Genomic DNA, 115,343 nt, shown 5'->3' on the forward strand with positions numbered 1-115,343 from the left:
CGTCTGCGAGTCCGCGCGATCCTGGACGACCGCCACGCTCACACCCACCTCGCCCTTCGGCGTGAACTTGATCGCATTGCCAAGCAGATTGAACAGAATCTGGCGCAGACGCACGCTGTCGCCGCGGAGCGTCGCGGCGGCGTCGGTCGCGATGTCGACGCGCACTTTCAGCCCTTTTTCGTGGGCGCGCCCCGCGAGCAGGCCGACCGCGTTATCGACGAGTTCGCGCAGATCGATCGGCTCGGCTTCGAGCGTGAGCCGCCCCGCCTCGATCTTCGAATAATCGAGCAAATCATCGAGAATCTGCAGCAGCGCGCCCGCCGACTCATGGATCATGCCGAGCATTTCGCTCTGATCGGTACTGAGCGGCGTGCGCTCGAGCACTTCGACGAGACCGAGCACACCGTTCATCGGGGTGCGGATTTCGTGGCTCATCATCGCGAAGAAATCGTCCTTCGCGCGCGAGGCCGCCTCGGCCACATCGCGTGCCCGCGCGAGTTCCTCCGAACGCGCGCGCTCGACGCTCGCATCGACCCAATAGCCGCTCCAAACGACGCTGCCATCGGCTTCTCGCCGCGGCACCAGCTCGGCCCGCAGCCACTTTAGTTGACCGGCGTTTTCGAGGCGGAACTCCATATGCACTGGGGAGGCGCAGCTCGCGGAACGCTCGAGCTCGGCGAGAACGCGCGGCCGATCCAGCTCCGACACTCGTTGGAAATCGACCCGTGCCCCCCCATGCCAATCACCCTCGCCGAGCAGATGCCGCGTGTCGCCGCCGATGTACGGGAAGGAATACGCGCCGGACGGCGAGCGCCGCAACTGGAACACGACGGCGGGCAACGAGCGCGTGACGTCGAACAGGCGCCGTTCGGTTTCGCTCGCGCGCATTTCAGCGCGCCGGATGTCGGTGATGTCGACCATCGTGCCAAGCACGTACGCCGGATGCCCATCGCTGGCCTCGCAGACGCTCGTCCAGAAAATCCCATGCCGCGCCTCGCCAGCGCCGTCCTCGAACTGGAGTTCGACTTTCGCGATGCCGCCGCCGCGCAGGATCTCGCCCGTGATGTCGTCGAGCACGCGGCTGTTTGCGTCGCCCCATGTGCCGACCTCGGTCGTCGTGCGCCCGAGCACGTCCTTCCGCTCCAGCCCGCACGCTTTCTCATAGGCCTCGTTGATCGCGATGTACCGTCCGTCCAGGCCTTTCGCGATGAGCGGATACGGCACCGTCTTCATCATCGTTTCCTGGAAGTTCAATTGCAGTGCGAGTTCGCGCTCGGTCTGCTTGCGTAGCCGGACTTCGCGTTGCAGCAGCACGTACGCGCGCAACGTGACCAGCAGCACGACGCCGATGCCGATCAGCACCGGCAGCAGCCGCACCGCAGTCACGCTCCATACGGCGTTGTCCGGCGCGGCGGGACTCACCCACTTGCGCCGGATGCGCTGCTTTTCGGCTGCCGGCATCGCCTGCAACGCGCGATCGATCAGCTTGACGAGCGGGCTCAGATCCTCGCGCACAGCAAAATACAACGAGTCGGATTCGCCGAGCGAGTCGAGCACCCTGAGCGCGCCGACGTAGTGCTGCCGCAGTTGCACGTTGATCGCGGCCGCGTTGCCGACCAGCACGTCGGCCTCGCCGCTCGCGACCATGCGCAGCGCCTCGCCCAGGCTCGCCGCGACGACGATGTGATCGACCGGCACCGCTTCCAACGCGAGCGGCACCGAGCCGGCCACGTGCGGCGACATCACGACGCGGCACGACGTGATGTCGTCGAACGAGCACGGGGGCGGCGCGCCGCTCCGCCCGACGATCACCAGCGGATCGCTCTCGTACACACGGCTATGGTCGGCGCCTACCAGGAGCGCGGCGCGACTCGATGTGGAGGACAGCATCGCGAGGTCGCCACGCTGGAACGCCTCGACGGCGGCGGCCCAGTCGGCCATGCGCGCGCGGTTGAACACGACACCGAGCGTGCTGCTCAGGTACGTGAGGTAATCGGCGGTCAGGCCGACGGGGCGGCCTGCGGAATCAACATAGCTGAACGGCGCCCAGTCGTTGTCGAAGCCGACCTGCAACGGCGGCAGCGAACGCAGCCAGTTCTTCTCTTCCGGCGTCAACGTGAAACGTGGTGCATGCGGCGCGGGCGCCGCGTTGAAGTTGCCGGACAGCCAGCGCGCGCGTATCGCGGCGGCCTCGGCGGGATTCATCGACACGAGCGCGCGGTTCAGCTGATCGCGCAAAGCAGGCTGGCTAGGCGATACGGCAAAGCGCAGGTCGAGCGCTTTGCCGCCTTGCTCGAACGCTACGCGCAGCTTGCGATACGCGTCGGTCGCCAGTTCGTATTGCACGACCGGCGTGAAGCCGAAGTAGACGTCTGCATCGCCATGCAGTAGCGCGTTCAGCGCTTCGTGCGTGCTCGCGAACGAGACGATACTCGCGCGAGGAAAACCTGCGCGCAACAAACGCTCACGCGCAAAACCGCGCTCGATCGCGATACGCGCGCCAGCGAGGTCGGTGAGGTTCACATGCCGGGCGTCGTCGCGACGCACGACGGCCGAGGCGAACGAGTGGAAGTAAGGAGCCGTAAAGCTGAGGCAGCGCTCGCGCTCCGGCGTGCGCGCTATGCTCGTCAGCAGGTCGACCTCGCCGGCGCAAGCCGCGGCGACCAGCCTGGCCATGTCGGGAAAGCTCTTCGTCTCGATGACGACGTTCGGCCCCACGAGCGCGCGCAACAGGTCGCCGCTGACGCCGGCGAGCCGGCCGCCCAGCGGAATGTCGAACGGCGCCCAGCCTCCTTCGAGAATGCCGATCGTCAATCTGGCAGGAAATGCAATGGATGACGACGCGGAAGAACCCGTTCCCACTGCGGAAATTACGGGTGGCTGTGACGCAGCGCCGGCAGGTCCGGCCATGCAGACCGCATCCGTAACCGCCAGCAGAAAAAACGCGAGCCAATGCGTCATTGAGTGGCGCGGCGAGCGCGGCCAAAGACACCGCAACAAACGCCGCAGCCCCAATGTCAGCACCGCATCGACCGGAAGTGGTGAGTACCGTCCCTCGCTCACGAAACGTCACCCTGCCCGTCCACCAACGACACCGAAGACGAATCGGCTCCGCCGTCCAGAAACGAAAACAGCACGCCAGCCGCGATTGCTCCGGCCAACGGCGCGGCCCAGAACAGCCACAACTGATCCAGCGCCCAGTTGCCGACGAACAGCGCCTGCGCGGTCGAGCGTGCGGGATTGACCGCTCCATTGGTGATCGGAATGGACACCAGGTAGACGAGCATCAGACATGCGCCGGTGATGAACGGCGCCATCGTTGCCACCTCTTTTCGAACGACGACCAGCAGGCATGCTCCGACAAACACGAACGACAGCACGCATTCCACGACGAGCGCCGCATGCAATGGATAGTCGGCGGGCGAATGAGCGCCGAAGCCGTTCGCCGCGAATTCACTCGCGGAGAGTTCGAAACCTGGCCGGCCGCTGGCGAGGTAGGCGAGCAGCGCCGCGGCGACTATTGCGCCCCAGATTTGCGCAGCGATATAGGGCAAGACATCACGCACGGGAAAGCGCTGCGCGATCGTCAGGCCGATGGTGACGGCAGGATTGAAATGCGCGCCGGAAATCTTGCCGAAGGCATAGCTGCCGGTAGCAAGCGCAAGACCGAACGCCAACGACATTTGCAACGCGCCAGTGCCCTGCAGCACGCCTGTGGTGTCCAGCACCGTACTGCCGCAGCCGACGAACACGAGCCAAGCCGTACCCACACCCTCGCTGCACAATCGCTTGCCTAGCGCAACCATCTCTATCCCGTCCATCAAGTATGAGGCACAGACGCCAAACGATCGCGCGAAGAGGTCTGCACCGGATTCCCCTGATCCATTGGTAATCGGATCACGAGCCAGCCGCTTGGCAGTTACGGCGCAAGGCGCGCAATGACAGGGGCGCCAGGATTATTGGGTGCCCCCCACGCCACGGCAATCAGATAAGTCTGATAAGGGCTACCTCAAATCCATCGAGAAAGAATTTGTGACCGTTGCTGCGCCTCATATCAGCCCAATCTGAGTGGCGTAGTTGATCAGGTCGGCTTCTGTTTCCAGTCCGAGCTTGCGCATCGCGCTGCGTTTTTGCGTGCTGATGGTTTTGTCGCTACGCCGCAGACGTGTGGCGATCTCGTGCACCGCGAGGCCTCGCACATAGAGTTGAAACACCTCCCACTCGCGTGCGCTCATCACACCGCCGCGCCGGGGCGGCGCAGGCTCCGCGGTCGCGAGTGCGGCCCGAACCTGTTCCGATAGATGGGTGCCCCCGGCGGCAACGGCTTCGATTGCGTCGATCAATGCGTCCACGGCGTCGCGCTTGTCGACGATTCCAGTCACGCCGATATTGCGCAAGCCGGCCAACACATGCGCGCGCCCAATCATGGTCAGCACGACCACGTGGGGATGCGGCGTGCGCCGTAGCAGCCGGCGCAATAGCGGCACCGCGCTGGTGTCTCCGTCGAGTCCCGGCATGCCGATGTCCGACACGACGACGTCGCATGCGCAGGCATCGAGCAGCTTCGCGAGACCACGGGTGTCGGCAGCTTCGCCGACGATTTCGATATTCGGCTTGTCGCGCAGCAGAGATCGGACGCCCGCGCGAATGGAGTCGTGATCGTCCGCCACGACGACGTGAATCTTGTTTGGCATTCTTTTCCGTGACTTTTTTATGGTGTCGATCGGGCATACCGCACGAAATGTGTCCCCCGGTTATGCCGATATATTCGCCGCGCGCCTGCGCAGAATGTTGCCGCCCGCTTAACGGCTTTGACCAAGCCCTTCTGGCACTACGCCATACTCGACTGCGAAGCGAAACAATTCGGCGTCGCTATTCAGCGACAGCTTGCGCATGGCCATGCACTTCTGCGCGCTGATCGTCTTCACACTACGTCCCAGCCGCGTGGCGATTTCCGTGACGCCGAGTCCTGACGCGTATTGCGTAAAAACCTCGAACTCTCGGCGAGACAGGGTGGCGCGCACGAAGTCGAGACGTTTCGTCAGCGTGACATCGGCCAGCATGGCGCGCACCGCCGGACCGACAAAACATTCGCGCGCCAGCGCCATGACCACCGCCACATGGATCAGATCGATACGATCACGTTTGCTCAGCAGCCCATCCACGCCGAGCGACATCACTTTGCGCAGCGTCGCCGCCTCCGTTTCCATTGTCAGAATGACGAGCGCCACGTTGGGATAGCGCGCCTTCAACTGCCTGACGACGTCGAACCGGTTGTCGTTGTGCCCTCCTGGCATGTAAAGGTCCATCAGCACGATATCGCAAGGACTGCGATCGACTTCGATGAACAGTTCGGCGACATCCGCCGCACGGCCAACCACCTTCAGGCCCGGATAGTTGCCAATCAGATTTTCTATAGCCAGCAGAACCAGCGGATGATCATCCGCAATGATCGTTCGAACAGGCGAGCCTGATGCAGCCATGAGGTTCATCGTCTGGCGCTCCTCGATACTTTCATTTCTCGACCTTGTTATGTGTGACCGGCGCTCACGCAATGGTCGAGCATTTCTATTGCGACAAACATCAGAGCGCTCTGAAATGGTACGAACAACCGTATGCCTGATGCTTAGTCTTCCGATTCGAGGAGGACCGTGCCGCAGGCGCGCACACAGGAAAAAAGCGCGGGGTCGTCGTTGACGCCAAGCCGCGCCATCGCTTCGCGCTTGTGCCGGCTCACCGTGCGGCGATGGCAGCCGAGCGCCGCCGCGATCTGCACGATGGACTCGCCGCTCACGAGCCTGCGCAGGATGTCGGTCTGCCGCTTCGACAGCAGCAGGGCCGACACGAACCGACCGTTGTCCGGCTGCAAACGCGCGAGCGTTTCGACTACCGAGCGGCCCAGGTAGCGCGCGCCGCGCGCACTGTCGCAGACCGCTTGCGGCAGTTCCTCGAGCGAATCGGCTTTGCCGATCACACTGACCGCGGCATCGGCGGCGACGACACGCAACATCGCGGCATTCGTCTGCCCGGTCACGACGACGACGCGCAATGACGGCCACTCGCCACGAATGCGCCGGATCAGGCCGAGTCCGTCGCCAATCTCGCCGGCGGGCTCCGGCATGGAAAGATCGACGACGAGCACGTCGCACGGTGTGTGTTGCAGCAATGCGATCAACGCAGTGGGCATCTGCGCCTGGCCGACGACGGACAGACCTTCGTGCGCCTCCAGTGTCGATTTCAGGCCAAGCAGGATGAACGGGTGATCGTCCGCCAGAATGATTCGAAGATTTGTCACGATTAGTCTCGCTCGCTATAAGAATGGTCGAAATGCGCGCGGCAGTGGCTGTGCAGGCGGCAGGCGTCGACCTGCGTCGCGGCACTCAAGCGACGTGCCGGAAAAGCCATCTGATCACCCTCGCAAATTCACGACAATCGGAGCGTTCCTAATCCAGATCAATAATCGGGATAATTTATAGTTCGACCAGGCAATATGCGCACCGTGATTCGAATCGAATCAAAATCGATTCGGCAACGCAAAGCGCGCTGTTCGCCCCATGTCTCACGCCGCATCGCAAGCACGCGTCGCGCGCATTGCACGCGTCGACGCGGCGCGCGGAAACACCGGCAATGCGAGCAACGCGCAAGCGCTCGCCACCGTCCACACCAGCGGCCATGCTCCGATAGACAGCAGCGCCGGAATCGCGAGCGGCGTCACGAACAGCGTGAGGAACACGCAGGTGTTGCCCATCGCGAGCGCTGTGCCCGCGCGGCGAGTACCGGCGAGCGTCGCGAGTTCGGTGAACGCGACGCCGTGCCACGCCGACGCGCTAACTCCGCCGAGTACGATCATCAGCGCGAACGGCGCGACCGCCCCGGCGCGACGCAGGCCGATGAGCCCGGTCGCGAGCGCGAGCAGCACGAACAGCACGGCGGTCACCAGACTGCATGCCCGCATATACGCGCGGCGGTTGCCGCGCCGGTCGGTCCACGCGCCGCTCCAGACCCGCGCGATCGCGGCGCCAGTCTGCACCGCGGCCATCGTCGCGCTGATCGCGAACACGCCGGCACGCCCGAAGTCGTGCAGGAACACCGTGCCGAATGTGATCACGGCAATCTGCGGCATGCACAGCGCGCCCGCGCCGAGCGCGACGCGCCAGATCGCGATGTCGCGTAATGGGGAGATCATCGGCGGCGGTGCGCTGACGTTCGAGGAGTCCAACCTCCGACCGTTGGCCGCCGCAGCACGGGCCGTCGCAGCCGCGCGCGCCCCTTTGGGCGCCGGCGTATCGTCCGCGTGTGCGGGCTCGTGCAGCCAGCGCCACGCGAACCATGCGGTGATCGCGCACGCCAACGCCAGCACCGCATAGGCGCTCGCAAAACCAAAGTGCGAGGCGAGCACCGGCAGGACCACTGCGCCGAGTCCACCGCCCGCCGGCACCGCTGTTTGGCGGATGCTCATCGCGAGGCCGCGCTCGCCTTCGCGAAACCACGCCATCACCGCTCGGCCGCTCGATCCGTTGACGCTGCCGCCCAGCAGTCCGACCAACAGCAGCCCGAGCGCGAGCGGGACGATGCCGGGCACATGCGCGCCGCCCGGCGACACGAACAGCGCGAGACCGGCTAGCGCGACCGCGGTCGACAGCAAGCCGAGCAGCAGCACCCGGCGATCGCCCCAGCGGTCGGTTAGCAGCCCCCACGGCAACTCGCTGACCGCAATGCCCAGGCCGAGCATGCCGAGCACGAGGCCGAGCCCGTGGTTGCCCAGGTGGTAGTCCGAGCGCAGGAACACCGCTGTCGTCGGAATCCCCGAAAATGCCGCCGAAAAGCTCGCATTCGCGGCAAAACCAACGCCCAGCACCTTCCAGCGATGCCGCGCGCCGCGCTCGCCGGTGCCGCCCGACGCCGTCATCGATCCGTTTTCCATCACACCCTCCGTGTGTCATTCGAGGGTATGCTACGGCTTGGCATTCCATCGGCAAAGCCGGAAATTCAGATCGCCACCATCGGAAAAACCGAATCATGAGCCAGCGTGGTTTCGACCTTGCGCAGTTGCGGACCTTCGTCGCCGTCGCTGAATCGGGCGGGGTGTCGGCAGGCGCGGAGCGCGTGTTCCTGTCGCAGTCGTCGGTAAGCGAGCAGCTGAAGAAGCTCGAGGAGCGCGCCGGCCAGCCGCTCCTCGTGCGCAGCCGGCAGGGTGTGAGTCCGACGTCGGCGGGCGAGCGCCTGCTCGAGCATGCGCGCCGCATCATCGCGATGAGCGAAGCGGCCTTCGACGACCTGCAAGGCCGCTCGCTCGACGGCGAGTTGCGCATCGCGATCACCGATTACTACCGGCCGCACGACATCGCGCGCATCCTCAAGACGTTTTCGGAACAGCATCCGCGGCTGAAGCTGCACGTGACGGTGCTGCCGAGCGCGGTGATCGACGGCGGCGCGGACGATCACGCGTCGTTCGACATCGGTTTGTCGGCGCGGCTCGTCACAGGCCAGCTGCGTGCACGCGGCGCGGGTGCCGGTGCCGCGAGCATCGTCGTGCGGCGCGAAAGGCTGCTATGGGCCAGTTGCGCCGATGCCGCCAGCCGCCCCATCACGCCGTATCAACTGGTGCTGCTGCCGTCGACGTGTCAGTTGCAGCGCTTCGTCGTCAAGCTGCTCGACCAACACAAGGTACCGTACGTGGTGTCGCATTCGGCGTCGGGCGTCGCGGGCCTGCAGCTCGCATTGAAGGCGGGGCTCGGGATTTCCTGTCTGAACGAGTCGTCGCTCGGCGGCGGCGTGGTGGCGTGTGCCGCGAACTTCGGCTTGCCACCGCTGCCCGCCATCGAGTTTCATCTGCTGCCGCGGCGTCCGGGCGAAAGCGAGTTGGTCAGCAATGCACGTGATGCGCTCGTGCGGCTCTTCGCATGACGCACAAATCGGCGCTGGCCGGGCAGTACGCCGACGTGACCGACAAGGAATTGCGCGACTTCCAGAGCGGCCAGCGGCAAAGCGCGGTCATGCAGGCAATCATTGCGGGACGCAGCGACCAGGATCTGCACGATCTGGCGGTGTACTACGCGTCGCTCCCGCTCCCCGCGGCGGCCGAGAAGACCCGAGCCGGCGAAGGACCCGATGCGACCGCAACCAGGCTCGTGATGCAGGGCGACCCGCAGCGCAATATCGCACCGTGCGCGGGGTGTCACGGCCAACTCGATCGCAAGGGCGCGGCGCCGTGGCTCGGCGGACAGTCGGCGGCCTATCTGGCCGCGCAGTTGCAGGCGTTCGCTTCGGGCGCGCGGCGCAACGACATCAACGAGCAGACGCGCAATGTCGCGCGGCAGATGACGCCCGAGGAAATCGATGCGGTGGCGAGGTATTACGCGGGCATGCAGTAGTGGGACGGTGAGAGGTCGCGGGTTGACGCAGCGCAACGGCTCGCGTTACGCCGCGACAAACTCGCTGTCCAGTCTCCGCTCGCCGGCAACACCGGCCAGCTTCGCGCCGGGCGCCGGAGCACGGCTGCGCGATTCGCTGCCGGTCCGGAACACCGCCACCGCCGTCGACAGGCGCCGCGCCTGGTCTTCCAGCGAACTCGCCGCCGCGGCCGCCTGCTCGACGAGCGCCGCGTTCTGCTGCGTGACCTCGTCCATCTGACCGACCGCGCGATTGACCTGATCGATGCCGGTGCTCTGTTCGAGCGCCGCCGCCGCGATCTCGTTCATGATGGAACTGACGCGCGCGATCGCGCCGACGATGTCGTTCATCGTCGTGCCCGAGCGCTCGACGAGCTGCGAGCCCCGCTCCACGCGGGTGGTCGACGCGTCGATCAAGCCCTTGATCTCCTTGGCCGCCGCCGCGCTGCGCTGCGCGAGCGAGCGCACTTCGCTCGCGACGACCGCGAAGCCGCGTCCCTGCTCGCCCGCTCGCGCCGCCTCGACCGCGGCGTTCAGCGCGAGGATGTTGGTCTGGAAGGCGATGCCCTCGATTACGCCAACGATATCGGCAATCCGCCGCGAATCGTCGACGATGCCGTGCATCGTGCCGACCACCTGCTCGGTCAGCTCGCCGCCCTGCGCGGCCAGCGTCGAGGCGCCCTGCGCGAGCGAGCTCGCCTCTTTCGCGTTGTCGGCCGTCTGCTTGACCGTCGTGGTCAGCTCTTCGATGCTCGCGGCCGTTTCCTCGAGCGCCGCCGCCTGCTCCTCGGTGCGTTGCGACAGATCGGCGTTGCCGGCCGCGATCTCGCTGACGCCGGTATCGATCGAATCGGTACCTTGACGAACCGCGTTGACCGTCGCGATCAGCGACTCCTGCATCTTGCGCAGCGCGGCCGCGAGACGGCCCATCTCGTTGTCGCTGAGCACCTCGATGCGGCCGCTCAGGTCGCCGTTGGCGATGCGCTGGAACTGCGCGATCGTCGCATCGACCGGCGTGACGATCGCGCGCACGAGCACGAAGCGGGCGAGCAAGCCGCCGACCAGCGACAGCGCAATGCCGATCGCCACCGCCGTGCTGATCGCGTAGAACAGGTCCTGCGCATCCTTGTAGCGCTGTGCGCCGTGATCGAGCTGCAACTGCTCGAGCGCGAGCATGGCCTTCTCGTACGCGCTGTACAGCGACGGCAGTTTATGCGCCTGCAATTGCTGGAAGGCGTTGATGTCGCTCGACTTCAGCGCGGCGAGCGTCGGGTCGACGCCGTCATGCAGGAACGCGTCGCGCTTCTGCTGCATGTCGGCGATCAGACGCTGCTCATCGGCATCCGTGCCCGCATGGCTCAAATAGTGGGCAAGCCGCTCGTCAGAGGCTTTGCGGTACTGATCGAAGCGCTTGAGCACGGCGTTCGCGCCGTCCTGATCGTTCAGCGCGACGAGCGACGCGTACGTCGCGAGCGCGAGCCGCAGGCGCAGCAGTTGGCCGGCGCTGCCTTCGAGGTCGGCGACGGCGGGCGTGTCGACCGTGTACATCTGTTGCAGCGACGCGTTCGACGAGCGCAGCGACAACAATCCCGCGGCCGCGCCGAGCAGCAGCACGATGCCGAAGAACACGATCATCAGGGTAAGGCTGGTGCGAATCGACAGCTTTTTCAACATCGGACTGGTCTCCTTGGGCTGCCCGGCCGATGATTCCGTATCGTTGACGATAGCTGCATGGCCACGCAGGCTGCGCCCACGCCGTTCGGCCCGGTCCGCAACTTATCTGAAAATTAAGCAAACAGCACATTCGGGACAACGGCGTATCGGCCAAAAACTTTATGGTTGATCGCTCGCCCGGCTTGCGTTACATCAATAGAGTCTCGAAGCCCGTTTGCTGAAGCTCTTCTGTCGAAGCCCCTTCCTGCCCGGAGCGCGCCCATGTCGGAAATCGGTTCGGCCGTACTCGTGTTCGCGCTGCTGCTGATCGCCACCGGCCTCGGCGTCGGGGTACGGCCGCTGCTGCCGGAAGAGCACAAGGCACACGAGACCGTACAGCTCGTGCAGCTCGTGATCGGCATGCTGGTGACGTTCGCCGCGCTGGTGCTGGGTTTGATGACGGCATCGGCGAAAGCGAGCTTCGACACCGCGTCGAACGATATGCGCAGCTATGCGGCCGAACTGATCGAATTCGACTCGACGCTGCGCGAGCTCGGCAGCGCGGCCGACGAGTCGCGGCGCCTGTTGCGCCAGTACACGGCGGCGGCGATCGCTTCGACATGGCCGCGCGAGCCCGCGCCGAGCGGCGACTATCCGCGCGATCTCGGGCCGCCGGGCAATCCGCAGCAACTCGAAAACGTGCATCTGGGCGACATGCTGACCACGGTGGGGCGGCAATTGCGACAACTGCGCACGCAGGATGCGTTGCAGCAACGTGCGCTCGATGACGCGTTGACGCAGTACCGGCGCGTCATCGATGCGCGCTGGAAAATCATCGAGGAAGCGCACAGCTCGATTTCGCAGCCGTTCTTCAAGACGCTGACGTTCTGGCTAGGCGTGATCTTTCTGAGCTTCGGGTTGATCGCGCCGCGTAATGCGTTGGCGCTGGTGACGATATCGCTGGGAGCGGTGTCGATTGCTTCGGCGGTTTATGTGATCGTCGATCTCGACACGCCGTTCACCGGGCCGATCGTGATTTCGAGTCTGCCGTTGCGGGATACGTTGGAGCATTTGAGTCGGTGAGTTTCTGACGAAATGCCCCGTCCGCGCGCGTGACGTAAAAAATGCCGGCAAACAGAAGGCAGAAAGGCCCGCTTTCCTGGCAGAAAGCGGGCCTCTGTTTTTGTGTCGATCAGCGGGACGCTGGTCGGCTCGGCATCGAGCCGCAACGATCAGAACGGATCTGTTCCTTAAGTACCGTAAACTTTCTCACTCACAGCCCGCGCAGCAGGGCTCGAAGCACTCCTCACAGGCCAACGTCAGAAAAAAGCGAAACTTTGGTCCGACTTTGCTGGGTCGGCGGGGCACCGAAAATTTACAACGCCCATCCTTGGCGTTCTGCCGGGAAGAAAAACTCAAAGGGCGAAGCAATGGAAGCAAGACGGAAACCAATAGCGAGCAGCTCACTGACGATCGCTACCTTCCGCCAGACCGGAACGGTCGGCTATGACACTTCCTCGTGCGCCTAACATCTCGGTCGACACGCTGAAAGCAATTTGAAATTAATGCCAGTCGATGGCGTGCGCTGATTCTACAGCAAGAATCCGAATGCGCCCAAGGATTGTTGTGGGCAGTGTCGTGCCCTCGTCCGCTACATGCTTTCGTTGCCGGTCCGCATGTTCTCCCGTGAACGCCGGCAGCGGGTATCCGATTCACGCTACTGGAAAGAGCCGCTGCTTCGAACCGCAGCATGGCTAGAGCGCTGGCGATTTAAAGACGAAGGCGTTTGGGTCGACTTATTCGTAGTCCGCAGGTGCATGTCCCGCTTCCACTGGCAGCAAGCCCCCTGGCGTGGTCAGGGATGACCAACCGGACGCCCGTGAGGGACAGGCCGGGCGCCTTGGGGTGACGGAGAGGCCCGTATTACCGTTGAAGCCGGGTAATGCCGGTGGAGGAAAGCTACCCAGTACGCGCCTCTGTAGTGGCGCGCCCCTTGATGCGGACAGACCGATTCTCACGACGCGGCAAGAACTGATTTCAAGACGTGATCTTTCTTCCTCCGAGACGGCGGCATCAATTGGACGCAAGCGAACAGAATCGCCCCGACGCAGATCGTTGTGCACGCAACCATGTATACGGCGGAGATTGAAAATTCTTTAAGTGTTCTTCTAATTTTAATGATCTCAACAGCCCTGTGCCACGGTGATGCGAGCCCCACAGGTCCATGTTATCGATGGCAAATGTCTAGCCCCGCCAACCAAGCGCACGTTAGGCAAACTTGGGACCATTGAACTCCGACTACGAAATGGCAAAGAACCTCGTCTTGGACACGTCAACGTTCGGGTACAAGAAGTAATTGGGGTGGGGCGTGCCGCGGTTCCTTGTTCGCTAGGCCACAAATGATTGGGTAAGGGCCCACTCATATCGCCGTCCACGGTGAGAGGCGAATGACCGTTGTACTCCAATAGGCGATCTGGCGTCCGCTCGGCAGCGTGTGACCGAAAAGGGCCGGTTCCGGGTGATCGCGTCGGGCGGAGGTCGGCCAGGTTCTGCCGCTCGCCTGGAATTCGAGATCGTCAGTTCTCCACCGGAGACGAGACGGCCAGCAGAGAGCTGGCGTGGCTAGGTCAGCTTTCAGCGCTCCCGCCAGAAGCACCCCGCTTTGCAAAGCGTGCCATTGCAGCGCGAGGCCACCGTTGAGGTTTTTTCTGATTTCGCAGCGCTTGACCAGTCGTCGCAGCTCTGGCATGTTTCGATTCCCCATAACGTGATGCTAGGGGATGCAATGCGAGGCCGATGCAATATCGGCGAAGCAGGTGACATCGGCCCAACAGTTTTCGAGCGCGTGAAAGGTTGGCACACGCTCCCGAGGGGCAGTGCCACCCGGTAGCAATCGGTTCGACCGTCGCGCGGACCGAGCAGCGACGGGCCATCACCGGAAACTCGATCCATATGCGTATTTCGGACGAACGTGACCGGCCGTTTCGGGATGGTGACCGGCGATTCCGGCAACGTGACCGACAATTTCGGGAACGTGACCGGCCGGACCGGAAGACAGGATCGGCGTTGCGCATGACATCAACCACGCGGGCTATGCTCGCCGGCTTTGGCCGGAGAGACCATGCCCGCGCACCGGATGAACATGCGCATGATCAAGGACGTTTTACGACTTAAATTCGACGGCGGCTTCTCGCACGATCGGATCGCCGCGTCGCTGGGCATTTCCAAGGGCGTGGTCACGAAGTACCTCGGACTGGCCGGCGCCGCCGGGCTCGACTGGGCGAGCGCCTGCGATATGGACGAAGGCGAGCTCGAGAGGCGGCTGCTCGGCAAACCTACGGGGCCACCTATTACAGCGGACTGCGATCACCGGCACGGCACACCTCCATGGCTCGGGTTCCGGGCGAGCAGTAAGCCCGCGCAGGCTTCAACGAATGACTCCCATTCAAGAAGTTTCTGGTGGAATTGCTTCCCCGTAACTGCGCAAGCCAACGGTGCGCGAAGCCCTTCCGGCATAGCCCAACTCGCGCCGCGCGGTAGCATCATTGACGCTGAACTCCCGACCGATCAGAGGTCGACGCTGACCTCGTTGCCGTCCCCGAAAACCGAGCCGAAGCCGCCCCGGAACGACAGCGACACGCGCTCATGCCAGCCGGAATCGTGGTCGTCCGGCGTCATGCGCTTTTGGCACCGGTCGCAGGTACAGGCGGCAACTTCCTGAACAACCTTGTCCTGATATTCAAGCATCGTGCTCTCTTCAGTGAGAAGGAATGGCCGCTGGCAAGCCTGTCAGCGGCGGCACGTAGCGGACCGGCTCCGGGCGCAAACCGCTCGCCGCGGTCACGGCTGACTTGTGCCAGCAGCATCCGACTACCGGACGGCGTGAGACCCGAACGTGCCAGCGACTACACCCCGAGGATCCGGCCGACGGTCTCGTGGAACTCGCCGGTCGCGTTTTCAATCGCATCGTCGGCCTCGTCGTCGAGGTTGTCGACGTTCTCATCCAGCACCGCCTGCAGCGTCAGGTACGCGGCAATGATGCCAGACGACGTCGTCGCCGACGTGTCGGACTTCTCGGCTGCGGTTTGGGTCAACTGGAACGGCGGTGCATCCTGCCAGCGCGTATTCGATTTCGGGTCCGGCACCGGACGCTACATGTTCTTATCGCCGAAGGCAGGCGGTGTCAATGTCATGCGCTTTGCGATCACGACAAACGGCTATCACGGCGAATACCACCTCGACGGAACCGCGGCATTGCCGACAGGCCAATGGACACACGTGGCCGTGACACTCTCGGGCTCAACGCTGACACTCTACGTCAACGGTGCTGCCGTGAAGAGTCTGAGCAACGTCCCATTCGCGCCGTGGCGCATTGGTCCAACCACGCAGAACTGGGTCGGGCGTTCTCAGTTCCAGGCGGACCCGTACTTCAACGGCTTGGTCGACGAGTTCCGCATCTATCGCGGCGCGCTGTCCGCCAGTCAGATCGCTGCACTGGCGCAGGGCTCACTATCCGTCTGAGCGATCGTCCTGTGCCCTGGCCAGCGATTGGTCTCGCAACGACATGCCTTCCTTCACCGTCAGCTCGCGTCCGCAGCGCGAAATACCGATGTGGTCGAACAGCTTGTGCGTGTCAGTTCATGCAGGGGTGTAACCGGCGGCTGTGGGGTTCCGGCAAGGTGCGCTGTCGCGGCCTCGCGAAGAACGCCACGCGCGCCTTCACCGCACTGGCGTCAGGGCGCGGCTCAGAAACCGCCCAATTCGGTAACATGGACGAGCTGGGCCGCGCCGCTCATGAGGGCGGCGTTTTTGTAAGGGGTACGAAACCGGTCGAAGGATTCGACCGCGGGCGGTCAGCCCTGGCGAGCTTGCAGTTCGCCGAGCCCGAGCAGGGTGAGCCAGTGCGGGTGTGGCTCACCGGTCATCAGCTCGCGCGGGCTCCTGCCTTTGCGCTCGGGTCGGGGTGCCGTCAAGATTCGGACGTTGACGTGCGTTAGCGGCGGGATTGTCAGGTTCAAGTCTGGACTTTTGAGGAGAAGCCGTCAGGTATTGTCGGAAGCACGACCTACGCTCGTTTGACATAACACCTGTCTCCTACACCCGTTGCTGCATGCCCGCCGGGTGCGCGTGACGGGCTGCCGGACGGAGAAGGTTCGGTTTTTACGAACCTGATGCATCTGTTTATCTGCTTTTTATGAATAGCTTCTGCCCGTACGATTGATTCATGGTTACCGAGGAGGTGTCTCATGCAGGTCCCTCCTCAAGCCGGCGACATCGGAGCTGTCCGCTTGCGTATCAGCCGAATGTCCGGGCGGTTCACACCGCCCGGTCCCCGAGACCCCCGACGAACCGCATCGTCGCGGCTTGATCGTCTGCAGCCGGGCCGGCACCTGGCCGCGCAGACCGGTCTTCCATCACCCTTCCAGGACTGGCGACAGTTTCATTGCATTTGACGCCGGAGCGAATTCGTCATTCGCTCCGGCGTCTTGTCGTTTGTCATTGCTTTGCACCAACGGGACCCCAGTGACGTTGCAGGCGCGACAAGTATCTGTTGGGCGAAAGGTTATTGTAATGCAGCGTTAAACCGATAAACTGGCTTCAACGACTTAGCACACAGGCCTCCGCCCCCGGCGGTCGTTGTTTCGCTAACCCACTATTTCTGTTTCTGACTTTTTAAATTGGAGAATTAATCATGGCTAAAACATTCATTCCGGTTATCGCACTCGTTTCGGTCCTCGCGCTGCCCACGATGGCGTTCGCAAATACCAACGGTCCCCTCACCCGTGAGCAGGTGCGCGCGGAACTGGTCCAGTTGCACGAAGCCGGCTACAACCGCAACCACAGTGACGCGCAGTACCCCACGCACCTTCAGGGCGCGCTGAAAAGCGTGGCGGCTCAGCAGCAGGTAATCAGTGGCTACGGTGGCGTCGTGAAGTCGGGCGCCTCCGGCGCACCGACCCAGGTGGCCTCGGATCATTCGATCTACAAAGGAAGTTGATAAGCCCTGAGCCCAGTGGCCGGGCGGTTTGAACCGCTTGGGCCGGTGACACACGGCGAGCGGCATCGTCGCCGCTTGATCCTCTGCAGCCGGGCCTGCACTTAGCCGCGCAGACCGGCATTCCATCCTCTTCCAGTATCAGCGACAGTTTCATTGCATTTTTGCGCCGGCGCGAATTCGTTTCGCTCCGGCGTTTCGTCGTTTGTAATTGCTTTGCGCGGCACCAGGCGCCCGGTGACGTTGCAGACGCGGAAAGTATGTGTTGGGTGCAAGTGATTGTAATGGTGCGTTAAACCGATAAACTGGCTTCAACGACTAAGCACACAGGCTTCCGCCCCCGGCGGTCGTTGTTTCGCTAATCCAGTATTTTCTGTTTCTGACATTTAAATTGGACAACTAACCATGGCTAAAATATTAATTCCGGTTATCGCACTCGTTTCGGTCCTCGCTCTGCCCACGATTGCATCCGCTAACAGCAACGGCCCCCTCACCCGTGAGCAAGTGCGCGCGGAGCTGGCCCAGCTGCGGCAAGCGGGCTACGACCGCAACCACGGTGACGCGCACTACCCCACGCACCTCCAGGGCGCGCTGAAAAGCGTGGCCGCTCAGCAGGCACTCAGTGGCCACGGTGGGTGAAATCGGGCTCGGCCGCTTCCGGCGCACCGACCCAGGTGGCCTCGGAGCATTCGATCTACGAAGGAGGTTGATGAGCCCTGAGCCCATTGTGGCGTCAGGCGAAAGGAAGGAGAAATCGATGGCTAGTGCGGGAATGTCGCTGCGCTTGATGGTCGAGCACTGGCTCGCCCCGGACCCCTCGACGACGGTTCGAGTCACCAAGTTCAGAAATAGACGGTCCAAACACGAATGCTACGTATGCGTTGAGACATTCAGAGGGGCATGTCCGGTGTGCAATGTTCTTTTTTCGTCACCAAGACGGCACATGGCGCATATTCCCGCCCAGTCGAGAACGGCCGGCGATGCGCGCCACTTAAAACTCGCCATATTAGCGTTTCATTGCATTTTTGCGCCGGGCCGAATTCGTTTCACTCCGGCGTTTTGTCGTTTGTAATTGCTTTGCGCCCACTGGGGTGCGATGGAAAGACGCGTTCGGGCGACCTTCGCGAGTTTCTGTCCTACACGAAAGAGATTCTTATGTATTCCCAAACAATCAATCAACTGCGACGCCTTGCGAGTGCCGTGACGCGCGGTACAGCTGTACTGGCCATGGCGCTATTGCTCGTCGCGGGCACTGTCGCATCTAACGACGCCGAAGCAAAGCGTATTGGCGGTGGTAGTAGTGTCGGCCGCCAGTCGCAGGCGGCGTCGCCGTCCGGACAAAGCCAACGGAGCCAGCCAGCTCAACCGGCGCAGCAGGCCGCGCCGGCGGCCGCTGCCGCCAAGCCAGCCAACCGCTGGATGGGCCCGCTCGCCGGCCTGGCCGCAGGACTTGGCATTGCCGCGCTGATGTCGTCGTTGGGGCTGGGTGAAGGGCTGGCCCAGATGCTGTCAAGCGTAGTGGTGATCGGCCTCGTGATTGTCGCCGGCATCATGCTGTTCCGCTTCATTGCCAACCGGCGCCGTCCAGATCTCGCTTATGGGCACGACGCGGCGAACGGGCAGCGCATGAACGGCTCCTTGCTCATGAATCAGAGCGGGCAGGCGGCGCCTGAGACCAAGATTGCTGACTGGGCGCACACAGCGATGAATCCCGCCGCACCTGCACAAACAACGACAGTGCCGGGGCTGCCTGTCGGGCTCGATCAGGCGATCTTGCTGGCATCGGCTAGGACCTTGTTCCTGCGTCTGCAACGCGCGTGGGACCAGAATCAGCAAGTCGACCTTTTCGAGCTGACCACGCCGGAGATGTTCGCAGTGATCAAGCGGGACCTGGAAGATCGGGGCAACCAGCCGAGCTATACGGAAATCACCCAGCTGGACGTGGAATTGTTGAGCACGGAACACAATGGCAACGAAATGCTGGTCAGCCTTCGCTTTCACGGCCAGATGCGGGAAGACGAGGACGCGCAGACGGCGCAACCGTTCGAGGAGGTTTGGAACCTCGTGGGCCACGGGCAGGGCGACCCGGCCTGGCGACTGGCGGGGATACAGCAGATTGGCCGTTAGCATCGAGCGCAGTCCGGACCGGCAGCGGCTCGCTGCCGGTTAAGGTGAAATTCCCGTGGACTAAACGGCATTCTGCGCAGCTTCTTGAGCGATTTGGTTGAGTCCTTAGGGAAACGCTGATTAATGGAGCTCGGCGGTCATCGCTCACGTAGCCGAAGACGTTATAGAAGGCAGCTCACAGAACGGACTCACGAGGATGAAGAGGCAGATCGGCTTCGCGGAAGCGGAAATTGCAGGCAAGAAGCGCGTGACGAGGCGCCAACGCTTCCTGGCGGAGATGGAGCAGATTGTGCCGTGGCAGCGTTTGCTGTCTGCAATCGAACCGCATTACCCGAAGGGCACGCGAGGCCGTCCGCCGATTGGCTTGGAGCGAATGCTGCGGATCTATTTCCTGCAACAGTGGTACGGGCTGTCGGACGAAGGGCTGGAAGACGCGCTGTATGACAGCATTGCGCTGCGCGCCTTCGCCGGCATCGATCTGGCAGTCGAGAACGTTCCGGATGCGACCACGCTGCTGAAATTCCGGCGCCTGTTGATCGAGCACGAACTGACACGGAAGCTGTTCGACGAGATCGGTATCTCGCTGTGTGAGCGTGGACTGATGATGAAGGAAGGCACGCTGGTTGATGCGACGATCATCGAAGCGCCACCGTCGACCAAGAACGCCGGGAAGAGCCGTGACCCGGAGATGCATCAAACGAAGAAGGGAAACGAATGGCACTTTGGGATGAAAGCCCACGTTGGCGTGGACGCCGATTCGGGCTTGGTCCACAGTGTGGTTGGCACGGCGGCCAACGTGTCGGATGTGTCGCAAGCCCATTTGCTGCTGCACGGCCATGAAGAGGAAGTGTTCGCCGACGCAGGCTACATTGGTGTAGACAAGCGTGATGAAATGAAAGGCAAGGCAGTAAATTGGCACGTCGCTGCCAAGCGCGGAAAGATCAAGGCGATGCAGGACGGGCCGCTGAAGTACCTGGTGACTGCGCTTGAGCGAACCAAGGCGCAAATCCGTTCGCGCGTTGAGCATCCGTTCCATATCGTCAAGAACCTGTTTCACCATCGCAAAACCCGATACAAGGGCTTGGCCAAGAACACGGCGCAACCGTTCAGCTTGTTCGCTCTGGCGAATCTGGTGACTGCGCGAAATCTGTTGCGATCGGTTCATGGGAGCAATCCGTCATGCGTATGAAAAATGAGAGAAGAGGGGCTCGTTTGCGAGCCAAATTCACCGAAATGAGCGTCGATTCGATTCGTTATCCAGAAAATTTGACGCGTCTTGATCTGCAAGCCGATCCGACAGTTCATTAATCAGCGTTTCCTTAGCGGGATTTCCAGTCGGTTGACATAAAAGGTGATCTCGTACACCCGTCTCGGGCGGCGAAAATCGACCCGAACCGGCCGGTGAATCCCCCTCCACTTCAATGGCAGCTTCCAAGGTCCAACGGTCATCCGCGCCTTCTCGACGGCCGGCAAGTCCTCAAGCCATAGTTGCCGTTTGCGCGGCTGCAAGTCTGGGCCTGCGCGAAAGTCCGCTATCCGGATAATCGAACGGCGTGCGTGGACACGTCCGGTGATGAGGTGCTAAATGCTTGCCGTAGCGGCCACGCGGCCGTGACAACGCCCCCCACCCGGCGGTTGCCATCAGATGCACTGCATGTACGATCTCGGCAACGGAGAAGTCGCGTGCGTCGGCCGCAAAGTCGTTGCAGCGTGGGCGAAGGCGGCGATCGCAAGTGTGACTATGACCGGGACCCTGTCTGTCGTTCTTGCGGTCAACCGCTGCGCGACGATCAGCGCGAGCACGCCTGCCACCGTCCCGATCGCCCACAGCAGGCCGTAATGCGAACGAGCGACTACAAGTGGGATCGCAGACCAGGCCTCTGTGAGCGGCGTGCCGGACATCGAGCTCGCTTGAAGTGGTAAGACGAACAACCGCGCTGCCAGCCAGACGAGCGGCGCTTTGCCGCTGCGCGCCTCTAACGCGAGGTCAATCTCGGCTTTCGACGAGCGGTCCAATGATCTAAACTTTCCAAGCGCCTTCTCTCTTTTCTCGCCGCGTTGTCCATATCAGGCGCATCCGCGCTTGTCGTGCCTTGTGCACCAGACAAGCGATAATCCGTCAGGGACGGAGAGGCTCATGGAAAAGTCTCATGAAGAGCGGGAGGGTTGCAATTGCGCTCTTCGTTGCTTTGATCGCGTGCGCGCAGCCTGCACATTCGGGACCAGGCCCGGATGGCGACGTGCACCTGGCGCGCAGCGGGCAGCAATGATCAGCCTGTTGGCGCAGCGCCCTGGCAATCTTATCCTTGCCGCTACTTGCTTGCTCGGCCTAGGGACCGCGGAAAACGCGTGTGCTGACGATCAGACCCTCGGAGGTCCTAGATCCGTACTATCACAGTCGGAGCCGACAGCGCGCGCAGCTCTCGAAAGCGAGCTTTCAAAGATTCGCGCCGAATACCATCTTGGCAAGGTCTGGTTGGTTGTACAGTCCCCTATAGGGGGGAACCTTGAGGTGGACCTCGACGGCGCTACGCCAGCAGACCACGTCATGATCGGGAGTCTGACGAAGTTGGTGACTGGTCTTGCTGTGGGCAAGCTGATCCAGGATGGCAAATTGACGCTTCAGACGAGGCTCGGCGATGTCCTGACGTCTTATTTTGTCGCACACGGCAAACCGCTCGATCCGTCGTTGCGCGATATCACGATAGAAAGGCTTCTGACTCACACGGCGGGCCTTCGAACCAATTACACCTCGGATCCCGTGCGTGGGATCAAGAACTCTGACGTCTTCAGTAGACTCGGCCCTGACAGTACCGCGTTTGATTACCTAATCGAAGCTCGGGCGGATGTCTCAAACGGCGAGACAAGGCATGTGTACTCCAATATCTCGTACCTGCTGCTGGGGCTGGTCGTCGAAGCGGTCTCGGGAGAGTCCTATGAGGGGTTTTGCAAACAGCATGTCTTTGCAGCGCTAGGGATTGCGGACGCAGTAATACCTGGTCCGTACCAAGTCGTGGCACCTTTCGCCGGCTGGCGAATGGCCCCAGGGGAACTGTCAAGGTTGCTGGGCGCGTTCGACGTCAATCGCCCGTCCCTTCTTACACGCGACACTTTGCGACGCATTCTGCTCACTGACCTTGGCCCTCCACTAGGGCGCGACGGAAATGTGCACTACACAATCGGCGTCTACGTGAAGAAAAGCAGCGATGGTACCGCTTACCTCCTGTCGCACAACGGTATCGCCGATTTCTTCAAGGACGAACCAACCTATTTCTCGTTTGTGGAAGCACGCTTTCCCGGTACGAAATGGTCATTCTTCACGTCGCCGTCTCCCGTCGCTGACGACAGGCAAAAGCTCGTCACAGATATCCGCCATGCAGTTGCCGAAGTTTCGACAAAGTAGCTGGGGTTTGCTTGCTGCCCTGTTCCGTGCCATCCGAAGATGTTTTACGGTGGCATTCGTGACAGCTTGCCTCTGCTCGACACTCGTGTATGCAGGCAGCCCCGTCGATGTAAACTCAATGCCCGACGTCAATGGCGCAGTCGTACAGGTCGTCTTGGACGCGCTGTATACTTCAACGGTAGATTTGCTTCTGCCGGAAAAAGAGGGAGTCCTAGGCGTCGTCTTCGGCGTCTACGACGTCAATGTCGCTATAGCGAATCTCGTCCAATCGCCATCAGCGTTGACAGTCAACACCGTCATAATGGTGAACACGGAAATGGTTCTGGGGATTCTCGGGGCCGGTATCACCATGGGCATTTCTGCTCCACTCTGGGGCAGTGTGGGAATCGGGATAGGTATGGGTCTGGCAGCTCATTACGCAGCTGCTGCACTAACGGCTGCGTTGACTGGTGCCTCCATGGGTTCGGACGTCAGCGATTCTGGGAATTCCGACGCCGCCGGTTCTGGGCTGGGGCCTCCATGACTTCTGACGTCAGCGATTCTGGGAATTCGCACGCCGCGGGTTCTCGGGATTAGCAAGGGGGTGTAGATGCGTTATGCCAATTTTTGGGCGGGGATCGGGGAAAAACCTCGCGTGGCTTGCAGAGCCATACGCCTGATGGCCTGCACGCTCTTGTTCCTGCTCGCGCATACGCCAGTTTTGAACGCCCAGGAAAACGACCATTCAGGGTACGGCGCAGCCCCGCAGTCAACCACTGACTGGAATCAGCGGGTCAGCGGGGCCACTGTCAAACAGGACGATCCGCTCGTGCTTGTGATTCATTCCGCCCGGGACTGTACATGGTGTGCGAGGTGGATGGGATTCTTGGGTGGCAAGCACGACTTCGAGTCATGGGCACAAGGGCGCAGTAATGTAGGTCTGCTCGTTGTGGAGCGCGACGCGATTGCAGGCGTAGAAACGTCGGCGAACTATCCCCCAGAAGCTCAATGGATGTTTGAATGGGCCCGGCATATCGGAAACTTGAAACCGCGCACGCCAACGTTCGAGATCTACGTCGGCCGCACGGTCGTCTGGCGGTCAGCTGGCTACTATTCGTGGGCCCGCTCTGTCTTCCCGGCACTCAAGGAGCTGGAGGGCCGGCGAGCAGCCGCCGATGAGTCAAGCCCCCCAGGACAGACCCTCTCTCCCCCTAGGGAATAGCAAGTTTCGCCGCGGCCGATCCGGGGTCCTCCGTTCTCTCGGACAAGTCGAACCAGAGGATTTGCGGGAAGCGTATCCGGGCAACGAACGGCTGCTATCTGCTGTGGAACGGCCGCCTGAGCGTCTGCGGGCGCACGTCGGCGAATGGCAGGAATTGGCCGGCTGCCGCCCGACGCGGTCGGCCGAACCCGACCCACACCGGCCCTTCGACACGCCGCAACCTAAACGGCAGCTTCCAAGGGTACAACGGCCATTCGCTTAGTCGCGTTAGACGGCGAATGAAAGGGCATTCGGGTCATTCATCTACCCGTGAAGCTTGCCCATTGCGTATGGCCGGTCTTGAGAACGGCAAATGTGCCGAGCAGGTGACTGCAAATCTATGCAAATGCTGCAAGGCAGCTGCTTAATCCAGCCCCATGCACAGTTACGGCCGTAGGCACTCATTCTCCCGCTCCTGCAGCAGCCGCCATTGAACCTTCCCGCTGCCCGTCCGGGGCAGCCTAGGGAGGAATTCGACGATCTGGGGAACCTTGTACGACGCCATATGATCGTGTGCCCATGCAATGATTTGCTGTTCTGAAACCTCGGCGCCGGCGCGCAGGACCACGAATGCCTTCACGGCTTCACCCCTGCGCGAATCGCGTGCTGCGACGACGCACGCCTCCTGAATCGCAGGGTGTTCAAAAAGCAAAGTCTCGACTTCGGCCGGCCATACCTTATAACCGGATGCGTTAATCATTCGCTTCAACCGGTCGATGAAAAAGAAAAATCCGTCCTCGTCGACATAGCCTAGGTCGCCAGTGCGCAGATAACGTATCCCGGAAACCTCGACGAAGGCATCGCGCGTGGCGTCAGGGCGTCCCCAGTATCCTTCGAACACTTGCGGGCCACTGACCAGAATTTCTCCCGTTAAACGCGTATCGAGAACCTCGAAGGTTGTGGGGTCAACCACAATCGATTCTGTGTCCTGAATCGGTATACCCAAACACTGCTGCTTGCAGCGCTGCGGAGGGTTGAGATGGGTCGCCCCGATGGTCTCGGACAACCCGTAGCCCTCCAGGTAGGGAGCGGCCAAACGTGCTGCCATGCGCTGCGCCAGTGCCCTCGGCATCGCAGCGCCACCGCCACCCACGATCTCGATGGAGCTCAGGTCGAAACGGTCGAGATCGGGCACGCTCATGAAGTCAATCATCATCGTCGAGATTGCACTCCAGTACCCTACGCGATAGCGCTCGATCAGTTGCGCGGCACAGTGACTGTCCCAACGCGTCATTACGACCATGGTCGCCCCGACGAAGATGGCCACATTCATCGTGTGTTGCATCCCGGTGACATGAAACATCGGCATCGAGCATAAGATGACCGAATCCGACGACAAATGACACCACTGCACTGAGGCGGCAACTACATGATTTGCGCCTCGATGCGTATGCATACATCCTTTCGGGGCACCGGTGGTGCCCGACGTGTAAGGAATCACCGCGAGGTCCTCGGGCGATGAGACGTACGGCGACGGCTGCTGAGCGGCCGCAAGTGCGGCACGCCAGCGCACGGCTTTCGGTGCGATAGCTGCGGAGAACTCGGGGTGGACATCGAGATCGGGGGCGGCCTCAGTAATCACGGGCGGAAGCGGCAGGTCGGTGGTCTCACCAAGATAGTCCGCATAGCGCGCCACGATCGCACGCCCAAGCGCATCGCCGAGAAGCGGTCGGGCATTGTCGTAGAGTTCCTCACCCAGCAGTGCGACCTTGGCACCGCAGTCCTCAATAATGTGCCGAAGTTCGGCAGCAATGCTCATCGGATTCACCGGCACAACCACTCCATTGGCTCGCAAGATTGCGTAGTACCCGATGACGTATTGCGGGCTGTTCTGCATATAGAGCGCGACGCGATCACCACGGGCGACGCCGCACTGATGCTGCAGGAAGCCGGCGAGCGCCTCCACTTCTTGCCGCAACTGCGCGTAACTCATCGCACAGCCGTAGTAGTGAAGTGCCGTCTTACCGGGATCGCGGGCGGCAGAGGCTTCGAGGTTGTCGTACAGCGAAGTCTGCGGCGATGACAGGTGATGCGGAAGACCGTCGGGCCAATATGGCGAATATTTCACGTTTCCCTCCTTTGAAAGGCCACTCCGATTGCTCTCAACGTTGATGCCGTGGAATCGGTCCGTGTGCCGTGGTATCGGGTAAGTGCGGCAGATAGAAGCACCGGCGTTATAGAGCTTCTTCAGTGCGCTTCAACCCGATCCTAGGCCCGGTGCGCCGGTGATCAGGCGACACAGCGTCGGCGGCTGTCATTGCGAGTGCTTTTACTGGAGGAGGACGCATCGTGAGAAGCGGCGCTGCGACGACGCTCCGGGGATGTCAGTAGCTGTGCATGGTGCCTTTACGATGCAGTAGCGATGCGGAGCCGTTGGGAGCGTGGGATATCGGTCGCCTGTCGATTTGCGCGCTTTCCTCCAGAGAGTTATAGACCCCGGCTGTGTCGCGCGATACCGTAAGTTGTTCTCTGCTCTGCGATCGTGCATTGCACGCATGCCAAAGCTGTGGCGAGACGTCCAAAAGGTGACAGTATCAGCAGGAAACGCCAATGAGCAATGCAATCATCATACAAAAACAGTGCAGGTCACAGTGCAGGTATATTTGTGCTGATCAGCTCGGCGCAAAAGAGGGGAATAGCAGCCGATGTGAGACAGACATACCCCTCATGTCCTCCTGTGACGGATACCGTCTTTACGGATGTGTCGTTGCGTAGCGATTTCCTTGACACAGCCCGCGCGTTCCTCGGAACCGCGTGCTTGGCCTTTCTACTTTCGAGTGCGAAAGCGTGCGCACAAACGGCATGGCTCACTTCCTTGGGGTGGGCAGCAAAACGCGCACCGTCTAGCCCACCCTCGCGGGTTCCGTAGGCGGCTTTCCGACCGATTTGCGCCTACAGATCGTCGCCGTTGTGTGCTCCGACGCGGAGCCGCGCTCAACGCCGCAAGAACCACAACAGCACGGATACCACAACCGAAATCACGATGCACGTGACGATCGGGAAGTGAAAGTTGAATCCGTCGCGGACGATATGGATGTCGCCGGGCAGTCGGCCGAACGGGATGCGCGCGAGCCAGTGCCATCCGGGGCCGGCAAGAATGCACAGTGTGCCAATAACGATCAGGAAACGGTTCATGGGGCGCCGTCACCCACGGTAGCCGACGAGGTCATCATAGCTCCACGCAGGCGGAGTATCCGCGCCGATTGAATTTTGAGCCACCGCGTTGACGAAGGACTCTCGACAACGCTTTCTGCCGCCAATTGCCCTAGGCGAGGGACCGTAGCCCCTTGCCGTCATTCGAGTCGCCGCGAAAGCAACGGCCGTTTCCAAAGTCCAACGGACATTCGCTCGGGCCGGTCGGCTGCCTCTTATCGGCCTTTATAGCCGACATTCAGCTAACGACATTCGTGAGGCAGCTACCGGTCGCTTTCCTGACGTCCAACCCGTTGCCAGCCGCGAATGTCAGATCTCGTTGTCAGCGAATGCGTGATACTCCTCTGACCTCCAGCGCCCCCCAAGACAGTTTTCCTGCACGCATGCCGCATGGGGTTCGTATACCCGCAAAAAATGCAACTTGCCCATAAACCATCCTCTTGCTACGGTATAAATTAGCTATTGCCGTTCCATTTCTTGCGTTTTACCCGACGCCCCGGCCTGGCAAGCAAGTTGCAGTCGTCACCGGAGTCTGGCCATGGATACGCTCGCATCGTGGCTGCGCCCCCTCGGGCTTGACCAGTACGCGCCATTGTTCGAAACCCATGGCATCGATCTGCATTCGCTGCCACTGCTCTCCGAAGCAGATCTCGTTGAACTCGGCGTGCTGCTCGGGCACCGCAGGCTCCTGCAAAAAGCGATCTCCACGCTTGACAACGACGGCGGCGCAGCGCCCTCGACATTGCAACCGGCCAAGGATGCCGGTCACCGTCAACTCACTATCCTGTTTTGCGACCTCGTCGGCTCAACACAGCTAGCGCAGCAAGTCGACGCGGAGAAACTCAGGGACCTGGTGCACGCTTACCAGTGCACATGCGCCGATATCGTTTCCCGCTACGCCGGTCATGTGGCGCAATACGTCGGCGACGGCGTCGTCGTGTACTTCGGTTTTCCGCAGGCGCATGAGGATGACGCGGAGCGCGCCGTGCGAGCTGCGCTCGATATCGTCGCCGCCGTCGGTAAGGTTCCAGGTCCAACGCCGCCGCGAGTGCATATCGGCATCGCAACCGGTTCGGTCGTCGTCGGGGACAATGGAGGAGGCGATGGTTCCATATCGAATTCGGCGGTGGGTGAGGCTCCCAACCTTGGCGCGCGTCTGACCGCTCTGGCCGGTCCCGACCAGATCGTGGTTTCATCTTGCACCCATCGCTTGCTCGGCAATACCTTCAGGACCGAAGATCTCGGCGAACGCATGCTGAAAGGCATCAGCTGCCCGGTCAGAGCATATCTCGTCCGGGACCTGACGCCTAACGAGAGCCGCTTCGACGCCACCCGAAAGAGCCGATATACACCTTTTGTCGGTCGCGAATCCGAAGTCGCTCTGCTTCTCTCTCGCTGGGAAAGCGCACGCGACGGAGATGGTCAGGTCGTGTTACTGACCGGGGAGCCCGGCATTGGGAAAAGCCGCATCGCGCGTGTACTGAGCAAACCTCTCGTCGATACACCTCATCTTCGACAGTTCTATCAGTGTTCTCCCTATCACAAGGGCTCGTCCTTCTACCCACTTGTCGAACAGTTCGAGCGCGCTTGTGGATTCGAACGCGACGACACGCCAGAGCAGAAGCTCGACAAGCTCGAAGCATCACTGGACCTCGGCACCGACCAGTTGCCGTTCGTCGCCCCGTTTTTTGCCGCATTGCTGTCGCTGCCGACCGATCGCTATCCGGCGCAGCTGCTCTCTCCCCAAAAGCACAGGGAGCAAACGATCGTCGCATTGGTCGAGCAGATACTGCACCTCGCGAAACGTCGACCCATATTGATGATCTGCGAAGACGCACAGTGGGCTGATCCAGCGACACTCGAGACGATGGCGCTGATGGTGGAGCGGATACGCCAGGCAGCCGTACTCCTCGTCGTGACCTGTCGCCCCGAATTCGTGCCACCCTGGACCGGACACGGCAATGTCACGCTGCTGCATTTGAACCGCCTGTCAAGGCGTCAGGGCGAGGCGATTACCGATCAACTCGTCGGCGGCAAGCGACTGCCCCAGGAATTGCTAACCCAGATTCTCGAACGTACCGACGGGGTACCGTTATTCTTGGAGGAGCTCACCCAGGCGCTGCTCGAGTCAGGTTTCCTGGATGATGCTGGCGACCATTGGGAACTGAAGAGACCGCTGCCCCCGTTGGCGATTCCGTCGACGATCCAGGACTCGCTGATGGCGCGCCTCGATCGCCTCGGGATGACCAAGGAAGTCGCCCAGATCGGAGCGTGCATCGGCCGCGAGTTCGATCACGAACTGCTGGCGGCGATAGTTCCGACCAACGATGCTGGCTTGCGTAATGCGCTCGATCGTCTCGTCGAAAGTGGACTGGTCTTCAGGCATGGCAGCGGCAGGGAAACGGTGTACACGTTCAAGCATGCACTCGTGCGCGATGTCGCCTACGATGGGCTCCTGATGAGCCGTCGAAAGCAGATTCACGCGGCGATTGCACGCGCGCTTGCCAGTGAGCTAAAGGATCGCGCGAAGATCCAGCCAGAATTGCTTGCATTGCACCTGACACGCGCGGATCTGATCGATCTCGCCCTGCCTCAGTGGCGTAATGCTGCACGCTCAGCCATTGCGAAGAACCGACATCGCGAGGCCCTTGATTATGTGGACGAAGGGCTTGCACTGATCGATCGGGTGGACATCGAACACCGGGCGGACCATGAGGTCGGACTGCTTGTTGCGGGTGCCGCCTGTCATTGGGTGCTGACAGGCTATGCGTGCAAACAGGCGGCGGCGTTGTGGGCGCGCGTAGAAGGGTTGGTCGACCAGGTGACTGATCCACGGCTCTCGATCGTGGCGCTATCGGGTATCTGCACCTGTGCGTATGTTGGTGCGGATACGCGAAAAGCGCTTGCCACCGCAGAGCGGCTCATCAAGCTCGCCAAAAGCACCCAAGATATCGATAGCAAGGTTGTCGCGTACTCTGGCGTCGGACCGATTCTCCACTATCTAGGGCAATTCGCGCGTTGTGCGAAATTGCTTGAATTTGTACTCGACTCGTACAGGCCAGACCGGACAATCGGTTTTGGCCGGCTCCATGACCCAAAAGTGACTGCGTACAACTGGCTGGGCTGTTGCCATCTGGCCGCTGGCCGCTTCGATCAGGCCAAGCAATATGCGCGCATGGCTGTCGATCATGCGACGGGTATTGCGCAGCCGTTTGTGCTGTCGATGGCACTGAGCATCGCTGCCCGGCCGTTCGCGGAGACGGGTGACGAAGAGACGACTTTCGATCTGTGCGATCGCTGCATCGAACTTTGCGACTCGCAGAACCTTCCGTTCTGGAAAGGCTGGGCCATCGCTTTTGAAGGTGTCGTGCTCGAACGACGGGGAAAACATCAGCACGCTGAGGCGCACCTCGCGCAAGCAATCGAACATCTCGCTGCAGGCGGCAGCCGCAGCGATCTGGGATACATATACGCATGCCGGGCGCAAGCGCTCGCGCACCTGGGCCGTTTCGATGAAGCCCGGCGTGACATCGAAACGGGTCGCGTCCAATGCATCGGACAGTTGATCTCATTGACTGAGCTCGCCTATTCCCGCGGCGTGACCGAACTGCTTGATCCTGGATCTGACGAAGGCATCGCGGAGCACTGGTTCAACGTTGCGCTGACCGATGCGCGCTCGATTGGATTGAGCCTTATCGAACTTCGTGCAGCCACATCCATGGCCAGCTTGTGGAAAGCCAACGGAAAACGCCGAGAGGCGCAGGACGTGCTCAGGCCTGTTGTCAGCGCTTTCACTGAAGGGTTGGACTGCCAGGATATGACGGCAGCCGTGGCACTGCTCGACAGCCTCGATGTGGCTTAACGAAAAACGTGAAGCCGGTGAAAGAGCAAGCCGATTCGCTTCGCGTCGAACCACTCGAAAGCAATCGGATCGCAGCTAGAATGCGACACTGTGCCTTTGATCGCAAATTGTCAGTTCCGAGTCGACGGATGACGAGATGAATCAGGTATGTGGAACTCGGGGTTCCGGCAATAGAGCCGGATTTGTTGAGCAAAAATAAAGTCGTATAGTAGAAAAAATAAAGTTGTATAGTGCCGCGCTCCCTTGTTAGGCGGGCATCGGGCCGATGGCATGTCCGCTTGACTCCGGCTTCGCTGGTGTGAACGGGCAATAGAGTTTGACACAACGCGCCGAATAAAATCATGCCTTTAGCGACGCACGTGATCGCATCCAGACGAAACATTGTTTGACATGAACACGACTCGACTCAGTTCGCGCTGCCATCTTGCGACAGGGGCGCGTTGCGCCTCTGCTTGATGACCGGTTTCGACCCTCAACAGCCTTTCAGGCTGGCGTAGCATCAATGGCTGCTTTTAGGGGGACAACCGCCCACGGGATCTCCCCAGTTTTTCGAGGCACGCGATCAGCCTCTTCGGGAACCTCGCACCCTACTCGGCATGGTTTCCCGACCGCGTTCACGGCGCGATTTAAACAGGCATTGGCGACACACTGACGCATACAAATTACTTACAGCTTTCTATATAGTTGATATGTCTACTAGTTGACGCGGCCTGCAATGTTCTCCACTCCTATTCGGTAGATCCGAAAGATAGCCGCCTGCCGCGCACTTACCAGAAAGTGACGGGCGCGACTTTCACGAATGCCATGGTTCCGTTTGAAGTACGGGCGTTGTCGAAGGGAAGGTCCATCTGGACTGAACTGCCTGACAGAACGAACGGAAATAACGGAAACTGACATGCTGAAGAAACTTTTCTCGCGAATCGAACCGACCCTGACGGCATCCGCGCCCGCCAGCCAGATGGACGCCCTGAATTTCGACTGGGGCTTTCGCATGGGCTATGTGATTGGCTTGGAAGCCAGTTCGACGTACCGCTTCAACCTGCGCAACGTGCTTGACCGCAAAACGGCTGCCTGTGGCATTGAACTGTACCGGAGTGTGCTGGCCAATGAACGCGCGGGCTATGACGCCGCTGTGGCCCGCGCCCGTGAAGTCTGTGATGAGGCGGGGGTGATGGCGGCCGCTTTTGTGGCAAACCGCATGCTGAAGTTTCGGTGGAGTGACAAGTTGCTGGCGACAACGAATCCCGCCCTCGACTGGGAAATGGGGGTCCGCATGGGTTGCGCCACCGCGCAGTTTGATACCGGACAGGCGAGCGGCCAGATGAGGGATGTCGTCGATCCGGTTTTCGCCGGATGCATTGTGCTGCTGTACGCGGCGATGATTGATGAAAGCATCCGCAATGAGGTGACGGTGATTGACACCATCCGTGCATGCTACGACGGCGACGACGGCGTTGCCGCAATCGTCATGAAGATCGTGGAACACATGCTGTTCAACCGGCGCGATGACGCCGTGGGCTATCCGGTCCTGCCATGACGCTGGACACACTGCACGCCGGACGCGTTAACGAGATTCACCGCGCGAGCGGCACCTGGGTTTTCGTGGATCCGGGATTCTCGCGCGCGAGCCAGACATCGGGCCTGCTCGTGCAGAATGCCGAGCCAACGTTGCACACCTTCGCGCAACTGTGCGAGTCGGTGAGTGCACTGGCCCGCCAGCCGGACGGTGCACTGAACCTGGTACTGGAAGCCCCACTGAGTGCCGCATTCACGGCAGACGGTAACCCCGCCGGTCGCCGGATGGAGAAGCGCGGCAACCTCCACCGCTACTGGTACGCGGGACTGGGCTGCCAGGTCACGCTGGCCGCCGCACATCTCTTGCGTGCAGTGATTGAGGCGGGACCAGCGCGCGACATCAGGCTGTTTGAGGCGTTCGTGAGTTTCAAGGCACCTGGCGTGCCGTCCGACCATGCAGGCGACGTGCGCGCACTGCGCGATGTGGTTTGGAATGCGCACCGCGCACCTGGCGCGATAGTGTCGCCTGATGCGCTGCCCGGCCCGCATGCCGCGCATGTGGAGTCCGCGTTCCGCGTGTTCGGTTTCGATCCCGGCGTGCCGCCTGTCATTGTCGCGGATCCGCTCTGACCGTGCGCCTTGACGGGCACGACGCAGACGGGCTGGGCTAGCCTACATGTGGCACGCGGACTGGGATGCCCGCGCCCGCGCCCGTGGCGCGGGGTGGGCCGCCAGCCGCTGGCTGAAATCCTGACGCAAACCGCGCGCAAAAAAAGAGCCCGCTGACGACCAGGAAGACAAGAACGGCATGGCCCCCAACAAACCCTTTTCTGCCCGGATCCGTCCGGGCTTTTCATGACAGGACACATCATGCAGGACAACGATAGCAAACAGGGCTATATCTACGTGCTCGGCCCAAAAGGCAACCGCGATTTTGAGGTCTGCAAGATCGGCCGCACGGGCCGCACGCCCGCCGACCGCTGCGCCGAGATCAACAATGATTCGACCACGGGCGATTTCGTCTGGGAGGTCACACACAACATCGGCGTGAGCGACTGCATGCGCCTCGAAGGCTTGGCACACGACGAGTTGTCGGCACATCGCATGCCGGGACGCGAGGTGTTTTTCGTGAGCGCGGATATGGCAATGGCCGGAATCCTGCGTGTACTCGAACGCACCCCGGAGATTGCCGTCACTGTCGCGCCCGCCACAGCGGAAAGGACGAAAAAGGCGCGCACGTCGCGCAACACTCACTCCGCACGCATCGATCCATATCTGCCGCTGCTCCTGCGTTTCGTGGAAATGCTGGGCGTCAGGGGTGAACTGTTCAACCAGCGCAGCAAGCCTTATTTCGGTATCAGCGATGCCGCGAAAGGCGTGCAGTGGAATCTGGCGGTATACCCACAGATGAGCCAGATCCGGATGGGTGTCAATCTCGAAGGCGTGACTTACAGGAACTGGCCAATCACGACACTGATCCAGTCGGAACAGACTGCACCGCGGCTGCCGGGGCTGGCGGAATGTCTATCTGAGGCTGGGTCCCTCATGCTGCGCTTTTCGCGCGACGCCTGGCAGGGCGCTTCACGACAAGCCATCGCGGAGCAATGGATTGGCGGTGAGGAACTGCCGCTGGATGCCCTTACGCCGGAAAAGTGGCAGGCCATGCTGACCGAAGCGCTTGGCTGTCTCGACGCCACACGACAGTATCGTGGACGCGCCGAACAGGTCGTGACACGGACCCCATCTGGTGAGAAAAAAATCATGGAGATTTCGCCGCATCTGACGATCTCGACGCCGCTGGACGCGGACTGCGATCCGATGGAGGCGCTTGGACCAACCATCAAACGGCTCAAGTCGCTGCATACGTGGGCTAGGCAGGCAAGCGGTGCGTGAAAGTCTGCGCGCAAAAAAGAGCCCGCCGGTGACCTGGAGGGATCACTGGCGTGGACGCGTGAATGGCCGTCGAGGCGCAGCGGCTGAGGACGATTGAACAGGGCTGGAACAACAAGTCCATGAAGATACAGACCCGCGCAACGCGTGGCGGACAGGATCAAGACTAACTGGCGTGCGGCGAAATCATCCGCCAGATTTTTCCTCGTGTCCCGCTAAAAGTACCTGGCCAGGCAATTGGCTCTAGGAAAAACGCGCCGGTTGTGGGTGAAAAACTGTTTAGGCATCCCTCACCATTTCCGGGTGCGCCTTGCTGGACGGGCGTTTCCGGGTTTGGGCCACAGATCCCTCGGTGGGCGCGGTAAAGCGGCCTTTCGCTGCCTTACGATCGCACACACTGACCGTCGGCAATGGCGGTATTGTGCGCGTAGCTCGTCTGCCAGGTTTCGGATGTAGTACGGCCGTTCAAACGGCAGGTTTCCCCACTTGCTGAACGGCAGGTTGTGGCCGATCGGCGCCGATGCGGCAGCCTGCCCTCACACTGAAATGACGGGCCGAGGACATTTTGTCAATCAAGGGGCTCTACGGGTGAATCTGACACGCGACGCCGCGTTCGTATCAGGCGACACGCGATTTGCACGGCCCCTAGGAAGTTTGTGAGACACACGGTAAAGCGTACCAAGGAAGCCGCGGTATTGTCGTACGGAAGAAGGCTTTTTTACCAGATAAGGGACTCCCGCATTTGCCCGGGAAAACTCAGGGGCCGTCGCGATGTCGTGGGCGAACGTTGGCCATGGCATCGCTTTGGCGGAAGGTGCTAGACGTACGATCAGAGATAGCCATGAGCAGCACAAAAAAACAACCGACTTCGACGGACGGGGGCCTGTTGCCGGCCAGCCTCGCCGACGCGCAGCTCGACCACTTCGAACGCATAGCCCAGTACGTCACGCGCGTGAACGCTGAAAACACTTTTCGTGGGCTCGATCACGAGTATTGGGAAAGGCGCCTTGGCAGGTTGGCGGAAACACATGACCTTGTAGCCGTTCAGCGGCGCCGGGTCTTCCGGCTCCTCGACCTGCTCAAGCGGCACGCATCGGTCAGCATATGCAACCGCACCGCTGCCTGACGCCGGCCGGGGAAAACCGGACGTCAGCCTGGGGGCCGATAAGAGAACACGGTGGCGATTCCGATCCGGCAAACGGGCGCTCGCGGATAATGTCCATCTAGGGTTCCTCCCTGTGGACCGGTCAAGTACGCCGCTAATCATGCGCCGTGTACCAGTCGGGTGAGGAGGAGTCCATCCCATTGTTCCTGGCCGGCTCCTGCCGATTTATGCCGCGGCTACAACCCGCTCCCGGCAACCTGACTTTACAGACCGCAGTCCGATCGGCGCGGGAGTCACCGCAGTCGAATAGCACCGCGTGCTCAACCTTCTTGCGCATTTATGTGGTGCCTGCCGCCGGCCAGGTAGCATGTCGCTCCAGCCTGTCCTGTTCGCGTCGGAGCAGCGGGGCATACCCGTGCAAGTCCCGCGGCGCGATATCAAAGGCGCGACGGAATGCGCGCGTAAAACTCGACGCACTATTGAAACCAAGCCCCGAGGCAATGTCCTGCACTTCGAGATGAGGAAAGCGGACCAGTTCATCAGCCGCCATTCGCAGCCTGCGGCTGGCGATATAAGTGGCCAGGCCGCCTTCATGCTCGAACAGTCGGTACACGCTGGCGCGCGACAAATGAAGCGACGCCAACACGCTGTCAGGCGACAAATCCGGGTCGTGCAGATTGGCCTCGACATAGCGCCGAACTTGTCCGTACGCTGCGGCGCGCACCGCAGCGCGAGCGTTACCGGATAGGCCCGCTTGTCGGCTGAATGCCGCGGCCAGCAGTTCGACCGCGGTGAGAAAAGACTGATGTGCCTCGTCTTTGCTCAGGCCGACGATTTGTCGATTGAGCGCGACCAGATGAGCAATCAGCATGCGCGTCAAGGGCGTCGTGGCTTCGACCTGGCGGCCATGCAGCGACGCGGCGTCGGGGAACGCTTTTTCGACCAGGGCGCGCGGCACAAAGAACAGCAGTATCCGGCTATGAAAACTCCGGACTGTGCACGGCTGATCCATGTCCAGCGCGAGGATGGTCGGCCCGGAAGATAACTGCGGTGCGTCGCGCCGTTGCTTGCCGCCCAGGAATTGGCCGGGCAGACCCTTCAGGAACACGCTGAAGCTAACGTCGCGTATGCTTTCCGTCGACACTCGTCCCAGCGACCGCACGGCCAGATTGGGACTGGTGCGGAAATCGAAAAAACTCAGATTGTCGATAGTGTAGCGAGAAAGCGCCGCGTCGAACGTCTCGTCACCGTGCTTCGAGGCAGCCTGGATGTCGTAGACCGGATTCATGCGCTCCTGCCAGGCGAGGAAGCTGTGACGGGCGTCGCCTTGCACGCTGAAATTGCTGTGCACGATGCCCGGCGCAAGCTTGGGCGGCTCCGGCGGTAACAACAAGTGGCTCAATGGCATACGGGCGGGCGACAGTTCGTTGGTCCATTGGTGCGCATCGCTGGTTTCCGTCCAGTTGTGGTCCGCCCGGTGCGGCGAGTTTCCATGTCAAGTCAGAAGGCCGCCCCGTGCGCGCCTATTGGGTGACAAAGAAGAATATCCTGTCCGGGCTGCCGAAGCCATGGAAGGCTTAAAGCGACCCAGGCGGTTCGTAGCCTTCATCCAGCCGGTCCATCAACAGAACAAATCGACAATCGGATCGTGCAGCTAGGGCGCATTCTATCTGGCAATCCGCGCGCGAAGGTCAGCTGTCTGGGGCAAATTCGACGTTCGGATGTCCGCTTGAAAGCGGTGGTCAGCGTCCGTAGCTGGCCGCGCCCTGCCTGATGCATGTGGCATAGGACGACCCACAAGGGACGGTAGCGTTTCTTCGTAGCGGACACTCAAACCATCTAGACAGGCCGGACCAAGACGCTTATCCGAGCCGGAGTCTCATTCCGTCTGAGAACCAAGTTAGGCCGCTTTAGCGCTAACTTGTTGCAGTCATTCTTCAAAGCACTTGCTCACAGCTTCTCGACCGCGCCGATGTCCACCAGAGCCTGTCGTATCGCTGACGATAGACGCGGAGCCAGCAGCTTCACGCCGTCTTGTGTCAGATGGTCGGTGTCTTTGTACAGCCCTACTCCGTCCTTGACTGTAAAGCACACTTGCTGATTGCAAAGCGCGTCGAATGGGTCAACGAGGGTTACATTGCCAACCTGCTTCGCAATGTCGGCAATCTGATTGCCCCGTTGGACGATATCCGCTTGCCCCGCTCGAGAAATAGTCATGTCGGATATTTCGTGACCCGCCGCAACCTGGATACGAGCCCAATCGCGCGGCGAATCGCCCCGAGGATTCGGCACCGCAGTGACGAGCACCATCTTTCCACCACGAGCTGCTAGAACCTTTGCGATATCCTTCAACACGTTCCCTTCGTAGATGGACTCATATCGTTGCCAGTCACCCGCCACCACGACGAGCTTGATCGACGGTGTATCCATGAAGTGATCAAAGGCGAAGTTTGCGTATCGCTCACACCCCGGAAAAATCTCCGCCCCGGAACCCGGAAAAACCTTTCCCCTGAACGGAGGACATCCACCCAGCGTGGCAACTATGCCGGGAACGTGCGTCTCAGCTGAGACACCGTCTACAATTGGTTGGACCATGTTGGAGAAGGAGTCACCCCACAGCATGATCGTCGGATTAGCGCCCGACGCCATGCCGCCCAAACTACAAAAATCGCCTGGCGAATGCTTGGTACCATCCACGTCTCTTTGACACTCATACGAGCGCGGTCCCTCGCTCTTCATGGCCGTCGACGCGGCGCGAAGGTACGGCGGTAGCCTGCCTTGCAGGCCGTCCGTTTTGTTGAGAACCGCAGTGAAGGCGAAGCCAGAGGCGACGCAAGCCGCCAGCAAGATAGTGATGGGAACATTGCGCAACCGCTTTCGCCCCGGTTGCTCGACAAATTGGTAGGAAAGCCATCCAGCCACGATCGAAACAAGAATCAGAAGCGCCGCCTGCAAGGGCGACGGCTCGGCACCCGCACGCTCTCGAAACATGAGCAGGATCGGCCAATGCCATAGATAAATCGTAAGCGCTAGTTTTCACGCACCTAGCTTCTGCCTTTGAGAAGGTCCACGATTGCGTCCGCAACCCAAACTTGCGGACGCAATCCATGACCGAGAATGACCTGACCTTTTTGCCCTTGCGGGTGACACGCGTTGGTGTCGGCGGCAAGCGCAGTTTCCACCCGTCAGACAAGCGACGACTGGTCGACGCCTGCCTGCAGCCAGGCGCATCGCTGTCTGGCCTCGCCCTGAAGGCTGGGGTGAACGCCAACCAGTTGCGCAAATGGGTTCGGCTGCGCGAACAGTCGACTTCCTCCGCGAGATTCAACACTGCTGTCGGGTTGTCGGCCTTCGTGCCGGTCGTCGCGATCGACGACGCGGCGCCGACGACACATGTTGCGCAGCCGACGCCTGAACTGGATCGCGCAGATCTGTCGCCACCGGCGACACAAGCTGCGCGCCTGTCGGCCAGATTGCCCAACGGTGTAAAGCTTGAGCTCGAATGCTCAGGGCGCGACGCCGCACTGGTGAGCGCGATGATTGCCGCACTGAGAGCCCAATGATGTTCCGGTTCGAGGCGAACATTAAGGTCTTCCTGCATCGTGAGCCGATCGATTTCCGTGCCGGTATCAATAGCCTCGTGGCACTGGTCGAGCAGTCCATGCAACTCGACCCATTTGCACGTGCCGTGTTTGCCTTCCACAATCGCAGACGCAACCGGGTCAAGTTACTGTTCTACGAGCGCACCGGCTTCTGGCTGATGCTGCGGCGCCTCGAGCAGGACCACTTCGTCTGGCCACGTCGGCAACAGGCTGTGATCGAGTTGACGACCGAACAGCTGCATTGGCTCCTTGAGGGCATTGACGTTGACGCAGTGCGCCGCCATCCGGCACGGCGGTACCGTCACGCGAGCTGAACGCCGGGCGTTCCCAGTAAAAACAACGGGCGGGTGGACGGTTACAAATTCCCGTAAACCCGTCGCGCGCAATCATTCGCTATCCTGGGAGCATGAACGAAGACGACTTCTCCCGATTGCCGTCGGTCGCCCAGGCCTATATCCGTGAACTCGAGGCACGCAACCGGCAGCTGGGCGAACGGATTGCCCAGTTGGAGGAGCAGTTCCGCCTGGCGCAGAGCAAGCGCTTCGCGCCGAGTAGCGAGAAGCTCGGGGCTCGTGTCTTCGACGAGGCCGAACAGATCGCCGCCACCGACCACGACGACGATGACGCCGGCGATGCCGAAGGCACGTTCGCGCTGCCCGATACTGGCCTGCCAGATGTACCCGGGGCGGCACGGAACAGGCCCGGACGCAAACCACTGCCGGCGCACCTGCCACGTCAGCGCATCGAATACGACCTGCCCGAAGAGCAGAAGATCTGTCCATGCTGCGCACACGCACTTCACCGCATGGGCGAAGAGGTCAGCGAACAGTTGCATATCGAGGTGAAGGCGTCCGTGCTGCAGCACGTGCGCTTCAAGTACGCGTGCCGCCACTGCGAACGCCATGCCGAACGCACGCCGGTGATCACCGCACCGATGCCAGCGCAGCCATTGCCGGGCAGCAATGCCAGTGCGGCGATGATCGCCACCGTTACTGCCGGCAAGTATGTCGACGGGACACCGCTATACCGGATGGCTCACGCACTGGCGCGCGCAGACATCGAAGTCGGACGTGGCACGCTGGCAAACTGGATCATCCGGCCCGCTGAACTGCATTACCGCCGGCTCTATGAGGCATTGCGCAAGACGCTGCTGTCGCAGCCGTTGATCCATGGCGACGAGACAACGGTGCAGGTGCTCAAGGAGCCCGGCAAGACCGCGCAGAGCACATCGTATATGTGGGTCTACCGCAGTGCCGAAGACTGTGCGGAGCCGGTCGTACTGTTCGACTATCAGCCGGGGCGGGGGCAGGAATATCCTCAGGCATTCCTCGCCGGCTATGAAGATCTGCTGATGACGGACGGATACGCCGCCTGGCGTACGCTCGAAGGACCAACCCACTTCGGCTGCCTGGCTCACGCCCGTCGGGCCTTCGTCGACGCGCTCAAGGGCATGAAAAAACCCGGCGGCCGCGCCGGGCAGGCATTGGAATACTTCAAGGCGCTGTATCAGGTCGAGGCGCTGGCCAAAGCCGATATGCCCGAAGGCGAGACGCGCGTTGACTACACATACCGGCTGCGCCAGCAGCACAGCGTGCCACTACTCGAAGCGTTCAGAAAGTGGCTGGACGAACAGGCGCCGCAGGTTCTGCCAGAAAGCCTGCTGGGCAAGGCAATCTCATATACACGCAACCAGTGGACGTATCTCTGCCGCTACGTGAGCGACGGGCGTGCCGCCGTCGACAACAACGTCATCGAGCGCGACATCAGACCATTCTGTACAGGCCGATCCTCATGGCTGTTCAGTGACACTGTTGCCGGGGCGAAAGCGAGCGCAATCGTTTACAGCCTGATGCTCACGTGTCGAGCCTGCAATGTCGAACCCTACGCATATCTCGTGCATGTGCTGACCGAATTGCCGCAACGAGCACCGGATGCCGATGTCACAGACCTGCTGCCCTTCAACTTCGCGAAGCTCACGGCTGCAGCACGCAACCCCGTTTGATTTGACCAGCGCATTGGCGCGAACTTCACCAATCGACGCGCTGTCGTGAGACGCCATCTCCCCACCACCCAGGGACGTCAATTCCGTGTGCTGGATCGTGCGCTTACGATAAATCGAATAGGAAATTGCGCCGAGAAACTGAAGCGGCCAGCTGGAAAGAACCTTCGTCAGGAAACCTTCACCCGCATAAATGATGAGCGCGGTCCCCGCGACAGGAAGGATCGCCCTCCAACCGGGATAGACATCGTCCGCGCGAAGATCGAATACCGCGGCCAACAACAGGGCCGCGCCCACAACCGCCACGAGGTTCGCAGCGCCGCGACGCGGTCTGGCCGGGAGCAGAGCCACCACCGACCCAGCCATGAACTCCCACGCGCGGCCCCATAGCAGGTAAAAGGCGCTCGGCTGATGCGCAGGCGTATGGACGACACACCATACCAGCGACGATAGACCGACAACGCCAAACAGCAACCATCCCGCCGCCTTCCGCCTCGCCCCGGCCGCTGGCCAGAACAGCGCGCACGTGATCGCGAACATGAGGTAGAACTGAGACTCAACCGCGAGCGACCACGTATGCAAAAGAATGTTCGAGCGCGCGTCGGGCGCGAAATATCCACCCGCGTCGCCGAGGAACGCGTAGTTCGACCGGAACAAAAGCGCCGCCGTGCCGTTCCGAACAAGCCTGCTGAAGTCATCGGGCAGGTAGAACAGCGTCGCCCATATCCAGCATCCGATCACCGTCATCAAAAGGGCTGGAAATATCCGGCGAAGACGGTTCAACAGGAATTGAACGGCGGAGTATTGGCGCTTTTGGAGTCTGCCATGTGCGATCGACGTCAGCAGGAAGCCCGAGATGACGAAAAACACGTCTACGCCGACATATCCACCGTCGAAATACCTGACGCCATAGTGAAAGAGAACAACTGCTATAACCGCGATCGCGCGCAGGCCATTTATGTCTTTTCTAAATTCCATACTTGGCGGTTGGGCCAGCTAGTGCCGCCCGAACTAAATTCATTCTGGTAGTTGCGCAGGGCGCTCCCTCATGCCGCCACGCGCTCGACAAAACCCAACAGTTTAACGGCTTCCCGGGTAACCCCACCGTTCTGTGCATCAGAAACCGGATTGCGTCGCCTCGATAGTCAGCCCAGATTGTTAGCGATTCGAGCTGCTATGTTGACTGACCGCTCCTGGCCGGCCGCTGCCGATCACGCGTAGCTGACTTGCCATCAGCTTTTAGAACTTGCGGAACAAATCGTCGATCGAATACGGTAATGCCAGTTCGGGCATTTCGTGCCTTTTGAAATACCGGGTGGACTTGGTTTCGGTGTCGGTAGGAATTCCGGAACCGCCAGTGATCTTGCACTGAAACAACGTCGCAACGTATTCAACCTGATCGCCATTGGGATACGTGTACCGGAATGCTCGGCCGCCGAAGACGCCGAGAATGCCATGAATGCGGATGGCGTAGCCGGTCTCTTCCATCACCTCCCGGGCAATTGCTTCTTGGGGGCTTTCACCCAGTTCAATTGCCCCAGCTGGCAAACTCCAAGCCTCATCCGAAGATTTCTCTTGCAAGAGAAGTCTGCCCTCGTGATCGTGAATCACGGCCCCAACCGACGGGCTCAGTATCAAACCATTACCGACCTTCTGTCTTAACCAACCGATGTAGCTCTCGTTATTCAAAATGCCACCCGCATAGGAAAGTCGAACCGTTGAGATAGAAAACCGAACCTCGGCATCGGAGGCGATTGTCGCGGATCTGAACGGCCTTGTCGAACGGCCGAAAGTGGCCCGAACGGTGCCGCTAGCCTTGTTCGTCCGGCGAGAGCCCCAACGCTTTGCACAAGAAGTGGCGTTCATGCTGGCCACTAAATCCTGAAAGGCGACCGAATTCCGAATAGCCAAGCTTCCTGTAGAAACCAAGAGCCTGAAAGCTAAGCGTATCTAAAAACGCATGCTTGCAGCCTCGCCTCGCTGCTTCTGTCTCGGCTGCTACCATCAACTCCGATGCCAAACCTCTATCGCGGTGGTCTTCGTGGACCCACAAAAACTGTATTTCGAGGTATTCCCAATATGTCTTCGCCGTCACTCCGCCAATGACGCGTTCTTCATCGTCTCGAATGAAAACGCACAATGAACGGACATCTTCCGTTGTGAACGCTGCGTTATACGCTCGGGTCTGAGCGATCACAAACGCTTCATCGCGCTCGTCAGGACTATCGGTTAATTCGATGCGCATAAGAATGGCGGAGAGACATGAATTTTCAGATTGTCGGCGATCTGTACAGTGTTGTCGAACGTCCGAAGTTGGCCGGACCCGGTCTCAGCTCTCGCTGGCCGACCGTGCGACGAACACCAGGATCAATTCATTCCTCAGCAGCGATTGCGTGTTTCACCTTTGGGTCGAAATGATTTCGATACCAGTTGGCCATGCCATGCACCATGTCGCCCCCTGGTGGTGCTTCCCCCGCACCGATCAATTCGGCACAGGCCGCGATAACAGCAGTCAGGATTCTTGCTGACTCGGGGACGTAGGGCTGGTCAAGGCCCTGTTCATGCCGCTGGCGAATCACTTCGTAGCGCGCGTTTTCGGGTAAGGTCCATGCGCTTACCAAAAAATCCTGTACGCTTACCCGCTGTCCGTTGACCTCCACCGTCCGACCTCGGTGCTGTTCCGCATAGCCCGCTTGTTCCAACGACTCACAGCTATCGATCGCTGAATTAATGACATCGCGTATTAGCTTCCAATCGGTTTCCATTTCGCCTCGCTTTGAATTTAGACAGTAGGCGTGCGAGAACCGCGCCCTCGCGGCTCACCACGATAACCCGGATTGTCGATGATTCGCTAGGTCGCATCGAAGGTCCCTTCATGGCCGACCGCTGCCCGACGCGAGTGGCAGTCGTCGGCCCGGGGGCAACCTACACCGGGACGGCGAGACGCTTCGTCATCGGCACGCAAGCCAATTCCAGTCCACGCGCGGTGCGGTACGTCGAAACCGAATCGCCCGACCAACCGCAGCGACGATAGAAAGGTGCCGCGTTCAGCGTTGCATCGAGGTGCATCGTGGTAACGCCGTGATCGCCGGCCAACGATTCGAGAAATTGCAGCATCTCACGCCCAATGCCATGCCCCATGTGAGAGGGCCGCACAAAGATAGCGTCGACTTGGCCATTTGCCACCGTGAGCATTCCTGTACCAATGACTAGTTCCTCATCCGTAGCAACATAGAAGTCACGTTCAACGACGCTGGCCCATTTCTCGGTGGGCGTACCGTTGACCCATGCCGAGAGAGCCGCTGCGGGATAGTGATCGGCGCATGCAGCATGCACCGAGGTTTTACGAATATGCCACGCATCGAACACGTCATCGCAGGTCGCTTTTCGTATGGTCAGCATGCGGCGCTCCTCGACTCGAGCGGCCAAGTCGCCACGTCCGAAAGGTTCCGAGAAACGGGATTGCGCTTTTTGTAATGCATGCATTCACTCCTATTTGCGCCAATGCAATTCGGAGCGAATGAAAAGACACGGCCCCGTCATGACTGGCGGGGCCGTTGAGAAAGTCTACATGTGATCTTTGAACGTCACGACTCCCACGGCTCGCCATCGGCGGTCATGGTGCACATCACGAAGTTGAGAGCAGTGCAGTTCATAAAAGTATATTGCCCAACGAAAACGATGCAGTCAATGACGGCCTGCCGATTGTCAACAATCTACGGGGGCGTGCCGAATGTCCCAAAGTGGCCGGTCCCTGCCTGACGGCGGCCGGCAGCACACGACCCGTTACTGCCTTTCAGTTTACTTTCTCGAACGTCATAACTTCACTACAAAGCGGCCGCTCTACGGCGACGATCCTTGGTTCCTCCCTATGCGTTCGGGATCAGGTGTTATGTCAAACGAGCGTAGGTCGTGCTTCCGACATTACCTGACGGCTTCTCCTCAAAATTCCAGACTTAAACCTGACAATCCCGCCGCTAACGCACGTCAACGTCCGAATCTTGACGGCACCCCGACCCGAGCGCAAAGGCAGGAGCCCGCGCGAGCTGATGACCGATGAGCCACACCCGCACTGGCTCACCCTGCTCGGGCTCGGCGAACTGCAAGCTCGCCAGGGCTGACCGCCCGCGGTCGAATCCTTCGACCGGTTTCGTACCCCTTACAAAAACGCCGCCCTCATGAGCGGCGCGGCCCAGCTCGTCCATGTTACCGAATTGGGCGGTTTCTGAGCCGCGCCCTGACGCCAGTGCGGTGAAGGCGCGCGTGGCGTTCTTCGCGAGGCCGCGACAGCGCACCTTGCCGGAACCCCACAGCCGCCGGTTACACCCCTGCATGAACTGACACGCACAAGCTGTTCGACCACATCGGTATTTCGCGCTGCGGACGCGAGCTGACGGTGAAGGAAGGCATGTCGTTGCGAGACCAATCGCTGGCCAGGGCACAGGACGATCGCTCAGACGGATAGTGAGCCCTGCGCCAGTGCAGCGATCTGACTGGCGGACAGCGCGCCGCGATAGATGCGGAACTCGTCGACCAAGCCGTTGAAGTACGGGTTTTCCTGGAACTGAGAACGCCCGACCCAGTTCTGCGCGGTTGGACCAATGCGCCACGGCGCGAATGGGACGTTGCTCAGACTCTTCACGGCAGCACCGTTGACATAGAGTGTCAGCGTTGAGCCCGAGAGTGTCACGGCCACGTGTGTCCATTGGCCTGTCGGCAATGCCGCGGTTCCGTCGAGGTGATAATCGCCGTGACTGCCGTTTGTCGTGATCCCAAAGCGCATGACATTGACACCGCTTGCCTTCGGCGATAAGAACATGTAGCGTCCGGTGCCGGACCCGAAATCGAATACGCGCTGCCAGGATGCACCGCCTTTCCAGTTGACCCAAACCGCAGCCGAGAAATCAGACAGGTCGGCGACGATGTTGTCTGGTAGGCTCACATAGCCGCTGACACCATCGAGCGAAACTGCATTGCCGGACTTGCCCGCCACATGCGTGACACCGCCGACGAGCGCGCTCGTGTGGCCATTGCCACTCGAATCGGCGGCGCTCGTACCACTCGTCTCGTCAAAAGGCAAGTAGGTATGCAACTGCACCGCCGTTACGGCGACGGCTTCCGCCGAATCCGCACTTTCGCCTGAAGGCGTCTGCGCGCTCACGACGTAGTACCATGTGCCGGACAACGGACTGTCGGTGTAGGTCAGCAGGTCGGTAATACCGGTGGCGACCGTCGTGTACGGACCACCCGTTGTTGCGGCGCGCTTCACGTTATAGCTTGTGCCATTGCTCACGCCCCACCACGACAGCACAACCTGTCCCGCGGTCGACCAGGCCGTGAGCCCGCTCGGCGCGGCGGCCGGCGTCCCCGGATCGAGCGTGGAAGTGAGCGTGCCGTAGCCGAGCTGATCAAAAGGTCCGCTAACGTTGCCCGTGGGTCCGCCTTCCGGCTGCATCAGCAGCGCCATCTGTTGCGTCCACGGCGCCGCTAGCCCCTTTCGATTGACGTAGTGGTTGTACACGAGCGCCCAGCATCGACGGAGCGTAGGCTGCGAGTCGGTCGATAACTGTGTTTGCGTGACGTCCACGTTGGAATACGTCACATAAGGCATGGTATAGAACGTCGTGCCGTCCGGTTGATGGAGATTGGACTTTGCGACGTACTCCGCGCCTGCCAGGAATCGATTGTTGTCGAAGCCGTAGAGATCGATGCCCTGATTCCAGGCCATTTCGCAGATGATGCCGCCCAGCGCAATGCCGAGCGTGGTGTGTCCCTGGTCTCGCCCGGTTTCCTGCCACTGCCCAAGGTAGCCGGGATGGAGGTAGTAGACGGCTTGCCGGATCGCTCCGTTGCCCGTTCCGAACAGAAAGTAGTTGACCGCTTCGTCGAACAGAGTCTGGTCGTCGCAAAGCACGCCGATCGCCATGATCGATGCAATGTTGCAAAGGTCCCAATTGGCCCAATAGTGCGTGATGTCCGTGCCGTTGTGTCGGTTGAGAAAGTCGACGTTGATCGGATAGAAGACATTGAGCATCATTGACTGGAACGCGGCAAGGTTGGCTGCCGACAAGCCGGGGTAGGTGCGCATGATCTCGCCAACAATGGCGAACTCGTACCCGTAGATGCCCGCCGCGAGCGCCGCGTTCGTGTCTCCGGCAATGTCCTGCAGCGTCGAAGACCATGCATTCATTATTTGGACGGCCTGATCGGCGTGCCTGGTATCGCCGGTGACCTTCCAGTACAACGCATTCGCGTAGGCGGCTGCGATATTCTGCATGAGATGCGGGTAACTGCCCCCGGTCGACGTGCGTGTAATCTCAGCCTGCGCGAGCAGGGTTTGACCCGTGTTTGAATGGCCGTTTGCAAGGAGCGTTTGCCAGCCAGCGAACCAGGGCGAGGCTTGTGCAGCGACCTTCTGGGCCATCCGGTCAAAATCACCCTGCACATTCGAAAGTCCCGGGTGAATGAAGCTGCCGCTCGTCGTCACGCTGGGCTCGCCCGTCGCCGCTTGCGCGAACGTCGTGACCGCGACGTCGCCCAACGCCGTGGTCGACGCGCGCGCCACTGCGGTTTCGCCGCTGCCGCCGCTGCTGCTGCTGCCGGTGCCGCCGCCGCATGCCGTCAGCGCGAGCGCGCCGAGGCTATGCAGGAAGGTGCGCCGTGAAATTCCCGCGCCGAAATCGCTCTTCTTCGTTTCATCCATCTATGGTTACTCCGGCTATGTGGCCATGGTTGAAAAGCACTGCCGCCGATAATTCCGCCGGTCGCGCCGCAAACGTTTGCGTCAAGCAGCGCGAGCACCCGCGCGGCGAGAAGCACCTTCTGTTTGGTTAACGGAAGGATTGCAGGGCCCTTTAGCGAAAACTGGGTAGGAATTTTCTGAAATCGGTTCGCGCGTCCGCACTGCCACGGATGCTGGAGGTCGCACCTTCGAGCGCGTGGCAAACATCTCTCTCCGGGTCTTACCGGTGCACGATCATTGCGCCCACGCTGTTTGCTGCTGGGCCGACGGCAATTTCCCATTGCTTGGAACAGTGCCGCCGTATCGGTCAGGGGCCGGCTTCATGAAAGGCGTGAAGCGACGCCTCGAGCAGATCGGGTGCGGGAGAAGCAGAGCCCGCCGGTGCGCCCATTTTTACGGTGCATTGATCCGGTCGAGGATCTTCTGCCCATCGGATGCGCCCGACATTGTTCTCAGAAAAACCACGTTGCGGCCGAGAATCTTCCGGATCTCTGCAGCCGACAGCGGTGAATCCAGCCGCACGAAGTCCGGGAGCTTCTGGTAATGACACTCATCCATGTTGCCTTGATGGTCGGTCTTGAGCGTTTTTCCCGTTCCCGTGCCGAACGCAACGATGCCCTTGCCATTTTCATAAAGGAACACGACGTCGTTCTTCTGGATGCGGTCGATGTTGAACTTCCACGGAGCATAGAAAGCTGCCGCGACGCCCTCGTTGAGCATGCGCTCGTGATCCTCGATGCGGTGGCGCTTGTTGGTGTTGAGGATGTGAAAGTGGCTTGCGCCCTCTGCGTCAGGCTCATCTGCCAAAATTTTAGAGTGATGCACTGCGGCCGATCATGTAAGTTTCTATATATGATAATGCCCTCTATCACATACAGGCCGGTCATAAAAAAACACAATCACATTGCTGGCTGTGATGACAGAGGCCCTGTCTTGGCGAGACGCACGCGAACGGATCGCTCAAACGGAAATCACCGTCGGGCGTATGGCCCATCTGCCGAATCATCGGTCATCGTCGCTTTGCAAGATGGCGGCTCGTCGCTCGTCAACAGACGTTCGCCAACCGACTGCGAATGCCCGCTCATGGCCGGTCACTGCCTCATGCAATCTGCATACGAGGCCTGAGCCATCGGAAGGCTGCGATCGGCAGCACGCGACCCGTTGCAGCCGCTCGATTCCGTACAGATTGAATGACTGCTTTCAAGGCCGTCAGCTGCCGCTCGCTGAACCGATCTGGAAGCACTGTCCCTCGCCTAATTGAGCCGATGACCAACGACAGCATCAGTTCCAGATGGTCGCCAAGTCGGTCGACGTCCTCACCTCAGAAAACCGACCGTACCTTTATCATGTCCGGAACGAACCGAAGCCCCTTTGTCCGCAACCCTTTTCAGCTTTCACCGACATCGACTGCATGTTGTGGCGTACGGCCATGCTCGATAAGAAGCGTTTGTCTTGACCACCGTGCGCTGCTCGTTGCCGCGTGAATCGTCCGGCACAGTTCCGCGGATGATTACCAAGGGCTTTTGCGGCGCTGTGACATGCGAAATTTTTCTGGCCGGCGGACGCCCTTTGATCCCGCGATTAGGCAAGGGAATTGTCCGCCAGACCGCGCCTCATCGATTTGCCATGCAGTCAGTTCGACCATGCCACACGTCAAACGGGCGCCAGCACACTATCCGTTGGGATACTGCTGGGCAATCAGATTCGCACGCAATGTAGCAAACTGGTTCGCCATGTCGCTCAATAGATAAACATCGCGACGGCGATTCGCGGGCTGTGACGCCTGCGAATCGTAGTTGACGGGCAGTGTCAGTCCCAGAGCGGCATAGGCATTCATGCTGCGTGCCCGCGAGGTTTGAATCGCGCGCTTCGCCTGGTCACGATGTGTGACGACAGCCACCGTCCCGAGTGCGGAAGCCGTCCCGCTGAGCGCGATGACCGCGGCCGCCACATCGTCGAGTGCGGGGTAGCTGATCGTGCCGTTACTTGCCACGGTAGGCGGCTTGACCGACTGAAGGTTCGTGCTGTTCATCTGATACTTCGAGGTCAGCACACTGGCCACTTCCCACTGTGCGTACACCATGACAGGCTTCGACTGATACAACTGATACACGGCATCTGCGATCGCTTCATTGATCGGCCCGGGCTGAGGCAGTTGCGATTGACTGCTGCCTTCGGCGGCCGGTCGGTCGCCAAAGCTGTACGCAATAATCGTGTTGATCTGGGTCGCGGCAACAGTGGGAAGATCCCAGCTAAAAAAGATGTCTGTGAGATAGGGTGTTTCGGTCGCGGCAACGGTGGAATCATTCAACTCCACATCGAGCTTGCCGAGCATTTGACGTTTGAGTTCAGTATCGGATACGAGCACGTCGGCCGCTCTTGCAGTGGTGCTGACGGCAAACGTAGCGGCGACAGCGGGCAAAGCCGCGGCCGTCGTCGCAAACAGGAATTTACGGCGTGATGACATAGGTAACCTCGATGTTTTTTTGACGCGTTGAAATCAGCCTTGCGGATAGGCTTGGGTAATAAGCGTCTGGGCTTTGACGCCCAACTGCACATACATGTCATGTACGAGGTAGACCCCCGGCGTCAGACTACTTGTCGTGTTATCTGAATCTTATAGACATGGTCCGGGGGCGGTAAAATCAGGGTGAATGAAAGCCTACTCAGCAGAAAGAAAAGAAGCGCTGGTGCGTCGCATGATGCCGCCGGAAAACGCGTTGGTCTCAGCGCTGGCCAGAGAAACGGGAATTACCGAACAGACGTTGTACACGTGGCGCCGACAGGCGAAAGGACAAGGGCTGGCCGTGCCGGGCGATGGGAAGAATCCCGAGGGATGGTCTTCGGAAGACAAGTTTGCAGTAGTGCTGGAAGCCGCCCCGCTCAACGCAGCGGAGCTGGCCGAGTACTGCCGGCGCAAAGGACTCTATCCCGAACAGATCGCGGCGTGGCGAGCGGCCTGCCAGGCAGCCAACGCGAATGCCACCGAGCAGGCACGCGAGCAGCGCCACCAGTCGAAAGACGACAAGCAGCGCATCCGGCAGCTCGAGAAGGAATTGCAGCGCAAGGAGAAGGCGCTAGCGGAAGCGGCGGCGCTGCTGATTCTGAGAAAAAAAGTCCAGGCGATCTGGGGAGACAAAGAGGACGATTGATCAACGTCCCGGATCGCCTGTTATGTATATCGTTGATACGCGAGGCGGCGCAGTCAGGCTGCCGGCTGGAGAAGGCTTGCGACGAGTTGGGCGTGAGCCTGCGCACGTTTCAGCGCTGGGTCGGTGACGGTGACACGGTACGTGCTGATGGTCGTACCACGACCGAACGGCCGCCGCCGGGCAACCAGTTGAGTGAGGCTGAACGGCAACAGATTCTTGAGGTAGCCAATAGTGCGGAGTTTGCCAGTCTGCCGCCCAGCCAGATCGTGCCGAGGCTGGCCGATCGCGGCGTGTATGTCGCATCGGAATCGAGCTTTTACCGCGTGCTGCGCAGCGCCTCGCAGCAGCACCATCGTGGTCGTGCGCGCAAGCCCTCGACCCGGGTAGTGACCAGTCATTGCGCGACGGCGCCCAATCAGGTCTGGTCGTGGGACATCACCTGGGTACCTGCGGCGGTCAAAGGACAGTATTACTACTGGTACATGATGCTGGACGTGTTCAGCCGCAAGATTGTCGGTCACGAAGTGCATGAGGCCGAATCGGCAGAACTGGCCGCGTTGCTGATGCGGCGTGCCAGTCTGGCAGAGGGCCTGGCAGGACGTCCCCTGGTGCTGCACTCGGATAATGGCAGCCCGATGAAAGGTGCGACGATGCTTGCCACCCTGGAGAACCTGGGGGTCGTGGCCTCGTTTAGCCGACCACGCGTGAGTAACGACAACCCGTACGCAGAGTCGCTGTTCCGGACCTGCAAGTATCGGCCCGACTACCCGCGCAAGCCGTTCGGCAGCGTTGATGAGGCGCGGGCCTGGACGCAGCAGTTCGTGCGCTGGTACAACCATGAGCACAAACACAGCGGCCTCAAATTCGTCACGCCGGCCCAGTGTCATAACGGCGTGGCGAATGCAGTTCTTGCGCAACGTGAGATCGTTTATGCGGAGGCCAGGCAGCGCAATCCACGGCGTTGGTCCCGATCGACGCGCAACTGGAAATTGAAGGATGAAGTCTGGCTCAATCCGGAGCGCATGCAACCGGAAGAACTAAAGCAGTGCGCATGAGGTGACGCGACAAGTACGTTGACAACCGCCGTAGAGGGAGCGATTGCGCGTCCACGGCTGTCCTGACAACAGATCGTAGTTGACCGGTAACGTGACTTCTTTCACCGCATACGCGTTCATCCCACGGCCTATGGATGTCTGGATGCAGCGTTTCGCGTGATCGCGATGCCCGACTACCGCCACCGTTCCCATCGCCGCGCCCCCTCCTTCGCGCGCGACGATGTCTGCGGCGGCGCCGTCCGTACTGAGATAGACAATGGAACCGTCGCTGGCAACAACTGGTTCGACGGAATACAGGTTCGTACTATTCATCTGGTACTTGGACACCAGAAAGCGTGCGATTTCCCACTGCGCGAATACCTTGACCGGATTCAGTTGATAGATCTGATGCACTGCGTCCGCCAGTTCTTCATTGATCGGTCCCGGATCTGGAAGTGCAACCTGATTGGCGCCGGTGCTCGACGTGTTGCCGCTTGCGGCGTTCGGACGATTACCGAAACTGTATGCAACGATGGCGTTGACCTTTGCTGCGGGAATCAGCGGCAGATCCCACGTAAAGCCCACGTCCATCATATAAGGTTCGATCGTGCTCCCGGTTGTGGTGTCGTTGAGTTCGGCATTCAGCTTGCCGATCACTTGTGCTTGCAGTTCGGCATCGGAGATCGGCGTGTCGTTGGAAAGGCTGTTGCCGCCACATGCGCTGAGCGCAGATGCCAGGATCGGCAATGTCGCAGCTTTGGATGCGGAAGCAAGGAAGGTTCGTCTGTTGTGCATGACTTGTTGATGCCTTGATTTTGATCGGATTGAGTATGTATCCCGCAGGCAGATTTATCTGACCGGTTATTTGCGTGAACGGCAAAGCGGACAGTTTTTTGCGGACCAGAACCGTAGCAACCGGCTATTACAGCAACATTAATATTTTCCGACACGCGGATCTGTTGCAGCGCGTCCGTCCCGGATCGCGGTACAAGATGTCGATGGCACAGAAAAGCTGACGCCCGCTGCAAAACGTTTGCTCAGTGTCGGTTAGCTGACCGACACACGCCAACCGGCAAATGACAGCGTTGGTCAATAGAACAAGGTTAAAAAATCTTGAGCTGGACGGCCGTTCTCAAAGGTCTAACCGACATTGCTGTGTCTGAACGATGATGCGGGCGACTGGCCGCCTTTGGCCGCGTGCTGACCGATGCGGTCGGCAGAAGTCGACCCGGAGCCGCCCGTCACACACTGACGGCGAATGTCCGCTGAGCACCCACAAATCGGACGGTCGCCGACGGAGGCTAGTTATCCGCTCAGCGATTAGCACTTAAACAACGCGTACGGCCGCACCTAACTTTTACGTCGCCCGACCGATAACCGGGCTGCGCGTCGCGTTACCGCTCCCTGCTCGCACTGCGATGCGTTATCTGATCGCGGCACTGATCGCATGTGCGGCCTGGTTAAGCGCAGCGGCCGTATCGAGCGGCGCTCGCGGGATCGAGCGCCCCGCTGTCGCACTGGTCGGGCGCGCGGCCTGATCAGGCGAGGACGAGAACTTGACGATGGTGAGCTTCGTCTTCGGATCGACCAGGATCGATTGCCCAAAACGGCCGCCGGCCGCGAACGAGCCGTCTCCATCGTTCACCTGATACCAGTAGTCGCGATATGAGTAACCGGCGCGACCCGACGCGAGATTGCCCTTCGCGAAGGCGCCGGCATTATCCGCAGGCTTCAATGTGATGTGGGCAGTAGAAGCCGGGAGCAAAGTCGTCCGTCCCGCTTCGCCCAACCGCATTAACTCACCGAAACGTGCCGCGTCGCGAAGCGTCGTGTTGAAACCACCACTTGCCATTTCGGTGCCTTCACGATCGACCACGACATCGCCATCGTCTTCGGCGATTTTTTGCCAGATCGTGCGGGAGACGAGTTCGCTCCACGACTGCCCCGCCACGCGCCGTATCGCCCATGCGACGGCTTCGGGCGAGCCATTCTGGTAGAACCACACGTTTTCCGCCGTGGCTCCGGGCGTGGGGCGTGCCACCTTCAGGAAGTCGTAGATGCTGTCTGGGGCGCCGCTGCGGCGCGGAATAATGCCCACTGCGCCGAACAGCCCCAGATCGGGTGGAAGATCGGCCGGGTAGCTGACCGGCACCTCCATATCCAGATTTTGCTGGACCGTCGCGTCGCCGAACGGCGTGCCCGCGAGTTCGGGAACGTATGTCGAGAGTGTCGCCTGGGGGTCCAGTCGGCCTCCGTCAATCAGTTGCGCCGCAACGAGTCCCGTCACGGATTTGGTCATCGACGCCCACGCGTGCGTCTGCCGGGGCGTAAAGGAATTGAAGTAGCGCTCAAGCACCACCTTGCCGTCGTGAACGACGATGAAACCGTCGGTGTAGGAGCGCCGCAGATAATCGGTTAAGGTTAGCGTCGTTCCGTCGACAGTTAACTGCACCTTGTCGGGGTCGAGCGCCGCACCGGCAGGTAGCGGCAACGGCGTATGCGCGTGTTCGACATTAGCAGTAGGGCTCATCAGACGGGTATTGCGGAGCGCCCAGGCAAGGTTCGGGTAGCGCAGCGAGTTGGCCTTGGTCACGAGCTTGTCCGCAGGCGGAGGAAAGCCCTGCATGATGCCGAGTTCGACGGGGTCGCGAGATACCCCGACCTCCTGAGCATGCGTGGCCAGCGGCAACAGCGCGCCAATGACAAGCGCCACGGCGGTCGCGACGGGGCGAGTGGCGAGGTTACGATTTCGAGTATTTTTCATGGTTTTTCCCGGAAAGCAGGCATTACAGCGATGGCCCAGACAGGTGGATGAAGTTCTCAACGCTTGAGACGCCGGTGACCTGCTTTGCCGCTTCGACGGCCAGTGGAATCTGCACGTTATCCGACACCGAGCCGGAAAGCGTGATGTGGCCGCTTTGAGCCTTCACGAAGATGCGTGCGGCGTTGAGCCCTCGGGTGCGAGCCAGTGCCGTCGATACCCGGCGAGCGAGCTTCCTGTCCGCGGCCTTCCGTGCCTTGACGGACGTCGCGTCAGAGGCGGGGTTGGCGCCGCCCGCGGATGCGGCGCCCGACTGGGAAAATGCGCCGGCGGACGCCCCGATAAGCGCAGCCATGAGCAGAGCGCGGGGAATTCGAATAAGGATCGTCATGCGATTTCTTCAATAAAGTGAATGGGTGGGAACGGCCACGCGTAGGTGACGCCTCCCTTCTAGAAGCGCGTCATTAGACCGAGTGACACGCCGGTCATCGTATGGCCACCGGGATTCAGGCCGAGTGCGGTGATGTTGGCGGGATCGTAACGATAGGCGCCTGAAAATCCGTTCCGATCGAATTCCGCGTAGAGTTCGGTCTGCTTCGACAGAAAATACTCGGCAATTGCAAACGTTGTGACTTTATGGCCGTTTGCCGACGCGACATTGCCAAGATTACTGGCAATATCTTCAATGAGAGCCGCCGTGAACTGCCAAGCTGGCGTGACCAACCAGACGACTCCACCGCCCGGAATCTTGTCGCGACGCCGGGCAGCAAGCGGTGTGGCGCCGGTGACGGTGAGGTCGGCATAATTCAGGTAAAGGCGCGCCGGTCCGAGCTGGAGCGTGCCGCCGGTCTGGAACGTTTGCGCCCACTGTGTCGCGGTCGCGTTCCAGGTTTTCTGATAGGACACGCCGCCGAGCGCCGGTCCCCACTGGTACAAGGCTGCGCCCGAGAAGTTCGTCGCCGCACGGGAATTGCCCGCGACGCCGCCTGGAGAATAGCTCGCCGCCAGGCGAAAGCCGCCCGCCTGTCCGATGTACTTAACGGTGTTATTGAAGCGCGAGTCCAGTGTGAAATAGTTAGCGCTATATACCACGCCTGGTTCGATCGCAATGGACTGTCCGCGCCCACCCGCCGGATCGATGAGAATGCCGAGGTCTTCGTTTGCGTTCAGTTGCCGGCCAAAGGTCAGGCGGCCAAAATTGCCAGTCAAACCGACGAACGCAGCCTGCGAAAACAAGGTGCCCGAGGTCTTCACCGCGCCGGTGCCGCTGTTGAACGCTCCCTCCAGTTTGAAGATGGCCTTCAGGCCGCCACCCAGGTCTTCTTTGCCAGTGAATCCGAACTGGTTGCCGGCAATGATATTGTTGTTGTAACCGACCACGCTGCCGCCCTTGGAGCCGTTCGTCCAGCGAAGACCGCCGCCGACATCGCCATACAACGTCACGCTCGACTGCGCACAGGCCACTCCCGAGAGCAGGCTTATCAGCGTCGCACCAAGAACCCTCTTCATACGTTTCCTTTGTTTTCTATTGGTATTATTACGGATAACTAATTGATCGCGTCCGTCCACACGTGTCGCGGAACGCACTCAAAGACGGTGAGGCGCGGTGTTTCAGCCAGGATCGGCGACGCTACGCAGGACTGGGGCGCCGGACACGCCACCGGCGAGGCGCCGTTGCGAGCGCTGCGGGTCAAGGCAGAATGCGCAAAGCAGGCCGCATCCCAGCAGCACCACGCCGCAGGCGACGCACGCCTGCTCGAAGCCGCGCGCGGTGGACCGGCCGGCGCCGTCGATCAGCAGCCCGGTGACGATCGGCGCGGCAAGTCCGGCGAGCGATGAAAATCCGTTGCTCAATGCGAGGACGCCGCCCCGTTGCGAATCGGGGGTGACTTCGCCCAACATGGCAGGCCCGATCGAATACATGGCAAGCGTCATGCCACTGCCGAGCGTGAGCAGGATGAACTTCATCATGGGCGAAACGCCTGGCCACGCAAGCAAGGCAATCAGTGCGCCTGCCACGATCAGTGTGACGGCAAGGAAGCCGCCGCGACCGACTCTCGACGGCACCCCGTTCGCCAACAGGCGCTGCGACAGCCAGGCAAGCCCGAGGCTAAGGGGCGCAGTAATGGCGACGAATAACGCAAACATTCTGCCCGCGACATGCGGTTCATAACCCACTCCCTGTTGCAGCCAGGTTGGCGTCCAGGTGAGTGTCATGGCAAGTATCCAGTTGGCGGCGAAGTGCCCGGCAAAAACGCCCAGTACCGTTCGATCGGTCAGCAGCAGAGCGTACGGGACGCGCGCCGTGCGACCGGGACGTACGGGACTCGACAAACGACCTTCCGCGCCGAACACGAGCCACGCGATGCACCAGAGGCAGCCCAGCGCGGACAGCACGAGAAAGTTTGCCCGCCAGCCCCAGTGTGCCGTGATGGCCGGAATGCTCAGCCCCGCGACCAGCAGACCGAGCGCGCTCCCCTGATGCAGCACGGCGACAGGCAGGTTGCGCCTGGCGTCCGGAAACCACTTGTAAAGCGCATGCACGGCAACCGGCGAGGTCGGTCCTTCGCCGGCGCCGAGCAGCACACGGCACGCGATGATGCTCCAGATCGAACTGGCGACCAGCATCGGCAATTGCAGCAGGGCCCATGAGCCAGCCATCAGCAGCAACAGCCATTTTGTCGAAGCGCGATTCGCCGCGAGGCCGCCCAGCACGGCGGAAATCGAAAACAACCAGTTGAGGCTCCCGCCAATCAGCCCGAACTGCGTGGGGGACAGGTGAAGCTCACGCATCATCGGGATGGAAACGAGGCCGAGCACGACCTTGTCCAGAAAGTTCACGAGCATCATCAACGCAAGCATGATCGCGATAAACCACGCCCGTGCCGGCCGGTACCGGTTGTGTTCAATTGTCATTCGGGTTGTCTCCGTTATGGTGGGGACGTCTTTCGCGTCCCTGCGGTTGGTGTTGCTGAGGGCGGATCTAGCAGTCGTGCTGACCAAGCAGCGGGACAGTGTCGCTGGCGTCGGGCAGACCCGCTGAAAACTTCACGGGAAAGCGCACCGCCATGGTTGCGCCGTTAGCGAGTTCACGGACCATGCCGCGTTCGCGCACATGCGGATCGTCAAACAGCTCATGCGCATCAAGCAGCGGCGACACCGGCAGATCGAAAGACGCGAGCATGTCGAGCCATTCGGCAAGTGTGCGCTGCAAGAACATCTGCGTGAGCAGCGAGTTGACCTCGCGCTTGAACTGCTGCCTGCCGAGGCGCGACGCGAAGCGATCATCAGTCAACGCGGGATAGTCGGCTCCGAGCGCTTCGCACAGGTTCAACCAGAACTTGTTTTCCAGAATCCCCAACGCAAGATGCCGGCCGTCTCGCGTCGCGAAAAGATCGTTCTCGGACATGACGTTGGGCGATGCCAGCGGGCGGTCTGCATACTCGCGCGAGGTCCACGCGGCCGATGCAGTCCACGCCAACACACAGTCGTGAATCGATACGTCAAGATGCTGGCCGCGACCGTTCTGACGCGCGCTCATAACAGCAACCGCCAGCGCGAGCGCGGCGTGACTCGAGGCGGCGTAGTCCGCAAGCCGCACACGCGGGCGCGTGACCCGGTCGTCGACCTGGACCGGAATCGACCAGAAACCGCCGAGCGCCAGGTAATTGAGATCGTGGCCAGGCCGGGCCGCGTACGGGCCGGTCTGCCCGAATCCGGAAATCGAACACATCACGATGCGCGGATTCACTTCAGCGAGCGTCGAATAGTCGAGTCCAAGCCGTTTCATGACGCCTGGCCGGAAACCTTCGACGACTGCATCCGCACCGCGCACGAGCTCGAGCATGGCGGCCGTGCCTGCGGGACTCTTGAGGTCGAGCGCGACGGACCGTTTGCCGCGGTTGAGCTGGGCGAACACCTCGCGTCCGAGTTGCCGTGCCGGATCGCCGGTGCCCGGCGGTTCGACCTTGAGCACGTCCGCGCCCAGATGCATCAGCATGGACGTGGCATGCGGACCGGGCAACAACTGACTCAGGTCGATAACCTTGACGCCGTTCAGGCAGGACCATTCAGGTTTCATCGGTATCGCTTCCTTTTAGAGGCGTCCAGCATTCTTCGTGCGCATGTTGCCCCCTCTTTCAGGCCGGCGAGCCGGCCGGGTCGAGAATGACGCGGGCGATCGTATTGCGCTGGATTTCGCTCGTGCCCGTGAAAATGCGGAACATGCGCAGTTTCCGGAACGTCTGCTCGATTGGGTGGTGGCGCGTCACGCCGACGTTGCCGTGAATCTGCACGGCCTTGTCCGCAATCTCGAAGCAACGTTCCGACACGAACAGTTTGCAGGCCGCGGCCTTCATCCGCAGATCCGCGCCGGCGTCGGCGAGCGCGGCGGTCTGCGCGATCATGCTTTCGCACGCCCACAGCGCGGCGGCCATGTCGGCGAGCATGTGCTGGATTGCCTGAAAGCGCGCGATCGGGCCGCCGAACTGCCGGCGCGTACGCGCATAGTCGAGCGACGCTTCGTAGGCCGCCGTGGCGAGGCCGAGCATCGTCGGGCAATGCAGCAGGCGGTTCACGTTGATACGCGACATGCCGAGCTTGAAGCCGTTGCCCTCTCCGCCGAACACGTTTGCGCGAGGCACGCGCACGTCGACGAAGCGGATGTCCGCGTCGATGTGCTGTCCAGACATCGGCACGTATTGCTGTTCGACCGTCACGCCGGGCAGATCGAGGTCGACCAGCACCGCAGTGATCGCGGGTGGCGAGGCGCCGGCGTCCGTCACGCACATGACGATCGCAAAATCGGCAAACGGCGCGCCGCTGATGTAGTGCTTGATGCCATTGATCACGAGGTCGTCGCCGTCCACCACGGCCGAGGTGGTGATGCTCTGCGCATCCGAGCCGGAGTGGGGTTCGGTCAGCGCGAAGCAGGTCGATTTCTCCCCCCGGATTACCGGTTCGAAGTAGTGCACGAGCTGATCCGGCGTCGCGTACTTGAGCATGTTGCCGACGCGCGGCGGGCCGCCCAGGTCGCCGAGGACATGAGGCGCGAGCGCAGAACCGGATACGGCCAGATCCGCCTTGAGTGCGCATTGTTCGGTGATCGACAACCCGCGGCCACCGAGCTTGATGGGCAGGCAAGACGCGTAGAAGCCGAGTTGAGCGGAGCGGCGCCAGACACGGCGCAGCGTGTCGCGCGGCCAGACGTCTTCGCTGCCGAGGCCGAGTTCCTGCTCCAGCGGCAGCAATTCTTCCGCGATGAAACGGCGAATGCCCTCACGCGTTTCAATAAATGCCGGATTGTTCAGGTGATCGAACATGGTTGTCCCCTTCAGTTGACACGACGCGAGATGCCTTGCCAGTACTGCTCGCGAACCAGCTTGCGGGCGACCTTGCCGCTCGCATTCTTGGGCAGATCGGCGACGAAGCTCACGCTTCGCGGTAGTTTGTAGTCGGCCAGCCGGGCGCGGCAATGCGCGATGATTTCTTCGGCAGACGTATTGCGTCCGGACTTCAGCACGACGACCGCCTTGACGCTTTCGCCCCACTTCTCGTCGGGCACGCCGACCACGCATACTTCCATCACATCGGAATGCTGATACAGCGAGGCTTCGATTTCGGTGGGATACACGTTGAAGCCGCCGGAAATGATCATGTCTTTCTGGCGATCGACGAGGTAGATAAAGCCCTCTTCGTCGACGCGCGCGAGATCGCCGGTGCGCAGCCAGCCGTCGACGAGCACTTCACGCGTGAGTTCCTGCTCGCCCCAGTAGCCTTGGAACACGTCGGCGCCGCGAATGACGATCTCACCGATCGCATCGCCCATGACCTCGCGGCCGTGTTCGTCAACCACCAGGACTTCAGTCTCGCCCGTCGGCCGGCCGCACGATGCCAGCCTTTCGGGACGGTGCGCGATTGCGTCGGCATGATCGGCGATGCTCAGGCGCGTGACGCCCGAGGTCGACTCGCTCGCGCCGTAGCCTTGCGACAGCACCGGCCCGATCCGCGTCCATGCTTCCTCGATGCGCGCTGGCGCCATTGGCGCGGCGCCGTAGCCGAGCATCTTCAGGCTCTTGAGATTGGCGGTGTCCAGCGCAGCATCGTTGAGCAGCATGTTGATCATCGTGGGCACCATGAACACGTGCGTAATGCGGAGTCGTTCGATTTCCGCAAGAAAGTGCGCTGGCTCGAATGTGTCGAACAGCACGAGTGTGGCGCCCGAACAGAGGTACGGCTGCATCAACATGCCCGACGCGTGCGTGACCGGTCCGATGAGCGCCAGGCGGTCGCCCGGTTTCGCGGGACGGTCCATGCCCAACAGGATTTTGCGCAGCGACGCGAGGCGATTGCCGTAGGTCTGCATGGCCGCCTTGATCTTGCCGGTCGAACCGGACGAGAAGTGCAGCACGGCGAGGTCGTCGGACGACAGGGTGACATCGAGCAGGTTCGCGCTGGCCCGCGAAATCAGTGTTTCGTAGTCGGCATAGCCGTTCGCCGCTTCGCCAACAGAAATGAATGTTTCGACTGAACGGAAACCTGGCGAGCTGCGATCGTAAGTCGTGTATCCCGCTCCCGCGATCATCACGCGCGGTGCGCAATTCTCGACCACGTCGGCGGCTTCGTGCACCGTGAAGCGAGGATTCAACGCGGCCTTGACGAGCCCGGCCTTATAAAGCGCGCATTCGATCTCCACCAATTCCGTGCAGTTGCGGGCCTGAACCGCGACCCGGTCGCCTTTCGTCAGTCCAAGACCGAGTAATGCATTCGCGAGCCGGCTTGAGCGTTCGTCGAGTTGGCGGTACGTCAGCTCGCGCTCGCGATGCATGACCGCTACGGTGTCGCCCCAATAACGCGCGGCGCGGCGCAGAAAATAAGCAAAGGCCAATCGGTGTCTCCCGTTATCGATCTGGCTCTTAGTCTGTAAGATGCAGGGGATCACCACAATGAGGCGTTGGCTATAAAGTCATAGCCATCAGGAATGACGATGGAGACACGGGACCTGGAATATCTGCTTGCCGTCGAGAAGCACGGCGGCATTGGCCGTGCCGCCGAGGCACTAGGCATGAGCCAGCCGGCTTTGACCAAGGCGATTCAACGCGTGGAGGCGCAGGTTGGGCTGGGACTGTTCGAGCGCACGGCCAGCGGTATCGTGCCGACCCAGGCAGGGGCGCTGTTCATCGTACGTGCCCAGCGCATTGCGCTCGAATACGAAGACGCGCTGAAGGAAATGCATGCGATCCGGAGCGGCGAACAGGGCGTGCTTCGCATCGGTTATTCGCCAACGGTGCCAAACGCGCTGGTACTGGGCGCGTGCCGACAGTTGTTGAACGAACGCCCGGCCGCGCGTCTGCGACTGCGGCGCCGGCTCGCACGCGATCTGGTCGACCTCCTCATGGCGGGCGAACTCGATCTGGTCGTGGCGCCCGAGCCGACTCGCAGCGTAGGCGACGTTACCTTCGTCGAGCTCTTTCGCGACTCGCTCTCCGTGCTAGCCGATGAGGCGCATGCACTACATCGCAAGCGCAATCTACGGCTTGCGGATCTGGCAGGTCAGGAATGGTTGCTGCCTGGACCGAACATTCTGCTGCGGCAGCAAGTCGACGCGGCCTTCGAGCGGCAGGGGCTCGGGCCGCCGAAGCTTCGCGTGGAAACCGATTTCGGTAGCACCTCGCTACTACATCTGCTGCGCGGCACGACGATGCTCTGCATAGCAGGCACCGAATCGTTCGAGAGTCTCGAGGGGCTGCGCGCGCTCAATCTCGACATGAACGAACTCGACTTGCGTCGACGTATTGGCGTGGTGTTCCGGACCGGGGCTTACCTCTCTCCGCTTGCCCAACGCATGGTGGCACTGCTACAGGAGCGGAGCAGCTGAACCGGCTAGAGGCGCATGTCATATTAAAATGGGCGAAGTTGCAGTGTTTTTGTGCCATCGTCCGCTCCCTGGACAAGAACGGACCGCCAAACGCGCTTTCCGAACGGCAGAAATTGGCCGCGTGCTGCCCAATGCGTTTTGGCACATGTCGACCCACAAGGGACGGTCGCGGGAGCGGGAAGCGGACGTTCCCGCTCTCACGCGAAAGCGTATCAGCCCGATATGAGGCTTGCAATTGATCCCAACCACAAGCCTTTTCCCGCGTTTCGTGTTGCTATACGAGCCCTTGAGCTGTCATCGCCAACAGCAGCCGTTCCGCACCGATTCCAAAGCCCGCACCTTCCCGATACGCCCCGCCGCCCACCACTTGCTGCTGCGCTCCGAGTTCAGTGCAGCGCATCTCGAAGCCCCGGCCGTTGAGATAGTAGCTGAGGCCTCTACGAGCTGAGCCGTCGATTTCATAGCCAAGTCCAAGTGAATCAAAGAAGCCAATCACTATCTCCTGACTACGTTTGACCGCCAATTCCGGATCGGGGCAAAGGTACTCGAATCCCAGTTGCGAGAATTCCCTATACCGACCGGCTTGCGGTCGTTCATAGCGATAGCATCGAGCGATATAAAACAACATCCGTTCCTGTTGACGACCCAGCAACTCTATACACCGCTCCTGGAAAAGAGCAGTTGCCTCCGGGATTAGGCAGCAGGCGCGTCCCTTCTTATCGGGAAAGGCCCACATTTGGCCGATGATCTCACTGCCGCCAGCCTTTTGGATGAACGTATCCTGCGACCACAAAGCGGGAACGATGGCCTCTTCTGCCCCAACGTTAATGAAGATAGCTCCGGAACTGATTTTCTAGAGCGCGTGTTTGCGCGGCTTCCTTACCAACGATGAAACGGGTTCCGCGAATCATGGTCATGAGAATCCTCTTCGGTGTAGAAAATCGGGATAGGGGCAGGCCTCGCGGCCCGGCCCCTCCCACACCACCGTGCGTACGGGTCCGTACACGGCGGTTCGGATCGGTTAATCGACTATGGCCTTAGTGATGGAAGCCCCAGCGAGCGAAGGTAACGGTTTGACAGGGCGATGCCCAGCGCGGGACTGCAACTCAGCCGCCACGCATCGTGTGGCGAACCGACCGTCTGGGCAGCAAGGTTTCGGCTGACGCCGCGTACTGTCAGCTCCCGGAATCTTGTGCGGCCCCGTTTCCACTGCTTCCAGAAGAAGCAGCGGATGCGGCGGCGTATCCATTCATCCAGGCGTTGCAGAACGCTGGGCGTTTCGCAGAAACCGAAGTAGCCCTGTCAGCGGCGGCGTCAATTTCACGCGAAACGGGCGGTTTGAAACTCACGGTGGTGAACGGCGTCAAGCGGCGGGTTTGGGGTCGCTCTGGTCTTTCATGCGATAGCTCTTGCCTTCGATGACGACGGTCTCGGCATGATGCAAGACGCGATCGAGCAGCGCGGAGGTCAAGGTGCTGTCGTGGTTGAGGATGTCGGGCCAGTGCTTGAAGGCGCGATTGGAGGTGACGATGGTGGCGCCGTGTTCGGAGCGTTGACTGACGATCTGAAACAGGATGTCGGCGCCTTGCTGGTCGATGGGCAAATATCCGAGTTCGTCAATTAACGTTTTGCATAACGTTAATCGATCTATGTGCAGTGCTCCGTTATGTGGAGTTCGGTCGGTCGAGGCATAGTGACGGCCGGTTGGCAGGACGCGGACTCCACATAATTATCAGAGGCGCTTCAACCAGTCGATAGTCGGCAAGCGTTCAAAGGTTCGGCGGTCAGTTGGCACCGTCGTTAATATGTCGGGGAACACTTGCAGAAGCGCTTGGCGCTTCATGTCGATGTCTGCTTTCGAATAGCGCATCGTTGTATCGAGACTCGCGTGACCAAGCCATTGGCTAATCGTTGGGAAGTCCACGCCCGACTTTAGCATGCTGACCGCAGTCGTATGCCTAAGAGAGTGTGGGTGGATACGTTTCTCCCGGAGGGTAGGCGCGACCGCTTCGGCGGTGACCAGATGCTTGCGAAGCAGGTAATAAACGCCGAAGCGCGTGAGCTTGTCGCCGCGATTGTTGACAAACAGTGCCGCTTTCACGTCAAGGGGATACGGTCGCTCTTCAACGAGTCGCTGCAGCAACCTGGCAGTCTGCGGCCAGATCGGGCAGACGCGCACCTTGTTTCCCTTGCCTTGCAATCTGACCTGGCACGGCCGCTGGACGCGCAGGTCGCACAGACGAAGGTCGAGTACCTCCTGCACTCTTGCTCCGGTATTAAACATGAGTGAGAGCAATGCGTAATCACGTCGTCCGGCGGCGGTCGTTCGATCGACCGAACTAAGCAGCGCCTCGACCTCGCCCTCCTCGAGATATTCGATCGGCGCTGACTGGGCGCCGCGTTTGAATGGAATGCCGAGGATTGCCTGCGACGCCGCAAGATGTTCAGGAAATTCAGTTGCCAGGAACCGCGCGAACGTATGAATCGCGGCAAGCCGGGCATTGCGCGTCGCAATGCCGTTGTGCCGGTCTCGCTCGAGAGATGTCAGGAACTGCCCGACCGAGTCAGCAGTGATCGCCGCAAGGTCCAGGCGTTCAATCCCACAGTGTCGCATCGCACTGAGAAATCTCAGCAGGAGTACCAGCGTGTCGCGATAGCTATGAATTGTGTGCCGACTCATCCCTCGCAACGTAGGCAGATAATTCTGGAAAAATCGGACAAGGGCCCGACCGAGTTCGTCGGAATAAGAGCGCCGTTTCATCACTGCTCTCCTTGGACAAGATAACCAAATCGCTTGGCGAACCGATTACTGGCCAGATCCCGGAGCTCCGGAATCCAGCGCAAATAGTAGGCCGTCGAGACGATTGAGACGTGACCCATGTAAAGTGCGAGCTTTGGCAGGTTGGACTGGACGTCCGCGCCCTGTCGATACCATCGCATTAGTGCCCCCAATTGCAAAGGAGTGCCTAAAGTCATGAATGCGGGGAACCCGTCCGTCGACATCGCGTATTCCGGCCTCATGCAACAGTTCCATGATGCCGCGACGCAATCCTGTTCCAGTGTAGCCTCGTAGACCATGGCTCAAATTGCAAAGTAGTGGTGACGACGGCGAGGTGTCGAGCGGGGTGGCGAGGCGGCGCACGAGGTAGCGGCGTAGTTCCCGCCGGGCACCACACGAAAGCGGAACCCACCGCGATTTGTGAAACTTCGATTCCCGTACGCGCAGAACTCCAGCGTGTGCGTCCACATCGGCCAGCGTCAACCGTAACAACTCCCTTCGCCTCAGCCCGGCCGTGTACAGCAGTACAAGCGCCAGGCGCAGGACATACGGTCGAAGGGGCGATGTCGCCGTGGCCGCGCGCGTGGCCGCAAGTTCAAGTAATTGGCCGATCTGTGCTGGAGTCAGGATAATTGGTGCGGCGTGCGGTTGCGGTCGCGCAAACCGGTTGATGTCCGGCACGAAACATCGGGGTTCGGTACGTTGCCTGTAGAGGCAGAAATTGCGCACGGCAACTTGACGGGCGCGGCGCACGTTCGAGGTGAGGGAATCGAAGGTCTTGCACCACGATTCGAACAGCCTGCTGCTCAGCTCCGATTCGCCAGCCTGGACGAGAAAGTCCGTCAGCGAGTGCAGGGTACGCTCCTGCATGTTGTATTGACGTCCTAGCGCTCGACGGTGCGCAAGATATCGCCTGATGACCGGATCGAGCGCAGTTGACGCGATATGGTCGTTCATGATGCCTCCTTCCTCGAGGCGTGGCCACAACAAGGGACGGGTAAGGCGACGTGTCGCAGCGCTTCCACATGCAGGCGAAGATAGACGCACGTGCTCTCAAGGCAGTCGTGACCAAGCAGATCGCCGATCGTCTTCACGCCGACGCCTCGCTCGAGCAAGCGCATGGCGAAGCTATGCCGCAGGCAGTAGGGGCTGGTCTGCCGAATGGGCAAACCACTGAGCCGTGCGCGCTTGGCGTAGATGTCGTCGACGGTTGCAGCCTTGATCGGGCCAGCCGGGCACCGCACTCTCAGGAATAACTGACGCGTGCTCGTCAATGGCGGGCGACGGCGTAGATAGCGCTCGAGCACGCGCCGCGTTCGGCCGTTCAGCGGCAGGATTAATACCGACCGGGTCTTGCACTGGTCTACCCGCAGAGTGTTCTTCTCCCAGTCAATCGAGTCGGGCCTCAAGCCAGCAACTTCTGCTGGGCGCAAGCCGTAGTAGGCCATCAGGTAGAGAATCGCGTGATCACGGCAACCCTCAACACTCGAACGGTCGATCGAATGAAGGAGCTTGCATACCGTCCTCCAATTGAGCGCCCGTGGTGGAAGTTCTCCGCGATAGGTACGGGGCGTGTCGATGACGTCGAGCCGATTCCTCGTGTAGCCTCGATCGGCGCAGAAGCTCAGAAAGGCACGAAGGTGTGCAACCGTATGCTGAAGACTCTGACGGCAAAAACGCTTGCTGGTTTGATCAATAAAGCGCTCGACATCGTCAGATCTAACGCTTGCAAGGCGCCTGCGCCCCGAACAGACGCTCGCCAGGAAGCCGGTAACCGTGCTCAGGTGCTGCTCAACCGTGGAAGAAGACAGTCCACGCAGGTCAATGAGGTGCGAACGGTATTGCGAAACGAGTGGGTCGAATCGGCCGGGCTTTGCGACCGGAACGAAGAGGCCTCGATCGGTAAGGAAGCGTGCTGCCGCTCGCTGCGTGGCGCGGTACAGCGTCTCATGCGACCAGGGTGCGAACCAGCGGGACAGCGCAGTCGAGGTAATCGGGAGGCTGGTGGCAGCCGCGACATGGTTATAGGTAAGAACCTCACGGAAACGGTGGACGTGGCGTTTCGCACAAATGCGCGTGTAGCCGCGCTCGACGACCCACGCCGCAAAATTGCGGACTAGCGGTCCTTGCGGGCCGGCGGCATAGCGCGGCCAATCGCGGGGAAAGAGAAATTCCAGCATGTGAATCTCCCATTCAAGTGAACGGAAGAATCACAGTAGCTCGTTCCAGTTATGTGTAGCACTGCGGTCTCAAGGCCCCAGTGGACCGTGGCCGCGGCGGCCGACTGCACATAACGACGTGCTGCACATAGGTCGATAATCAACAGGCGCGGCTTGGCGTAGCGGCGCAATTCACGCTTGAGCCCGCCATGGGCACAGGCGGCATTCACCGAATTGATGATGTCCACGGCCGTGGCAAATAGCACCGAGTAGCCGCGCAGGCAGGCGGTATGGCCCAGCGCAATGCTCAAGTGGCTTTTGCCCAGCCCGACGCCGCCGAGGAAGATCACGTTGGCGTGCTCCTCGATGAAGTTCAGGCGAAACAGATTCTGGACCTGCAGACGATTGATCTTGGTGGGCCAGTTCCACTCGAATTGGTCCAATGTCTTGAGTACCGGGAATCGCGCGAGCGCGACGCGTCGGGCGACGCTGCGATCTTCACGCCGATGCGCCTCGCCTTCGACCAGGCGGGCCAGATACCCGACATGCGACCAGTGCTGGGCGGCTGCCTCGCTGGCCAAAGCCTCGTAGTGTTGCAGCGTGTAGGCCAGATGCAGCTGCATAAGCTGCGTGCGCAGCGTTGCCGCAGAATCGGCGCCTGACTGTGGCGCGCTGGATTCAGCTTTTGTCTTTGTCGTCATCCTGGTCATCGTTGGCCTCCGGCACGCGGTAGCACGAGAGATCCGGCTGGGCGAGTTCGAACTCCAGCCAATCCTGATGGCGGATCAGATGCAGTGCTCCGGCCTCGGGCCGCTGCCGCGCTCTGGCCTCGAGCATGTTGGCGATGTACTCGCAACTGAAGGCCTGGAACGCGAGCCCGTCCTGCAGGGCGCGCGCAACGGCCTCGATGCCGTAGATTTCGCTCAACGCGACGGTCTTGCGCACATGCTGGCGCGCATTGATGCGCCGTTGCTCGAGGCCTTCGCAATAGGCCTGGGCGTGCGGGCCCAGGCTCAGGAAGCGCAGCATCAGCCGCTGTTCGCGCGCATGGCGACGCTGCGCGAGCAGGGCCTTCGGATGCTCGGGATCCTCGATATCGAGGTGACGCTCGTAGCTGCGCACATGGCGGGCAATCAACTGGTTCTCGTAGTAGATGCAAATCCGATCGGGATAGGCCTTGAGCGTGACGCGCGTATTGGCGTAGCGCGCCGGCACCGAGTAGTGGTTGGTGTCCAGCGCTACGCGAAACTGGCTGCTCGTGCGCACCGTGAGGATGCGCGCGACGTCGTAGGGCGAAGCATTGAGCGGCTTCAGATGCGCGCGCTCGGTCTCGAACAGATCGACGGGGCGTTGGTGCGTCTCGCCGTGGATGCGCACGTTGCCAATGGTATCGAGCCAGAGTCGGGCCGCGGGGTTGATGGCGCTGAACTCGGCGAGCTCGAGCCCGTTCAAGAGATTCTTCTTGACGTAGCCCACGCCGTTCTCGACGCGGCCCTTCTCGTTGCCTTTGCCGACGTTGCAGGCGACGATCTCGAACCCCCAGTGGCGCGCTGCATCGAGGTAGCGCGGATTGAATACCGGCGCGTGGCCGATCAGCCGCTGCAGCACCGCGGACTTCAGATTGTCCACCATAATCTTGGCCGGACAACCACCGAAGGCGGCAAAGGCATGTTCGTGGCAGGCGAGGAAGTGCTCCATCGTCTGTGAGACGGTGAACTCCAGATACATCAGCCGGCTGTAGCACAGCACCATGACGAAGAACGAGAGCCGCCGCCGCGTCGAGCCCACGGCGATCGAACCGTATTCGCCCCAGTCGACCTGGGCACACTCGCCCGGGGCGAACGCGAGCTTCAGGAATGCCTCGCGACGCGGCGGGCGGATCTTGCTCACGTAGTCGCGCACGATCGTATAGCCGCCGTCGAAGCCCGCTTCACGCAAGCGCTGGAAGATCTGCTGCGCGCTGTACGGGTGCGCATCGAGCCAGCGTACCACCTGCGCCTTGAACGGATCGAGCCGGCTGGCGCGTGGCGGCTGCGCGCGATGTGCGTACCGCGCGGCCTTCAACCACTTGGACACCGTTTGCGGATGCAGGCCGAGCGCGCGCGCCGTCTGCGTGATCGTCAGGTGCTGCCGATCATGGCAGTCGCGAATCTTGCAGTACGTTTCATAATCAAGCACGACGCTTCCCCAGCGCCGCGTGCAACCGCTCAAGCTGCGTCGTCACGTCCGCGTGAGGCAGCGGCGGCGCCGGCACCGGCGCATCCAGCGCCAGCACCTGATAGATCGGCCCTTGCCAGGCGATCAGGCCGACGCGAATCAGGTCGCTGCGGGCCATCTCCAGACGCGCCGGCGCCATCGACAGGCGCCGTGCGAGCGTCGCGTCGGCGTAGTAGCTCAGGCCCTGCGCATCGGCGACGGTGACCAGAAACAGGTACAGCGCAGCCGCACAGGCGTCACAGCGCTCGAGGTAGCGCTCGCGCACCAGCCGGTGATCGACCCAACTGAAGTGCGCCGGAATCTGCCGGATCCGCTCAGGGCAAATCACACGCTTGCTCGGCATGCTCCCCCCTCCCATGCAAGATGTCCTGCCCCAGTTGTAGCAACCGCCGGCTGCTGCGCACGATGTCTTCTTGTAACGGGCTGTCGGTCAAATGGGCGATCAGCCCAATCAGGACGGCCGGTTGCGCCGATAAGACTTCTTGTAACGCAGCGCCTCCCGAATCGGCCCCCGAGCCTTGTGTGGCAAGGGTTTGCGCGCGGCAGTTCTCTTGTAACGCATCCCCAGACTTCTCGGACTTCTGCTGCGTTCGGCGCCCGTAGCCCGGATGCTCGGCGCGCCAATGCCGCACCCGCGCGACGTGCTCCGCACCGTGGAAATAGTCCTGGTTCTCGGGTTTGGCCAGCCATTGCCGCTGGCTGACGGCTTTGCTCGCCCGGCGACACGCGGGTTCGCTGCAGTACCGTTGGTGCCGCGCATTGCGGGGATCGGGACGAAACCAGGCCCCGCAATGCCGGCACTTTCGCTGTCCGACGCGCTTCATGACCGACCCTCCTTGGGGGCAGATCATGCGCGCGCCTACGCCCGAGCCTCGCCGTCAGGTTCGGCACGAACAAAAAACAACAGCCGAAGAAGAAGCGAAAAGCGAAGAACAGCCAGGCCTTTATGAAACAAAAGCCGGAAGAAAACGCACCCGGAAGAAAAACCACCACGAAGAAGATGACGTTCGCACCGTCAGATCTCGACGACTTTCAAGTTGCCGATGACAGTAGCCCCGCCACCCTGCCAGATAACGTTTCAGCGCGCCGATCATCTGGTCGACGCTGACCCCGCGCGTGCGTTGAGTCAATTCCCGGATGCGCTCCTTGAGGCGGGACAGCGCCTTGGGCGCAATACGCCGTTTGACCTTGTCCCGATCCGAGAAGGTGAACCCCAGAAACTTCCGCGTGTGTGGCCGTGCGACCGCGCTCTTGGTCTCGTTGACCGTCAGCTTCAGCCTGCCGGCGAGGAAGGCCTTCAGCCCCGCCATCACACGCTGGCCCGCGCGTTCGCTGCGTACGTAGACGTTACAGTCGTCAGCGTACCTCGCGAAACGCAGCCCGCGTCGCTCAAGCTCCCGGTCAAGATCGTCGAGCATCAGATTGGATAATAGCGGGGACAGGGGGCCACCCTGGGGTGTGCCCTCGTCCGTCGCACCAACCAGCCCGTGCTCCATCACACCCGCCGTCAGGAAGGAGCGGACCAGCTTCAGCATTCGCTTGTCGCTGACTCGCTTTGCCACCCCACTCATCAGGATGTCGTGGCTCACGCGATCGAAGAATTTCTCCAGATCCAGATCTACAACCCATCGGTACCCCGACTGGATGTAGCTTTGCGCCTGCGCCACGGCCTGATGTGCCGAGCGGCCCGGACGGAAGCCGTAGCTGGACTCCGAGAACGTCGGGTCCCACTGCCTTTGCAACACCTGCAAGACCGCCTGCTGGACGAATCGATCAAGCGCAGAGGGGATGCCGAGCTTGCGCACGCCACCACCATCCGGCTTGGGTATCTCGACCCGTCTCACAGGTTGAGGCTTGTATGTGCCGTTCAGCAGCGTGGCCCGTATCGACGGCCAATGCTCCCGCAGGTACGCCGGTAATGCCTGAACGGTCATCCCGTCCACGCCCGGTGCGCCCTTGTTCGCTTTCACACGCTTCAACGCCTGCTTCAGGTTCCCCCTTTCGCAGACTTCTTCCATCAGTCGGTCATATGCCGACGGGCTTTCAGACTCGGGGTTCGCCGCCATAGGTTCAGCCCCTCCACCAGCAGCCATCGGGGCTTCACCCCTGCTTCCGCTGTCGAGGACGCGATGCGTTTTCTGCTGCTCTCCCATGTCGAGTTCTCCGGCTTACTTGCCGCTCCTTTCCGTTTGGGCCTTCCAACGTTGCCGCTGTACTATGCCCGCTGCTGACTCCTACACGACGATCAACGCCCCTTGCGGGTCGTTCAGTCCTGATTTCAGGACACCGGGCAGGCCTCCCGAGGTAAGCTCAACCGCCTTCACCACACACCTGCCAGATTTACCACCCCGGCCCTTGATGGTTGAGGACTTCGCGATCATATGCTCGCTCGTCCGGCCGGGTAGGCCTCATATCTGGTTTCTGTTCGTCAGGTCGTGGCTTTGCTACACGCTTCCTTCAGACCCCGCCTCGCGACGACGCCCTTGCGTTTCACTAGTCCTTCGCCCCATCAGGCTGGACAGATCCTATGCACGAAGGGGCCACTGAACACGCCGATCCTAAAATCAGCGTGTTGAGCCTTACTGAAAGGAGAGAGGATCATGCGCACAGATCAGGCATACCCGACGCATTCCGAAACGCTCGTGCTGGCAGTATCACTGGAACTCTCTGCCGGCCAGTGGAAGGTTGCGCTGCACGACGGCCGACGCGAGAAACCAGCCGTGCACACGGTGGCGCAGCCGCAGGCCGCCGCGCGGCTGCAGGCGGTGCTGGACCTGATCGAGGCGCACAAGCAGAAGTGGTCGCTGCCGGCCGGCGTGCGCGTGGTCGTTTGCTACGAGGCCGGTCAGGACGCCTTCTGGATCTGTCGCGCGCTGCAGGCGCGACACGTCGAGTGCTTCGTCGTCGATACGGCCAGCATTCCGGTCGAACGCCACAGTCGACGCGCGAAGACCGACCGGCTCGATGCCATCAGGCTGGTCACCAGCCTGCGCGCGTGGCTGCGCGGCGAGCGCGACCGCATGCACGTGGTTCACGTGCCGTCGCCGCAGGACGAAGCGTCGCGCCAGCTGATGCGCGATCGCGGGGAACTGCAGAAGGAAGTGCTGCAGCACCGCGACCGCATGCGCAAACTGCTGGTCACGCTGGGCTGCTGGGATGAGGTCGATCACAGGGCTTTCGCGGGCCGGCTCGCCCGTGACGAGGTGCGGTGTCACGACGGTGCGCCGCTGCCGCGCGAGCTGCGCGAGCGGCTGCTGCGCGAGTGCGAACGGCTGGCACTGGCCCAGCAGCAACTCGCGGCGCTGGAGAAGACGCGGCAGGCGAGCGTGCCAGCACCCGCGCGCAAGCGAAGCGATGACCTGGCGCGCCTGAAGGGCATTGGCGAGGTGGGCGCGTCGCGCCTCGCGCTAGAGCTGTTCTGGAGGGAGTTCAGCAACCGGCGCCAGGTGGGTGCCTGCGTAGGGCTGGTGCCCCAGCCCTACGACAGTGGCCAGAGCCAGGTGGATCAGGGCATCAGCAGGCAGGGCAACCGGCGGGTGCGCGCGTTACTGGTCGAGATGGCGTGGTCCTGGCTGCGCTACCAGCCCCACAGCGCGCTGTCACAGTGGTTCAACCAGCGCACCCAGGGCGCGGGACCGAACCGCCGCGCGCGACGCATTGCGATCGTCGCGGTGGCGCGACGTCTCGCCATAGCGCTGTGGCGCTATCTGAAGGACGGTGTAATACCCGAAGGCGCACAGCTGAAGTCAGTCTGAGTCAGCGAGGTATCGCAACAAGGCAATCATGCAACGCCCGAAACTGATGTATGGAACGGTTTGAAGTGAACATGCCCGTCAAGTCCCCGGGTTACCGACGTAACCGATTTTACAGATGGGGCATGCTCCCGGAAAAGATTCCGGCGTAATGCGCATGCAGGATGAGGCTGGCCAGACGCCAGCGGATAGAAGGTGGTCGGACGTCAAGTTCGACGCGCGCGATGACCGGCTTCAGACCAGGGACGTAGACTGGATCACAGCAATGGTTGACGGTGGTGGAACTCCGCCGGACTATGCAGCACAAAATGCGCTTGTATGGTAGTGAACGCGAGCTATCGCGCCACCACCATACGCCAGCATATTGCCCCTTCGCAGCGTCAAGGGTCCGCTACGCCAGGCTTCGCCTGCCCTTGACCCAGCAATGCGCTTCTGCATGGAGACGGAGAAGGACATCGTTGATGATTCATGAGTCAGGCCGTGAAAAGCCTTGACAACTTCCTGCTCATAGAAGGGGACTTGCACCCCCAAGCTGTTGCGCATGCTCGGCGCACATAAAAAAAGGCGCTTAAGGCGCCTTGGTCGTTTGTGCACGGAAAGGGAGGAACGAGATCCCGGATTCCCTGCTATGGACGTAACGGACCACGGCGCATTGGATAGCAACCGTGATGGTGGTGAGACTTGCTAGTGACGTTACGAAGTTCCATGCTGCTAATACTGACACACAAACTGGTTTTTGTGTACAGACCGTTATGTTTCGGCTTGCCGGTTTAGGAGACCGCGTTGACCGACCGTTCGTGGCCGGCGACAGCCTTCGCGCGTCCGGCACGAAGCGCCCAACTCAGTCAGGTCGCTCCCGGGGCATCGTCGTCAGCGAGCAATGCCCAACGTTCATGGTCGCGCCATTTTCCATCAATGCGGAGATAGCGCGGTGAAAAGCCTTCCTGTTTGAAGCCTAAGCGACGCACGAGTGAGATTGATGCCACGTTTCGCGGTTGGATATTCGCCTCGAGGCGATGCAAACCAAGCTCGGCGAAGGCGTACATGATGGGCGCCCGAAGCGCCTCTGTCATTAGACCGGTTCGACTGAAGTCTGACATCCCGTAATAACCGAGATAGGCACTCTGAAAAGCGCCCGCAACAATCTCGTTGAGGTTGATCACACCGATCACCTTATTCGAGACATTTGCCCGTGCAACTAGTCCGACATTTGTTCCGGTCAGTCCGCGTGCAAACCAGCCGTCGAATCCAGCCTGATCCGTGAATGCCGTGACCCACGGCCAGTGGTATTCTCGATTTGCCAAATTTGCAGCAATCAAATCGGCGGGCGTCGGCACGGGTCGCGCGACTTGGTTGAATGTTACTCATAGTCGTTTGTTGGAGGAGCATGCAGGATCTGGATTGTCGCCGATCTAACGAAGACCGTTCAATGACTGCTTGTGGCCGCACGCGGCCGAGCGATACCCCGCCAACCGTGACCGTGACAGAGGACTTTCCCCTTTGCATTTCCGATCGGAGTTTCCGTACTGCCTATCGCGTCAAGGACTGCACTCGACGCGCCGTCGCGCGAAAGTTTCTCAGGCAGAACGAAGTCCAAGGAAATCGTCTTCTCGCCAGCATTGGCAAAGAAGACCCGGACGGTACCCGCGACGCTGTCGCTCAGCACCTGGCCAATGCCCCACTCTGGCTTCTTCGGGTGCTGAACACGATCGCCCTTCTTGTATTGCATGAAATTTCCCCGATGGCAGTTCGTTGGCTTTTCTCAGTCCACGTGCCTTCTGAGTCATCCGCGAATGTTGTCGGCGCGCGGACGGTCGGCCGGCGTGAGGCCTGTTTTGTTAACTAGCGTCGATCCACTCGAGGACGAGTCGCTGCGACTCGTCCAATATGCACCCGATTCCTAGTTTCGGTCACATTGGTCAGCGCGAGATTCTATAAACAATGCTTGGCGCGTCTCCCGGTACATCGTCAAGAGTTCCGAATTGAGTCAACCCCGCCTTCTCCAGAACGTTCCGAGAGGCGACATGGTTGCTCCGTACCAAGGCGAAGATCTCCTGTAAATGCAGGGCTTGAAACCCGAATTTGATTGCTGCGGTTGCCAACTCGGTCGCAAGCCCTCGCCCCCACGCCTTGACCCCGAGTCGATAGCCCAGATTCACCTTTACCTCATCGCCGAATGGCCTATATGAAAGGCCGCCGAACCCGACAACCTCGCTCGGCCGGGCTGCCCAGGCAATTGCCCACGTGCCGAACCCGTTCTTGATCCAATCATCGAGCCAACGAGCCATTGTTGTCTCGGCGTCGGCGAGGGAGCGCGCATCGGCCCAGCCGGATTAAATTCGTTTGTGAGTGGATCACCATAGATACGGAACAGAGTGTCTACATCCGAGTTGGTCGGCTGACGCAGAATCATTCTTGCGGTACCAATGTTGTGCATTGAGACGATTGATGCACGCTGGTCATACGTTGTTTTTGTCCATCTGGCGCACTAGATAAGGTAGGACGACGATAGTAGCAGAACGAAAACGAATGCGACCTTCGCTTACGGCCGCCGCCGACCGGCTCAGCCGCAGTCAATCTGCGATCAGTCACGCTTTGACCGAACTGGAGGACATCACGCAGGTCAAGCTGCTTATGCGTGACCGGCAGCCGGTCGTGTTGACTGCTGCCGGCGAACGTCTATGGCCGTACGTCCGGAACGTGGTGCGGGAGGCGCAGACGCTGCGTCAGCAATTCAGCCTGTCGCGCGGCAAGCTAGAAGGGCGGCTAGTGGTCGCCTCGCTGCCGAGCGTATCGCTGGCGTTCGTCGTGCGCGCACTCGAGGAGTTGAAAGAGATGCATCCGGGGGTGTCGGCGGTGCTGCTCGAAGGCACGGATGTGGAAGTCGAAGGGTGGATCGAGGACGGTACCGCCGACGTCGGCGTTGTGGCGGGCACGAAGACGTTCGCGAACAACTTGCTGCTGCTCGATGACGATTTCGTCGCGGTAGCGGCGGCCGGTACGTTCGACGGCCGCAAGAGTGTGTCGACAAAACAGTTGTCCGCGTTGCCGTTTATTTTCTCGAAGGCACGTTGCGGGCCGGTGATCGCAGATTACTTCGCGCGTAGTGGCGCGCAACTTCGGGCCGCCTTCAACGTGGTCAAGATGCGCACCATTCTTTCAATGGCGGAGGCGGGCATGGGCGTGTCGATCGTCCCGCGCATCACGCTCACTTACACGTCGTTCGGAGGCCGGGTGCTGGAGCTGTCACCGAGGCTGCATCGTTCTGTGCGGCTGTCGTGGAACACGACTGGCAACGCGGTGACAGATGAATTTATCAGGCTCGCCGCCGCACAACGTGTCAAAGGAGGAAAGGCGACCAAAACGCGGGCGAAGAAGGGAAAGTAACGGGTCGCCGGCGCGATGAAAAGCGCTCATATGCGGCTTGCAGTTTATTCACGCTGAAGCCGGCCGATATGCAGTACATTGTGCGGCACTCGTCAACCTGACTTCCCTGTCTCGAAGGAGACCGCCGTGCCTGCCTTGCCCACTCTGCTTGCTTTCGGACTCGTGTCGCTCGGCATGGTCCTGACGCCCGGCCCGAATATGATCTACCTGATCTCGCGTTCGATCTGCCAAGGCCGCCGTGCGGGTCTGCTGTCGCTCGGCGGCGTTGCACTGGGGTTCGTGTTCTATATGTTTTGCGCAGCGTTAGGCATCACCGCGCTTGTGCTGACCGTGCCGTACGCGTACGACGCGTTGCGCTTTTCCGGCGCGCTGTATCTGTTGTACCTCGCTTGGCAGGCGCTCAAGCCGGGCGGTCGCTCGGCGTTTCAGGTCCGGCAGTTGCCGCACGACAGCCGCCGAAAACTCTTCACGATGGGCTTCGTCACGAACCTCGCGAATCCGAAGATCGCGGTGATGTATCTGTCACTATTGCCGCAGTTCATTTCGCCGGGACATGGTAGCGTGCTCGCGCAATCGCTGGCGCTCGGCTGCGTGCAGATCGCGGTTAGCGTTAGCGTCAACGCGTTGATCGCGAGCATGGCTGGTTCAATCGCGGTATTTCTCACCGGCCGGCCGGTTTGGGCGTTGGTTCAGCGCTGGTTGATGGGCACCGTGCTGGCCGGATTAGCGGTGCGTATCGCGCTGGAATCGCGACGCTAGAGATGGCGACAGGCGCGATCGGCTGGCGATTCGCGCCCCCCTGTCCACATGGGCTTTGCGAGGTCTCGATACTCACATGGCGTTGCTCAGACTTACTTGTGCCGTTATCTGTTCACGGTTCGTAGAACAGTTTTATTGACTGGTCTTGATCAGACGGCCGTATAACATGTGTTCGCCCGATCATTTCGGTGAAGCACTTCCCACAGCAGACGGCTGTAATATTCGGCCAATAGTTCACGCGCTTCTGAACGTCTTCCTTCATCTCGCCGCATTCATCGCAGCGATCCAGGACACGGACCTGCAGCGGTCGTGAGCGCCACTGTTCGACCGCGTTCATGTCAGCAGCCCTCGTGTTGATCTGCGACGCCGACAGCGATGATGTTCGCGGCCATCTTCCGCAGTTCTGCCGACGTCGGATCATCTCGGCGCAGCCCGAGTAAATCTCTTGCGTTCGTGCTCATCGTGGCCCTCACTGGATACAGATGTGGCTAAGGTCAACAGTCCGGCGATACACGTTCTTGTTCAGCCAGGGGGCGAACGTGTACTCGTCGTACGCGTTGCTACCGATATGAATCCAGTTATGCAGAACGTTTAACATGGCGCCCCTCAAATGAAATCGCAAAGTCCATGGAATCAAGATAGATGGACGACCCGAAGAAAGCCATTCTACGAACGGTCGCTGCAATCCTCCGTTGGCGTAGCGCGCTCATACGTTCGGATACCTCGAGGCATTTAGGAAGTGAGCGTTCGAGTGGCGATGTAGCGGGATCCGTTACCGTAAGCCAGTCATACCTAGGTATGGGACGGCCATTCCTAAGCAGGAGCAATGCGTGCCATTCGTAGAATGGTCTTTTTTGTCTTGCACGTTTACATTGATTCCATGGTCGGTGCGTTCGCGTGACACGTCTGCAACGGCAGCGTCTTCTTTGGTCGTCAGTTTCTTCGGTCGGAGAACGTTATGCACGTTCGTATCGTGGCTAGGCGGGATCGTGTATCAGGGGACGGTGAAACTGAGCCGTGTCTGCATTCAATTGCCCGGAGGACGGCATGGACCGGTGACGAGCATCGCATCGATCGGGCTGTTTTTCTTGCACGCCAAGATTTGCGCTGTACAGCTTGGTACATGGACGTCGCTTGTGCTTCATCGTGTTCTGAGTTGCGCGGCGGCCCGCAAGTGCGCGCGGACAACAATCCGGGCTACCCCGACAGCTACGAGCCGAACGGCGCCGATGCATGCGCGCAGGACGCGCTGGCGATCGAGTCGTTGGTTGAGGTGGCGACGCCACGGGTGACGATGATCATCCCGGCACCACGACTGCCTCTGGCTTCGGAGGCATCTAGTTCCGACAGCTCGGCGCGAGGGAGTTCGAGCGTGCGCAGCAATGCGATCGACCAGTGACAGTTCGGGCACCGCTCCATTCATCAACCTTAGTGCCTAGGCGATGACCGAAGGTATAGAGGCAAATCCACCCACAATCACACCAGCGGGGCGTATGGTGGATACAGTCCGCCGGGCGCCGGTGGCGGCGACGTGTAGGAGAGGAGCCAGCTTGCGAGCCGAACCAAATAGCAGGAGAAGCACGCGGTTCGTCTTGTTGGTGCATTTGTTAGCTACCGTTGCGGAGCATTCATGAACCTTAAAATCAGCGGACACCATCTCGAAGTCACTCCGGCACTGCGTGAATACGTGGTTACTAAGCTCGAGCGGATCTTGCGACATTTCGAAAACATCATTGATGTGACCGTCCTTCTGTCGGTCGACAACCAGAAGCAAAAAAGGCGGTGGGCTGAGATCAACGTTCACGTGAAGGGGCGAGATATCTTTGTTGAGAGTTCCGATGGGGATCTATACGCTGCGATCGATTTGTTGGTCGACAAGCTCGACAGGCAGGTTGTACGGTACAAGAACCGCTTGCAAGACCATCATCACGACAGCATCAAATATCGTTCCGCGAACATGACACCTGCAGAATGAAGGTGCAAGGAGCTGTCAGAAATTTCGTGTGCTGAGGTCGGTATAAAGAAGTCTCAACTCATGGCGCAGGCGAATCGCTCGCCGAACAGAATCGCTAACTGATTGATGGCTTCCGTGGGCGCAAGAGCATCTTTCGCAACGGTCCGTTGAGGGTCCGAATTTACTGCGCGTGAAAGCGGCCATTCGCAGCGAGCGGTGGTCAAGCAACTGAGGATGACCGCAATGGCCGACTATGCAACTTGCATCGTCGTCGGCAATCGAACGTCCGTTGTCAGGGCGGATCCGCCGCCTGAATGCCGGGATGACCGCGCGGGCGAACGGCAGTTCATGGCCGGCTTGCGCCTGCCAGGAATCGGCAGCACGCGACCCAACTCTGCCGTTCGACAATGGAACGCCCCGCAGTCTCTTCCCGAAGTACAGCGGTCATTCGGACGGCTGCTTCGTCGGCGGATGCCCGCCATCGCGTCCGTTCGAAGGTGCCAGCCGACTTAGGGCGGTCAGTGGCCGTTTAACCACTACGAACTGTGCCCCGGTTCAACTCCTAAGCGCGGCCGTGCGCCGAATTTCTTATGTGCCCATTGAGGAATCAGCGCCCCTGCTGCAATTGAATTAAGCCAGCATCAAGCGCTGCGGTCGCACCGACAATTCGTCGTACGGCCGCTCGGTCGAACTCATTGTCACGTTGTGCATCGTGCGTCCCACTGTTGAGGTAACCCCATTCGATCGATCCACCGTTAATCCCCAAAAGGTCATCAAGCGCCGCGACCACTGCGGGTATCGCTGGATGCGGATTAGGGAGGCGCGCCAAAGCCCCACGCAACTTCATGCACTTGTTGTTGAGTTCCCACTTCGCTCTGGGCCCGGCGAGCTTGAGCTCCAGCCGGCTCCCCAACCATGTCCACAGACGATCGGTCAGGCTTTCGATGGCAGGTCTCGAATGGCGCAGGGCGTCCCGTTTTTCGTCGGCGGCAAGGGAAGCCTGCGCAAGCAGGACGTAGTTCTTCGTGGGCGGGTCAGCGTCGACGCGCAGGTGGTGTTCGCCTTCATGAGGAAGAAACTTGTAGACCTTGATCATCTGCGCCCGCTGTGCGCCCAACTCCTGCTGGATACGGTGTAGAAACTCCTCCGCGTGCGAAGTCAGAATAACTTGCTTGCCGTCAAGCAGATTGTCTTCAAAGAAGGTTCGCCAGATTCCATTTCGGTGTTCGTCGTCGATGGCGTTCACTACGTCATCGAAGATCACCACTGGGCAACTTTGCTCGATGTTCTTCGCAAGCAATATTGCCAATCCCAAGCATTTGATATGCCCCTCGCTGAGGATGACCAGCGCGTCATAACGAACCCCAGGCTCGGCTGTGAACTCGATCTCGATCTTGCCGTTCTCCGCGAGCGGAAGCCACAGGGCATGAAGCAGATCGGCCGGTGGATCATCCCGATTGAACGAGTTGTACAGATCCCGACCTCGCTGCCCTAGCCCCTGCAGCAGGAGCGCTGGCAATCCGTCTAGATACTGCTTTAGGGCCGCAAGGAATCCGTCGTAACTGTCCTTGATCACCCGGTGATGGGCAATCACATTGGCCTCAGCGGCCACTTCGGCCACCAGTTCGCGATTCGCCACTTCGAACTGCGCGACTTCGCCTTGCGCTTGAAGCACGGCTTCCAGGCTGGTCGCGCGAATGGTTCTGCAGCGCTCTATGTCGGAACGGTATCCGTCGAGACGGTCACGCTCTTGGGCCAGTTCATGGCGTTGAGCCAGAACTCGTTGATTTTCAGCATCCCGTTGCTCAATGGAGGCGACCAGGCCGAGCAAGGTCCGCCAGCCTTGTTGATTGTTTTCCACCCACGGCTGAAGCCACTGTCCAGCTGACACGGGCGGCAGCACTGGCAAATTGGCAGCTCTGAGTTCTTCGGGACTAACGACCGCGACTGCGCGAATGGCCCCAGACATGGACATGAGCAGATTTTGAAGTGCGCCGTTCAGCGCTTGGCTATGCTGTTCTTCCTGACGCTGGATGGCCGCGAGCTCGGCGAGCTGCTGCAGGCCGGCCCGAGCCCGGTCGAACGGGTTCTGGGCAACCTGACCGAGATCGGTTCCGCACGCAGGGCACGACGTCGCACCGTTACTCAACTGCAGCACAGCGTTATAAAGCTGCGTATACGAGACATCCCCGGCGCGAGCGGCCAATTGATCTCTCGCGTTTCCCAGAAGCGCATCGATGCGATATGTCTCTGCAAGCAGGGCGGCCAGATTTGCCTGGGTAATGCCATGGATCTGTGGCGGCGCCGCGTTGAGCAATCCTTGAACATAAGGCAACTGTCCCTGCGTCTGGGCGTTTCCGAACAACCAGTCGCAGACTTCGGCGAACGATTTGCCCGTCCATATACGTTCAGCCAGTGCCAATTCGTCGCGGTCCAGTTGCGCAAGCTTTTCTGGGTTCGCCCTGATGAGCTGCTCAGATGCGGCCAACTGGGTACGGCGTCCTGCTAGCATCAAACCCTTCAGGCCAGACAGGTTGAGGTTCTCGTCAAGGTCTGGATTGAAGCCTCTGACGAACTCGCTGAATTGATCCACCCCGAACAGGGTGGCAATCAGTTGGCGCTGGTCACCCGGAGTTCGTGCGGCTATTCGAGCAAAGTCGTCGAGACGGTTCTTTTCGATGAAACAGAATCGGTACGCATCTTCGTTGGACGCCACCACGGCCAGGTCCGCTTCGCCCGCTCGAGATGTCAGGACCGGTATTGCATGCCGGCGAAGTCGTGCGTTGTTGCAGTAGACGCGATGATCCACGCGCTTGATCTTTGCCTCGCTGATAAAGCCCAGCATCGCCGTTTCCAGCGCCTCGCAAAAGCTGCTCTTTCCCGTGCCGTTGGCGCCATAGACCAGCGTTATGTCTCGGCTGAGGTCGAAGGTTTCCTCGCGCATGAAGCCGCGAAACGGTCCCACGCGAAGTTCATGCAGACGTCCCATGAGTTGCTCGTGCGCATCAGGCAACGCCTCCGGCTGGATCTCAGTCGCAGTCGTAAGCAGATGGTTGACGGCGATGGGTGCCAGCCGCACTGAGCGGGCGCGTCGTGTTGCGCCCACTTCCGCAAGATGGTCGAGGTTGGCGAGCACTAGATTCGCCATTCGCCGCACATTTTCCGATGCTGGCGATATTGCCAGCGATGCGAGAAACCTCTGATACTCAGCCAGAATGGAGGCCATACACGGTCCTTAACGAATTCTTATGTCCGCAGATTTACATATATATGGTGTAAATCCGCCTTGACCGACTCTTTGGAAGAGTGAGTAGATTCCGCGGTCGCCTGAGCATCTGTACACGGACGAGGGCAATAATGAAATTTACCATTGCGAGTCGGCGTTGCGGCCTCAATCGGCAGGCCCGAATTAAAAATCGGCCATTCGTTGAATTGGTCGCGAACGACTTTGGCCGACGACTCGGCGTTCACCCTTGCGAGTTGAATGGCCGCTTACAAACTGGAACCGACGTCTGAACGTCGCGACAACTGAGGCGGAGAATGGCTGCTCATGGCCGCCCTCTGCCTGCCGCGGTCGACGACAGGCGTCCCCGCTTCTGCCGATTGTCTGAGATCCACGACTGGCCGTATCTCTGCGCGATGGACACTGTTGCAAATCGGCTGCTTTGCGCTGCATCAGAGCGGCTTGAACGCAAGCATCTGCCAAGCCCAGCGCGGCCATACTGTGGAACAGCCCCTTGGCGTTTCAGGCAACCGGCTTGCGCCACACGCTGGCTAGCCACGGCTGCCGCTCACGCGGCAAGCCGGCGGGCCGGTAATAGTGCTCAATTTCGACGAAGCCTGCGTCCGCCATATATCGGCGCCATGCTTCGAAATCATGGAAGACGCCGTAGCGGCCGTGGCTCCAGCCTTCCTGATTCGTGCCGCGCGGGTTGGAGCTGAACAGCACGCCGCCGGGCTTCAGCGTCGCGTGCAATTGCCGCAACACGCGCGGCAACGCCTGACTCGGGACATGGAACAGCGCGGCGTTGGCGAAAATGCCGTCAAAGTGCGCGGCCGGCAAATCGAGATGCAGGAAATCCTGCTGCCAGACGTCGCAGCCAGTCGCGTCACGCGCCATCGCAACGAAGCGCTCGGCGCCATCGAGGCCGACCGCGCAATGGCCGAGTGTAGTGAAGGCCTTGAGATCTCGCCCCGGCCCGCAGCCGAAATCCAGGATCGTAAGAGGCGGCTCGACTTCGATATGGTGCAGCAGCGCCGCGATGTTCTGCGTGACGTCGTGGTCGTACGTGCCGTTGCGGAAATCTTCCGCGTGCGCGTCGTAGTGCTGCAACGTGACGGCACTGATTTTATCGAGGTCGCGGGGGTCGAGTTCCATGCGGGAAGTATATCTCGGGGCATTTCCCGCACGACTACGTCGTACTTCCGGTGTCATCAGTCGTGGTCGGTTGCGTGCCGAACAGGATGAACAACGCGATTCCGTGTGCGCAACTGATTCCTCTCGGGTTTCCGAGGAAAGCGCACGGTATCAGGCGAACGGCTGGAGATGGCGGCGTACCTTGCCGATCGTCGTGCGATCGACCCGTGCGTGCCACGAGCGGCAGCACGCGACCCACTGCGGCCCTTCGGGTCGGCTCTCCATCAATGGCTGTTCCCAAAGTACAACCGTCATTCGTGCGGCCATGTCGGCCGGCAAATTCACGGGGCGGACACTCGTGAATCGTCGCAGAACCGGAGCAGCAACGTCCGCTGTCGCAACTTTCGTTGTTTTTACGGATTATTCAAGGCCCATATTATTACTACACAGGCGCATAGCGTTGTCGCAAAGCGCGCTGGCCACGAGCATGCAGTTGAATAGTCTTCGCTTGAACTGCTATGCCGTCGAAGTGTATTTATTTTATCTGCATCTCATTGTAAGTCCGGCCCTTCAGACAACGTCCACAGGGCGCGTCTATCGGCTGATGTCGACGATCTTAGCCTGTGTCGGCGCTTGAATACCAAGCAGTTGCGCAGCGACAGGAATCACGCGGCTTGCCCGCAGGCCGGTCAGACAATCGCTTGTGCTTTCCTTGTGCCGGCCGCACCCTTCCTGCCGGCACGGAACGCATTCGCTCTCCCCCTGCAACAGGTACACGTTGCCGCGCAGGCCTGAGCCACGTCGAGCCCATGGCGCCTTACCCACCGGCCAGTTCCATGGCCACGGGCCCCAGCGAACCGGGTCGCCTGGGCCGAACAGCGCGATCGTCAACGTGCCGCATGCGGCCGCAACGTGCGTGGTACCCGTATCGGGACCAATGAAGAGCTTCGCGCGCCGGATCATTTCCGCCGTTTCGCCGAACGTCAGCTCACCGACAAGATTCAGGACCGGCTCGCCAGCCGCCACGACCACCTGCGCGGCATACGTGCGCTCGGCCTGCGCCGGTCCTCCGCTCAGCGCGACGGCAAAGCCATGCGCGCGCAGCCAGCGGATCGTTGCGGCCCAGCCATCGACGGTCCATTGCTTATACCCGTACTTGGGGCACAGATGCAGCACGACCATGGGCTGCCCCGGCTTCGCGCCGGGCGGCGCATTGAGCCGCGCCTCGAACCGGGCTCTGCGCCCGGGATCGGGACCGATGCCCGGTGCGACCACCTCCGCACGCGGCGTCACACCCACCAGCAGCGCCAGTTCCAGGGTGTTCGACACCACGTGTGCCTGCAGTTGCCAGTCGAGCGCAATACGGTGAAGCATGAGGCGAGCAAACCACTTCACACGATCGGCATTGACGAGCCCGATCCGTTTGCGACCGGCAAGCCACGTATAAATCAGTGCGCGATCGGAGTCGGTGGCTGCGCAGGCCAGATCGTAACGCCGCCAGATCCCCGCCGCGTCGGCAATTCGCTCACGCAGCGGGACGCGCTGAGCGACAGTAATGACGCGGCGCAGGTCCGGGTTGTGCTCAAGTACCCCCTCTGTACCCCGAAACACGATCATGTCTATCATGGCTTCGGGCCATTGCGTCTTCATCGACCGGATAAGCGGTGTCACCATCAACACATCGCCTATGCGACGTGGGCAGGCCACGAGAATTGTTCGCGGAGGCCGTTCCAGCTTCAGCGCACGTGAGTTGTCGACTTCCCCGATTTCCCGCTTGCGCGCCTCGATGCACGCAAGCAGTGTTGCTACATTCAGCGCGAAAAAGGCTGCGCTCATCACGAGCGTCAACGCGTCGATCGTCAACCCGAAGATGATCGTACTGCCAACCACGGCGAGTCCCAGATACGATGCGGTAGCGATTTCGCCGTCCGCGCTGAGCCGGTTCCGCCAGAACGGTGTAAAGGTCCCGACGTACAGAAGCAGCAGTGCGGCCACGCCCACCGTTCCCATTTGGGAAAGCGTCGAAAAGAACTCGCTATGTGCGCCCGCGTTGACGATCGCCCGCGGCGCCTCGCCGCGTTGGGCAAGCTCGTTCAGCGCCTCCTCCAGACGGCCGCGCCCCACGCCAAACGCCGGATGGCGCGAGTACAGGAGCGCGGACGCGCGCCACAATTGAAGGCGCAGCCCAAGCGAAGTATCGATCTTGCCTTGCTGCATTGCCTTGATGTCGGACACGGTCGCGTCGACCCGCTGGCGAACCATGCTGGTGGATCCGAGTGCCACGAAAAACGCCACGATCGCACAGCTCAATGTAATGCGTGCCCGCCTGCGGGCTAGCCAGTGCCGGCCGCCGACGGTTGTCCATACGAGCAGCGCCACCGCAATCCAGCCCCCGCGCGAGCCCGACAGATATGACGCATATCCGCCGAGCAGAAACGCCGCAATCTTGATCGCCACCTCAGTTATGCGTGCGCGCCTGCCTCGCGTAATCGACACAATCGACAGGAAGCCGAGCAGCAATGCTGTGTCGCCGAAAGGGATCGGGTTGGTAAATGAATTGCCGAGACGACCGGGGATGACCCAGACGGCTGGATGAAATTGCGCGTAGATGGCCCACGTACCGACGCCCAGTGCGCCCGCCACAAATCCCCACTGCACGAGGCGGAGTTGCCGGTACGCCAGCGACCCCAGATAGAAAAAACTCGGGACGACGAGAGCCAGCCGCAGGAATGGATCCAATGCCGGGAACGTGCTGCTTCGAAAAACCGCTATCTGGAACAGCACGACCGCCGGCATGCCGATCAGACCCAGCACGAAGAGCCGGTGCTCGCGAAACAGCGCCGCCGCGCAACGCCGATGCCCGGCTTTGCCAAGGTAGGCCAGAGCGAGCGCGAAAATAACGAAAAAGCAGTAGCCGGTGCCCCCTCTTATCGACAGCATTACAGCCGGCGACAAGACGACAGCCAAGGTAGCGACACAGCCTGATAGTTGGTTGGCACGCATCATGTCGGAACCTGAAGTCTGGCGAGGAGTAGCAGCCCAAGCCGATTGTGCCATGCGCACCGTCCATATTGAATGGAGAAGCGAATGGCACTGGCCGAGCCCCCGGAAATTCGAAATCGTTCGACCGGCCCGCTCCGACGCGTTAGGCTTGAGCTTCCGTGACCGACCGACTTCAGCCGCTCGGCGCGAGATTGTGGCAAAGGCCGCTTTCAAGTGTCCGTTGTCAGCGCATGACAACATTCCCGCCTGGCGCAACCATCCACTACACGCAGGAAAGATCGTGGCACGACTCGGTTACTTCCTCGTCGTAATGCTGTTGCGAGCATTCTCTGTGCTTCCGTACCCTTTGGTCGCGAGGCTTGGCAGCGCGCTTGGTGCAGCTTTGTATGCGCTTCCAGGTCGCCGCAAACATGTTGTATTTGTCAATCTACGCCTTTGCTTTCCAGAAAAGACCGACCGCGAGCACCACGATCTTGCCAAAGAACATTTCCAGCAGGTTATCCGCAGCTATCTCGAACGAGGCATTCAATGGTTCGGTAGTGCAAAAACGATAAAGAATATTGTCCAGATCGAAAGCAGGATTGATCTCGAAGACAGGGATGCGCCACCTACCATCTTTATGGGGTTCCACTTCGTGGGCATCGAGATCGGATGCATGCTGTACTCGATGCAGCTACCTGTCGCAGCACTGTACACACGCATGTCGAACACGCGCCTCTGCGACCTTGCAAGGCGACAGCGCGGCAGGTTTGGCGCGGATATGATCGAACGTTCGACGAGCGCCAGAAAGATCGTGGGAATACTTCGTTCTGGCAAACCAGTCATGCTCGCAGCGGACATGGATCACGGTATCAACAACTCTGTTTTTGTCCCATTCTTCGGCGTTCCCGCCTGCACGCTGACATCCGTCTCGCGGCTTGCAAGACTGGGCCATGCGCGCGTTGTGCCGTTCGTGACGGAGGTGCTGCCGAATTTCAAAGGATATAAATTGACCATCTTCGAGCCGCTCTGCGATTTCCCATCAGGGAGTGACACGGACGATGCGCGGAGAATGAACGCGTTTCTTGAGGCTCAGATTTTGCGATTTCCGGAACAGTATTACTGGGTGCATCGACGCTTCAAACACCGCCCACCCGGCGTTCCAGCCGTCTACTAAAATACTGGGTGGCCGGCGTGTCCTTCCACTACCGGTGAACACCCTGATTTGCCGACGAGGCGACAACCGCCGCGGAAGCACGACGGTCCGTTGTCTCGGGCGAAGCCGCTGCTCGCCCTTCGGGGGGCGTTGAGAACCGAGGTCCATGCTTTCCTGGTCACGGCGCAGGACGCGCTGAACGAACTGGCGCCAGCAGAGGTATTGGCCGGCGCTCCGTTCGAGACACGCGCGTCCCTGCATGCGAGTCAGCAAAGGCTCCTGCAACTGCCCTCGAACGAGCGGCAGCGCAAGGTCCTTGCGTTGATCAACGGACCGGGAACAGCCATGGCCGCATGAACGGCTAGCCGTTGCGCACAACTGCCCGTCGGCCCTCGATCGACTTCACATTCGAATACTGCTCGAGCATCGCCGCCAGTTCCGCCTCGATTGCCTGCTGGATGATTCGTCGCGCCCCTTGCTGGATCAGATCGTCCAGACCCGGCGCCCCCTTGATTTCCGCGTCCGTCGTTTGACCGCTCTTCGTTTCCTGAGTATGTTTCGCGATGGTGGTGGAGTTCGATTGGGAAAGTGTTACCGTGGAAAGCAACATTCTCCTTCAATCGCCACCGCCTTCTCCTGCCTCCCGCCTACGCCGCGTACACCATGCATGGACGCCCCCGGCTTGCCAAGCTCTCGTTTGTAACGGAGGGCAGGTAATGATTGCGGCCATGCATCCGGACTTCGCTGTCCGGCGCGAGGCCGGCGGTCCCTGATGGAATGCGCTGGCCGGACTCTCATCACTTTCGCGTACTCTTGCGCACACTGGTGTACCCAGAGTTTCCCGGCCACGGTCTGACCTGTCTCGCCATCACGTCATGATCGCCTGAGCAATCGGCTGTAGTCTCCTGCTGGTAGTTACGCGGCAAGCATGCGGCTGACAGTTACGCCGTCGCTGCAGGCGCATGGTAATCAGGGTGAAACTCGCGGCCGTGGACCAATAGCGCCCAGACGATCCGCGCGTTCTTGTTCGCGAGCGCGACGGCGGCGACGTTCGCGTTTCGCCGCTGCAGCAGGCTAGTCAGCCAGCCGCTCTTGCATTCCTTGCGTTTGGCAACCTGCAGAAGGGAGCGCGCGCCGTGGATCAGCAATGTTCGCAGGTAGGTATCACCGCGCTTGCTGATGCCCAGCAGCACGTTCTTGCCACCGCTGGAGTTCTGTCGGGGTACCAGACCGAGCCACGCTGCAAGTTGCCGGGCGTTCCTGAAGCTCTTTGCGTCGCCGACAGATGCGACGAGCGCGCTCGCGGTAAGTGGCCCGATGCCGGGGACGCGCGCGAGCCGTCGACTCGTTTCGTCACTGCGGTGCCAGGCCTGAATCTGCGCCTCGAACTCCCGGACCTGCCTGTCAAGCTCCTTCAGATGGTCCATGAGGCGCTGGATGAGCAATCGAAACGAGCCAGTGAGTTCGTTCTCTGCATCTTCGATCAGTTCGGGTACCTGACGCCCGAGATGCCCGATTCCCTTGGGAACAACGATCCCGAATTCGGCGAGCAGGCCGCGGATCTGGTTGGCCTGCGCGGTGCGGGCGCGCACAAAACCCTGGCGCACGCGATGCAACGACAGCACCGATTGCTGCTCGATGCTCTTGACCGGCACGAAACGCATGTTCGGCCGCGCGACTGCCTCGCAGATTGCCTCGGCATCCGCCGCGTCATTCTTGTTCGTCTTGACGTACGGTTTGACAAACTGCGGTGCAATCAGTCGGACCGTATGGCCCATGGCCTGCAGCTTGCGGGCCCAATAGTGCGCGCTGGCGCACGCTTCCATCCCGATCACGCAGGCCGGGAGGTTGGCGAAGAACTCCGCAACGTGATTCCGCTTGAGCACTTTCTTCAGCACCGTTCGACCATGCTCATTTACACCATGGACGGCAAAAACGTTCTTCGCCAGATCGATGCCAACTGTCGTAATCTTCATGATGGGCGCTCCCCTCGGTCAGGTGGTTGCTTCGACACATCCACTTTGGCACATTGATGCCGCTTCGGGTGGGGGCGTCCATCCCATTACTTTCAACGATAGCTCCCTGAATATTCGCGGTGATGTTTGCTGGGGATTCCTATGTTTGTATAATTGAAGAATTCTTTCTGACGTGAACGATTTTCAGCGTCGGCCGGCGTCTGCTTCCGAATGAAACCCCTGAATGACGCTTAGACGCCACGTGCCGTTCGTCCTCATCCAGACGGCTTCGTACTGGCTCGCAACCGCTATCGTCCCGCTTGCGATGCGCACGCTCGCCGTCATGGAGCCGCACACCAGCGCGAAGCGTTCACCCGTCTGAATCTCGCTCAAGTCGAACTTCACTGCTTCGTAACGCATCGCGCCGCTCGTGAGCTTGTCGAGGTAGCTTTCGCGGCTGTCGCGCGCGCCTGTCGAATGGATATAGACGAGGCCTTCTTCGAACAGATCGCGCAGCGTGGCCGCGTCGCCCGCCAGCATTGCGGCGCATCGCGCTTCTTCGAGTTGATGAATGATGTCTGCGTTCGCCATGATTCATCGATATGTCCTTTTTGCCCGATTGCGCGCGACGGTGCGCCAGTCGCAATGCCGTCGCGCGCCGATGCTTACCTTACTGGCTGATTGCGTCCAGACGCGTCTTGTCGCGACCCTTGAGGCCGAGCATTTCGCGTGCTTCCGCGGGAGTCGCGATTTCCAGACCAAGGCGCGTGAGAATGTCGCGAATCAATTCGACCTGCTGGGCGTTCGAGGTGGCGAGCTTGCCCGGACCGATCATGAGGGAATCCTCAAGGCCGACACGTACGTTGCCACCCATCAGCGCGGCCTGCGTAATCAGCGGCATCTGATGTTTGCCGGCGCCGAGCACTGACCACTGATAGTTGTCGCCGAACAGCTTGTCCGCAATGCGCTTCATGTGCACGAGATTCTCGGGATCCGCGCCAATGCCACCCAGAATGCCCAGCACGAACTGCAGGAAGATCGGACCTTTGACGAGCCCGCGATCGACGAAGTGCTTCAGGTTGTAGAGATGCCCCACGTCGTAGCACTCGAATTCGAAGCGCGTGCCGTGCGCATCACCCAGCCGCTCGAATACTTCTTCGATATCCGCGAACGTATTGCGGAAAATCGCACGCCGCGTGCTTTCGATAAAGTCATTTTCCCACGAGTATTTGAACTCTTTCAGCTTGTCGAGAACCGGGAAGATCCCGAAGTTCAGCGAACCCATGTTGCAGGACGCCATCTCGGCCGAAATGTCGAGCGCGCCGGCGAGGCGTTCGTCCAGCGTCATATTGACCGCGCCGCCCGTGGTGAGGTTGATCACCGCGTCGGTTGCCGCGTGAATGCGCGGCAGGAATTGACGATACACCGACGGGTCGAACGCCGGGCGTCCGTCTTCGGCATGACGCGCGTGGAGATGCAGAATGGACGCGCCTGCCTCTGCCGCGGCAATGGCTTCGCGTGCGATGTCGTCGGGCGTCACCGGCAGATGCGGCGACATGCTCGGCGTATGAATCGATCCCGTGATTGCACAGGTAATGATGACTTTACGTGCCAAGTATTTTTTCTCCGTTGAGTCGATCAGACCGGCTCGGCCACGACGACGTTTTCAATGTGTCCGATGCCCTCGATCTCCACGCGCAGCACGTCGCCGATATTGAGGAAACGCGGCGGCGTGGCTGCGCCACCCACGCCCGACGGCGTGCCCGTCGCGATCACGTCGCCCGGTTCGAGCGTCATGACGGTCGAGAGATAAGCGATCTGCTGCCAGACGTTGTAGATCATCTCGCCGGTGCGAACTTCCTGACGGCATTCGCCGTTCACGAGCATGCGCATTTGCAGCGCGTGCGGATCGGCGATTTCATCCGGCGTCACGAGCCACGGACCAAACGGGCCGTGCGTGTTGAACGACTTGCCGAGCATCATCGTCGGCGAGCGCATCTGCCAGTCGCGTACCGAAACGTCGTTGCACACGACATAACCGGCGACGACCGACGCGGCCTCGGCTTCCGACACGTGACGGCAGCGGCGGCCGATGACGACGCCCAGTTCCGCTTCATAGTCGAGCTTGTCCGATACCTTCGGCATTTGCACGGGGTCGAACGGGCCGTTCACGCACGAGACCTGCTTGTTGAACCAGACCTGGCTGTCCGGCACCTGGATGCCTGCCGCTTTCGCTTCCTCGACATGGCGGCGATAGTTCATGCCGATCGCGAGGAACTTCGACGGGTTCGGCACCGGCGCGTCGAGTCGCACGTCCGAAAGCGGGTACGTGACGGCGTCCTCGATGCGCACGTTCCTGACGTATTGCATGAGCGCGGGGCCGCCCTGCAGCAGTTCCAGCATGGTGCGGGGCAATCTGCCGTCGCTGGCGGGCAGATCGATAACCTGCTGGCCTTCTACCTTACCGATCGATTGATATCCGCGGCATTGAAAAGTGACGAGTTTCATTGAAGTCCTGCTAAAGAGTGTTGAATGGTGACGGGTGCGCTCTGCGCGTCAGACACCGTGTTCCGAATTGGCGAAGAAGATCGCGGGCAGATCGGGACCCCACAGGTACATGCCATCCTCCGGCGCGTGATCTTCCGCGACCCAGTCCACCGAAGCGGGGATGAAATCCATCGTCGCGCTGTACTCGCAAAAGCTGCCCCACGGGTCCAGTACGTAGTAGAAGTAGTTGGAGCCGAGCACGTGACGGCCCACGCCCCAGCCTTCGCTGTAACCGGCGGCGGCCATCTGCATGTAGCCGAGACCGACTTCCTCGACGGTCGGGACATCCCAGCTCAGGTGATGCAGCGCCGGGCCCGAACTCATTGCGAAGGCGAACAGGTGATGGTCGCCGCCGTGCGGCGCGTGGATGAACGCAACGCCGTCGCCGGAGCGGTCCGAGAGGCGCAGGCCGAGCACGCGCTCGCAGAAATCGATCTGCGCGGGGACGTTCGGTGTCGCGAACGCAATGTGCGAGAGCCGCGTAGGCTCTATGCGCTTCGTGCTGCGACGGTAGGGCGCGCAACGCACGCCGTTGACGGGCAGCGCCGGGCTCGCGTGGCTCGCTTCGTCGAGCGTCGTCTTGGCGCCGGGGCGGATCTGCAACGCGACGCCGTCGGGATTGCGAATCCAGAAACCCTCGGCGTCAGCGCCTTCGGGCGGCGCGATGATCTCAACGCCGACCACGACTGCACGCGCGCGCAGCGCGTCGAGTTCGTCCTCGAAGCAGTGTAGCGTGAGCCAGTCGATCTTCTTGCGCGGCCCTTCCTTAATGCGGCCCCACACATGCGACGATCCAAACGTGCGGATCAGCAGACCCTTGTGGCCTTCCGATTGGACGTCGAGCCCAAAGGCTGTATAGAAGCGCCGTGCATCGTCGAGTGACGGCACGCTCATGCTGAAGGCGCCGATCGAATGAATGCCGAGGCGGTCGCGCCTGCGTTCTTGGGTCATTTAGGTCTCTTGGCCTTGTGGGGTGGTTTCAGTGTCGGGTTGCATCGCATACCGCCAGGCGTCGACGAGCGCATCGAGTTCGCCAGTCGTGCGGGCCGCGCCATAGCTGTAGAAGTCCGGACGTGCGATCACCGCCGCCACGCCGAGTTGCGCGAAGTAGTCGGCATACGCACCGTTGATGTCGACGAAGCCGCCTTCGCCGAAATGCGTGACGATCACGCCGCGCTCATCCAGCGCCTGCCGGTTAGTCAAGCTAAGCGCATCGAGCACGGATTTATTCGTCGCAATCAAGGCGAAGCCAACGCCGAACACATCGTCGAACAGGCCGCGCCGGCCGTTGATCTCGACGAGGCCTTGCGGCGTCAGGCAGCCGCTGCCCGGTGTTTCCGCTTCATACAATCCCGCGCCGAGACGCGGTCGCGGCGCCTCGGGCGGCCGGAAGCCCGGTGTCGCCTGCGCGGACAGCATCTGGAGGTCGCGTGCGGCGGCCGCGTCGGGATTGGTGATGCAGATCACCTTGCCCAGTTCGATCGAGAAGTTGATGATCTCGCGCACGTGGTTCGATCGCTCGGGACCATAGCTGTCGAGCAGCGCGTCGCTGCCTTTGCCCGCGAGAATCGCGTCGAGCCGCCATGCAAGCGCCGCCGCGTCGCGCAGACCGCTGCACATGCCTTGCCCCGCGAACGGCGGCATCAGATGCGCGGCATCGCCCGCCAGCAAGACCTTGCCCGCACGCCATTGCTTCGCCCAGCGTCCGCGGAACGTATAAACCGCATGGCGCTCCAGAACCGCGTTGCCGGGCGTGACGTTCCAGCGGGCGAGCAGGTCCCACGAAACCGAGTCCAGGTTCATCTGCTCCGCGGTTTCGCCGGGCAACAGCATGAACTCCCAGCGACGGCGGCCGGGACCACCTGGCACGATGGTCGTCGGCCGCGCCGGATCGCACAGTTGCCAGGTTTTCGGCATCCACTCGCGCGGCGCAAGCGGTTTGACGTCGACCACCAGCCAGTCGAACGCGAAACCGAGATCTTCGAACTCGAGGCCGAGCGCGTTGCGCACCATCGAGTTCGCGCCGTCCGCGCCAATCACATAGCGTGCGCGGATCGTGTCCTTCTCGCCGCCGGCAACCCACTTGCCGTCCACCAGCCTTCCCGCCTCGATATCGACGCGCACGCCGTCGGCTTTTTCGACGAGCGCGTTAGCCGACCAGCCCTGACGCACCGTGACATTCGGCAGTGCCTTGACATGTCCGTCGAGGACGCGCTCGAGCTCCGGCTGCGCGAACAGCGTCGATGCAGGCCAGCCACTCAGGCCCGTGCCGCCCCAGTCGAAATCCATCAGAACTTCGTTGCTTGCGTTGCGCCACTGGTAGCGGTCTGTAACCTCCGCGATGCGGTTGATATCATCTATGACCCCGGCCGCCTGGAAGAGCCGGGCGATTTCGTGGTCGTAATGGACGGCGCGCGGCAGCGGATAGAGGTCGGGCCAACGCTCGACCACGCTCACGCTGCGCCCCGCGCGTCCGAGCATCAGCGCAAGTAGCTGACTCGTCGGGCCATAGCCGATAATTGCAACATCGACGATCCTGTCTGCCACCATTTTTCTCCTGAGTCGGGCATCGTCACAAACTGACGATATCGTACAATTCATACTCTATTGTCATGTTGACCAACTCATTCATGCAATGGGGGAAACCCCGGGTACCGCGCTAATGACCAGGCATTCGAAAAGCGACAACCAGGGCCTCGTCCTCGCGAACGAGGACCACCGCGTACGGACCGGCGCCGTGCGACGGGAATCCACGCGCCGTAAACTGTTGAGCGCGGCCGTCGAAGTTTTTGCGGCCAAGGGGCCCGACGCGGCGTCGATCGACGACTTCCTCGCGGCAGCGGGCGTCGCACGCGGCACGTTCTACAACTACTTCAAGACGACCTCCGAACTGCTCGACGCAGTCACGTCGGAGTTGAGCGACGAGGTCATTGCCCGCATCGAGGTGTGTGTGGGCGCGATCGACAATCCCATCGAGCGGGTGTTGACAGGCTGCCTGCTCTATACGCAGGTGGCGATCAAGCATCCAGCGTGGGGGGCGTTTATTACGAGGACGGGCATCCGTGGCGGGGCCAGCGGACGGTTGACGGACGTATATCTTCCGCGTGACCTCGCAAGAGCACGGGAGCAAGGCATCGCCCAGTTCACCAACGTCCGTGCTGCGAGGGACCTTTTGATCGGCGCGATCCATCAGAGCGTCGAGACGGTTTTGTCGGGCGCGGCGTCCGCCGAACACCCGCGCGAGGTCATGCAGTTGGCACTCGCGGCGCTTCGCGTGGCACGCCCGACTATCAGGCAGCTCAATGAAAAACCGCTACCGGAAATTGAAGTGCCAGATGGACTGAAATCGCTGGAGGCGAGCTCCAAGGCTCACGCCGGGTGACGTCGCTGCGCTCGGCCTGCTTCGCGCCGGTTCCATCCGAAGAGCGAAGCCCGGGGATGTCAAGGAATGTGGATTTTGAACCGGTGCGCTGAGGCCGAAACTGGTTGTCAGCTTGATTCATTTCATTTCTTAAGTTCCTCGGGGTGGCTGCGTTTCGCATCCATACCGAAAGGCTGACCGTTTTCTGGCCGCATATAGATTGCGTAGCGGATAGGCGCTGCGAAGGCTCGGCGTCGGAAACGGCTCGGGAGAGTGAGTTCGCTGTTGCACGAAGCTGCCATCGGGTTGCTCGATGGCACCACCGTCGGCAATCCGCCGCATTGCTGACGCACCGCCCAGACCGTCCCAATGTCGGCAATGGCCGACAAGCGCGCGTTGGGGATCGGGCGGGTTTCGGAGTGGACCGGTCGTTCGAACGACCACCGCATGGCTCAGGCGAGCGGCAGAAAGTGGCCGGTCACTGCCTCATGCAATCTGCATACGAGGCCTGAGCCATCGGAAGGCTGCGATCGGCAGCAAGCGACCCGTTGCTGCCCTTCAGAGAGCTTCTGCGAATGTCCCAACCTGCGGAAAAAGCGGCCGTTCACCTCCCGACTACGCAACACGCCCGGCGGAGCCTCGGCAACCCATATTGCCCTGGAGATCGGTGGCCGGAAGCCAGCATGTCGCCGGCACCGCTGATTGACGAGCCGGCAGGTAGTTTTTGAGAGGTCAAAGTAGGAAGCAGTCGAACTGGTAGGGATCCCCTTTGCCGTCCGCGCAAGGCGTCCAGTCAGTCATTACTCCGCCCACCTTGCCTAAGTATGGGCCTGCGATGTTGAGAATAAAGTCGTGTGCTAGATTCCCCGGGTCGACCAGACCTGCGCGCGGATGACTATGTACCCATAGCAGTCCCGCTAGCACGCCCGCCGCGACCTGAAGGCTAGTAGCACTGTTGTTTGGAGCTAGCCTGCGGGCCTCTTCCAGAGATAGCAGAGATCCATACCAGTAGCCGCCGAAACGCGGGCTAAGCAACAAGACGCCCAATTCGTCCTGTCCGCTGACGAGACCAGCTTTCAGCAAGCGCTGCCGAGCCTGCGGTTGCCAGTCGCGCGCAGCCAACTCCAGGAGTGACTGCTCCGTATCGTCGCACGGCCGGTAAGCGTAGCAGACTGTAGGCCTATAGATAAGCTGACCATCGCAGTGGATGCTCAGGTAGTCACTCATCGCTACCGCATCGAACAAACTTATCAGGAAAGCGTTGCCAGCGCCGTCGGCCGGAGTCCAACTGCGAATACGGGTTGCCGCACCTCGCTTCTGCAAATAGATTGAACTTCGGCAGCCTTGCAGGTGCGCGCCCGCTCCGGGCGGGAGCAGCGTTTCGTGACTGCCCCATCCAATTTCAGCCGGCTGACAGCTCTCGGCAAGAAACCCGTCCACGGACCATGTGTTGACGAATTCATCAGTCTGCTTGGGTTGCGCATCCACCTGACTATCGCGCTCCGCGACGTGGATCACCCGGACGTCAAGCTCATATGCCAGTGATGCCCACTGTTCCCGCGTTTTTGGCCAGGCCGCAGGCATGCCCGACGGCAGGCCGCATATGGCGGCTAGATCCAGCAATGCGTGCTTGAGGAAGTGAAAAGACAATCCGGGATTGGCGCCATGAGCAAGCAGTGCCGTCGACCCCCAATCGTCGCGCTCCTTCAAGGCGAGAGTCGCTTCGCGCAAGACATAGTTTGTTCGTTCGGCCAGTGGAAGGTTGGTATCGAGTAGATGCCCCTGCCAGGGTTCGATACAGGTATCCAGGTAATGGACGCCACGAGGCTGACACCACTGAAGTAAGGCTAAGCTCGACACATTAACGGCCAAGTTCAGCAGCACATCACCGCGTTTGAGGTAGCGCGCCAGGAAAAGCTGGAAATTATCCGCCGCAAGGCGCGCGCTTATGAACTCGCACCCCGCTGCGTTGGCCTGCTCGCTTCCTTCATCGCTTGCCGACGCAACGAGTACCCTTGCCAACGAAAGATCAAAATGTCTAAACAGTAGTGGCAGCAGTCCTTGTCCCACGCTGCCAAAGCCCAAGAGCATCAACGTATTATCGAATTTTGCGAGATGGCCGTTGTCTTGCATCATTTTTAATTATTTAATTGTGCAACATTTGCTGCGGAGCAGTCCCATCATAGATGTTCCGACTTCCGAGGAAGCGCGGAACGTTGCTTTTTTATTAATTCTTCCTGGGATCTACCTACAGGTCTAAATATTTCAAAGAGACCCGGTTCGTACCATGAAGCACGCTCCGCAAAATAAACACACAGGAACGGGCTTCGGCCAAAAAAGTCCGAAATATATTCATTCCACTCTTTCCATGACGGAGTTCCATCGCCCAGAAGACGTTCGTGCTCTTGTATTGAAGAAAAGAAATCGAGTATATATTCCGTGAAAGAAGTAATTTTCTCTATATCCTCGCTAGAATCCACGACTGCGTTGTCGTAGAAATACTTGCGAAGGTGCGGATGATCGATGAACAGGTGACCGAGATCGAATACTCGCTGTGTGATGTTTATGTAGTGCCCCAGGTTCATCTCTTTCCCATGAAGCGTAGCGGATTGTTCAAGGCTTAGCATCATGTCTCTGTGGCTTACCTCAAGGGCCTGTTTATGTCGGTCGTTTGCTTGCTGGAGTTCCGTGGAATGAAGCTTGGCGGATTGTTCAAGGGCCTCTCGATGCCGGTCGTTGGCTTGCCGGAGTTCTTCCATGTTGTGCGCAAGCTCTGCTTTGGATTTCTTCGCGGCGGTTTTTGCCGAGACAAATGCGAAAACGGCCGAGACGCTTGCGGCTATGGCGCTTAGGTATGCTGCAACTGTTCCGATAGGAGAGTCACTCATTGCAATACCTCACTCGCTGTATCTCGCATATTTTGTCTCGCCATCACAGTGATTGAATGCGGGATAGGCCACATACAAGAGAAGCTTGTAGGGCGTCGCTATGAATTTCGCCGTGGTACTTGTCGTCGCCCAGAGGCCAGCGTGACGCGTCGAGACGCGAACCCCGCGTGACGCCGACTAGCGCTGGATCGAACCGCCGTCGGCGTTCAGTTCATGCGCTGCATAGCGGAACGACGGGGGTTTGCGAGTGGCGGAAACGGGGCCGCTGTGATCAGTCGGATTTCTCGAAGGCCAACATCCACGGTCTACGAGATTCGCGGCGGCCCAACGGCCGCAACGGCGAACACTCCGGCCGTTCGCGCAAGAATGCGGCTGCCTCTTCCTGGCCGAGGGTGTGTCAAAACTCGAAACTGCCAGGTTTTCGAGTGTCGCTTTACCCCTCCCCACGTGCCGCGAAGCCGATACAGCGCGTTCTGGTGGGTCGACTTTCGCACTCGACTACGAAGCAGCACGTTTTGACACACCCTCGGCCGGGCGCTGCCCTTCGGGCGGTCGGCCGCACCCGACCCGTAGCTGTCGTTTGAGGTCCGATGCCTCAGTGACTTATTTGCTAAAAGCTGCCTTTCGCCAGATCGCCTCTGCGTTAGAGACAAGAACTCTCGAAACGTTGTTATGTATGCGGTTACATCTAAATATAAAATTCTCAGAACCTTTGTTTTAGTCTGCTAACGTTTTGAAGGTTTCACCGAGTCGCATATTCTCAACCCTCGGCGGTCGTCGAGCTTGCACGGCACTGCATCATTTCAATCCGTCCTTTTATTAGCTAGAAAAAATAGGTAATCTTGTCGGAAGTCTCCACCCTGCCGACGCACGAGGTTTGAATGGAAATCAAAACGCGGGCTTCACGATCCGTAAATTTTGGCGATCCACATCACTAAAGAATCTGACAACCAAAGGAACAGGCGTCATGAAAATCAACGGCTACTTAGTGAATGCAAACCTCGTGAAGGCGGACATCGGTACGATGAGTCTTGTCTATCTTCCGGAAAGGCAAGTGTTCCTCGTATTAAATAAAACCGCCGGGATGCTGCTGACAATCCTTGAGCAGGGACGGTCTAAAAACAGCCTAATTAACGCACTATCTACGCTGTACCCCAGCGTCGAGGAACGCGTGATCGAACGAACCGCCGAGGTTTTTCTTCACCTCGTGGTCGACAACGGAATTGCCGTGCTCGTTGAGCGCGGCAAGGCACCTTCGGAAAAGATCAAGCTACCCGCGCCCGCGGGGGAGCTTGAGATGCCGATCATCAGTGCATACGAGAAGAAATGGATTATCCAAAACCATCCGGACGCGGTATACGATATAGCGTTTAGCGATACCTGGTCGCCAGCCGCAGGAGGGGTGTGAGGAATGCTGCGCCAATCTGCCTACCCGGAGGTTGTGCCCGAGATCCATTCGCTCTATCTCCTGCTGACGAATCGGTGCAACCTGACTTGCAAGCATTGCTGTGTTTGGAGTAGTCCTAAAGGACATCACGGGCTAAGGCGTGAAGAAGCTCAGGAGATATTGAACGATGTGGTACGTCTATACGGTCCGATTAGATTAGTTTTGGGCGGTGGAGAGCCACTTATGAGGCCCGGGGACGCTCTCGCGATCCTCCGTCATTCGACTGACCTCGGAATGCAGTCGCTTCTTCTTACCAACGCAATGCTGATCAATGACGGAATTGGCCGGAACCTCGCTGGCATAGAAGGCCTGCGCATTCGGGTCAGCGTCGACGGGACTACGCGAGAACGGCATGATTTCATTCGTGGAATTGGCAGCTTCGAAAGAACTGTGAGCGGAATCAAGCGACTCGTGGACTTTGGCTATGACTCGCGAAAGCTTGAGGTCGGCTGTACGATCTATCCGGGGTGGGAGGACGAAATGGAGAACATTCTTCGTTTCTGCGACGAGTTGGGAATAACGATCATAAAGCTGAAAGCGCTATCAAAGCTAGGAAGGGCTACAGAATTTTGGACGAATATACCGACGACGAAGCCCGACGAAGATACTCAGCTCTACCGCAACAAGCTGCATTCTGGGATATATGAGCGGCACAAGGGCCAATGGAAGATTGAAGAGTTGAACGATATTTCTTTTGGTGAGTTGAATGTGTATTACGACGGAAACGTCTATGCGTACTCTTTTATGGGAGATGAAGATAGACGGAATGCCTACCTCGGAAATCTTCTCGATATGCCATTGGAAGAGGTTATGAACCGCACAGCAATCTCAAGATCTCTCGTTACGAAATTTTTAAAATATGCGAGCGGCCCCGCGAGAAGTCTGAAATGCCTGAATATAACTCGGCTATGAACGACGTCAACGGAATTCATGCATCTACCATTTTGCGGACACTTTACGAACTTATACTTCGCACAGACGGTTCAGAGGATAACGCCGCAAGGCACTTAATCAGATCGACCATTAAACGGCACCATCGTGCCGAGCTCAAAGCTTTCGCAAGGATCTTCCAAACCGGAAACAAAGTTTTTCAAAGAGATGCCCTGTCGACCATCCGCGCCGTTCTCATCAAGCCGGTTAACGACGCTTGCAACCTTCGGTGTACTTACTGCTACGAGGGCGAAGAAGGGACGCGAAGCATGGGAAAAAGTATGACTGATTCGGGAATGGAGAGAGTAATTGTCGAGATACTTGCTTCTCCTCGCCGCGACATCCAGTTCTTATGGCATGGTGGAGAGCCTCTCCTCGCGGGCCTCGACTTTTACAGGCGCGCGATTGAGGTGCAGCGGGCGAACAATCCCTTCAACACCGAGATCTACAACGCAATCCAAACCAACGGCACGCTTCTAAGCCAGGAGTGGATTGATTTCTTCCGTCAGAATAACTTTGGGATAAGCCTCAGCATTGACGGATCCAAGTCCCTGCACGACGCAAGCCGCATCGACCCGCGCGCGAAAGGTACTCATTCGAGCGTCATTGCTGCGGTCAAGCTTCTACAAAAGAATGCCATCGCCTTCAACGTAATCTCCGTCGTTGGACCTGGGCACGCGGGGCGAGACCGTGACTACTGGAGTTTTATTCGCGAGCAGGGGATCACAAGTTTCGACCTTCACCCATCAAACGGGACCGGAACCTCCGGGCCGAAAGCCGTCAGTCCCAAGGTATTCTCTGACTTCGTCAACGCCGTTTTCGACCATTGGTTGGCCGAGGGTGATTCGACGGTCAGAATCGGTCTGATAGACGACTTCTTCCGATTGCTGTCCGGCAATCCGCCTCAGACCTGCTATCACGCGGGCGGATGCTCTGACATCATTGCAGTCGAGGGGAACGGCCGAGTCATTCCCTGCACAAGACCATTTGACGGATCTCAGTACACGTTTGGAAATACCGATGACGCGAGCCTACTCGACATCGTCGCTTCGGAGAGGTTTAAGTCATTTCGGGAGCGTGACATCGCTTCTCAACTTGGTTCTATCGGATGCCGGTGGTATGAGATCTGCCATAACGGGTGTCCTCAGCAGAGAACAACCGCGGGGCAGCAGGACGTTGGCGGCCAGGGCTATTATTGCCAATGTCGGACGGGTGTTCAGGGCGGGTACTTTGAGATCTGGGAACACGCATACGGTCGAGTACAGGACTTGTTTTCACGCGGGGCGACTTCTGAATTGGCAAAGGACTAACCCGCAGACGCTCCGAGAATATGTTCTTCCCGAGGATCGACATCTGCGCGCGCAATCAATGACGCCAAACAAGAGCGGTCATTTGGATGACCGCTTCACAAGTCTTAGTCGCCGTTATCGACGCCGGAACTGAAGGTCGGCTCTTGGCCGACTGCTGCCCGACGCGGTCGGCTGAACCCGACCCGGAGCGGACGCTAAACCGGCCACTCGGAGCCCTGCTCAGCTATCAAATCAAGCCAAATGTTGGAGGACGAGCCAACGAGCGAAAGCCAATTCGCCACTTCTTCTCTGTCAAAGTCACCCTTAGCGCCTTCTGCCGGGGCAACGCCGCCTGCAACCGCGCACTCCAATGCCCGTCGTTAGTTATTTCGGGCCCCTACATTTCTTTCCTTCCCACCGCGGTATCCGAGGAGGCAGAATCCGCCAGCCACGGTCTTTATAAGACATATGTCCCCGCTATCATCCTGCGACCATTAGCAAACGATCCACTGCCGCCACTGCAGAAAACGCGACCTCGGCGGCTGTCTGCGCATGTGGTCCCGACCGCATGCTTCAATGCTGCCTCGAATATTGATGGCAAATGTGGTTTCGCCATCAGTCTTACGTCCCCATTTTTGAAACAATAGAAAATGCGATAAGGGAGGGGATATGACACGCGTAAGCAAAGCCATCTTATTTTTCGCCGTCGCAATTGGACTCGGAACCGCGATAGTGCCGACGGCGACCGACTACCTCGAGTGCCAAATACGTGGCAACCGCTTGCGTGCCGAGATCGACCAGGTGTACGCAGGTAAGTTAAAGGTCGAGCAGATGTCGGAAGACGCGTTTGCCGCGCTCGATAGGGAACTCAGAACAAAAGTGCGGCAACCAGATTGTGGACCGGGTAAAGACATCACCAACTTTGGCGCGCTCGGGGTCTCTTTCTTCTTAATTGTCTTCGTCGGCAGCCACATCGGCTGGCTGATCGGACGTGCTTACAAAAAAGCAATGCAAAAGCTTGCCTAGGGATGGTTGGCGGCGAAAATAAATCAGGGGACTACAAATGAAAAAAACTGCAATCATCGTAGGCGGCTTTATCGGGAGCGGCCTAGTCATCAAGTGGCTACACGACGCAGTGTACCTTGACCGCGGGACCCTGCAGTTCATCGGGGCGTGGTGGATTGTGGGGATGGGCGTCTTGATCTGGAAGGTCTGCGGCAGCGACGATTGATGACCGCGAGCTTGATGCGCGAGGGTCTAGTATCTGGTTACAACCGTGCCTGCTCCGCAGGGTTGACGTCACACACCCACGTCGGAATGAAGACGCAAATCGGTAGCTGTTCCGCTTGACTCCGCGGCGGGTGCTCGGTGCTCGCCGAAAATCCGCTCTAGTGTCGCCGGCACCAAGGTGGCGTTGGACTGACGGATGGTGGCGTGCTTGGCCCTGAGCGCCGCTAGGTTCTTGAAAATTTGCGCTCCTTCGAGCTGCCTGTCGTATTCGGGCATCGGCAGAACGACATTCAAGAATTGCTCTGGTCTTGTGCGCTCGCGCCGTGCACCTACGCCGCGCGTGGCATCTTGCAACAGCGACCAGAACCACGGACGCTTGATGATCTCCACAAGGTACTGTGGCGAAGCTCGTCCCGGGAGGCAACGAAAAGTGCGGTACTCCGGCGACGCATACATTCCGACCAATTCCGGCGGTGTAAGCGCGATAGCGCCTTCCCAGCCTTTGACTTGACTGAGTACGAACGCATCTTCATACAAGCAATTGAAGCTGCGATATGTCGTTTCTGCGCCAGTGATAGCAGGCTTGGCGAATAACCCGCAACCAAAGCTGCGAATACCGACTTGTGGATATGACATGTCGCTTTCGATGGCGACCGATTCCTCGTACAACTCAATCACATCTGATAACGCCACGGTGCGACTGCCAGAAAGTTCGTTGTGCAACGACAGCACCAACGCATCCGCATCGGCTTCAATTGCGTCCAGATGCGCATTGAGTTGGGTGGTCTTGTCGCTCAGTTCATCCAGTTTGGCGACGATGGCGCGCTGTTCGGGCAGCGGCGGGAGTGGAACCGTAATCTCGACCAATTTTTCAAGCCCCAAAGTTCTGTTGCGGCCTGCGCCACCTGGCGATGCTTTGCGGATCTGGTCTAAACCTTCCTCGCTAGAGGTTAAGTAGCTGCAAAGGAACTTCGCATCGGCTCGCCCGTTATCAACAACGCAGGCGATGAAGCGATGTGAGCCGAAGCGACCATCATCCTCTGGCTTGGCAACAGCAACGGCCCCCTCCCATGCAAAAACATTCGAGAACACCAGGTCGCCGGGCTTAATTTCGAATAACTTTTTCGAGCCAACATCAGCACCGGCTACTGGCCGCTTCTGAAAAGTCCCCTTCCCGAAAGAGCGAATACCGAGTTCCGGGTACTCTGCATTGATGTCTATATCAACGGGGCGCCGACATATCGACGCAACTTCTCCCAATCTCACACGGGGCCAATTCTTCACGCTGCCACCTTCCCGACTAGCGCTTCGATTTCACCCAGCAGACGCAACACTTCACCTTCGTGCTCACGCATCCGCACCACCAGGTCCGCAGGCGCAATGTGCTCCAACTCCTGCTTGACGTTCGGATTCTTCAAATCGAGGTTGTAGCCGCGTGCGGCAACATCATTGCCGCTGACCTTCCACGCCTGCGGTGTTTCCTTGCGGTCGGTCCACCACGCTAGGCATTCGGCGAACTCTTCGAACTGCATGGGTGCGGTCTTGGAGTACCTCTTGCGACCTTCCGGCAGCGGGATTTCGTAATACCAAATGTCCTTTGTGGACTCTCCGCGATCAAAGAACAACAGGTTGGCTGGTATATCGGTGTAAGGCGCGAACACGCCCTGCGGCAGGCGCACGATGGTGTGCAGGTTGAAATCGTTGAGCAGTTGCCCCTTGATGACCGCCGCCACGCCATCGGCGAACAGGGTGCCATTGGGCACCACCACCGCCGCACGCCCGCCACGCTCGGAGCGGTGAGCCTTGATGTGGCCAAGCTTCGGCACCATCGCGTCCTTGAAGCGCAGCTTGCGCATAATGTATTGCAGGAACAGCAGCGCGGTTTCGCTGGTTTGCATGTTCGGCGGAAAGTTCGCCTTGATCCCCGCCTCTTCCTCGCCGCCAAACGGCGGGTTGGTCATGATCACGTCCATGCGCTCATTGTGGCCAATGTCGTTGAGCTTGATGTCCAGCGTGTTGCCGTAGCCGATTTGCGGCGTTTCCAGCCCGTGTAGCAGCAAGTTCATTTCCGCCAGCATGTACGGCAGCGGCTTGGCTTCCTTTCCGTACAGGGTATCGTTCTGCAATATCGCGCGCAGCTTCACGTCCTTACCGACTTGCGTGCGCAGATGCTCGTAGGCTTCGACCAGAAAGCCGGCCGTGCCGCACGCCGGGTCGAGCACGGTTTCGCCCAACCGTGGATCGGTCACTTGCACCATGAAGCGCACCACCGGGCGCGGCGTGTAGAACTCGCCAGAATCTCCCGCCGCGTCCCGCATCTCGCGCAACATGGATTCGTACAGGTGCGAGAGGGTGTGTATTTCTTCGCTCGACGTGAAATGGATAGCGTTGATCTTGTTCAACACGTCGCGCAGCAGGTAACCGCTGACCATCCTGTTCTGCACGCCCTTGAACACGTTGGCGATGACCCGGCGCTGGCCGTTGCGGTCTTCGCGATCGCCCTGCGAGCGTAGATACGCGAACAAGCCCTTTCCGCGCTTGCCATCCGGGCGCACGGCTTCGTCGTTGCTCAGGAAGGCAAGCAGTTCATCGCCATTGACGCCGTCGGGGCTAGCCGCCCAGTCTCGCCAGCGGTACGGCGCCTCGATGAGCGGCTCGTAGTCTTCGCCATCGAGTGCTGCGGCATCTTCACGGCCTTGCTCAAGGTCATCGAGGAACTTCAGGAACATCACCCACGTCAGCAGAGGCAGGCGGTCAGCATCGCCGTTCAGGCCCTTGTCCTTGCGCAAGATCTGGCGCACGGACTTGATGAGGGCGGAAAGCTGCTGCGCCGTGGTTTGTGTGGGTTTTTCGGTTTTTGCTTTGCGAACCATGATTTCTTTCATTTACTGATACAAAGCCGACTGCAAACTGCCAAAGGCAGCACGCAGAGCTTTCGGACCACCAAAGTGGGCCGCGATTTCAGAAGGTTTGCCGAAGCTATCGAAGGGTTCTACCGTCAGTAATTCGGAAGGTCTCTCAAACTTAGCGAGGCCGCGCTCGATATAGCGATCAATCACCAAGCCAAGGATGTCGCGCGCAATGTTACCGTATTGCGCGAACAGGTCGGGATGCAACCTCTTCGCGCGTTCGACCCGCTCGCGGCGGGTCAATAGAGGCGCATTCCATGCGAGATGGCACAGCAAGTCCAGCGGGTCCGCATCGGGTTGACCCGTAGCGGCAACAAGCTCATCAAAACTAATGTGTCGCTCAGCCAGTTCGTGCAGCACTTCGGCACGGGTGTCCGGTTTCGCCCATGCGCGTTCCAGTTCCTCGCGGGTAGGGAACAGTGAACGGACAGAGCGCGCCGTGTACTCGGTATAGCGCACCACTTGCAGCTTTTTGCCGTCAGCATCCAAGTCATAAACCAGATGGCCGAGGACTTCGACCTCACCACCATCAACATAGTATTTGCGCGGTTCAGTCGGCTCGTCGGCGCCGCAGATCTCCCCCCCCTCTCCGGTTTCGGATCCCTCGTCGGCACTATCGACCGCGGGGACATCCGTCTGTTCCGGTTCGCTGCTTTCGGTGGCGGTGACGTTGCCGTCATCGTCTACCAGCAGTTCTTCCACGAGTGCCGGGAATCCGTCGAAATCGGGATCGGCGAAGTGCTGGGTCGCGGTGCCGGTGTAGTCGATGATGTTGAAAAATTCCTTGCCGTAGTCAACGCGCAAGCGCGTTCCCCGCCCGATGATCTGCTTGAACTCGGATTGCGAACCGACGACACGGGCGAGCACCACGTTCTTGACCGTGGCCGCGTCCACGCCTGTCGTGAGCATTTGCGAACTGGTCAGGATGGCCGGCGTCGGCTTGTCCAAGTCCTGAAAGTTGGCAAGATGGGTAAGGCCAATGTCGCCCTCGTCACTGGTGACGCGGCATAAATAGTCCGGGTATTCCTTCACCAAGTCGGCGTTGAGGTTCACCAATTCCTGCCGCATTTCCGAAGCGTGTTCCTGATCGACGCAGAACACGATGGTTTTGGCAAAGCGATCGCTGCCTCGCATGAAGCTAGTCAGATGCTTGGCGATAGCTTTGGTCCGGGCGCGCAAAGCGACGATGCGCTCGAAATCTTTGGTTTGATATTCGTCGTCGGGAATGGCCCTGCCGTAGCGATCGACCTCGTCCCTGCTCGGTCGCCAGCCTGCGGCGTCGGCGCTAGTGATGATGCGATGCACGCGATACGGCGCAAGAAAGCCGTCCTCGATGCCTTGCTTCAGGCTGTAAAGGTAAACCGGATTCCCGAAATAATCGTACGTGTCGCGCGACTCGTTGCGCAACGGGGTAGCGGTCATGCCGAAATGGACCGCCTCGGAAAAGTAGTCCAGCACCTTGCGCCAACTGCTCTCGTCGCGGGCCGCGCCACGATGGCATTCGTCAATGATGACGAGGTCGAAGAAATCCGGGCGATACTGGCGGAAAACATCCTCATTCGCTGTAGTCAGCGCCTGATAGATACCGAAATACATGTCGCGCGCCTGGCTGGCGTCGCCGCTGCTGATCTTGTGGCGCGCATCGCCGAAATGGATGAAGTCCTTATCCTTCGGGTCGTCCACCAGGATGTTGCGGTCGGCGAGGAACAGAATTTTCGGACGACGGTATTCACCATCTCGATTCCATCGGCTGTTCCAGAGTTTCCAGCAGACCTGGAAGGCCACGCTGGTTTTACCCGTGCCAGTAGCGAGCGTCGCCAGCATGCGCTTCTTGCCGGACAGGATAGCTTCGACCACGGAACGAATGGTCGCGTCTTGGTAGTAGCGTGGCTTCTTGCCGGAAACGAGGTTGTACGGCTCCAGCAAAGTTTGCTGCGCGGTTTCCTTAAGCCCGATGGATTGGTTCAAACGCGCCCAGAGCTCTTCCGGAGTAGGGTAGCGTTCTACTTCGCGCTCAGTACCGTTGGTGTAGTCGATCTCGATGACGCGCAGGCCGTTTGTGGCATAGGCGAAGCGCAGATTCATCATCTGCGCGTATTCGCGAGCCTGCTGCACGCCGTTCTCGGCTGGCAGCGCGGTTTCCTTGGCCTCGACCACGGCAATCGGAAAATCGCGGCGATAGTAGAGGATGTAGTCCGGCTTGCGCACCTTCGCCCGTCGCGCCTTGCCACCGATCAGCAGGATGCGTCCATCTGTAATAGGCCGCTGCTCGCCTATGGCGTAGGGAGCGTCGCCCCAGCCGGCTTTCTGCAAAGCAGGAGTGACGTATTCGCGGCACGTGTCGGCTTCGGTCAATGCCACTGGTCAGCCCCTTTAATTCCTTGCCGCGATTACTTGACGGTCGCTGGTCTTTGAAAAAGCGACAGGAATTTTAACAGTCCGACTGTGTTTCCGGCACCCATTTGCCATACGATTTGCGCGCCCATAAAATCCACCGTTTCATGTGAATAGGCGACGCGAGCCTCGATGACGTGATTAGGCCGGCGTCGGTGGGCATGAATCTTTAACGTCACGCGGTCGGGCATTCAACGACTGATCTCACGGAGTGAAGCAGCCCAGTCAAGTGTCGAAGGGGTCCGCGACCGCGAATGGCGGGGAGTGGCCGCGTGCTGCCCGATGCGTTTTGGCTCATGTCGCTTAGGTTTATTCGACGCCTGCCGACATGCACGGCGGCATGCACATTCCTGCGGCCGATGGCAGGCATCGAATAAACCTAAGCGACTGCTGCCGTATGCGATCGGCCCTACTCGACCCTGTAGTCGCACGTTAGAAAAGCGGGCATCCAACGCGGCGATTCAAATTCCCTATCAAGAGGACACGGCCGACATGCCGCAATTTCCAAGTGGGCCGGCTGACGCCGTATACCGCCTTTCCCCAATGCCGGGCCGCTTGCCCGGATACCCTGAAAGGCGACACCACTTTGCTGCGCGTGTGATGGGCGAGCATTCCAGCGGAAGTCGCGGATGAACAGGTGACCGAATGTCCGTGACAGGCGTTCGAGGATTAGGTCATGCTCTGGGAGTAGCGAGCCATGAGCTTTCATAAACGGCTCCACGCCCCAGATCAGACGATGCCAGCGAAGCGTTGCTCCAGATAGGCGATGATCGCGTTGGAGTCGTACAGCCAACGCGACTGGCCTTCCTCCTGAATATGCAGGCAGGGCACCTTGATCTTGCCGCCGCCGGCCAGCAAATGCTCCCGCTGCACAGGATCGTCTTTGGCGTCGTGTAGAGTCATCGGCACATTCAGACGATGCAGGGCACGTCGCGTCTTTACGCAGAAAGGGCACGCACGGAATTGATACAGCGACAGCCGCGCCGCTTCTTTTTCCACTGCGGCCTGACCTTGCGCCGAACGGCGTTGCGGGCGTGGGCGACTGACGGCGTCGCCGAGCACGATTAACTGGCCGAGACCGGCACGCAGGGCTTTCATCAACATAGAGACTACCTCGAGCGGCGATTGGAAGCTGGCAAGTCTACTCCGTCCAATAGCCGACCGCTCCTGACCAGACGCAGCCTTACGACTTGCGAGACGGTTGCGGGGCGCTGGCGCGCAGCACCATTGGCGACCAGCGACCCATTTGGGACACGGGGCTTTCCCGATAGCAGTCGTTCAATATCACATTCCCGAGTCGCTGCCCCAGCACCGGAATGCTAAAAATGCAGTCGGGACTAATTACGTTCGCTACAAAGCGTGGAAAGCCTGCTTGGACGTTGGTCATAAATCCTTCAAGCAGCGCCAGCATGGCATCGTCGGCGGCACGCGCGCCGAGCGCCGAGCGGGATAAGGCATGCATCCACGTATCGGGTCTGTATCGCACCAAGCTACTGAGTAGATGAAGCGCCAAGAAAGTAAGAGCCTGCTCCGATAAATAGCTTTGACCGACCGGTTGAACGTAATAGGGCTGAAACCCTGGCGCGCTGTTGATCAGTGTGGCAACATGATTATTGATGTCATGAAAGTAGCTATCGGTTGCCGGACGAATCGTTGCTTCAAAATCGTTCAGATTCTGTCTTATCGAACCCGGTGCGAGTTCAACGGCTAACGGAGGGGCGTTACGGAAAATAACGCTGCTCTTACCCCAAGCATTATTGCATTGACTAAACGACCATCCTTGAAGAAACGGCATGCGATCGCGCAAACGGCCGATCAACTCTGTTAATCCATCAAGGCTCTCACAGGCACGAGAGTCGTGAACCCGGATCGTCCAAGCGAAGTCGACCACCGGGGCGAAGAACTCAATCAGGTCTGAGTTTGACGGGCGCTCAAATGTCGCGCAATAAAGCTTGTCCACGCTTGGAAGCCTGCTAAGTATTTCTGGCTCTTTTAAAAACTCAGTGGGTAATGCGGCTCACGAGGCATGCGGATTGAGTGCTGAGAAGTCGAGCTTGCCCGCGATGAGAAACAGCACGGTGCGCATGGTCTTGAAGCTGGCGTATCCCCGTGCCTTGCGTTTGGCGGCCTGAAACAGGCCGTTGATCGCTTCGATGAATCCGTTGGTCTGACGCGTCTGCGCCCACGCGATGATGCCGTCGAAATGACGACGGATCATGCGCGCGACGTCCTTCATGGGTTCGACTTTCGAGCGCATGACGTTGCCGCACCACCGGCGAAGCATTTTGGAGACGACGTGGATCTGTTTGCGATCGAGAATCTCGCGCAGCTGCTCGCGGTACATCCACGCACGCGCGGTGCGGTTGGTGGTGTACTGGCTGATCAGGGCCTCGAGATCGGTCAGTTGTGCGAGATCGAGCTTCCCGGCATCCTTGAGCAGCGACCAGCGCATACCCTTCAGCGACGGATCGGTTTTCTGCTGCGCGCGGCGCACGCCATCAAGCGCTTTGGACGCGTGCGCGACGACGTGAAACTTGTCGAAGGTCACCCGCGCATCGGGCAGATGCTCCTCGACGCCCTTGATGAAGGCGGGCGACATGTCGATGCTGACCGACTCGATCTGCGCAGGCGTTGCGTTGTGTTCCTCCAGGTGCCGGGCAAAGCGTTCGACAACGCCGGCATCTTTGCCTGGCGTGACGAAGACCACACGCCGCCCGTCCATGTCGGCGACCAGCGAAACATAGTCGTGGCCACGCCGGCACGAAGTCTCGTCAATAGCCACCGCAGTGACTTCGGACAGGTCAGTCGCGGCCACGGCCAGGTCCACGTAACGGTCACAGATGGCTTTCACCCGATGCCACGACAGGTTCACCACGCGTGCCACCGCGGCAAATGTCATCTCCCGGCACAGCGCCAGCACGAGTGCTTCAAACAGCAGCGTAAAGCCGTCCAGCTTGCCCATCCAGTCGGGTTCGATCAGGCGCACCGAGCCGTCCGGCAGACGTACCCGCGGCACCCGGACCTCCAGATAGCACTCATGTTGAAAGAAGTTGAGGTGCCGCAGCCGCTTGATCTGGGTGTCGTGAGCCGGGTGTTCGCCCGCCACACCGGGATATGGAAAGCGCGTACCCGCGACAAAGTCCACGGCAATGGTCAGCTCACGCCGCGCGGCATCGAAATCGACGCCTTGCACGTACCACGGCGCCTTGATCCCCAAGGCGGCTTCAAACAGTTGGGTCTGGTTCATCGGTTCACGTTGTCTTGCAGGGCTGGTTGCCGCATTCTGCCGCAACCAGCCCTGTCCCAGCTTACTTCTTCAACGCGCGTCAAGTATTCGCTTCGCCGGGCTGACGCCCGTACTTGACCCGCCAAACCAGCCACTCGGATTTTGAAAGAGGCGTATTTCTTTCAGTGTCAATTGCTTCTGAGCTAGATCAGCAGATTTCGCGCAGGGAAATTTGAAATGAGTAAACTCCGCAGACATACGCATTACTTTGATCACGTTCAACTCTGCCGCACAATCGTTGAAGTCCTGGAATGTGCCACGCTGTCCAATGTAAATTGAGAGATCTGCAAGCCTTGCATTGGTGGGTGAGCGGTCACTTACTCCGTGCGACTGCACCAAAGCGTCGAGGCGCGCTCGGTTGACCGACAGCACCACAGCTTTCGCATACGCGGCAGTGCCGTAGTAAAGCTCGAGCGGCCGGATTTCAAGTGGTGCTGACTTGGCAGCTTCGTAGAACAGCCGTCCCTGACGCAGGCAGGCTGTGATTGACGTCGCCTGCTCGGTGCTGGGCATCCAGCCTTGGCTTTGAGAGACATTTCTTTTCAGATTCTCGATGCTTTCGAGAAATTGAATTTCGATCATGCTATTCCCGTCCGGTTTTCCCAACGACAAGTTTTACCAGTCGAATGCTCGGTCGCTAAGTCACTGCCTTTTTCTGCCGCTGCACATCTAGATACTTCGAATAATGCTTGTCGAGCGCGTCCGCAGCAGGAGCGTCCGTGAAGCGATCCGGTACGACCGCTAGCGACCTGCCATCGTACTTCCCATAGTCAGTCAGTCGGAGGTGTGGTGCAACATGGACGATAGATCGTGAATCGACGGACAGCAGATAAAGGTCAAACAACGTGTGAATGTCTGCTCTGAGTAGGAGCCCATTGCGCAAGTTGTAGTCCGTGACTAGCGAGTGTGGGACGATGTGCGCTGCCTCCAGAAGTTCCTCAATCCGTGAACCAGTGACGGCACACCGCGTTCGATACGCGTCCAACAGCGCGCGTCGGAATTTCGCCTGACCACGGCGTGTTTTGATGGCACGGTTCTGTACCTCGTCGTAAGGGTCACCATCTTTATCCGTTTGATCAACATTGCCATCGACGGGCATTTCGATCCCGCGCACGATCACGCACGCCCCGCTGGAAAAATCGTAAGAGTGAACGTACCACTCCTGCCCGTCCAGATAACGCTTTTCAACCTTCGTTGCGCGTTCGGCCCGCTCTTCGCCTTCAGGGCGCTTTCCCGCTCCCACAATCACCCGCACCGGAAGTCGCCGCTCGTAAGACTCCTGGATGGCAACGTCCAATGCTGCTGCACGCTGCGCCTGAGTCTTTGCACGGTTGCGAACCTTTATATCCAGCGCGGGATTGTTGGCAATTCTGGTCCGATCCTCTTTCCCAATACGGGCGTTCCGGTCAAAGTAAATCCACCCGTCTTCATTGATTTTGAATTCGCTGTACCAGAGGCAAAGGACGAAGCCCTCGGTCAACGATCCGAAGCACCATTCGTAGCAGAAGTTTGGATTCGATTTAAAGTCTTCATTCCAACCATCAATCGACACGCCCGCTTCGCGTAAAAGGTCGTAAAGCGTGTCTTTCGATACTGGCTCGAGGCTCTCTAGTGAGTCTGCTGGACGAGCGTCTGATCGTCTGAATGTGACGAGTCGATTGGCTTGGTCCAGCCTTACCTGCCGCCAACCTTGCTCCATCCAGAATCGCCCCGGATGGCCATCCTTGGCGCGAGAGTTTGCCCAGAATGGCTTGAATCGGTCAGCGGTCGGTGGTAGCTCCTCGCCGATTATTCTCGCTACATCAGCAAACGAGAGTGTCACTTCACTGGCGGATTGCACGGCCAAGTGATCTGCAAGCGGCTGATATTTGGTCACGGAGCGTCTCTACGGTTTCTTGTATCGGCAAAAATATATGCGGCGCGATCAAACTCCGCCGGTGATCGATTGTCACCGATGTGTCCCACGTCGTCGAGTGTCCCTTCTTGGCCGAACTCGGCAGTACATGGTTGGGCGTCGGGACGCTCGAACTTCTGTCGCCGACTCCAGCGATGGGCCGCGTCCTATGAATACCAATGCAGCCTAGCTTTCTTCCGGTGTTTCGATTGGCTGACGCACATAGTAGATATCCCATTCTCCTTCGTCAGTCTTTACAAATCCATACCGCTGGTAGAAGCGGTTTGAATCACTGCCGCGTAGAGCACCGAGGCGGATTGGCATGCGTTGCGCGTCGGCGTTCGCGAAGACGTCCCGCAAGACGGCTGCGCCGATTCCTTTCCCTTGGTGCGCCGGCAGAATGTAAAGGTGGTCCAGTAGCCAGTAGTCTGCCTGTGGGCGAATGAGGATAAAGCCGGACCGAACGCCATCGACCTCTATGAATCGACACCGCGCAGGGTCGAATGACGCGAGGAAGCGCTCGCGGGCACGCTGCGGGTCGAAACGACTGATGCGCTCCAGACTCTCGCGCATCGCGGCGATACGGATGGCGACCAGTATGTCGGCGTCGGACTCGGTTGTATCAGAAAAGGCGATGTTCATTGGGAACGGCTTCCGGTCAAAGGATTCGCGAGGCTTACTTCTTGTGCGAATACTATCGCGCCGAATCGATCGTCACCAATTTGCACTTTGGGGCCGAAGGTCCGCTCATGGCCGACTGTACGCGTTCAGCAACGGAACCTTGATCAGCCATTCGCAGGCTCGCACGATGCCACCGGCCGCTTCGTGGCTTGATAGCTCAGTGAGCGCAACCCGAGCGCACCGGTCAGCCGGATGTCGGGGCTAAAGACCGTTTTTCCGGTTGCGTCCGAAACTGCGCGGCGAAAGGGCTTGCTCAAGGGGATGCCCAGCGACAACATACAAGTTATCGCATCGGATGATCGTCGGCTTTAGGCGATGTGCGGATGCGCAATCGGGCAACAAGTTCTTCAGTCGCGCAAGGTCCGGCCTTTTGCTATCCGTACCCTTCGTCAATCCGCACCAGCGCTTCCTCAACCAGCCGTGCGTCATCCTCGGTCTTCGCCATTTCGAGCGCAGTTCGGCCGGCAAACTGCTTGTGCGGCATGACCAGCCACCGGATCGCCTTATCCTGCTCCCGGAAGACGGCTAT

Annotated in this window: 94 protein-coding genes and 9 pseudogenes (2 of these 103 only partly in view); 34 read left to right on the forward strand and 69 right to left on the reverse strand. The window is 60.0% G+C overall.

Going from position 1 to position 115,343, the window contains the following annotated elements; translation table 11 throughout:
• The 6 genes from OKW39_RS09405 to OKW39_RS09430 all read right to left on the reverse strand — a co-directional run.
• A protein-coding gene (locus OKW39_RS09405) for an ATP-binding protein (protein WP_429563476.1) crosses the window boundary here: on the reverse strand, positions 1 to 2,910 show its 5' portion. 1,503 nt of this gene lie to the left of the window's left edge; the window shows 2,910 of its 4,413 coding nt (coding positions 1-2,910); it begins with the start codon at positions 2,908 to 2,910; its stop codon lies beyond the left edge, outside the window.
• A 149-nt stretch (positions 2,911 to 3,059) separates the two neighbouring features.
• Positions 3,060 to 3,806: an aquaporin Z gene (gene aqpZ / locus OKW39_RS09410; protein WP_429562488.1), complete on the reverse strand. Its 747-nt coding sequence runs from the start codon at positions 3,804 to 3,806 to the stop codon at positions 3,060 to 3,062.
• Between the two features lie 243 nt (positions 3,807 to 4,049).
• Positions 4,050 to 4,694, reverse strand: a complete 645-nt coding sequence (locus tag OKW39_RS09415) for a response regulator transcription factor (RefSeq protein ID WP_184053864.1) — start codon at positions 4,692 to 4,694, stop codon at positions 4,050 to 4,052.
• Positions 4,695 to 4,802: 108 nt separating this feature from the next.
• Positions 4,803 to 5,492, reverse strand: coding sequence for a response regulator (locus tag OKW39_RS09420; RefSeq protein WP_429335716.1), 690 nt, complete (start codon positions 5,490 to 5,492; stop codon positions 4,803 to 4,805).
• Between the two features lie 134 nt (positions 5,493 to 5,626).
• A complete protein-coding gene (locus OKW39_RS09425; RefSeq protein ID WP_429562489.1) occupies positions 5,627 to 6,295 on the reverse strand; it encodes a response regulator in 669 nt (222 codons plus the stop codon).
• A gap of 264 nt (positions 6,296 to 6,559) precedes the next feature.
• Positions 6,560 to 7,924, reverse strand: a complete 1,365-nt coding sequence (locus tag OKW39_RS09430) for an MFS transporter (protein WP_429562490.1) — start codon at positions 7,922 to 7,924, stop codon at positions 6,560 to 6,562.
• A 95-nt stretch (positions 7,925 to 8,019) separates the two neighbouring features.
• Between OKW39_RS09430 and OKW39_RS09435 the strand changes: the two genes are divergently transcribed.
• Together OKW39_RS09435 and OKW39_RS09440 are read left to right on the forward strand one after the other, a co-directional pair.
• Positions 8,020 to 8,907: a LysR family transcriptional regulator gene (locus OKW39_RS09435; RefSeq protein WP_429562491.1), complete on the forward strand. Its 888-nt coding sequence runs from the start codon at positions 8,020 to 8,022 to the stop codon at positions 8,905 to 8,907.
• Between the two features lie 11 nt (positions 8,908 to 8,918).
• A pseudogene (locus OKW39_RS09440) lies at positions 8,919 to 9,374 on the forward strand (c-type cytochrome); the annotation flags it as partial.
• Between the two features lie 45 nt (positions 9,375 to 9,419).
• On the opposite strand, the gene OKW39_RS09445 reads toward OKW39_RS09440, so the two are convergent.
• A complete protein-coding gene (locus OKW39_RS09445) occupies positions 9,420 to 11,066 on the reverse strand; it encodes a methyl-accepting chemotaxis protein (protein WP_090802966.1) in 1,647 nt (548 codons plus the stop codon).
• Between the two features lie 261 nt (positions 11,067 to 11,327).
• Between OKW39_RS09445 and OKW39_RS09450 the strand changes: the two genes are divergently transcribed.
• Both OKW39_RS09450 and OKW39_RS09455 read left to right on the forward strand, forming a co-directional pair.
• A complete protein-coding gene (locus OKW39_RS09450; protein WP_090802965.1) occupies positions 11,328 to 12,128 on the forward strand; it encodes a DUF4239 domain-containing protein in 801 nt (266 codons plus the stop codon).
• A 2,038-nt stretch (positions 12,129 to 14,166) separates the two neighbouring features.
• Positions 14,167 to 14,415, forward strand: a pseudogene (locus OKW39_RS09455) (IS21 family transposase); the annotation flags it as partial.
• 197 nt (positions 14,416 to 14,612) lie between these two features.
• Here OKW39_RS09455 and OKW39_RS09460 read toward each other — a convergent pair.
• Entirely contained in the window at positions 14,613 to 14,792 is a 180-nt protein-coding gene (locus OKW39_RS09460) for a hypothetical protein (RefSeq protein WP_429563513.1), read from the reverse strand.
• Between the two features lie 158 nt (positions 14,793 to 14,950).
• A complete protein-coding gene (locus OKW39_RS09465) occupies positions 14,951 to 15,190 on the reverse strand; it encodes a hypothetical protein (RefSeq protein WP_429562492.1) in 240 nt (79 codons plus the stop codon).
• Here OKW39_RS09465 and OKW39_RS09470 point away from each other — a divergent pair.
• From OKW39_RS09470 to OKW39_RS09490, 5 genes are all read left to right on the forward strand, one after another.
• Positions 15,084 to 15,566, forward strand: coding sequence for a LamG domain-containing protein (locus OKW39_RS09470; protein WP_429563477.1), 483 nt, complete (start codon positions 15,084 to 15,086; stop codon positions 15,564 to 15,566). The two genes, OKW39_RS09465 and OKW39_RS09470, sit on opposite strands and share 107 nt — an antisense overlap.
• A 1,171-nt stretch (positions 15,567 to 16,737) precedes the next feature.
• Complete coding sequence (locus tag OKW39_RS09475; RefSeq protein WP_429562493.1) at positions 16,738 to 17,043, forward strand: DUF4148 domain-containing protein; 306 nt, start codon at positions 16,738 to 16,740, stop codon at positions 17,041 to 17,043.
• Positions 17,044 to 17,445: 402 nt separating this feature from the next.
• Positions 17,446 to 17,679, forward strand: a complete 234-nt coding sequence (locus OKW39_RS09480; protein WP_429562494.1) for a DUF4148 domain-containing protein — start codon at positions 17,446 to 17,448, stop codon at positions 17,677 to 17,679.
• A gap of 516 nt (positions 17,680 to 18,195) precedes the next feature.
• The gene (locus OKW39_RS09485) at positions 18,196 to 19,167 is read left to right on the forward strand and encodes a Tim44 domain-containing protein (protein ID WP_429562495.1); all 972 of its coding nucleotides are present in this window, start codon (positions 18,196 to 18,198) and stop codon (positions 19,165 to 19,167) included.
• 196 nt (positions 19,168 to 19,363) lie between these two features.
• Entirely contained in the window at positions 19,364 to 20,356 is a 993-nt protein-coding gene (locus OKW39_RS09490) for an IS5 family transposase (RefSeq protein ID WP_429562496.1), read from the forward strand.
• Between the two features lie 452 nt (positions 20,357 to 20,808).
• Here OKW39_RS09490 and OKW39_RS09495 read toward each other — a convergent pair whose 3' ends face one another.
• Positions 20,809 to 21,183, reverse strand: coding sequence for a hypothetical protein (locus tag OKW39_RS09495; protein WP_429562497.1), 375 nt, complete (start codon positions 21,181 to 21,183; stop codon positions 20,809 to 20,811).
• A gap of 496 nt (positions 21,184 to 21,679) precedes the next feature.
• Here OKW39_RS09495 and OKW39_RS09500 point away from each other — a divergent pair, with 496 nt between their 5' ends.
• Both OKW39_RS09500 and OKW39_RS09505 read left to right on the forward strand, forming a co-directional pair.
• On the forward strand, positions 21,680 to 22,570 hold the full coding sequence (locus OKW39_RS09500) for a serine hydrolase domain-containing protein (RefSeq protein ID WP_429562498.1): 891 nt from the start codon (positions 21,680 to 21,682) through the stop codon (positions 22,568 to 22,570).
• A gap of 118 nt (positions 22,571 to 22,688) precedes the next feature.
• Entirely contained in the window at positions 22,689 to 23,093 is a 405-nt protein-coding gene (locus OKW39_RS09505) for a hypothetical protein (RefSeq protein ID WP_429562499.1), read from the forward strand.
• A gap of 1,102 nt (positions 23,094 to 24,195) precedes the next feature.
• Here the strand turns inward: OKW39_RS09505 and OKW39_RS09510 are convergent.
• Together OKW39_RS09510 and OKW39_RS09515 are read right to left on the reverse strand one after the other, a co-directional pair.
• Complete coding sequence (locus tag OKW39_RS09510; RefSeq protein WP_429562500.1) at positions 24,196 to 25,878, reverse strand: long-chain-fatty-acid--CoA ligase; 1,683 nt, start codon at positions 25,876 to 25,878, stop codon at positions 24,196 to 24,198.
• 866 nt (positions 25,879 to 26,744) lie between these two features.
• Positions 26,745 to 26,945: a DUF2905 domain-containing protein gene (locus OKW39_RS09515; protein ID WP_429562501.1), complete on the reverse strand. Its 201-nt coding sequence runs from the start codon at positions 26,943 to 26,945 to the stop codon at positions 26,745 to 26,747.
• A gap of 556 nt (positions 26,946 to 27,501) precedes the next feature.
• On the opposite strand from OKW39_RS09515, the gene OKW39_RS09520 reads away from it, so the two are divergent.
• From OKW39_RS09520 to OKW39_RS09540, 5 genes are all read left to right on the forward strand, one after another.
• Positions 27,502 to 30,825 (forward strand): AAA family ATPase, encoded by a 3,324-nt coding sequence (locus OKW39_RS09520; RefSeq protein WP_429562502.1) that lies wholly within the window; start codon positions 27,502 to 27,504, stop codon positions 30,823 to 30,825.
• 895 nt (positions 30,826 to 31,720) lie between these two features.
• Positions 31,721 to 32,362: a hypothetical protein gene (locus OKW39_RS09525; protein ID WP_429562503.1), complete on the forward strand. Its 642-nt coding sequence runs from the start codon at positions 31,721 to 31,723 to the stop codon at positions 32,360 to 32,362.
• Entirely contained in the window at positions 32,359 to 32,970 is a 612-nt protein-coding gene (locus OKW39_RS09530; RefSeq protein ID WP_429562504.1) for a hypothetical protein, read from the forward strand. Before OKW39_RS09525 ends, OKW39_RS09530 begins: the two co-directional genes overlap by 4 nt.
• 240 nt (positions 32,971 to 33,210) lie before the next feature.
• On the forward strand, positions 33,211 to 34,233 hold the full coding sequence (locus OKW39_RS09535; RefSeq protein ID WP_429562505.1) for a GIY-YIG nuclease family protein: 1,023 nt from the start codon (positions 33,211 to 33,213) through the stop codon (positions 34,231 to 34,233).
• Between the two features lie 838 nt (positions 34,234 to 35,071).
• Complete coding sequence (locus OKW39_RS09540) at positions 35,072 to 35,356, forward strand: hypothetical protein (RefSeq protein ID WP_128585829.1); 285 nt, start codon at positions 35,072 to 35,074, stop codon at positions 35,354 to 35,356.
• A 316-nt stretch (positions 35,357 to 35,672) separates the two neighbouring features.
• On the opposite strand, the gene OKW39_RS09545 is transcribed toward OKW39_RS09540, so the two are convergent.
• Both OKW39_RS09545 and OKW39_RS09550 read right to left on the reverse strand, forming a co-directional pair.
• On the reverse strand, positions 35,673 to 36,743 hold the full coding sequence (locus tag OKW39_RS09545) for a helix-turn-helix domain-containing protein (RefSeq protein ID WP_429359795.1): 1,071 nt from the start codon (positions 36,741 to 36,743) through the stop codon (positions 35,673 to 35,675).
• A 542-nt stretch (positions 36,744 to 37,285) separates the two neighbouring features.
• Positions 37,286 to 38,326 carry an SGNH hydrolase domain-containing protein gene (locus tag OKW39_RS09550; protein WP_429562506.1) on the reverse strand — a complete coding sequence of 347 codons (1,041 nt, stop codon included), beginning with the start codon at positions 38,324 to 38,326 and terminating at the stop codon, positions 37,286 to 37,288.
• 116 nt (positions 38,327 to 38,442) lie between these two features.
• Here OKW39_RS09550 and tnpA point away from each other — a divergent pair, with 116 nt between their 5' ends.
• From tnpA to tnpC, 3 genes are all read left to right on the forward strand, one after another.
• On the forward strand, positions 38,443 to 38,898 hold the full coding sequence (gene tnpA / locus OKW39_RS09555; protein ID WP_429354897.1) for an IS66-like element accessory protein TnpA: 456 nt from the start codon (positions 38,443 to 38,445) through the stop codon (positions 38,896 to 38,898).
• Complete coding sequence (gene tnpB / locus OKW39_RS09560; RefSeq protein ID WP_165572787.1) at positions 38,895 to 39,251, forward strand: IS66 family insertion sequence element accessory protein TnpB; 357 nt, start codon at positions 38,895 to 38,897, stop codon at positions 39,249 to 39,251. The genes tnpA and tnpB overlap by 4 nt, the downstream gene beginning before the upstream one ends.
• A 92-nt stretch (positions 39,252 to 39,343) precedes the next feature.
• Positions 39,344 to 40,939 (forward strand): IS66 family transposase, encoded by a 1,596-nt coding sequence (tnpC, locus tag OKW39_RS09565; protein WP_429562207.1) that lies wholly within the window; start codon positions 39,344 to 39,346, stop codon positions 40,937 to 40,939.
• A 168-nt stretch (positions 40,940 to 41,107) separates the two neighbouring features.
• On the opposite strand, the pseudogene OKW39_RS09570 reads toward tnpC, so the two are convergent.
• From OKW39_RS09570 to OKW39_RS09605, 8 genes and pseudogenes are all read right to left on the reverse strand, one after another.
• Positions 41,108 to 41,914: pseudogene (locus OKW39_RS09570) on the reverse strand (acyltransferase family protein); the annotation flags it as partial.
• A 261-nt stretch (positions 41,915 to 42,175) separates the two neighbouring features.
• Complete coding sequence (locus tag OKW39_RS09575) at positions 42,176 to 42,802, reverse strand: NUDIX domain-containing protein (protein WP_429562507.1); 627 nt, start codon at positions 42,800 to 42,802, stop codon at positions 42,176 to 42,178.
• Positions 42,747 to 43,181, reverse strand: coding sequence for a GNAT family N-acetyltransferase (locus OKW39_RS09580; RefSeq protein WP_429562508.1), 435 nt, complete (start codon positions 43,179 to 43,181; stop codon positions 42,747 to 42,749). The genes OKW39_RS09575 and OKW39_RS09580 overlap by 56 nt, the downstream gene beginning before the upstream one ends.
• Positions 43,182 to 43,308: 127 nt before the next feature.
• Positions 43,309 to 43,701: a hypothetical protein gene (locus OKW39_RS09585; protein WP_429562509.1), complete on the reverse strand. Its 393-nt coding sequence runs from the start codon at positions 43,699 to 43,701 to the stop codon at positions 43,309 to 43,311.
• Between the two features lie 160 nt (positions 43,702 to 43,861).
• Entirely contained in the window at positions 43,862 to 44,338 is a 477-nt protein-coding gene (locus OKW39_RS09590; protein ID WP_429563478.1) for a GNAT family N-acetyltransferase, read from the reverse strand.
• Between the two features lie 1,051 nt (positions 44,339 to 45,389).
• Entirely contained in the window at positions 45,390 to 47,639 is a 2,250-nt protein-coding gene (locus tag OKW39_RS09595) for a LamG-like jellyroll fold domain-containing protein (protein WP_429562510.1), read from the reverse strand.
• A gap of 432 nt (positions 47,640 to 48,071) precedes the next feature.
• Positions 48,072 to 48,503, reverse strand: coding sequence for a hypothetical protein (locus OKW39_RS09600; RefSeq protein WP_429562511.1), 432 nt, complete (start codon positions 48,501 to 48,503; stop codon positions 48,072 to 48,074).
• An 847-nt stretch (positions 48,504 to 49,350) separates the two neighbouring features.
• Positions 49,351 to 50,145: a hypothetical protein gene (locus OKW39_RS09605; RefSeq protein WP_429562512.1), complete on the reverse strand. Its 795-nt coding sequence runs from the start codon at positions 50,143 to 50,145 to the stop codon at positions 49,351 to 49,353.
• Between the two features lie 187 nt (positions 50,146 to 50,332).
• Between OKW39_RS09605 and OKW39_RS09610 the strand changes: the two genes are divergently transcribed.
• Positions 50,333 to 51,885 (forward strand): IS3 family transposase gene (locus OKW39_RS09610; RefSeq protein ID WP_244168772.1). Its coding sequence is split into 2 segments (ribosomal slippage): positions 50,333 to 50,795 and positions 50,795 to 51,885, totalling 1,554 coding nucleotides; the frame shifts between segments, so codons are not numbered across the junction.
• On the opposite strand, the gene OKW39_RS09615 is transcribed toward OKW39_RS09610, so the two are convergent.
• From OKW39_RS09615 to OKW39_RS09650, 8 genes are all read right to left on the reverse strand, one after another.
• Positions 51,868 to 52,659: a hypothetical protein gene (locus tag OKW39_RS09615; protein ID WP_429562513.1), complete on the reverse strand. Its 792-nt coding sequence runs from the start codon at positions 52,657 to 52,659 to the stop codon at positions 51,868 to 51,870. The genes OKW39_RS09610 and OKW39_RS09615 overlap by 18 nt on opposite strands.
• Before the next feature lie 628 nt (positions 52,660 to 53,287).
• Complete coding sequence (locus OKW39_RS09620) at positions 53,288 to 54,628, reverse strand: serine hydrolase domain-containing protein (RefSeq protein ID WP_429562514.1); 1,341 nt, start codon at positions 54,626 to 54,628, stop codon at positions 53,288 to 53,290.
• 22 nt (positions 54,629 to 54,650) lie between these two features.
• The gene (locus OKW39_RS09625; RefSeq protein ID WP_429562515.1) at positions 54,651 to 55,016 is read right to left on the reverse strand and encodes a BON domain-containing protein; all 366 of its coding nucleotides are present in this window, start codon (positions 55,014 to 55,016) and stop codon (positions 54,651 to 54,653) included.
• 59 nt (positions 55,017 to 55,075) lie between these two features.
• Complete coding sequence (locus OKW39_RS09630) at positions 55,076 to 56,134, reverse strand: porin (RefSeq protein WP_429562516.1); 1,059 nt, start codon at positions 56,132 to 56,134, stop codon at positions 55,076 to 55,078.
• 102 nt (positions 56,135 to 56,236) lie between these two features.
• On the reverse strand, positions 56,237 to 57,541 hold the full coding sequence (locus OKW39_RS09635) for an MFS transporter (RefSeq protein WP_429562517.1): 1,305 nt from the start codon (positions 57,539 to 57,541) through the stop codon (positions 56,237 to 56,239).
• A 67-nt stretch (positions 57,542 to 57,608) separates the two neighbouring features.
• Positions 57,609 to 58,706 carry a CaiB/BaiF CoA transferase family protein gene (locus OKW39_RS09640; RefSeq protein ID WP_429562518.1) on the reverse strand — a complete coding sequence of 366 codons (1,098 nt, stop codon included), beginning with the start codon at positions 58,704 to 58,706 and terminating at the stop codon, positions 57,609 to 57,611.
• Positions 58,707 to 58,764: 58 nt separating this feature from the next.
• The gene (locus OKW39_RS09645) at positions 58,765 to 59,946 is read right to left on the reverse strand and encodes an acyl-CoA dehydrogenase family protein (RefSeq protein WP_429562519.1); all 1,182 of its coding nucleotides are present in this window, start codon (positions 59,944 to 59,946) and stop codon (positions 58,765 to 58,767) included.
• 11 nt (positions 59,947 to 59,957) lie between these two features.
• Positions 59,958 to 61,511, reverse strand: a complete 1,554-nt coding sequence (locus OKW39_RS09650) for an AMP-binding protein (RefSeq protein ID WP_429561781.1) — start codon at positions 61,509 to 61,511, stop codon at positions 59,958 to 59,960.
• Between the two features lie 99 nt (positions 61,512 to 61,610).
• Here OKW39_RS09650 and OKW39_RS09655 point away from each other — a divergent pair, with 99 nt between their 5' ends.
• Entirely contained in the window at positions 61,611 to 62,501 is an 891-nt protein-coding gene (locus OKW39_RS09655; protein ID WP_429562520.1) for a LysR family transcriptional regulator, read from the forward strand.
• 274 nt (positions 62,502 to 62,775) lie between these two features.
• Here the strand turns inward: OKW39_RS09655 and OKW39_RS09660 are convergent, their stop codons facing one another.
• The 11 genes and pseudogenes from OKW39_RS09660 to ltrA all read right to left on the reverse strand — a co-directional run bounded on the left by OKW39_RS09660 (position 62,776) and on the right by ltrA (position 71,809).
• Positions 62,776 to 63,351: an ATP phosphoribosyltransferase regulatory subunit gene (locus tag OKW39_RS09660; protein ID WP_429563479.1), complete on the reverse strand. Its 576-nt coding sequence runs from the start codon at positions 63,349 to 63,351 to the stop codon at positions 62,776 to 62,778.
• A gap of 179 nt (positions 63,352 to 63,530) precedes the next feature.
• A pseudogene (locus tag OKW39_RS09665) lies at positions 63,531 to 63,788 on the reverse strand (group II intron maturase-specific domain-containing protein); the annotation flags it as partial.
• A gap of 76 nt (positions 63,789 to 63,864) precedes the next feature.
• The gene (locus OKW39_RS09670) at positions 63,865 to 64,212 is read right to left on the reverse strand and encodes an ATP-binding protein (protein WP_429563480.1); all 348 of its coding nucleotides are present in this window, start codon (positions 64,210 to 64,212) and stop codon (positions 63,865 to 63,867) included.
• Positions 64,213 to 64,233: 21 nt separating this feature from the next.
• Complete coding sequence (locus tag OKW39_RS09675; protein WP_429562521.1) at positions 64,234 to 65,262, reverse strand: tyrosine-type recombinase/integrase; 1,029 nt, start codon at positions 65,260 to 65,262, stop codon at positions 64,234 to 64,236.
• Between the two features lie 45 nt (positions 65,263 to 65,307).
• Positions 65,308 to 66,237, reverse strand: coding sequence for a tyrosine-type recombinase/integrase (locus OKW39_RS09680; protein ID WP_429562522.1), 930 nt, complete (start codon positions 66,235 to 66,237; stop codon positions 65,308 to 65,310).
• Positions 66,234 to 67,460 (reverse strand): tyrosine-type recombinase/integrase, encoded by a 1,227-nt coding sequence (locus OKW39_RS09685; RefSeq protein WP_429562523.1) that lies wholly within the window; start codon positions 67,458 to 67,460, stop codon positions 66,234 to 66,236. The genes OKW39_RS09680 and OKW39_RS09685 overlap by 4 nt, the downstream gene beginning before the upstream one ends.
• Positions 67,397 to 68,149: an ATP-binding protein gene (locus OKW39_RS09690; protein ID WP_429562524.1), complete on the reverse strand. Its 753-nt coding sequence runs from the start codon at positions 68,147 to 68,149 to the stop codon at positions 67,397 to 67,399. The genes OKW39_RS09685 and OKW39_RS09690 overlap by 64 nt, the downstream gene beginning before the upstream one ends.
• A complete protein-coding gene (istA, locus tag OKW39_RS09695; RefSeq protein ID WP_429562525.1) occupies positions 68,118 to 69,617 on the reverse strand; it encodes an IS21 family transposase in 1,500 nt (499 codons plus the stop codon). Before istA ends, OKW39_RS09690 begins: the two co-directional genes overlap by 32 nt.
• Entirely contained in the window at positions 69,610 to 69,999 is a 390-nt protein-coding gene (locus tag OKW39_RS09700; protein ID WP_429562526.1) for a hypothetical protein, read from the reverse strand. The genes istA and OKW39_RS09700 overlap by 8 nt, the downstream gene beginning before the upstream one ends.
• Positions 69,971 to 70,480, reverse strand: coding sequence for a hypothetical protein (locus tag OKW39_RS09705; RefSeq protein WP_429562527.1), 510 nt, complete (start codon positions 70,478 to 70,480; stop codon positions 69,971 to 69,973). Before OKW39_RS09705 ends, OKW39_RS09700 begins: the two co-directional genes overlap by 29 nt.
• Before the next feature lie 120 nt (positions 70,481 to 70,600).
• Positions 70,601 to 71,809 (reverse strand): group II intron reverse transcriptase/maturase, encoded by a 1,209-nt coding sequence (ltrA, locus tag OKW39_RS09710; protein WP_429562528.1) that lies wholly within the window; start codon positions 71,807 to 71,809, stop codon positions 70,601 to 70,603.
• 447 nt (positions 71,810 to 72,256) lie between these two features.
• On the opposite strand from ltrA, the gene OKW39_RS09715 reads away from it, so the two are divergent.
• Complete coding sequence (locus OKW39_RS09715) at positions 72,257 to 73,411, forward strand: IS110 family transposase (protein ID WP_429562529.1); 1,155 nt, start codon at positions 72,257 to 72,259, stop codon at positions 73,409 to 73,411.
• An 842-nt stretch (positions 73,412 to 74,253) separates the two neighbouring features.
• Here OKW39_RS09715 and OKW39_RS09720 read toward each other — a convergent pair.
• The 3 genes and pseudogenes from OKW39_RS09720 to OKW39_RS09730 form a co-directional block, all read right to left on the reverse strand.
• Positions 74,254 to 74,776 (reverse strand): annotated as a pseudogene (locus OKW39_RS09720) (GNAT family N-acetyltransferase).
• Between the two features lie 58 nt (positions 74,777 to 74,834).
• The gene (locus OKW39_RS09725) at positions 74,835 to 75,137 is read right to left on the reverse strand and encodes a DUF3553 domain-containing protein (RefSeq protein ID WP_429562530.1); all 303 of its coding nucleotides are present in this window, start codon (positions 75,135 to 75,137) and stop codon (positions 74,835 to 74,837) included.
• 190 nt (positions 75,138 to 75,327) lie between these two features.
• Positions 75,328 to 75,711: pseudogene (locus OKW39_RS09730) on the reverse strand (GNAT family N-acetyltransferase); the annotation flags it as partial.
• Positions 75,712 to 75,937: 226 nt separating this feature from the next.
• Between OKW39_RS09730 and OKW39_RS09735 the strand changes: the two are divergent.
• Together OKW39_RS09735 and OKW39_RS09740 are read left to right on the forward strand one after the other, a co-directional pair.
• Positions 75,938 to 76,795, forward strand: coding sequence for a LysR family transcriptional regulator (locus OKW39_RS09735; RefSeq protein ID WP_429562531.1), 858 nt, complete (start codon positions 75,938 to 75,940; stop codon positions 76,793 to 76,795).
• A 126-nt stretch (positions 76,796 to 76,921) separates the two neighbouring features.
• Complete coding sequence (locus OKW39_RS09740) at positions 76,922 to 77,554, forward strand: LysE family translocator (RefSeq protein ID WP_429562532.1); 633 nt, start codon at positions 76,922 to 76,924, stop codon at positions 77,552 to 77,554.
• Between the two features lie 469 nt (positions 77,555 to 78,023).
• Here OKW39_RS09740 and OKW39_RS09745 read toward each other — a convergent pair whose 3' ends face one another.
• Positions 78,024 to 78,152 carry a hypothetical protein gene (locus OKW39_RS09745; RefSeq protein ID WP_429562533.1) on the reverse strand — a complete coding sequence of 43 codons (129 nt, stop codon included), beginning with the start codon at positions 78,150 to 78,152 and terminating at the stop codon, positions 78,024 to 78,026.
• Between the two features lie 576 nt (positions 78,153 to 78,728).
• Between OKW39_RS09745 and OKW39_RS09750 the strand changes: the two genes are divergently transcribed.
• Positions 78,729 to 78,953, forward strand: a complete 225-nt coding sequence (locus tag OKW39_RS09750; protein ID WP_429562534.1) for a hypothetical protein — start codon at positions 78,729 to 78,731, stop codon at positions 78,951 to 78,953.
• Between the two features lie 231 nt (positions 78,954 to 79,184).
• Complete coding sequence (gene hpf, locus OKW39_RS09755) at positions 79,185 to 79,529, forward strand: ribosome hibernation-promoting factor, HPF/YfiA family (RefSeq protein WP_429562535.1); 345 nt, start codon at positions 79,185 to 79,187, stop codon at positions 79,527 to 79,529.
• A gap of 586 nt (positions 79,530 to 80,115) precedes the next feature.
• Here hpf and OKW39_RS09760 read toward each other — a convergent pair.
• The 5 genes and pseudogenes from OKW39_RS09760 to OKW39_RS09780 form a co-directional block, all read right to left on the reverse strand.
• A complete protein-coding gene (locus tag OKW39_RS09760; RefSeq protein ID WP_429562536.1) occupies positions 80,116 to 82,734 on the reverse strand; it encodes an AAA family ATPase in 2,619 nt (872 codons plus the stop codon).
• A gap of 519 nt (positions 82,735 to 83,253) precedes the next feature.
• The gene (locus tag OKW39_RS09765) at positions 83,254 to 83,886 is read right to left on the reverse strand and encodes a class I SAM-dependent methyltransferase (RefSeq protein WP_187630453.1); all 633 of its coding nucleotides are present in this window, start codon (positions 83,884 to 83,886) and stop codon (positions 83,254 to 83,256) included.
• Positions 83,887 to 84,036: 150 nt separating this feature from the next.
• Positions 84,037 to 84,180, reverse strand: a complete 144-nt coding sequence (locus tag OKW39_RS09770; protein ID WP_429562537.1) for a hypothetical protein — start codon at positions 84,178 to 84,180, stop codon at positions 84,037 to 84,039.
• 279 nt (positions 84,181 to 84,459) lie between these two features.
• On the reverse strand, positions 84,460 to 85,605 hold the full coding sequence (locus OKW39_RS09775; RefSeq protein ID WP_429563481.1) for a glycosyltransferase family 9 protein: 1,146 nt from the start codon (positions 85,603 to 85,605) through the stop codon (positions 84,460 to 84,462).
• A gap of 255 nt (positions 85,606 to 85,860) precedes the next feature.
• A pseudogene (locus tag OKW39_RS09780) lies at positions 85,861 to 87,108 on the reverse strand (O-antigen ligase family protein); the annotation flags it as partial.
• Positions 87,109 to 87,148: 40 nt separating this feature from the next.
• On the opposite strand from OKW39_RS09780, the gene OKW39_RS09785 reads away from it, so the two are divergent.
• Together OKW39_RS09785 and OKW39_RS09790 are read left to right on the forward strand one after the other, a co-directional pair.
• Positions 87,149 to 88,024 (forward strand): lipid A biosynthesis lauroyl acyltransferase, encoded by an 876-nt coding sequence (locus OKW39_RS09785; RefSeq protein ID WP_429562538.1) that lies wholly within the window; start codon positions 87,149 to 87,151, stop codon positions 88,022 to 88,024.
• A gap of 90 nt (positions 88,025 to 88,114) precedes the next feature.
• Positions 88,115 to 88,360, forward strand: a complete 246-nt coding sequence (locus OKW39_RS09790) for a hypothetical protein (RefSeq protein WP_429562539.1) — start codon at positions 88,115 to 88,117, stop codon at positions 88,358 to 88,360.
• Between the two features lie 7 nt (positions 88,361 to 88,367).
• Here OKW39_RS09790 and OKW39_RS09795 read toward each other — a convergent pair.
• The 7 genes and pseudogenes from OKW39_RS09795 to OKW39_RS09825 all read right to left on the reverse strand — a co-directional run.
• Positions 88,368 to 88,568, reverse strand: a pseudogene (locus tag OKW39_RS09795) (IS256 family transposase); the annotation flags it as partial.
• 376 nt (positions 88,569 to 88,944) lie between these two features.
• The gene (locus tag OKW39_RS09800; protein ID WP_429562540.1) at positions 88,945 to 89,979 is read right to left on the reverse strand and encodes an IS110 family transposase; all 1,035 of its coding nucleotides are present in this window, start codon (positions 89,977 to 89,979) and stop codon (positions 88,945 to 88,947) included.
• Between the two features lie 183 nt (positions 89,980 to 90,162).
• Positions 90,163 to 90,549 (reverse strand): nuclear transport factor 2 family protein, encoded by a 387-nt coding sequence (locus OKW39_RS09805; RefSeq protein ID WP_429562541.1) that lies wholly within the window; start codon positions 90,547 to 90,549, stop codon positions 90,163 to 90,165.
• 79 nt (positions 90,550 to 90,628) lie between these two features.
• Positions 90,629 to 91,573, reverse strand: a complete 945-nt coding sequence (locus OKW39_RS09810; protein WP_429334961.1) for a 3-keto-5-aminohexanoate cleavage protein — start codon at positions 91,571 to 91,573, stop codon at positions 90,629 to 90,631.
• 23 nt (positions 91,574 to 91,596) lie between these two features.
• The gene (locus OKW39_RS09815; protein WP_429562542.1) at positions 91,597 to 92,466 is read right to left on the reverse strand and encodes a fumarylacetoacetate hydrolase family protein; all 870 of its coding nucleotides are present in this window, start codon (positions 92,464 to 92,466) and stop codon (positions 91,597 to 91,599) included.
• Between the two features lie 48 nt (positions 92,467 to 92,514).
• Entirely contained in the window at positions 92,515 to 93,456 is a 942-nt protein-coding gene (locus OKW39_RS09820) for a VOC family protein (RefSeq protein ID WP_429334959.1), read from the reverse strand.
• Positions 93,457 to 95,106 carry a bifunctional 3-(3-hydroxy-phenyl)propionate/3-hydroxycinnamic acid hydroxylase gene (locus OKW39_RS09825; RefSeq protein WP_429562543.1) on the reverse strand — a complete coding sequence of 550 codons (1,650 nt, stop codon included), beginning with the start codon at positions 95,104 to 95,106 and terminating at the stop codon, positions 93,457 to 93,459.
• A 61-nt stretch (positions 95,107 to 95,167) separates the two neighbouring features.
• Here OKW39_RS09825 and OKW39_RS09830 point away from each other — a divergent pair, with 61 nt between their 5' ends.
• Positions 95,168 to 95,887 (forward strand): TetR/AcrR family transcriptional regulator, encoded by a 720-nt coding sequence (locus OKW39_RS09830; protein ID WP_429562544.1) that lies wholly within the window; start codon positions 95,168 to 95,170, stop codon positions 95,885 to 95,887.
• A 711-nt stretch (positions 95,888 to 96,598) separates the two neighbouring features.
• Here the strand turns inward: OKW39_RS09830 and OKW39_RS09835 are convergent.
• Complete coding sequence (locus tag OKW39_RS09835) at positions 96,599 to 98,002, reverse strand: saccharopine dehydrogenase NADP-binding domain-containing protein (protein ID WP_429562545.1); 1,404 nt, start codon at positions 98,000 to 98,002, stop codon at positions 96,599 to 96,601.
• Between the two features lie 44 nt (positions 98,003 to 98,046).
• Positions 98,047 to 98,754 carry a hypothetical protein gene (locus OKW39_RS09840; RefSeq protein ID WP_184070061.1) on the reverse strand — a complete coding sequence of 236 codons (708 nt, stop codon included), beginning with the start codon at positions 98,752 to 98,754 and terminating at the stop codon, positions 98,047 to 98,049.
• Positions 98,755 to 99,721: 967 nt separating this feature from the next.
• Here OKW39_RS09840 and OKW39_RS09845 point away from each other — a divergent pair.
• From OKW39_RS09845 to OKW39_RS09865, 5 genes are all read left to right on the forward strand, one after another.
• On the forward strand, positions 99,722 to 100,162 hold the full coding sequence (locus OKW39_RS09845; RefSeq protein ID WP_429562546.1) for a hypothetical protein: 441 nt from the start codon (positions 99,722 to 99,724) through the stop codon (positions 100,160 to 100,162).
• A gap of 3 nt (positions 100,163 to 100,165) precedes the next feature.
• Positions 100,166 to 101,113 carry a radical SAM protein gene (locus OKW39_RS09850; protein WP_429562547.1) on the forward strand — a complete coding sequence of 316 codons (948 nt, stop codon included), beginning with the start codon at positions 100,166 to 100,168 and terminating at the stop codon, positions 101,111 to 101,113.
• Positions 101,089 to 102,441, forward strand: coding sequence for a radical SAM protein (locus OKW39_RS09855; protein ID WP_429562548.1), 1,353 nt, complete (start codon positions 101,089 to 101,091; stop codon positions 102,439 to 102,441). Before OKW39_RS09850 ends, OKW39_RS09855 begins: the two co-directional genes overlap by 25 nt.
• A 648-nt stretch (positions 102,442 to 103,089) precedes the next feature.
• Entirely contained in the window at positions 103,090 to 103,446 is a 357-nt protein-coding gene (locus OKW39_RS09860; protein WP_429562549.1) for a hypothetical protein, read from the forward strand.
• Between the two features lie 37 nt (positions 103,447 to 103,483).
• Positions 103,484 to 103,651: a hypothetical protein gene (locus OKW39_RS09865; RefSeq protein WP_429562550.1), complete on the forward strand. Its 168-nt coding sequence runs from the start codon at positions 103,484 to 103,486 to the stop codon at positions 103,649 to 103,651.
• Positions 103,652 to 103,719: 68 nt separating this feature from the next.
• On the opposite strand, the gene OKW39_RS09870 is transcribed toward OKW39_RS09865, so the two are convergent.
• The 10 genes and pseudogenes from OKW39_RS09870 to OKW39_RS09915 form a co-directional block, all read right to left on the reverse strand.
• Complete coding sequence (locus tag OKW39_RS09870; RefSeq protein ID WP_429562551.1) at positions 103,720 to 104,934, reverse strand: restriction endonuclease subunit S; 1,215 nt, start codon at positions 104,932 to 104,934, stop codon at positions 103,720 to 103,722.
• Positions 104,931 to 106,535 carry an N-6 DNA methylase gene (locus tag OKW39_RS09875; protein WP_429562552.1) on the reverse strand — a complete coding sequence of 535 codons (1,605 nt, stop codon included), beginning with the start codon at positions 106,533 to 106,535 and terminating at the stop codon, positions 104,931 to 104,933. The genes OKW39_RS09870 and OKW39_RS09875 overlap by 4 nt, the downstream gene beginning before the upstream one ends.
• Positions 106,536 to 108,920 (reverse strand): EcoAI/FtnUII family type I restriction enzme subunit R, encoded by a 2,385-nt coding sequence (gene hsdR / locus OKW39_RS09880; RefSeq protein WP_429562553.1) that lies wholly within the window; start codon positions 108,918 to 108,920, stop codon positions 106,536 to 106,538.
• Positions 108,921 to 109,682: 762 nt separating this feature from the next.
• Positions 109,683 to 110,057, reverse strand: coding sequence for a glutaredoxin family protein (locus OKW39_RS09885; protein ID WP_429562554.1), 375 nt, complete (start codon positions 110,055 to 110,057; stop codon positions 109,683 to 109,685).
• Positions 110,058 to 110,136: 79 nt separating this feature from the next.
• Entirely contained in the window at positions 110,137 to 110,934 is a 798-nt protein-coding gene (locus OKW39_RS09890) for a YaaC family protein (protein WP_429563482.1), read from the reverse strand.
• Positions 110,935 to 110,970: 36 nt separating this feature from the next.
• Positions 110,971 to 112,200, reverse strand: coding sequence for an ISL3 family transposase (locus OKW39_RS09895; RefSeq protein ID WP_429562555.1), 1,230 nt, complete (start codon positions 112,198 to 112,200; stop codon positions 110,971 to 110,973).
• Between the two features lie 69 nt (positions 112,201 to 112,269).
• Positions 112,270 to 112,821, reverse strand: a complete 552-nt coding sequence (locus tag OKW39_RS09900; RefSeq protein ID WP_429562556.1) for a YaaC family protein — start codon at positions 112,819 to 112,821, stop codon at positions 112,270 to 112,272.
• Positions 112,822 to 112,876: 55 nt separating this feature from the next.
• Positions 112,877 to 114,115: an HNH endonuclease gene (locus tag OKW39_RS09905; RefSeq protein WP_429562557.1), complete on the reverse strand. Its 1,239-nt coding sequence runs from the start codon at positions 114,113 to 114,115 to the stop codon at positions 112,877 to 112,879.
• 204 nt (positions 114,116 to 114,319) lie between these two features.
• Positions 114,320 to 114,775 carry a GNAT family N-acetyltransferase gene (locus OKW39_RS09910; RefSeq protein WP_429562558.1) on the reverse strand — a complete coding sequence of 152 codons (456 nt, stop codon included), beginning with the start codon at positions 114,773 to 114,775 and terminating at the stop codon, positions 114,320 to 114,322.
• 412 nt (positions 114,776 to 115,187) lie between these two features.
• Positions 115,188 to 115,343, reverse strand: a pseudogene (locus OKW39_RS09915) (antitoxin Xre/MbcA/ParS toxin-binding domain-containing protein); it runs 394 nt beyond the window's last position.

Origin of the sequence: Paraburkholderia sp. MM6662-R1 (genome assembly GCF_050436245.1) — a bacterium.
Lineage (GTDB): Bacteria > Pseudomonadota > Gammaproteobacteria > Burkholderiales > Burkholderiaceae > Paraburkholderia > Paraburkholderia tuberum.

What these genes read in the sequence shown, in the direction of transcription:
- OKW39_RS09680 (WP_429562522.1), bottom strand. Translation starts at nt 66,237, where the DNA reads ATGAACGACCATATCGCGTCAACTGCGCTCGATCCGGTCATCAGGCGA.
- OKW39_RS09435 (WP_429562491.1), top strand. Translation starts at nt 8,020, where the DNA reads ATGAGCCAGCGTGGTTTCGACCTTGCGCAGTTGCGGACCTTCGTCGCC.
- OKW39_RS09815 (WP_429562542.1), bottom strand. Translation starts at nt 92,466, where the DNA reads ATGAAACTCGTCACTTTTCAATGCCGCGGATATCAATCGATCGGTAAG.
- OKW39_RS09860 (WP_429562549.1), top strand. Translation starts at nt 103,090, where the DNA reads ATGACACGCGTAAGCAAAGCCATCTTATTTTTCGCCGTCGCAATTGGA.
- OKW39_RS09715 (WP_429562529.1), top strand. Translation starts at nt 72,257, where the DNA reads ATGCGCACAGATCAGGCATACCCGACGCATTCCGAAACGCTCGTGCTG.
- OKW39_RS09540 (WP_128585829.1), top strand. Translation starts at nt 35,072, where the DNA reads ATGAGCAGCACAAAAAAACAACCGACTTCGACGGACGGGGGCCTGTTG.
- OKW39_RS09760 (WP_429562536.1), bottom strand. Translation starts at nt 82,734, where the DNA reads ATGGCCTCCATTCTGGCTGAGTATCAGAGGTTTCTCGCATCGCTGGCA.
- hpf (WP_429562535.1), top strand. Translation starts at nt 79,185, where the DNA reads ATGAACCTTAAAATCAGCGGACACCATCTCGAAGTCACTCCGGCACTG.
- OKW39_RS09820 (WP_429334959.1), bottom strand. Translation starts at nt 93,456, where the DNA reads ATGACCCAAGAACGCAGGCGCGACCGCCTCGGCATTCATTCGATCGGC.
- OKW39_RS09830 (WP_429562544.1), top strand. Translation starts at nt 95,168, where the DNA reads ATGACCAGGCATTCGAAAAGCGACAACCAGGGCCTCGTCCTCGCGAAC.
- OKW39_RS09625 (WP_429562515.1), bottom strand. Translation starts at nt 55,016, where the DNA reads ATGACGATCCTTATTCGAATTCCCCGCGCTCTGCTCATGGCTGCGCTT.
- OKW39_RS09620 (WP_429562514.1), bottom strand. Translation starts at nt 54,628, where the DNA reads ATGAAAAATACTCGAAATCGTAACCTCGCCACTCGCCCCGTCGCGACC.
- OKW39_RS09910 (WP_429562558.1), bottom strand. Translation starts at nt 114,775, where the DNA reads ATGAACATCGCCTTTTCTGATACAACCGAGTCCGACGCCGACATACTG.
- ltrA (WP_429562528.1), bottom strand. Translation starts at nt 71,809, where the DNA reads ATGGGAGAGCAGCAGAAAACGCATCGCGTCCTCGACAGCGGAAGCAGG.
- OKW39_RS09450 (WP_090802965.1), top strand. Translation starts at nt 11,328, where the DNA reads ATGTCGGAAATCGGTTCGGCCGTACTCGTGTTCGCGCTGCTGCTGATC.
- tnpA (WP_429354897.1), top strand. Translation starts at nt 38,443, where the DNA reads ATGACCGAGAATGACCTGACCTTTTTGCCCTTGCGGGTGACACGCGTT.
- OKW39_RS09645 (WP_429562519.1), bottom strand. Translation starts at nt 59,946, where the DNA reads ATGTTCGATCACCTGAACAATCCGGCATTTATTGAAACGCGTGAGGGC.
- OKW39_RS09590 (WP_429563478.1), bottom strand. Translation starts at nt 44,338, where the DNA reads ATGCTGACCATACGAAAAGCGACCTGCGATGACGTGTTCGATGCGTGG.
- OKW39_RS09505 (WP_429562499.1), top strand. Translation starts at nt 22,689, where the DNA reads ATGCCCGACGTCAATGGCGCAGTCGTACAGGTCGTCTTGGACGCGCTG.
- OKW39_RS09900 (WP_429562556.1), bottom strand. Translation starts at nt 112,821, where the DNA reads ATGATCGAAATTCAATTTCTCGAAAGCATCGAGAATCTGAAAAGAAAT.
- OKW39_RS09735 (WP_429562531.1), top strand. Translation starts at nt 75,938, where the DNA reads ATGCGACCTTCGCTTACGGCCGCCGCCGACCGGCTCAGCCGCAGTCAA.
- OKW39_RS09640 (WP_429562518.1), bottom strand. Translation starts at nt 58,706, where the DNA reads ATGAAACCTGAATGGTCCTGCCTGAACGGCGTCAAGGTTATCGACCTG.
- OKW39_RS09840 (WP_184070061.1), bottom strand. Translation starts at nt 98,754, where the DNA reads ATGAGTGACTCTCCTATCGGAACAGTTGCAGCATACCTAAGCGCCATA.
- OKW39_RS09585 (WP_429562509.1), bottom strand. Translation starts at nt 43,701, where the DNA reads ATGGAAACCGATTGGAAGCTAATACGCGATGTCATTAATTCAGCGATC.
- OKW39_RS09475 (WP_429562493.1), top strand. Translation starts at nt 16,738, where the DNA reads ATGGCTAAAACATTCATTCCGGTTATCGCACTCGTTTCGGTCCTCGCG.
- OKW39_RS09530 (WP_429562504.1), top strand. Translation starts at nt 32,359, where the DNA reads ATGACGCTGGACACACTGCACGCCGGACGCGTTAACGAGATTCACCGC.
- OKW39_RS09420 (WP_429335716.1), bottom strand. Translation starts at nt 5,492, where the DNA reads ATGAACCTCATGGCTGCATCAGGCTCGCCTGTTCGAACGATCATTGCG.
- OKW39_RS09865 (WP_429562550.1), top strand. Translation starts at nt 103,484, where the DNA reads ATGAAAAAAACTGCAATCATCGTAGGCGGCTTTATCGGGAGCGGCCTA.
- OKW39_RS09770 (WP_429562537.1), bottom strand. Translation starts at nt 84,180, where the DNA reads ATGACGGTTGTACTTTGGGAACAGCCATTGATGGAGAGCCGACCCGAA.
- OKW39_RS09615 (WP_429562513.1), bottom strand. Translation starts at nt 52,659, where the DNA reads ATGCACAACAGACGAACCTTCCTTGCTTCCGCATCCAAAGCTGCGACA.
- OKW39_RS09485 (WP_429562495.1), top strand. Translation starts at nt 18,196, where the DNA reads ATGTATTCCCAAACAATCAATCAACTGCGACGCCTTGCGAGTGCCGTG.
- OKW39_RS09480 (WP_429562494.1), top strand. Translation starts at nt 17,446, where the DNA reads ATGGCTAAAATATTAATTCCGGTTATCGCACTCGTTTCGGTCCTCGCT.
- OKW39_RS09675 (WP_429562521.1), bottom strand. Translation starts at nt 65,262, where the DNA reads ATGAAACGGCGCTCTTATTCCGACGAACTCGGTCGGGCCCTTGTCCGA.
- OKW39_RS09700 (WP_429562526.1), bottom strand. Translation starts at nt 69,999, where the DNA reads ATGCCGAGCAAGCGTGTGATTTGCCCTGAGCGGATCCGGCAGATTCCG.
- OKW39_RS09825 (WP_429562543.1), bottom strand. Translation starts at nt 95,106, where the DNA reads ATGAATTGTACGATATCGTCAGTTTGTGACGATGCCCGACTCAGGAGA.
- OKW39_RS09470 (WP_429563477.1), top strand. Translation starts at nt 15,084, where the DNA reads ATGCCAGACGACGTCGTCGCCGACGTGTCGGACTTCTCGGCTGCGGTT.
- OKW39_RS09525 (WP_429562503.1), top strand. Translation starts at nt 31,721, where the DNA reads ATGCTGAAGAAACTTTTCTCGCGAATCGAACCGACCCTGACGGCATCC.
- OKW39_RS09595 (WP_429562510.1), bottom strand. Translation starts at nt 47,639, where the DNA reads ATGGATGAAACGAAGAAGAGCGATTTCGGCGCGGGAATTTCACGGCGC.
- OKW39_RS09835 (WP_429562545.1), bottom strand. Translation starts at nt 98,002, where the DNA reads ATGATGCAAGACAACGGCCATCTCGCAAAATTCGATAATACGTTGATG.
- OKW39_RS09745 (WP_429562533.1), bottom strand. Translation starts at nt 78,152, where the DNA reads ATGTTAAACGTTCTGCATAACTGGATTCATATCGGTAGCAACGCGTAC.
- OKW39_RS09765 (WP_187630453.1), bottom strand. Translation starts at nt 83,886, where the DNA reads ATGGAACTCGACCCCCGCGACCTCGATAAAATCAGTGCCGTCACGTTG.
- OKW39_RS09800 (WP_429562540.1), bottom strand. Translation starts at nt 89,979, where the DNA reads ATGAAGATTACGACAGTTGGCATCGATCTGGCGAAGAACGTTTTTGCC.
- OKW39_RS09580 (WP_429562508.1), bottom strand. Translation starts at nt 43,181, where the DNA reads ATGCGCATCGAATTAACCGATAGTCCTGACGAGCGCGATGAAGCGTTT.
- OKW39_RS09705 (WP_429562527.1), bottom strand. Translation starts at nt 70,480, where the DNA reads ATGAAGCGCGTCGGACAGCGAAAGTGCCGGCATTGCGGGGCCTGGTTT.
- OKW39_RS09445 (WP_090802966.1), bottom strand. Translation starts at nt 11,066, where the DNA reads ATGTTGAAAAAGCTGTCGATTCGCACCAGCCTTACCCTGATGATCGTG.
- OKW39_RS09725 (WP_429562530.1), bottom strand. Translation starts at nt 75,137, where the DNA reads ATGCAATACAAGAAGGGCGATCGTGTTCAGCACCCGAAGAAGCCAGAG.
- OKW39_RS09515 (WP_429562501.1), bottom strand. Translation starts at nt 26,945, where the DNA reads ATGAACCGTTTCCTGATCGTTATTGGCACACTGTGCATTCTTGCCGGC.
- OKW39_RS09535 (WP_429562505.1), top strand. Translation starts at nt 33,211, where the DNA reads ATGCAGGACAACGATAGCAAACAGGGCTATATCTACGTGCTCGGCCCA.
- OKW39_RS09575 (WP_429562507.1), bottom strand. Translation starts at nt 42,802, where the DNA reads ATGAACGCCACTTCTTGTGCAAAGCGTTGGGGCTCTCGCCGGACGAAC.
- tnpB (WP_165572787.1), top strand. Translation starts at nt 38,895, where the DNA reads ATGATGTTCCGGTTCGAGGCGAACATTAAGGTCTTCCTGCATCGTGAG.
- tnpC (WP_429562207.1), top strand. Translation starts at nt 39,344, where the DNA reads ATGAACGAAGACGACTTCTCCCGATTGCCGTCGGTCGCCCAGGCCTAT.
- OKW39_RS09490 (WP_429562496.1), top strand. Translation starts at nt 19,364, where the DNA reads ATGAAGAGGCAGATCGGCTTCGCGGAAGCGGAAATTGCAGGCAAGAAG.
- OKW39_RS09630 (WP_429562516.1), bottom strand. Translation starts at nt 56,134, where the DNA reads ATGAAGAGGGTTCTTGGTGCGACGCTGATAAGCCTGCTCTCGGGAGTG.
- OKW39_RS09655 (WP_429562520.1), top strand. Translation starts at nt 61,611, where the DNA reads ATGGAGACACGGGACCTGGAATATCTGCTTGCCGTCGAGAAGCACGGC.
- aqpZ (WP_429562488.1), bottom strand. Translation starts at nt 3,806, where the DNA reads ATGGTTGCGCTAGGCAAGCGATTGTGCAGCGAGGGTGTGGGTACGGCT.
- OKW39_RS09685 (WP_429562523.1), bottom strand. Translation starts at nt 67,460, where the DNA reads ATGCTGGAATTTCTCTTTCCCCGCGATTGGCCGCGCTATGCCGCCGGC.
- OKW39_RS09690 (WP_429562524.1), bottom strand. Translation starts at nt 68,149, where the DNA reads ATGACCAGGATGACGACAAAGACAAAAGCTGAATCCAGCGCGCCACAG.
- OKW39_RS09605 (WP_429562512.1), bottom strand. Translation starts at nt 50,145, where the DNA reads ATGTCATCACGCCGTAAATTCCTGTTTGCGACGACGGCCGCGGCTTTG.
- OKW39_RS09895 (WP_429562555.1), bottom strand. Translation starts at nt 112,200, where the DNA reads ATGAACCAGACCCAACTGTTTGAAGCCGCCTTGGGGATCAAGGCGCCG.
- OKW39_RS09850 (WP_429562547.1), top strand. Translation starts at nt 100,166, where the DNA reads ATGCTGCGCCAATCTGCCTACCCGGAGGTTGTGCCCGAGATCCATTCG.
- OKW39_RS09845 (WP_429562546.1), top strand. Translation starts at nt 99,722, where the DNA reads ATGAAAATCAACGGCTACTTAGTGAATGCAAACCTCGTGAAGGCGGAC.
- OKW39_RS09415 (WP_184053864.1), bottom strand. Translation starts at nt 4,694, where the DNA reads ATGCCAAACAAGATTCACGTCGTCGTGGCGGACGATCACGACTCCATT.
- OKW39_RS09805 (WP_429562541.1), bottom strand. Translation starts at nt 90,549, where the DNA reads ATGGCGAACGCAGACATCATTCATCAACTCGAAGAAGCGCGATGCGCC.
- OKW39_RS09460 (WP_429563513.1), bottom strand. Translation starts at nt 14,792, where the DNA reads ATGCTTGAATATCAGGACAAGGTTGTTCAGGAAGTTGCCGCCTGTACC.
- OKW39_RS09545 (WP_429359795.1), bottom strand. Translation starts at nt 36,743, where the DNA reads ATGCCATTGAGCCACTTGTTGTTACCGCCGGAGCCGCCCAAGCTTGCG.
- OKW39_RS09550 (WP_429562506.1), bottom strand. Translation starts at nt 38,326, where the DNA reads ATGTTTCGAGAGCGTGCGGGTGCCGAGCCGTCGCCCTTGCAGGCGGCG.
- OKW39_RS09430 (WP_429562490.1), bottom strand. Translation starts at nt 7,924, where the DNA reads ATGGAAAACGGATCGATGACGGCGTCGGGCGGCACCGGCGAGCGCGGC.
- OKW39_RS09635 (WP_429562517.1), bottom strand. Translation starts at nt 57,541, where the DNA reads ATGACAATTGAACACAACCGGTACCGGCCGGCACGGGCGTGGTTTATC.
- OKW39_RS09875 (WP_429562552.1), bottom strand. Translation starts at nt 106,535, where the DNA reads ATGAAAGAAATCATGGTTCGCAAAGCAAAAACCGAAAAACCCACACAA.
- OKW39_RS09885 (WP_429562554.1), bottom strand. Translation starts at nt 110,057, where the DNA reads ATGTTGATGAAAGCCCTGCGTGCCGGTCTCGGCCAGTTAATCGTGCTC.
- OKW39_RS09855 (WP_429562548.1), top strand. Translation starts at nt 101,089, where the DNA reads ATGCCTGAATATAACTCGGCTATGAACGACGTCAACGGAATTCATGCA.
- OKW39_RS09520 (WP_429562502.1), top strand. Translation starts at nt 27,502, where the DNA reads ATGGATACGCTCGCATCGTGGCTGCGCCCCCTCGGGCTTGACCAGTAC.